98 protein-coding genes and 1 tRNA gene (2 of these 99 cut by a window edge) are annotated in these 115,343 nt (G+C 35.6%); 44 read left to right on the top strand and 55 right to left on the bottom strand.

What is annotated here, in order from left to right; genetic code table 11:
* From accC to ftsA, 11 genes are all read left to right on the top strand, one after another.
* Window positions 1-769: the 3' portion of an acetyl-CoA carboxylase biotin carboxylase subunit gene (accC, locus tag V7S79_RS07870; protein WP_459490027.1), read on the top strand. It extends 575 nt beyond the left edge of the window; only the last 769 of its 1,344 coding nucleotides appear in the window; its start codon lies beyond the left edge, outside the window; the stop codon is at window positions 767-769.
* Window positions 770-995: 226 nt separating this feature from the next.
* Complete coding sequence (gene rplM / locus V7S79_RS07865; RefSeq protein ID WP_459490026.1) at window positions 996-1,439, top strand: 50S ribosomal protein L13; 444 nt, start codon at window positions 996-998, stop codon at window positions 1,437-1,439.
* A gap of 38 nt (window positions 1,440-1,477) precedes the next feature.
* Window positions 1,478-1,867 (top strand): 30S ribosomal protein S9, encoded by a 390-nt coding sequence (gene rpsI, locus V7S79_RS07860; protein WP_459490025.1) that lies wholly within the window; start codon window positions 1,478-1,480, stop codon window positions 1,865-1,867.
* 86 nt (window positions 1,868-1,953) lie between these two features.
* The gene (gene rpsB, locus V7S79_RS07855) at window positions 1,954-2,763 is read left to right on the top strand and encodes a 30S ribosomal protein S2 (RefSeq protein WP_459490024.1); all 810 of its coding nucleotides are present in this window, start codon (window positions 1,954-1,956) and stop codon (window positions 2,761-2,763) included.
* Window positions 2,764-2,775: 12 nt separating this feature from the next.
* Entirely contained in the window at window positions 2,776-3,609 is an 834-nt protein-coding gene (gene tsf, locus V7S79_RS07850; RefSeq protein WP_459490023.1) for a translation elongation factor Ts, read from the top strand.
* A 171-nt stretch (window positions 3,610-3,780) separates the two neighbouring features.
* Window positions 3,781-5,115, top strand: coding sequence for a UDP-N-acetylmuramoyl-L-alanine--D-glutamate ligase (murD, locus tag V7S79_RS07845; protein ID WP_459490022.1), 1,335 nt, complete (start codon window positions 3,781-3,783; stop codon window positions 5,113-5,115).
* A complete protein-coding gene (locus V7S79_RS07840; protein ID WP_459490021.1) occupies window positions 5,105-6,277 on the top strand; it encodes an FtsW/RodA/SpoVE family cell cycle protein in 1,173 nt (390 codons plus the stop codon). The genes murD and V7S79_RS07840 overlap by 11 nt, the downstream gene beginning before the upstream one ends.
* Window positions 6,278-6,281: 4 nt before the next feature.
* A complete protein-coding gene (gene murG, locus V7S79_RS07835; protein WP_459490020.1) occupies window positions 6,282-7,385 on the top strand; it encodes an undecaprenyldiphospho-muramoylpentapeptide beta-N-acetylglucosaminyltransferase in 1,104 nt (367 codons plus the stop codon).
* On the top strand, window positions 7,382-8,755 hold the full coding sequence (gene murC / locus V7S79_RS07830) for a UDP-N-acetylmuramate--L-alanine ligase (protein WP_459490019.1): 1,374 nt from the start codon (window positions 7,382-7,384) through the stop codon (window positions 8,753-8,755). The genes murG and murC overlap by 4 nt, the downstream gene beginning before the upstream one ends.
* A 15-nt stretch (window positions 8,756-8,770) precedes the next feature.
* Window positions 8,771-9,556 carry a cell division protein FtsQ/DivIB gene (locus V7S79_RS07825; RefSeq protein WP_459490018.1) on the top strand — a complete coding sequence of 262 codons (786 nt, stop codon included), beginning with the start codon at window positions 8,771-8,773 and terminating at the stop codon, window positions 9,554-9,556.
* 78 nt (window positions 9,557-9,634) lie between these two features.
* The gene (gene ftsA, locus V7S79_RS07820; RefSeq protein WP_459490017.1) at window positions 9,635-10,984 is read left to right on the top strand and encodes a cell division protein FtsA; all 1,350 of its coding nucleotides are present in this window, start codon (window positions 9,635-9,637) and stop codon (window positions 10,982-10,984) included.
* A gap of 30 nt (window positions 10,985-11,014) precedes the next feature.
* Here the strand turns inward: ftsA and lpcA are convergent, their stop codons facing one another.
* Genes lpcA through V7S79_RS07800 form a run of 4 tightly spaced genes read right to left on the bottom strand, consistent with a single transcriptional unit; the run spans window position 11,015 to window position 13,395 of the window.
* Entirely contained in the window at window positions 11,015-11,593 is a 579-nt protein-coding gene (gene lpcA, locus V7S79_RS07815) for a D-sedoheptulose 7-phosphate isomerase (protein WP_459490016.1), read from the bottom strand.
* Window positions 11,594-11,619: 26 nt separating this feature from the next.
* On the bottom strand, window positions 11,620-12,348 hold the full coding sequence (locus V7S79_RS07810) for a TPM domain-containing protein (protein WP_459490015.1): 729 nt from the start codon (window positions 12,346-12,348) through the stop codon (window positions 11,620-11,622).
* Between the two features lie 28 nt (window positions 12,349-12,376).
* Window positions 12,377-12,802 (bottom strand): TPM domain-containing protein, encoded by a 426-nt coding sequence (locus V7S79_RS07805; RefSeq protein ID WP_459490014.1) that lies wholly within the window; start codon window positions 12,800-12,802, stop codon window positions 12,377-12,379.
* Window positions 12,802-13,395, bottom strand: a complete 594-nt coding sequence (locus V7S79_RS07800; RefSeq protein WP_459490013.1) for a LemA family protein — start codon at window positions 13,393-13,395, stop codon at window positions 12,802-12,804. Before V7S79_RS07800 ends, V7S79_RS07805 begins: the two co-directional genes overlap by 1 nt.
* Before the next feature lie 136 nt (window positions 13,396-13,531).
* Between V7S79_RS07800 and V7S79_RS07795 the strand changes: the two genes are divergently transcribed.
* The 5 genes from V7S79_RS07795 (at window position 13,532) to uvrC (ending at window position 26,433) form a co-directional block, all read left to right on the top strand.
* Entirely contained in the window at window positions 13,532-15,592 is a 2,061-nt protein-coding gene (locus V7S79_RS07795; RefSeq protein ID WP_459490012.1) for a S9 family peptidase, read from the top strand.
* A 271-nt stretch (window positions 15,593-15,863) separates the two neighbouring features.
* Entirely contained in the window at window positions 15,864-19,046 is a 3,183-nt protein-coding gene (locus V7S79_RS07790) for a SusC/RagA family TonB-linked outer membrane protein (protein ID WP_459490011.1), read from the top strand.
* 69 nt (window positions 19,047-19,115) lie between these two features.
* A complete protein-coding gene (locus tag V7S79_RS07785; RefSeq protein ID WP_459490010.1) occupies window positions 19,116-20,909 on the top strand; it encodes a RagB/SusD family nutrient uptake outer membrane protein in 1,794 nt (597 codons plus the stop codon).
* Between the two features lie 37 nt (window positions 20,910-20,946).
* Window positions 20,947-24,600, top strand: a complete 3,654-nt coding sequence (locus tag V7S79_RS07780; protein WP_459490009.1) for a VCBS repeat-containing protein — start codon at window positions 20,947-20,949, stop codon at window positions 24,598-24,600.
* A 24-nt stretch (window positions 24,601-24,624) separates the two neighbouring features.
* Window positions 24,625-26,433 carry an excinuclease ABC subunit UvrC gene (gene uvrC, locus V7S79_RS07775; RefSeq protein ID WP_459490008.1) on the top strand — a complete coding sequence of 603 codons (1,809 nt, stop codon included), beginning with the start codon at window positions 24,625-24,627 and terminating at the stop codon, window positions 26,431-26,433.
* Between the two features lie 113 nt (window positions 26,434-26,546).
* Here the strand turns inward: uvrC and nuoK are convergent, their stop codons facing one another.
* From nuoK to V7S79_RS07755, 4 genes are read right to left on the bottom strand one after another with little or no spacing between them, the layout of a single operon-like run.
* Window positions 26,547-26,831 (bottom strand): NADH-quinone oxidoreductase subunit NuoK, encoded by a 285-nt coding sequence (nuoK, locus tag V7S79_RS07770; protein ID WP_459490007.1) that lies wholly within the window; start codon window positions 26,829-26,831, stop codon window positions 26,547-26,549.
* Window positions 26,824-27,336, bottom strand: coding sequence for an NADH-quinone oxidoreductase subunit J family protein (locus V7S79_RS07765; protein ID WP_459490006.1), 513 nt, complete (start codon window positions 27,334-27,336; stop codon window positions 26,824-26,826). The genes nuoK and V7S79_RS07765 overlap by 8 nt, the downstream gene beginning before the upstream one ends.
* A gap of 2 nt (window positions 27,337-27,338) precedes the next feature.
* On the bottom strand, window positions 27,339-28,202 hold the full coding sequence (locus tag V7S79_RS07760; RefSeq protein WP_459490005.1) for a 4Fe-4S binding protein: 864 nt from the start codon (window positions 28,200-28,202) through the stop codon (window positions 27,339-27,341).
* Between the two features lies 1 nt (window position 28,203).
* Window positions 28,204-30,624, bottom strand: a complete 2,421-nt coding sequence (locus V7S79_RS07755) for an alpha-ketoacid dehydrogenase subunit alpha/beta (protein ID WP_459490004.1) — start codon at window positions 30,622-30,624, stop codon at window positions 28,204-28,206.
* 167 nt (window positions 30,625-30,791) lie between these two features.
* On the opposite strand from V7S79_RS07755, the gene V7S79_RS07750 reads away from it, so the two are divergent.
* On the top strand, window positions 30,792-31,172 hold the full coding sequence (locus V7S79_RS07750; RefSeq protein ID WP_459490003.1) for a DUF1573 domain-containing protein: 381 nt from the start codon (window positions 30,792-30,794) through the stop codon (window positions 31,170-31,172).
* Window positions 31,173-31,348: 176 nt separating this feature from the next.
* On the opposite strand, the gene V7S79_RS07745 is transcribed toward V7S79_RS07750, so the two are convergent.
* Entirely contained in the window at window positions 31,349-33,205 is a 1,857-nt protein-coding gene (locus V7S79_RS07745; protein WP_459490002.1) for a hypothetical protein, read from the bottom strand.
* A gap of 11 nt (window positions 33,206-33,216) precedes the next feature.
* Window positions 33,217-35,025: a family 16 glycoside hydrolase gene (locus V7S79_RS07740; RefSeq protein ID WP_459490001.1), complete on the bottom strand. Its 1,809-nt coding sequence runs from the start codon at window positions 35,023-35,025 to the stop codon at window positions 33,217-33,219.
* 232 nt (window positions 35,026-35,257) lie between these two features.
* On the opposite strand from V7S79_RS07740, the gene V7S79_RS07735 reads away from it, so the two are divergent.
* Together V7S79_RS07735 and V7S79_RS07730 are read left to right on the top strand one after the other, a co-directional pair.
* A complete protein-coding gene (locus tag V7S79_RS07735) occupies window positions 35,258-36,238 on the top strand; it encodes a sensor histidine kinase (protein WP_459490000.1) in 981 nt (326 codons plus the stop codon).
* 3 nt (window positions 36,239-36,241) lie between these two features.
* Window positions 36,242-37,006 (top strand): LytR/AlgR family response regulator transcription factor, encoded by a 765-nt coding sequence (locus V7S79_RS07730; RefSeq protein ID WP_459489999.1) that lies wholly within the window; start codon window positions 36,242-36,244, stop codon window positions 37,004-37,006.
* On the opposite strand, the gene V7S79_RS07725 is transcribed toward V7S79_RS07730, so the two are convergent.
* Window positions 37,007-37,474, bottom strand: coding sequence for a hypothetical protein (locus V7S79_RS07725; RefSeq protein ID WP_459489998.1), 468 nt, complete (start codon window positions 37,472-37,474; stop codon window positions 37,007-37,009).
* 153 nt (window positions 37,475-37,627) lie between these two features.
* On the opposite strand from V7S79_RS07725, the gene V7S79_RS07720 reads away from it, so the two are divergent.
* From V7S79_RS07720 to V7S79_RS07700, 5 genes are read left to right on the top strand one after another with little or no spacing between them, the layout of a single operon-like run.
* Window positions 37,628-39,130, top strand: a complete 1,503-nt coding sequence (locus V7S79_RS07720) for a lipopolysaccharide biosynthesis protein (protein ID WP_459489997.1) — start codon at window positions 37,628-37,630, stop codon at window positions 39,128-39,130.
* 4 nt (window positions 39,131-39,134) lie between these two features.
* Complete coding sequence (locus V7S79_RS07715) at window positions 39,135-39,464, top strand: hypothetical protein (protein ID WP_459489996.1); 330 nt, start codon at window positions 39,135-39,137, stop codon at window positions 39,462-39,464.
* Window positions 39,461-39,751, top strand: coding sequence for a cell division protein ZapA (locus V7S79_RS07710; RefSeq protein WP_459489995.1), 291 nt, complete (start codon window positions 39,461-39,463; stop codon window positions 39,749-39,751). Before V7S79_RS07715 ends, V7S79_RS07710 begins: the two co-directional genes overlap by 4 nt.
* A gap of 59 nt (window positions 39,752-39,810) precedes the next feature.
* Window positions 39,811-41,391, top strand: coding sequence for a ribonuclease Y (gene rny / locus V7S79_RS07705; RefSeq protein ID WP_459489994.1), 1,581 nt, complete (start codon window positions 39,811-39,813; stop codon window positions 41,389-41,391).
* 54 nt (window positions 41,392-41,445) lie between these two features.
* A complete protein-coding gene (locus tag V7S79_RS07700; protein ID WP_459489993.1) occupies window positions 41,446-41,877 on the top strand; it encodes a GNAT family N-acetyltransferase in 432 nt (143 codons plus the stop codon).
* Here V7S79_RS07700 and V7S79_RS07695 read toward each other — a convergent pair.
* A complete protein-coding gene (locus V7S79_RS07695) occupies window positions 41,874-43,115 on the bottom strand; it encodes a hypothetical protein (protein WP_459489992.1) in 1,242 nt (413 codons plus the stop codon). The two genes, V7S79_RS07700 and V7S79_RS07695, sit on opposite strands and share 4 nt — an antisense overlap.
* Before the next feature lie 328 nt (window positions 43,116-43,443).
* Between V7S79_RS07695 and V7S79_RS07690 the strand changes: the two genes are divergently transcribed.
* Window positions 43,444-44,484, top strand: a complete 1,041-nt coding sequence (locus V7S79_RS07690) for a hypothetical protein (RefSeq protein WP_459489991.1) — start codon at window positions 43,444-43,446, stop codon at window positions 44,482-44,484.
* 10 nt (window positions 44,485-44,494) lie between these two features.
* On the opposite strand, the gene bioB is transcribed toward V7S79_RS07690, so the two are convergent.
* The 3 genes from bioB to V7S79_RS07675 form a co-directional block, all read right to left on the bottom strand.
* Window positions 44,495-45,514 (bottom strand): biotin synthase BioB, encoded by a 1,020-nt coding sequence (gene bioB / locus V7S79_RS07685; protein ID WP_459489990.1) that lies wholly within the window; start codon window positions 45,512-45,514, stop codon window positions 44,495-44,497.
* A 56-nt stretch (window positions 45,515-45,570) separates the two neighbouring features.
* The gene (sppA, locus tag V7S79_RS07680) at window positions 45,571-47,346 is read right to left on the bottom strand and encodes a signal peptide peptidase SppA (RefSeq protein ID WP_459489989.1); all 1,776 of its coding nucleotides are present in this window, start codon (window positions 47,344-47,346) and stop codon (window positions 45,571-45,573) included.
* Between the two features lie 102 nt (window positions 47,347-47,448).
* Window positions 47,449-48,066, bottom strand: coding sequence for an inorganic pyrophosphatase (locus V7S79_RS07675; protein ID WP_459489988.1), 618 nt, complete (start codon window positions 48,064-48,066; stop codon window positions 47,449-47,451).
* 171 nt (window positions 48,067-48,237) lie between these two features.
* On the opposite strand from V7S79_RS07675, the gene def reads away from it, so the two are divergent.
* The gene (gene def / locus V7S79_RS07670; protein WP_459489987.1) at window positions 48,238-48,810 is read left to right on the top strand and encodes a peptide deformylase; all 573 of its coding nucleotides are present in this window, start codon (window positions 48,238-48,240) and stop codon (window positions 48,808-48,810) included.
* 9 nt (window positions 48,811-48,819) lie between these two features.
* Window positions 48,820-51,255 (top strand): phenylalanine--tRNA ligase subunit beta, encoded by a 2,436-nt coding sequence (pheT, locus tag V7S79_RS07665; protein WP_459489986.1) that lies wholly within the window; start codon window positions 48,820-48,822, stop codon window positions 51,253-51,255.
* Window positions 51,256-51,298: 43 nt separating this feature from the next.
* On the opposite strand, the gene ffh is transcribed toward pheT, so the two are convergent.
* Entirely contained in the window at window positions 51,299-52,633 is a 1,335-nt protein-coding gene (gene ffh / locus V7S79_RS07660) for a signal recognition particle protein (RefSeq protein ID WP_459489985.1), read from the bottom strand.
* A gap of 50 nt (window positions 52,634-52,683) precedes the next feature.
* Window positions 52,684-53,517 carry a formyltetrahydrofolate deformylase gene (gene purU / locus V7S79_RS07655; protein WP_459489984.1) on the bottom strand — a complete coding sequence of 278 codons (834 nt, stop codon included), beginning with the start codon at window positions 53,515-53,517 and terminating at the stop codon, window positions 52,684-52,686.
* 133 nt (window positions 53,518-53,650) lie between these two features.
* Between purU and V7S79_RS07650 the strand changes: the two genes are divergently transcribed.
* Window positions 53,651-54,883, top strand: coding sequence for an isocitrate dehydrogenase (NADP(+)) (locus V7S79_RS07650; RefSeq protein ID WP_459489983.1), 1,233 nt, complete (start codon window positions 53,651-53,653; stop codon window positions 54,881-54,883).
* A 74-nt stretch (window positions 54,884-54,957) separates the two neighbouring features.
* Here V7S79_RS07650 and V7S79_RS07645 read toward each other — a convergent pair whose 3' ends face one another.
* The 5 genes from V7S79_RS07645 to V7S79_RS07625 all read right to left on the bottom strand — a co-directional run bounded on the left by V7S79_RS07645 (window position 54,958) and on the right by V7S79_RS07625 (window position 60,287).
* The gene (locus V7S79_RS07645; protein ID WP_459489982.1) at window positions 54,958-57,999 is read right to left on the bottom strand and encodes a sialate O-acetylesterase; all 3,042 of its coding nucleotides are present in this window, start codon (window positions 57,997-57,999) and stop codon (window positions 54,958-54,960) included.
* Between the two features lie 119 nt (window positions 58,000-58,118).
* A complete protein-coding gene (gene rplI, locus V7S79_RS07640) occupies window positions 58,119-58,562 on the bottom strand; it encodes a 50S ribosomal protein L9 (RefSeq protein WP_459489981.1) in 444 nt (147 codons plus the stop codon).
* Window positions 58,563-58,600: 38 nt separating this feature from the next.
* Window positions 58,601-58,852, bottom strand: a complete 252-nt coding sequence (gene rpsR, locus V7S79_RS07635) for a 30S ribosomal protein S18 (RefSeq protein ID WP_459489980.1) — start codon at window positions 58,850-58,852, stop codon at window positions 58,601-58,603.
* Window position 58,853: 1 nt separating this feature from the next.
* Window positions 58,854-59,216, bottom strand: coding sequence for a 30S ribosomal protein S6 (rpsF, locus tag V7S79_RS07630; RefSeq protein ID WP_459489979.1), 363 nt, complete (start codon window positions 59,214-59,216; stop codon window positions 58,854-58,856).
* An 87-nt stretch (window positions 59,217-59,303) separates the two neighbouring features.
* Entirely contained in the window at window positions 59,304-60,287 is a 984-nt protein-coding gene (locus tag V7S79_RS07625; RefSeq protein ID WP_459489978.1) for a hypothetical protein, read from the bottom strand.
* Between the two features lie 95 nt (window positions 60,288-60,382).
* Between V7S79_RS07625 and V7S79_RS07620 the strand changes: the two genes are divergently transcribed.
* Window positions 60,383-61,060, top strand: coding sequence for a YggS family pyridoxal phosphate-dependent enzyme (locus V7S79_RS07620; protein WP_459489977.1), 678 nt, complete (start codon window positions 60,383-60,385; stop codon window positions 61,058-61,060).
* Here the strand turns inward: V7S79_RS07620 and V7S79_RS07615 are convergent.
* Both V7S79_RS07615 and greA read right to left on the bottom strand, forming a co-directional pair.
* A complete protein-coding gene (locus tag V7S79_RS07615) occupies window positions 61,023-63,071 on the bottom strand; it encodes a BatA domain-containing protein (protein WP_459489976.1) in 2,049 nt (682 codons plus the stop codon). The genes V7S79_RS07620 and V7S79_RS07615 overlap by 38 nt on opposite strands.
* Before the next feature lie 63 nt (window positions 63,072-63,134).
* The gene (greA, locus tag V7S79_RS07610; protein WP_459489975.1) at window positions 63,135-63,608 is read right to left on the bottom strand and encodes a transcription elongation factor GreA; all 474 of its coding nucleotides are present in this window, start codon (window positions 63,606-63,608) and stop codon (window positions 63,135-63,137) included.
* 228 nt (window positions 63,609-63,836) lie between these two features.
* On the opposite strand from greA, the gene fmt reads away from it, so the two are divergent.
* Complete coding sequence (fmt, locus tag V7S79_RS07605; protein WP_459489974.1) at window positions 63,837-64,754, top strand: methionyl-tRNA formyltransferase; 918 nt, start codon at window positions 63,837-63,839, stop codon at window positions 64,752-64,754.
* Between the two features lie 12 nt (window positions 64,755-64,766).
* Here fmt and V7S79_RS07600 read toward each other — a convergent pair whose 3' ends face one another.
* Genes V7S79_RS07600 through V7S79_RS07585 form a run of 4 tightly spaced genes read right to left on the bottom strand, consistent with a single transcriptional unit; the run spans window position 64,767 to window position 68,077 of the window.
* Entirely contained in the window at window positions 64,767-65,792 is a 1,026-nt protein-coding gene (locus tag V7S79_RS07600) for a M15 family metallopeptidase (RefSeq protein WP_459489973.1), read from the bottom strand.
* 4 nt (window positions 65,793-65,796) lie between these two features.
* Complete coding sequence (locus V7S79_RS07595; RefSeq protein WP_459489972.1) at window positions 65,797-66,444, bottom strand: LysM peptidoglycan-binding domain-containing protein; 648 nt, start codon at window positions 66,442-66,444, stop codon at window positions 65,797-65,799.
* Window positions 66,434-66,934 carry a 5-(carboxyamino)imidazole ribonucleotide mutase gene (purE, locus tag V7S79_RS07590; RefSeq protein ID WP_459489971.1) on the bottom strand — a complete coding sequence of 167 codons (501 nt, stop codon included), beginning with the start codon at window positions 66,932-66,934 and terminating at the stop codon, window positions 66,434-66,436. The genes V7S79_RS07595 and purE overlap by 11 nt, the downstream gene beginning before the upstream one ends.
* 9 nt (window positions 66,935-66,943) lie before the next feature.
* Entirely contained in the window at window positions 66,944-68,077 is a 1,134-nt protein-coding gene (locus V7S79_RS07585) for a 5-(carboxyamino)imidazole ribonucleotide synthase (protein WP_459490411.1), read from the bottom strand.
* Window positions 68,078-68,175: 98 nt separating this feature from the next.
* On the opposite strand from V7S79_RS07585, the gene V7S79_RS07580 reads away from it, so the two are divergent.
* On the top strand, window positions 68,176-68,727 hold the full coding sequence (locus V7S79_RS07580) for a DUF6580 family putative transport protein (RefSeq protein WP_459489970.1): 552 nt from the start codon (window positions 68,176-68,178) through the stop codon (window positions 68,725-68,727).
* Between the two features lie 234 nt (window positions 68,728-68,961).
* Here V7S79_RS07580 and V7S79_RS07575 read toward each other — a convergent pair whose 3' ends face one another.
* Together V7S79_RS07575 and mraY are read right to left on the bottom strand one after the other, a co-directional pair.
* Window positions 68,962-70,206 (bottom strand): 3-phosphoshikimate 1-carboxyvinyltransferase, encoded by a 1,245-nt coding sequence (locus V7S79_RS07575; RefSeq protein WP_459489969.1) that lies wholly within the window; start codon window positions 70,204-70,206, stop codon window positions 68,962-68,964.
* A gap of 14 nt (window positions 70,207-70,220) precedes the next feature.
* Window positions 70,221-71,432 carry a phospho-N-acetylmuramoyl-pentapeptide-transferase gene (mraY, locus tag V7S79_RS07570; RefSeq protein WP_459489968.1) on the bottom strand — a complete coding sequence of 404 codons (1,212 nt, stop codon included), beginning with the start codon at window positions 71,430-71,432 and terminating at the stop codon, window positions 70,221-70,223.
* 215 nt (window positions 71,433-71,647) lie between these two features.
* Here mraY and V7S79_RS07565 point away from each other — a divergent pair, with 215 nt between their 5' ends.
* Window positions 71,648-72,673, top strand: a complete 1,026-nt coding sequence (locus V7S79_RS07565; RefSeq protein WP_459489967.1) for a hypothetical protein — start codon at window positions 71,648-71,650, stop codon at window positions 72,671-72,673.
* Between the two features lie 38 nt (window positions 72,674-72,711).
* Here V7S79_RS07565 and V7S79_RS07560 read toward each other — a convergent pair whose 3' ends face one another.
* From V7S79_RS07560 to rsmH, 4 genes are read right to left on the bottom strand one after another with little or no spacing between them, the layout of a single operon-like run.
* A complete protein-coding gene (locus V7S79_RS07560; RefSeq protein WP_459489966.1) occupies window positions 72,712-74,178 on the bottom strand; it encodes a UDP-N-acetylmuramoyl-L-alanyl-D-glutamate--2,6-diaminopimelate ligase in 1,467 nt (488 codons plus the stop codon).
* Window positions 74,179-74,184: 6 nt separating this feature from the next.
* The gene (locus V7S79_RS07555) at window positions 74,185-76,323 is read right to left on the bottom strand and encodes a penicillin-binding protein (protein WP_459489965.1); all 2,139 of its coding nucleotides are present in this window, start codon (window positions 76,321-76,323) and stop codon (window positions 74,185-74,187) included.
* Between the two features lie 16 nt (window positions 76,324-76,339).
* Window positions 76,340-76,717 (bottom strand): FtsL-like putative cell division protein, encoded by a 378-nt coding sequence (locus V7S79_RS07550; RefSeq protein WP_459489964.1) that lies wholly within the window; start codon window positions 76,715-76,717, stop codon window positions 76,340-76,342.
* A 2-nt stretch (window positions 76,718-76,719) separates the two neighbouring features.
* Window positions 76,720-77,634 carry a 16S rRNA (cytosine(1402)-N(4))-methyltransferase RsmH gene (rsmH, locus tag V7S79_RS07545; RefSeq protein WP_459489963.1) on the bottom strand — a complete coding sequence of 305 codons (915 nt, stop codon included), beginning with the start codon at window positions 77,632-77,634 and terminating at the stop codon, window positions 76,720-76,722.
* Window positions 77,635-77,755: 121 nt separating this feature from the next.
* Here rsmH and V7S79_RS07540 point away from each other — a divergent pair, with 121 nt between their 5' ends.
* Together V7S79_RS07540 and V7S79_RS07535 are read left to right on the top strand one after the other, a co-directional pair.
* Entirely contained in the window at window positions 77,756-78,994 is a 1,239-nt protein-coding gene (locus V7S79_RS07540) for a peroxiredoxin family protein (protein ID WP_459489962.1), read from the top strand.
* A gap of 2 nt (window positions 78,995-78,996) precedes the next feature.
* Entirely contained in the window at window positions 78,997-79,710 is a 714-nt protein-coding gene (locus tag V7S79_RS07535) for a phosphatase PAP2 family protein (protein ID WP_459489961.1), read from the top strand.
* 121 nt (window positions 79,711-79,831) lie between these two features.
* Here V7S79_RS07535 and nhaD read toward each other — a convergent pair whose 3' ends face one another.
* From nhaD to V7S79_RS07520, 3 genes are all read right to left on the bottom strand, one after another.
* The gene (nhaD, locus tag V7S79_RS07530) at window positions 79,832-81,088 is read right to left on the bottom strand and encodes a sodium:proton antiporter NhaD (RefSeq protein ID WP_459489960.1); all 1,257 of its coding nucleotides are present in this window, start codon (window positions 81,086-81,088) and stop codon (window positions 79,832-79,834) included.
* Between the two features lie 72 nt (window positions 81,089-81,160).
* Complete coding sequence (locus V7S79_RS07525; protein WP_459489959.1) at window positions 81,161-82,363, bottom strand: pyridoxal phosphate-dependent aminotransferase; 1,203 nt, start codon at window positions 82,361-82,363, stop codon at window positions 81,161-81,163.
* 104 nt (window positions 82,364-82,467) lie between these two features.
* A complete protein-coding gene (locus V7S79_RS07520) occupies window positions 82,468-84,297 on the bottom strand; it encodes an ABC transporter ATP-binding protein (RefSeq protein ID WP_459489958.1) in 1,830 nt (609 codons plus the stop codon).
* 71 nt (window positions 84,298-84,368) lie between these two features.
* On the opposite strand from V7S79_RS07520, the gene V7S79_RS07515 reads away from it, so the two are divergent.
* A complete protein-coding gene (locus V7S79_RS07515; RefSeq protein WP_459489957.1) occupies window positions 84,369-85,310 on the top strand; it encodes a glycosyltransferase in 942 nt (313 codons plus the stop codon).
* A 184-nt stretch (window positions 85,311-85,494) separates the two neighbouring features.
* On the opposite strand, the gene V7S79_RS07510 is transcribed toward V7S79_RS07515, so the two are convergent.
* From V7S79_RS07510 to V7S79_RS07490, 5 genes are read right to left on the bottom strand one after another with little or no spacing between them, the layout of a single operon-like run.
* Complete coding sequence (locus tag V7S79_RS07510) at window positions 85,495-86,388, bottom strand: glycosyltransferase family 2 protein (RefSeq protein ID WP_459489956.1); 894 nt, start codon at window positions 86,386-86,388, stop codon at window positions 85,495-85,497.
* Entirely contained in the window at window positions 86,385-87,260 is an 876-nt protein-coding gene (locus tag V7S79_RS07505) for a glycosyltransferase family protein (protein WP_459489955.1), read from the bottom strand. Before V7S79_RS07505 ends, V7S79_RS07510 begins: the two co-directional genes overlap by 4 nt.
* Window position 87,261: 1 nt before the next feature.
* Window positions 87,262-87,750 carry an NADH-quinone oxidoreductase subunit C gene (locus tag V7S79_RS07500; RefSeq protein WP_459489954.1) on the bottom strand — a complete coding sequence of 163 codons (489 nt, stop codon included), beginning with the start codon at window positions 87,748-87,750 and terminating at the stop codon, window positions 87,262-87,264.
* Window position 87,751: 1 nt separating this feature from the next.
* Complete coding sequence (locus V7S79_RS07495) at window positions 87,752-88,270, bottom strand: NADH-quinone oxidoreductase subunit B (protein WP_459489953.1); 519 nt, start codon at window positions 88,268-88,270, stop codon at window positions 87,752-87,754.
* 3 nt (window positions 88,271-88,273) lie between these two features.
* Window positions 88,274-89,008, bottom strand: coding sequence for a gliding motility-associated C-terminal domain-containing protein (locus tag V7S79_RS07490; protein WP_459489952.1), 735 nt, complete (start codon window positions 89,006-89,008; stop codon window positions 88,274-88,276).
* A 65-nt stretch (window positions 89,009-89,073) separates the two neighbouring features.
* Here V7S79_RS07490 and recG point away from each other — a divergent pair, with 65 nt between their 5' ends.
* On the top strand, window positions 89,074-91,173 hold the full coding sequence (gene recG, locus V7S79_RS07485; RefSeq protein WP_459489951.1) for an ATP-dependent DNA helicase RecG: 2,100 nt from the start codon (window positions 89,074-89,076) through the stop codon (window positions 91,171-91,173).
* 92 nt (window positions 91,174-91,265) lie between these two features.
* On the opposite strand, the gene V7S79_RS07480 is transcribed toward recG, so the two are convergent.
* On the bottom strand, window positions 91,266-91,835 hold the full coding sequence (locus tag V7S79_RS07480; RefSeq protein ID WP_459489950.1) for a YqgE/AlgH family protein: 570 nt from the start codon (window positions 91,833-91,835) through the stop codon (window positions 91,266-91,268).
* 40 nt (window positions 91,836-91,875) lie between these two features.
* Here V7S79_RS07480 and folK point away from each other — a divergent pair, with 40 nt between their 5' ends.
* Window positions 91,876-92,358, top strand: coding sequence for a 2-amino-4-hydroxy-6-hydroxymethyldihydropteridine diphosphokinase (gene folK / locus V7S79_RS07475; RefSeq protein WP_459489949.1), 483 nt, complete (start codon window positions 91,876-91,878; stop codon window positions 92,356-92,358).
* A gap of 125 nt (window positions 92,359-92,483) precedes the next feature.
* On the opposite strand, the gene bshA is transcribed toward folK, so the two are convergent.
* Window positions 92,484-93,635 (bottom strand): N-acetyl-alpha-D-glucosaminyl L-malate synthase BshA, encoded by a 1,152-nt coding sequence (gene bshA, locus V7S79_RS07470; RefSeq protein WP_459489948.1) that lies wholly within the window; start codon window positions 93,633-93,635, stop codon window positions 92,484-92,486.
* A gap of 88 nt (window positions 93,636-93,723) precedes the next feature.
* Between bshA and purN the strand changes: the two genes are divergently transcribed.
* Window positions 93,724-94,290: a phosphoribosylglycinamide formyltransferase gene (gene purN / locus V7S79_RS07465; RefSeq protein WP_459489947.1), complete on the top strand. Its 567-nt coding sequence runs from the start codon at window positions 93,724-93,726 to the stop codon at window positions 94,288-94,290.
* A gap of 285 nt (window positions 94,291-94,575) precedes the next feature.
* Here purN and uvrA read toward each other — a convergent pair whose 3' ends face one another.
* Entirely contained in the window at window positions 94,576-97,404 is a 2,829-nt protein-coding gene (uvrA, locus tag V7S79_RS07460) for an excinuclease ABC subunit UvrA (RefSeq protein WP_459489946.1), read from the bottom strand.
* An 82-nt stretch (window positions 97,405-97,486) separates the two neighbouring features.
* Complete coding sequence (locus V7S79_RS07455; protein WP_459489945.1) at window positions 97,487-100,366, bottom strand: TonB-dependent receptor; 2,880 nt, start codon at window positions 100,364-100,366, stop codon at window positions 97,487-97,489.
* A gap of 252 nt (window positions 100,367-100,618) precedes the next feature.
* Between V7S79_RS07455 and V7S79_RS07450 the strand changes: the two genes are divergently transcribed.
* The 4 genes from V7S79_RS07450 to V7S79_RS07435 all read left to right on the top strand — a co-directional run bounded on the left by V7S79_RS07450 (window position 100,619) and on the right by V7S79_RS07435 (window position 104,496).
* A complete protein-coding gene (locus tag V7S79_RS07450) occupies window positions 100,619-101,662 on the top strand; it encodes a DUF3089 domain-containing protein (protein WP_459489944.1) in 1,044 nt (347 codons plus the stop codon).
* A 2-nt stretch (window positions 101,663-101,664) separates the two neighbouring features.
* On the top strand, window positions 101,665-102,729 hold the full coding sequence (locus V7S79_RS07445) for a mannose-1-phosphate guanylyltransferase (RefSeq protein WP_459489943.1): 1,065 nt from the start codon (window positions 101,665-101,667) through the stop codon (window positions 102,727-102,729).
* 11 nt (window positions 102,730-102,740) lie between these two features.
* Complete coding sequence (locus V7S79_RS07440) at window positions 102,741-103,367, top strand: carotenoid biosynthesis protein (protein WP_459489942.1); 627 nt, start codon at window positions 102,741-102,743, stop codon at window positions 103,365-103,367.
* Window positions 103,368-103,605: 238 nt separating this feature from the next.
* The gene (locus tag V7S79_RS07435; RefSeq protein WP_459489941.1) at window positions 103,606-104,496 is read left to right on the top strand and encodes a MerR family transcriptional regulator; all 891 of its coding nucleotides are present in this window, start codon (window positions 103,606-103,608) and stop codon (window positions 104,494-104,496) included.
* Here the strand turns inward: V7S79_RS07435 and V7S79_RS07430 are convergent.
* Genes V7S79_RS07430 through V7S79_RS07420 form a run of 3 tightly spaced genes read right to left on the bottom strand, consistent with a single transcriptional unit; the run spans window position 104,493 to window position 110,449 of the window.
* Window positions 104,493-106,673 carry a c-type cytochrome domain-containing protein gene (locus tag V7S79_RS07430; RefSeq protein WP_459489940.1) on the bottom strand — a complete coding sequence of 727 codons (2,181 nt, stop codon included), beginning with the start codon at window positions 106,671-106,673 and terminating at the stop codon, window positions 104,493-104,495. The two genes, V7S79_RS07435 and V7S79_RS07430, sit on opposite strands and share 4 nt — an antisense overlap.
* Window positions 106,674-106,676: 3 nt before the next feature.
* Window positions 106,677-108,137 (bottom strand): DUF1501 domain-containing protein, encoded by a 1,461-nt coding sequence (locus V7S79_RS07425; RefSeq protein ID WP_459489939.1) that lies wholly within the window; start codon window positions 108,135-108,137, stop codon window positions 106,677-106,679.
* Entirely contained in the window at window positions 108,137-110,449 is a 2,313-nt protein-coding gene (locus V7S79_RS07420) for a PSD1 and planctomycete cytochrome C domain-containing protein (RefSeq protein ID WP_459489938.1), read from the bottom strand. The genes V7S79_RS07425 and V7S79_RS07420 overlap by 1 nt, the downstream gene beginning before the upstream one ends.
* A 230-nt stretch (window positions 110,450-110,679) precedes the next feature.
* Between V7S79_RS07420 and V7S79_RS07415 the strand changes: the two genes are divergently transcribed.
* Window positions 110,680-111,012: a type II toxin-antitoxin system RelE/ParE family toxin gene (locus V7S79_RS07415; protein WP_459489937.1), complete on the top strand. Its 333-nt coding sequence runs from the start codon at window positions 110,680-110,682 to the stop codon at window positions 111,010-111,012.
* Window positions 111,013-111,014: 2 nt separating this feature from the next.
* Window positions 111,015-111,302, top strand: a complete 288-nt coding sequence (locus tag V7S79_RS07410; protein ID WP_459489936.1) for a helix-turn-helix domain-containing protein — start codon at window positions 111,015-111,017, stop codon at window positions 111,300-111,302.
* 159 nt (window positions 111,303-111,461) lie between these two features.
* Here V7S79_RS07410 and V7S79_RS07405 read toward each other — a convergent pair whose 3' ends face one another.
* From V7S79_RS07405 to V7S79_RS07380, 6 genes are all read right to left on the bottom strand, one after another.
* Window positions 111,462-112,079 (bottom strand): NYN domain-containing protein, encoded by a 618-nt coding sequence (locus V7S79_RS07405; RefSeq protein WP_459489935.1) that lies wholly within the window; start codon window positions 112,077-112,079, stop codon window positions 111,462-111,464.
* A gap of 400 nt (window positions 112,080-112,479) precedes the next feature.
* A tRNA-His gene (locus tag V7S79_RS07400) sits at window positions 112,480-112,556 on the bottom strand.
* 82 nt (window positions 112,557-112,638) lie between these two features.
* Window positions 112,639-113,250, bottom strand: coding sequence for a superoxide dismutase (locus V7S79_RS07395; protein ID WP_459489934.1), 612 nt, complete (start codon window positions 113,248-113,250; stop codon window positions 112,639-112,641).
* A gap of 62 nt (window positions 113,251-113,312) precedes the next feature.
* Window positions 113,313-113,753, bottom strand: coding sequence for a nucleoside deaminase (locus tag V7S79_RS07390; RefSeq protein ID WP_459489933.1), 441 nt, complete (start codon window positions 113,751-113,753; stop codon window positions 113,313-113,315).
* On the bottom strand, window positions 113,750-114,841 hold the full coding sequence (aroC, locus tag V7S79_RS07385; protein WP_459489932.1) for a chorismate synthase: 1,092 nt from the start codon (window positions 114,839-114,841) through the stop codon (window positions 113,750-113,752). Before aroC ends, V7S79_RS07390 begins: the two co-directional genes overlap by 4 nt.
* A 6-nt stretch (window positions 114,842-114,847) precedes the next feature.
* Window positions 114,848-115,343: the end of a BatD family protein gene (locus tag V7S79_RS07380; protein ID WP_459489931.1), read on the bottom strand. The gene runs 926 nt beyond the window's last position; the window shows 496 of its 1,422 coding nt (coding positions 927-1,422); its start codon lies off the right edge, out of view; it ends in the stop codon at window positions 114,848-114,850.

Here is a 115,343-nt window from a genome sequence, read left to right as displayed (position 1 = left end):
TGGAAATGATGGAATTTATATGGAAAAGTTCGTAGAAGAACCAAGACATATAGAAATCCAGGTTGTTGGAGATAAATTTGGAACCGTTTGCCATTTGTCCGAGCGTGATTGTTCGATTCAAAGACGTCATCAAAAGTTATGCGAAGAGACTCCATCTCCAGCATTGACTGATGAACTACGTAAAAAAATGGGAGAAGCTGCCATTGCTGGTGCAAGCGCTATTAGATATGAAGGTGCAGGTACAATTGAATTCTTGGTAGACAAAAACGGAGATTTCTATTTCATGGAAATGAATACGAGAATTCAAGTGGAGCATCCAATTACAGAGGAAGTAACCGACTTTGATTTAATCAAAGAACAAATAAAAGTTGCAGCAGGAATTGCCATCAGTGGGCAAAATTATTTCCCTAAATTATATGCTTTGGAATGCAGAATTAATGCGGAGGATCCTTCAAATGGCTTCCGTCCATCACCTGGAAAAATAACCAATTTGCATTTACCAGGTGGTCATGGAGTTAGAATTGACTCACATGTTTACTCTGGTTACACTATTCCACCGAATTATGATTCCATGATTGCGAAATTAATTGTTTCAGGACAAAGTCGTGAGGAGGTTTTATTAAGAATGAAACGTGCCTTGCAAGAATTTGTGATTGAGGGAATTAAAACAACAATTCCATTCCATATTAAACTAATGGATGATCCAGGTTTTCAATCAGGTAAGTTTACGACTGCCTTTATGGACACCTTTGATTTAAGTAATTTATAATCAAAAGAATAGATTAAAGTCAAAAAGGGGCGATTGCCCCTTTTTTATTTGACATAAACGAAAATATTCTTGAAAGACACTTGCAAAATTGTACTTGATTGTATAAATTTGCACTCCCATTTTTCGATTGAATGCCCGTTTAGTTGCAAAATAGGTCATAATTAATGTTTTTAAGAATCATTCCGTCATCTTAAAAAGATTAATTCAACAGTTAAACAATACTATAGTGGATACTTTAAGTTACAAAACCGTCTCTGCCAACAAGGCTACAGTTCAGAAAGACTGGGTGGTGGTAGATGCTGAAAATCAAGTTTTAGGACGTTTATGTTCAGAAATCGCGAAAATTATTCGTGGAAAGCATAAGCCTTCGTTTACACCGCATGTTGATTGTGGAGATCAAGTGATTGTTATCAATGCTGATAAAGTTCGCCTAACAGGAAAGAAAATGACAGATAAAGTTTATATCCGTCACACAGGTTATCCAGGTGGACAACGTTTTGCTACTCCAAGAGAGGTTTTGATTAAAAACCCAAGAGGAGTTGTAGAAGCGGCAGTTAAAGGTATGTTACCGAAAAATCGTTTAGGAAGACAATTGTTCAACAATTTATTCGTTTACGCTGGTTCTGAGCATCCTCACGCAGCACAACAACCTAAAGAAATTAAGTTTTAACGGACATAATGATCTAAAACAGGTCAATTCAATATCAAATGGCAGAATTAACAAGTAAAATCGGTAGAAGAAAAACGGCAATTGCTCGTATTTCAATGACCCCAGGAAAAGGCCAGATTAAAATCAATGGCCGTACAATGACTGAATACTTTCCATCTGAAATTCTTCAGATTGTGGTAAATCAGCCTTTCGCTTTAACCAACACAGTTGGATCATTCGACGTAACTGCAAATGTTGACGGAGGAGGAATTAAAGGACAAGCGGAAGCTTTACGTTTAGCTATTTCTCGTGCACTTCAAACTCAGGACTCAGAATTGCGTTCTCCTTTGAAGAAAGAAGGTTTTTTAACTCGTGATCCTAGAATGGTTGAGCGTAAAAAACCAGGACGTAGAAAAGCACGTAAGAGATTCCAGTTCTCTAAGCGTTAATACTACATCGCATTTACGTGGAAAAAGCTTGTGTGTTGCCGATGCTTTTTCCACATTTTTATTTTTCACAATTTTAAACACCGAAAATGGCACAATTAAGCTACAACGAACTGCTTGACGCAGGCGTTCACTTTGGTCACTTGACTCGTAAGTGGGATCCAAAAATGGCTCCATACATCTTCATGGAGAAAAATGGTATTCATATCATTGACTTAAACAAAACAATTACTTGCTTAGATGAGGCATCAGCTGCGATTCGTGCTATTGTACGTTCTGGCCGTAAAATCATGTTTGTTGCTACCAAGAAACAAGCACAAGAAGTTGTTTCTGCAGAAGCAGAAAAATTAAAAATGCCCTATGTAACTGACCGTTGGTTGGGAGGTATGTTGACAAACTTTGCGACTGTACGTAAGTCGATCAAGAAGATGTCAAGCATTGATAAAATGTTAAAAGACGAAGTAATCGTTAAGACTCTTGCTAAGCGTGAGCGTTTAATGATGACTCGTGAAGAAGAAAAATTAAACCGTGTTTTAGGTGGTATTACAGACTTAACTCGTCTTCCAGCTGCATTATTCATTGTTGACGTTAAGCGTGAGCATATCGCAGTGAAAGAAGCGAAAAAATTGGGCATCCCAGTTTTTGCTATGTGTGATACTAACTCAAATCCAGAATTAGTTGATTATCCAATCCCTGCTAATGATGATGCTTACAAGTCGATCGCTGTTATTACTACAGCTATCAGCAAAGCAATCGAAGAAGGATTGAATGAAAGAAAACAAGATAAAGATGATGCTCGTTTAGCGGAAGAGGAAGAAGCAAAGAGAGTGGCTGATGAGGAGAATCAAGAAGTAGCTAAGGTAGCTGCTAAATACGAAAAAGAAGCAGAACAAGAATAAATAATTCATACAATGTCAATTACAGCCGCAGACGTTAACAAATTACGCCAAATGACTGGTGCAGGAATGATGGATTGCAAGAAAGCTTTGACAGAAGCCGATGGTGACTTCGAAGCAGCAATCGATATTCTTCGTAAAGCTGGTCAAAAAGTAGCAGCAAAACGTGCAGATAATGCAACGAACGAAGGTGTTGTATTAATCACACTTTCAGGAGACCATTCAAATGGTAAATTAGTCGCTTTAGCTTGTGAAACTGAACCAGTTTCTAAAGTTGCTGATTTCAACAAATTAGCGCAAGATATCATGGATGCAGCAGTTAAGTCTCATGCTCCATCTGCTTCAGCTTTATTGGCTGAGCCTCTTGCTGATGGTCGTTCGGTAGAAGGACACATCATTGAATTAACGGGTAAAATTGGTGAGAAAATTTCTTTAGCAGCTTACGAAAATGTAGATGCAGAGAAAGTAGTTTCTTACATTCACTCGAACAACAAAATTGGAGTTTTGGTAGCATTTGAAAATGTTCAAGGTGCTGATGTTTCTGAAGTTGGTAAAGATATTGCTATGCAAATCACAGCTATGAAGCCAGTTGCTTTAGACAAAGACGGTGTAGATGCTGAGACAATCGAACGTGAAATTGAAATTGGCAAAGACCAAGCTCGCCAAGAAGGCAAGCCAGAAGCTATGCTTGAGAAAATCGCAGTTGGTAAATTAGAGAAATTCTACAAAGAATCTACTTTATTAAACCAACAATTTGTGAAAGACTCTTCTATCAATGTTCGTCAATTATTAGAGCAAACACAAAAAGGATTAACTATCTCTTCTTTCAAAAGAATTGCATTAGCTTAATCAAATCCTATTTTTTAAAGGCCATCCGACTAAATCGGTTGGCCTTTTTTTTTGGCATAAACTTATCCACAAAAAAAAGATTGACAGAAAACTTATCAGATTTTCATTAGTCATAGACATTTTTTAAATTGTAGATAAATTCTTTTCAATTCATTTAGTGTTCTTTTGCAAATGTCAAAAATCATAATTTTAGGTGGCGGTGAAAGTGGTGTTGGGGCTGCATTATTGGCTAAATCAAAAGGATTTGAGGTGTTTCTTTCCGACCAAGGTCAATTAAAAGATACATTCAAAAACACATTGATTGTAAACAATATTCCATTCGAAGATGGACAACATTCCATCGAAAAAATCTTGGAAGCGGATGAGATAATCATTAGCCCAGGAATTCCCGAAAAAAATCCGATCGTTCAAGCTATCAAGAAACAGAACATCTCGTTGATTTCAGAAATTGAATTTGCTTCAAGATATACAACTGCTAAAATAATTGCCATAACAGGTTCCAATGGAAAAACCACCACTACCCTTTTAACCTATCATTTATTAAAAAATGCTGGTTTGAAGGTTGGTTTGGCTGGAAATATTGGACAAAGTTTTGCCAAGCAGGTAATGGAAAATCAGCACGAATATTATGTACTAGAAATTTCAAGCTTTCAATTGGACCGATGCTTTCTATTCAAACCAGATGTTGCTGTATTAATTAACATTACTCCAGACCATTTAGATCGATATGAATATCAATTTGAAAATTATATTCATTCTAAATTCCGAATTTTCCAAAATGCTGATAAAGAAAGCACTTCGATCTTTTGGATGGATGATCCAGTTATCACAAAATACCATCATTTAATACCTGCTGGATCGCAACTTCAAACCATTAGTTCTCAACAAACCGATGCAACTGCTTTTATATCAGAGGATACAATAAAAATTAAACCAACATTATCCATTGATCTAAAATTAGCGCCATTAAAAGGCCCACATAATGCCATCAATATGTCTGCGGCCATTTTAGCCAGTTTGGCCATCGGAGTTTCTAAAGAACAAATCCATCAGGCTTTACCTAGTTTCATCAATGCAGAACATCGCTTAGAACCTTGTGGGAATTGGAAAGGAATTCAATTTATTAACGACTCTAAAGCAACTAACGTAGATGCGGTATATTTTGCATTAAACAGCTTTAAACAACCCATCATTTTAATTATGGGCGGTGTTGATAAGGGAAATGATTATACTCTATTGGATGAATTAGTAAAAAATAACGTCAAAGGCCTAATTTGCCTTGGAATTGATAATCAAAAATTAGAAAATCATTTCAAAGGATTTTGTCCACAAATATATTCCACTGATAATTTAGAAAAAGCCGTAGCCAAAGGTATTGAATGGGCCCAAGAGGATGATATCATTCTATTATCCCCTGCTTGTGCGAGTTTCGACTTATTCAATAACTACGAAGATAGAGGCAGAAAATTCAAAGAGGTAATAAAGCACTTAACAGATGGAAAATAAAATAGCTGAGATAACAAAAAAATACGTTGTGGGTGACTACCAAATTTGGTTTATCGTCATCATATTGAATCTATTTGGTTTATTGATACAATTTTCTGCTAAGAGTAGAATGGTCATGATGAGTCCTATAGACCCTATTTCTGGGTTTATAAAAACACTTTTCATTTTAGCTTTCTCCTTTGTTTTGATGTCATATTTTGCCAAATTAAATTATAGTAAAATAGCTCAACTTAGCAATTTTGCCCTTGGAGCCTCTTGGATACTTATTCTTATCGCATTGGTTTTTGGTGAAAATAAAGGAGGAGCCAGTCGCTGGATAGATCTAGGACCTATTTCTTTCATGCCTTCTGATATGGCGAAACTTTGCCTTACGGTCAGTTTAGCCAGAGATTTTAGTGCAAGGCAGGCTGACCCTGAATCTTATACATGGCAAGTCATGCTATCCATTCTGATTAAACTTGGAATTACTTGTTTTTTAATCATGCTTTCCAACTTTTCAACCAGTATTTTGATTTTTTTAACAAGTATCGTATTGATGATTTTCGGAAGAGTTCCATTTAAACAAATTTTCAAAACAATCGGATTATTTGCGGTTTTGGCGGTCAGCGTAGTGGTTTTAGGAATTGGTCAAAGAGCTAAAACGGTTCAGGGGCGTATTAAAAATTACGTTCAGAGAATTGGAGAAAATGAAAAAAATTCCAACAAAAACTTAGGAGAAGATTACCAAATTCACCGAAGTTTATTTGCCATCGCCACAGGAGCATTAAGCCCAAAAGGACCCGGAAAAAGTCAACAGAAATATTTCTTATCCCAAGCCGAATCCGATTTTATCTACGCGATTATTTTGGAAGAATACGGTTTATTAGCGGGTATTTTATTGCCTATCTTTTTCATTTACTTTATGTATCGAGGTGCCAGTGCGGTAAAATTTAGCGAAAAGCCATTTGGAGGATTACTCTCGGCTGGCCTAACTTTTTCCATAGTTATACAGGCTTTTATTAACATGTTAGTAGCTGTAGACGCAGGTCCTGTTACTGGACAACCTATGCCAATGATTTCCGCAGGAGGTACATCACTTATTTTTACAGCCATAAGTATCGGATTAATCTTATCTGTAAGCCGTGATAAAGAAAAATTTTTAGCCCCTAAAGAGAAAGCCTAGACCTATGTCAAAAAAAATTATCATTTCAGGAGGAGGAACAGGCGGACATATTTATCCAGCTATCGCCATCGCGAATGCTTTAAAAGATATCGATGCATCGATTGAATTTTTGTTCGTTGGGGCAGAAGGCAAAATGGAAATGGAAAAAGTTCCTAAAGCGGGCTATGATATCGTTGGATTACCAATTGCAGGAATTAATCGACAAAGTATTTTTAAAAATTTAGCGCTTCCCTTCAAATTAATAAAAAGTTTAACAAAAGCTTTTTCATTGATCAATGAATTCAAACCTGATTTAGCCATCGGAGTTGGTGGTTACGCTTCTGGCCCCATGTTGATCGCCGCTTGGATGAAGGGTATCCCATTTGTCATACAAGAACAAAATTCATACGCAGGAATTACCAATAAATTGTTAGCTTCAAAAGCTGAGAAAATATTTGTAGCCTATCCAAAAATGGAACAATTTTTCCCGAAAGAAAAAATTCTACTTTTAGGAAATCCCGTGCGAAAAGATTTGATCGAAACCAAAGAAAAAAAAGCAAAAGCTGCTGAGTTTTTTGGATTAGAGCCTACTCTTCCAACCATCTTGATAATAGGCGGAAGTCAAGGTGCAAGAAGCATCAATCAAGCAATTTTAGCAGGATTAGATAAATTCCTTTCCAATCCTTGCCAAATTATTTGGCAAACAGGTATACCATTTGAAAAAGAAGCAAAGGCTGCTGTAACAAAAACACCTTCTTTAAAAGCCTACGTTTCAGCATTTATTTATGAAATGGATTTTGCCTATTCCATGGCGGATTTAGTCATTTCACGAGCGGGTGCCTTATCTGTTTCAGAAATATGTTTAGCTGGAAAAGCAAGTGTGTTGGTGCCTTTACCTTCCGCAGCTGAAGATCATCAAACACAAAATGCTAAAAGTTTAGAAGTTGAAAATGCAGCCATTTTAGTGAAAGACATCGAAGCCAAGGAAAAATTGGTAGATACAGCCTTGAATACCTTAAACAATAATTTTTTGCTTAAAGAGTTGGAAGAATCAAGTAAAAAACTTGCCAAACCTGAGGCTGCCAATGAAATAGCTCAAACAATTTTATCGATACTTGCTACCCAATGAATCAAAAAATAAACCTTTCTAATTTAAAAAATGTCTACTTTCTGGGTATAGGAGGAATAGGTATGTCGGCCATTGCAAGATGGTTCTTGCAAAATGGATTCTATGTAGCGGGATATGATAAAACAGAAAGTCCTTTGACAATCCTTCTTAGCCAGGAAGGCATGGATATTCATTATGTAGATTCAATCAATCAAATACCTGCTAAAATAATCCAGGAGCAGGATTCAACCTTATTTATTTACACTCCTGCGATACCAAAAGATCACATTGAAAAAAATCATTTAGAAAATATCGGAATTAAACTTTGGAAAAGATCTGAGATTTTAGGTTGGATTACGGAGCAAATCCCTACACTCGCTGTTGCTGGAACCCACGGAAAAACAACTACCTCCAGTCTTTTAACTCACCTCTTAATTCATGCCAACAAAAATGTAACAGCCTTTTTAGGGGGAATCACACAAAATTACGGAACCAATTTCATTCCCAATAAGGGAAAAGAAAATATGATTTGCGTTGTGGAAGCGGATGAATATGATCGATCTTTTTTAACACTTCATCCTTTAGGAGCTACGGTAACTTCCACCGATGCCGATCATTTAGATATTTATGGCGCGGCAGAACAAGTTTTGGAATCCTTTCAACTTTTTGTCAACCAAATACAGCCGAATGGGTTTTTCATTCAAAAGGAAGGATTGAACTTGCAATCAAAACATCAAAAAATCAGCTTTGGACTAAACAAAGGAGATTATTTTGCTCAAAATTTAAAAATAGAAAATCATCGAATGGTTTTTGATATGGTCTATCCCGATGGAATTATAGAACATATTCAAATGAGAATTCCAGGCTTTCATAATATAGAAAATGCTTTAGCAGCAGCTGCATTGGCCATGTTTGTCGGCGTGAGTCCAGAAAAAATCAAATCAGGAATTGATACCTTTAAAGGTGTAAAAAGACGTTTCGAGTACCATGTGGAAACAGAAAAACATGTGTTAATCGATGATTATGCGCACCATCCTACGGAAATAAGGGCGACTTTATCTTCCATTAAAGCTTTATATCCTGGGGAAAAATTAACGGTCATCTTTCAACCGCATTTATTTTCTAGGACCAAAGACTTTTTAGAAGATTTTGCGCAAAGTCTAGGATTAGCAGATGATATATATTTATTAGATATTTATCCAGCTAGAGAATTGCCTATTCCAGGAATCAATTCTGAATTACTTTTAAGCAAAATTCCATCAAATCATAAACAAGTAATTAGTAAAACTGATTTTATTCAAAAAATGAAGTCAGAAAAACCAAGATTATTGGTTACCTTAGGTGCAGGTGACATTGACTTGATTTTACCAGATCTCGTTAACATATTTTAGTTCTATTTCAGACCAATGGCTTTCGATAAAAAGAAAATATTTTATTTAAAAAAATTAACCAGTCTAATTTTACTAATTAGTATTTGGGTTTCTGCGATCGCTTTTGCTCAGTACTCTTATCAAGAATCCAAATGCACGGGAATCATCGTTAAACTTGATTCAGAAAATGAAAAACCACTGCTTTCTAAAAAACACATTAACCAAGTTATTACTGAAGAAGGTACCAGATATTTTGAAGATAAACCGCTAGAAGTAATTTCTCTGCATAGAATGGAACAAAGTGTAAAAAAAATACCATTGGTTAAATCATGTGAAGCGCATTTTGATTTCAGTGGAAAAATCATTGTTTCAGTCAAAGAATTTAGCCCCATCGCCCGAATTCTTAGATCAACTTCAGAACTTTCCACACAACCGGATCAATATGTCACTGCAGAAGGTAATTTCATTGGAACTAGTTCATTATTTACACCAAGAGTTTTAGTCGTTACTGGTGATTATTTCAAATCAAATCGAAAGGATTTAAAAGATGATAAGGGGAAAACTTTGTTACCCTTATTTGAATACATCAATGAAAATGAATTTTGGAAAGCCCAAATCTCCCAAGTAGTTGTTGCGAATGATGGAGGAATCATACTTGTCCCAACTTTTGGAACAACTAATATCGATTTTGGTCTTCCCATCAATATTGAAAATAAATTTAAAAAACTTGCCATTTTTTATAAACAAATAATCCCCAACAGAGGATGGAATACCTACAGTTGGGTAAGATTAAAATATAAAAATCAGCTTATTTGTGATTAAGCTGATTTATCAGTAGTTTTAAAGTTTGTAGGCATTGGAAAACACTTGTGTGCTAAAATTTAATAGATAAATAGAAATATGCGTAATGATTTAATCATCGGATTGGACATTGGTAGCTCATTCGTTAGGGCCGTTATTGGAAGACAATCAACTGAAAACAAACTAGAAATATTATCCATAGGTAAATCAAAAACAATTGGTCATATCATCAATGGTGATATTGTCAATATCAACAAAACCTCTGCTGCGATTTCTGAGGCTTTAAAAAATATTGCTAGCACGATCGAAGGGAAAAATAATGATTATTATTTCAGCTCAAATATTTCAGGTAGCCACATCAATGTCAATACATTTTCCATTACTCAAGCAAGAGATAATGCCATGTCGCCAGTTAGTGAAACTGAATTAATTCAACTCATTAATAAAGCGAAAAAATCCAATGCAGATAAAAATCCTTGCATATTACATACTTTACCGATCGGTTTTCAAGTAGATAATTTACCTGAAACATTAGAACCCATCGGGCAAATTGGATCTAAAATAAAAGCGGATTTCATCGTTGTTACGGCGGATCAAAATAAGAATGACATTTTAAAACAATGCCTAATTTCTGCCCAATCTGAACATTTAAAAACGGGTAATATCTATTTTAGTCCATTGGCTACAGCGAGCTCAGTTCTTAATTTAGATGAGAAACAATTAGGCGTAGCTTTGGTGGATATTGGAAGTGGAACCATTGAAATTAGTGTTTATACTAAAAACCGTTTGAGACATTCCAAAGTAATTAATTGGGGTGGCGATAGAATCACAGAAGATATTCAAATTGGTCTAAATGTTTCTTTAGAACATGCAGAAGTACTTAAAACAAAATTTGGCTCGGCACTAAGTAAAGAAATTGATATCAATGAGGTGGTTTTAATCCCTGGAATTGCAGGTAGAAAACCGACACCTATTTCTGTTAAAAATTTAGCTATTATCATCGAAGAAAGAATAAAAGAACTTGCTGCGATTATTTTAGTAGAAATTTCTAAAGTTACAGATCCATTATTACTAAAAGGTGGAATTGTGATTACTGGAGGAGGTGCTCAATTACCAGATATTGCAGATTTAATTCAAAAAGTAACTGGTTTAGAATCGAGAATAGGAGAACCTATGGCATTTGCGAGTACAGCACAAATTGAAGCTGAAATCAAAGATCCTTCCTATGCCACTGCCGTTGGTTTGGTTCAAGTGTATTTTGAACAATTGAATCAGCCAGAAGTAGAAGAAGAAGTTTCAAACCCTACACTGCCACAATCTCCAACTATACCAAGTGGACAAACTGCTGCTAAACCAAAAGGCCCAAGCTTTAAAGATTTATTAAAGAAAACGGTGGAAGTTCTGATGGGAAGTAATGAAGAAGAGGAAAATTATCCAGATGAAAAATAAAGAAAAAGGAGGACTAAAGTCCTCCTTTTTTTATGCAAATAATTGCTTCTCTATCAATTGAATGAGAATATGAATAATCTTAATATGAATTTCTTGGATTCGATCTGCAAATCCAAAATGATCTACTCGAATTTCCAATACATTTTGAAATTGAGCTAATTGACCTCCATCCTTGCCCGTCAACAAAACAACTTTCATACCCTTGTTTTGTGCTGCTTTGACAGCTTCAATGATATTTTCTGAATTACCACTCGTAGATATACCAAAAAGCACATCACCTGAAATTCCCAATCCTTCAATAAATCTTGAATAGATGTAATTATACCCAAAATCGTTCCCTACACAAGTAATATGCGAAGGATCTGAAATGGCCATGGCAGCTAAAGCGGGTCGATTCTCTCGGTATCTACCAGATAGTTCCTCCGCAAAGTGCATGGCGTCACAATGACTTCCTCCATTTCCGCACGATAAGATTTTATTACCTGCCTGCAATGCTTCTACCAAGCATGCTGCGACTGATTCAATTTGTTGAATTTGTTGGGGATTACTTAAAAAATCTGTTAAGACTTTTTGAGCTTCCTCTAAATTTTGTCGAATGATATCTTTCAAAATAATAACAATTATTAGATGTACGATTAAAAATCACCTCCGGCGCCACCACCTCCAAAGCTTCCTCCTCCAAATCCACCAAAAGAACTACCTCCACCAAAAGAACCTCCTCGAGAACTTTCTCCGCCTAAAAAGATTGGAGGAAAAAACATTCCGCCACCATTGCTCCCTGGCCCTCTCCCACCTCCTCGGTTTCGAAAAGCGTTGATAATCGACAAAATTACAAAAAGTAAAAATAGAATTAAAACAGGTGGAATTCCTTGATTTTCACCTTCACTTTCTTGATCATTTTTAAAACTGCCACTCGCCCTTTGCATCATCTCTGTAGTAGCCAAATCTAAGCCTTCGAAATAAGCATCTCTTTGAAGAGCAGGTTTCAAAATTCGATTGATAATTCTTTTACAAATTGCATCTGGCAAAACATCCTCAATTCCCCTTCCTGTTACAATTCTTATTTTTCTATCCTCTGAAGCAATTAATATAACAACCCCATTGTTTTTACCTTTTTGGCCAACACCCCACGTTTGAGCAATTTCCATGGCATAATCATAAGGATCTCTTCCCTCTGTGGTTGGAATGACAACTATGACAAATTGTGTTGAAGTAGAATCTGCGTAAGATCTAAGTTTGAGCTCTAAGGAATTTTTTTCTTCCGAATTCAATTTGGAAGATAAGTCTAATACATACGCATTGGGTTTTTCTGGAATGCTAGATTGCGCGAATCCAAAATAAGCATTAAAAAGGCATAATCCCAAAAAAAGAAGTTTCAATTGTCGCATCCTATCAAACACCGTAAGAAATATCATTACTCAATTCATTCACATCTCCTTCTAAATAGGGGAAACTTTCAACCAAAACTTTACCAATTCGATTGACACCTAATGCTAAAGCTTTCCCAAATTCATTGGTCGCCAAAATGGGTTTCATTTCATCACGAATTTCTTCCCAAAATTTCAATGGAACTTTAGCATCTATCCCTTTATCTCCAATGATGGCATATTTACGATCTTTGGTGGCCAAGTATAATAAAACACCATTCTGCAAATCAGTTTGGTCCATGCCTAATTCAAAAAAGAGCACCTTCGCCCTTTCGACGGGGTGCCCTTCACAATGACTTTCTACATGCACACGAATTTCACCAGAGGTTTTTAATTCTGCTTCCTGAATAGCCAATAAAACTTCTGCTTGTTGAATTTCGCTTAAATGCATTATTTTTTTTCGTCAAAATTTACTTCAGGTGCTTTTTCTGAACCTGCCTCCGCTTGGAAAAAACCTTTCTCTGTAAAGCCAGAAAAAGAAGCGATTAAATTATTAGGAAACGTTACAACCTTCGAATTAAAATCTTTCACCGTACTATTAAATACATCTCTCTCTTCTTTAATTCTATTTTCAGTTCCTTCTAATTGAGCTTGCAATTCTGAAAAACTTTCAGTTGCTTTTAATTGAGGATAATTTTCAGCAACAACCATTAAACGTCCTAAAGCGCCTCCTAAGGAAGACTGGGCAGCCTGGTATTTGCTTACATTTTCTGGACTTAAATCCTTCGCATCTAATTTCATTTGAGTCGCACTTGCACGAGCCTCAATAACTGCAGTTAAAGTCGACTTTTCAAAATTTGCAACTCCTTGTACTGTCTTAACTAAATTCGGAATCAAATCCGCACGACGTTGATAAGCACTCTGTACATTGGCCCAAGAAGCCTTTACTTCTTGATCACTTGTTGCCATTCCATTTCTAGCACCAATACCCCAGAAAATAACGAGAGCAATAGCACCTAATACGATCCAAAGTTTTTTGTTCATTGTTTTAATTTTTAAAATTTTAACATGCAAATGTAGCTAATTCAAAGCATCCCTTTTGCATTTTTGTATCAAAATCATTTTTACAGGATAAAAGTTCAAAATAAAGGATAAACAATTTTGATTAGTAAATTGCACCATGATTAAGAACATCCCCAATCCTCCCATCGCAACAGAAAAAATTGAGCTTCTTACCATTCATGGTGATACCCGCATTGATCCATATTATTGGTTAAATGACCCTGGAAACAAAGAAGTGATTGATTATCTAAATGCGGAAAATACCTATACAGAAAAAGCATTTTCGCCTATTTCGGACTTGAAAGAATCACTTTTTCAAGAAATGAAAAATCGTATCGAAGAGGATGATTCATCTGTTCCTTATTTCAATGGAAAAGATTGGTTTTATACCAAATTTGTCAAAGGTGGTGAATACCCCATTTATTGTCGAAAAAGAAATAACCTTGAATCGCCTGAAGAAATTTTGATTGATGGGAATCAATTGGGAAAAGACAAAGATTACTTTCATATTGGCGGCTTGAGTTTGAGCGACAACGACAAGTATCTGGCCATTGCCACCGATGAATTAAGCAGAAGAAATTATCAGGTAAAATTCTTACATCTTGAAACGGGAGACTATTTCCCTGAAACCATAGAAAACACGGAAGGCGGCAGCTATGCTTGGTCTGCTAATAGCGATTATTTCTTTTATTTAAAAAGAGATAATCAAACCTTATTGGCCTCGCAAGTTTTTAGACATCGATTAGGAGAAGACCCGAAAAATGACGTCATGGTTTATGAAGAAAAAGACCCTCAATTCTACATGGGTCTTTATCGGTCTAAATCAAAGAAATACATATATAATTTATCCAGTCAACAAGGGATTGCTTCTGAATACCGAATTTTAGAAGCCTCAAAACCTTTGGAAGAGTTTAAAGTATTTCAAGAAAGAATGGATGGCCTGGAATATTTTTTGGAACATCAAAACAATCATTTCATCATTCGTTGCAATGCCAACCAAGCGGTCAATTTTCAATTGATGCAATGCCATATTCAGGAAGATTGGAATTTAAAAAATTGGCACCCCCTTTTGACTCATAAAAAAGATGTTTTAATTGAAGACTTTGAAGTATTTGAGGAATTCATTGCGATTGAAGAGAAATTTAATGGATTAAACCAAATTCACATCATTTCAAATGATAACCGTAAATCTGAAATCATTCAAATGCCAGAAGCGGTTTATCAGGTAAGTTTGGGTCAAAATGCACATTATCAAAGCAAAAAAATTCGCTACAATTACACCAGCTTAACTAGTCCCAATTCAGTCTTTGATTTTGATACAAATACAAGCGAAAGTACACTATTGAAAGAAGAATTAGTCCTTGGCACCTTTGATCGAAATAATTATCAGAGTGAACGAATTTGGGTAACGGCTAGAGACAATACACAGATTCCGGTTTCCTTGGTTTATAAAAAGGAATTCAAACCCAATGGAAAAAACCCATTGCTCTTATATGCCTATGGTTCTTACGGACATAGCATAGACCCTTATTTTTCGAGCAGTCGACTTTCTTTATTAGACCGAGGTTTCAGTTTTGCGATTGCGCATGTACGAGGTGGGCAAGAAATGGGAAGACATTGGTACGAGGAGGGCAAGATGATGAAAAAGAAAAATACATTTTATGATTTCATCGACTGTTCCCAATTTTTAATTCAGCATAAGTATGTGGCTCCTGATGCCTTATTTGCTCAAGGGGGATCAGCAGGAGGAATGTTGATGGGAGGCATTTGTAATATGGCACCAGAGTTATACAAAGGAGTCATTGCAGCGGTCCCTTTTGTAGATGTAGTTACAACTATGTTAGACGAAAGTATTCCGTTGACCACAGGTGAGTGGGAAGAATGGGGAAATCCCAAAAACGAAGAACATTATCATTACATGAAATCATATTCGCCTTATGATAATGTAACAGCAAAAAATTACCCTAATCTATTGGTTACAACAGGTTTGCATGATTCTCAGGTACAATATTGGGAACCCGCCAAGTGGGTTGCAAAATTGAGAAAATTAAAAACAGACAACAACCTATTATTACTTGATTGCGACATGACAGCGGGACATGGGGGTGCATCAGGTAGATTCAATCGATTTAAAGATATAGCTAAAGAGTATGCTTTCTTGATAGGATTGATTAATTAAAGAAACTAACCGCAATAATTTGAATATATATACCTACACTTATTGATATCCAAGAAAATTTCGGATACATTTTAAACAAAATAATACAAAAAAATATGGGATTATTTTGGTTTTCCGACAATTAAGTGCAATTTTTGGGACTTATTGTAAATCAATAAAGATAATTTAGTATTTAATTAAGTAGAAAATTTAATCAAGAAAGGAGGTCAACTAAAAACTATTCAATTACAGAATTATCAATTTTTCACATTTTTTATCAAAACAAAATTTTATGAAAAACAAATTACTAACTCAATTAACGAGTGTATTTGCAATCACGGCTCTATTTTTGTGGAGTCATGCGGCAGTCGCTCAAAGTAAAAAGATTACAGGTAAAGTCGTTGCTGCAAAAGATGGCGATGGCATTCCTGGTGCTTCAGTTATCGTTAAAGGTTCTAAAACGGGTGTTGCATCCGATGCAAACGGTAACTTCTCTATTGCTGTTACTGATGGAAACAGCATTTTATCCGTTTCTTCAGTAGGATTTGCGTCTCAAGACGTTAAAGTTGGAAGCCAAACTTCTATCACTGTACGTTTAGCAGAAGAAACTTCTACATTAAACGAAGTTGTTGTAACAGGTTACGGTTCTCAATCTAAAAGAGAAATCACTGGTGCAGTAACAACTGTTCAAGCGAAAGATTTACAATCTGTTCCTGCTACTACTTTTGCTCAACAATTACAAGGTCGTGCTTCTGGTGTGACTATCGTAAATGATGCAACTCCAGGTGGTAACGCAACAGTACGTATTCGTGGTTTTGGTACAATTGGTAACAATGATCCATTGTTCATCATTGACGGTACTCCTACTGAAAACCAAGGTAACTTGAACCCGAACGATATCGAGACTATCCAAATTTTGAAGGATGCTTCTGCTTCTTCTATCTATGGTTCTCGTGCAGCGAATGGTGTTGTTATCATCACAACTAAAAAAGGTAAAACAGGTGCACCGAAAATCTCTTTCAATGCATACTATGGTACTCAAAAAGTTGCTAATGATGTTCAATCATTAAATGCAAAAGAATTAGGTCAATACTTGTACTTAGCTGATAAATATGCTGGAAAAACTCCTTCTCACGGACAATATACATTTGGTTCTAATGGAGAGGTTTCTATTCCAGATTACGTTTTCCCATCTGCTGGAAAAGCAGGTTCTGCTGGTGTAGATCCAAAATTATACTCTTTAACTCCTGACAATATCTATGCAATTACTAAATCTGCAGATACGTATTGGTGGGGAGCTTTGACGCAAACAGCACCTATTCAAAACTACCAATTGAGTGCAACTGGTGGTACTGAAAACAGTAAATATGCTTTATCATTAGGTATGTTTAGTCAAGATGGTGTGGTTAAATTCATCGGTTATGATCGTTATACATTACGTTCAAACACTGAATTTTCTGCTATCAACAAAAGATTACGTGTAGGTGAAAACTTCACAATGGCGGTAGATAACCGTAAAGGTGGTTTCAGTAACAACGAAGAGCAAAATGCTGTTTCTGGTTCTTACAAGCACCATCCATTATTACCTATCTATGACATCGCTGGCAACTTTGCTGGTAGCCGTGGAGCTAACTTAGGTAATAACTCTAACCCTTATGCTACTTTGGCTCGTGAGGCTGATAACAGACGTTATAGTATGAGAGCATTTGGTAACGTATTCGCTGAGTTTGATATCATTCCAGGTGTTACTGCTAAAACTAGTTTTGGTGTTGACATCACTACAAGTAATGGTAAATACTTAGGACGTGCTAATCCAGAGTACATTGAAGGTAGTTTCAACAATGGATCGACTTCAACTACTAGCTACGATTACCAATGGGTATGGCAAAACACTGTATCATACAGCAAAACTTTCAATGATATTCATAAAGTAGATGCTTATGTGGGTGTGGAAGCAATCAAGCAATTTGGAGAGTATTTCCAAGCAGGTCGTAATGGTTATGCTTTCGAAATTCCTTCTATCATGGGTTATTTAGACTTAGGAGATCCTACTAAAGTTTCAAACAGCGGTAGCGTAGGAAGTGATTACACTTTATCTTCTCAATTTGGTAAATTCAACTATGCATACGGCGACAAATATTTAGTTCAAGCAATTGTTAGAAATGACGCTTCTTCTAGATTCTTATCTGCTTCTCGTAATGCACTTTTCCCTGCATTCTCTTTAGGATGGCGTTTATCAGAAGAAAGCTTCATGAAAGATCAACTTTCTTTTGTTAATGACTTAAAATTACGTTTCGGATGGGGTAAAACAGGTAACCAAAAAATTGGTAATTACAATGCGTATACTACCTACCGTGCGGACATTTTCCACGCTGGTTACCCAATCGATGGTTCTCAAACTACTCCAGCAATTGGTTATGATGCGAACGCATTCGGAAATCCAAACGCGAAATGGGAAACTACCACTTCAACTAACTTCGGTTTAGATGCTGCTTTATTAGACAATCACTTAACTTTGGAAGTTGACGTTTGGAATCGTGTAACATCAGATATGTTATTCACAACTCCAATTACTTTCTCTGCAGGTGATGCAAGAGCTCCAGCTTTCAACGTAGGTCAAATGACTAACAAAGGGGTTGACTTAGGAATTAGCTACAAAAATTCAGTAGGAGATTTACGTTACACTATTTCAGGTAACTTATCAACTTACAAAAATACAGTAGATAAATTAGATGCATCTCCAAATACTCGTTATTTCGGATATGGTTCTCGTGTTCCTGCTGTAACTTTGACTCAAGCTGGATTACCAGTTTCTTCATTCTACGGATACAAAGTTTTAGGTATTTTCCAATCAGATGCTGAAGCAAAAGCTTGGGCTCCTTATGAGGATTATAACAAAGCTGGTAAGTTCAAATATGCTGATATCAATGGTGATGGAAAAATCACAGATGCTGACCGTACGATCATCGGTTCACCACACCCAGATTTCACTTATGGTTTGAACTTGAATTTAGGATACAAAGCATTTGAATTAACTGTATTTGCAAACGGATCTCAAGGTAACTCGATCTTCAACTATACTCGTTATTTCTCTGATTTCAATACTTTCCAAGGTAACCGTTCTAAGCGTGCATTATATGAAGCTTGGCAACCAAGTAACCCTAGCGGTACTGTACCTATCATGGATGCGAATGACCAAGTATCAAGCCGTCCTTCAAGCTATTTCTTAGAAGATGGTTCATACTTACGTATCAAGAATGTTCAATTAACTTATAATTTACCTCGTTCTATCGGTAAGAAATTTGGTTTAGACAATGCTCAAATTTATGTACAAGCACAAAATTTAGCTACGTTTACGAAGTATTCAGGACTTAACCCTGAAATCCAAACTGGTGCTGATAATACAATTGGTTTTGATGGTGGTTATATGCCAGTATCTAGAACTTTCATCTTAGGTGTTAACCTTGGATTTTAATTTGTAATTCTTTAGAATACAGATAATTATAAAGTTTGAACATTGTAAATTTTTAATAAAAATAGAAATATGAAACGCAATAATATTTTAAAAATGTTCTTGTCAGCTGGTTTCGTTTTAGGAATTGCTACTGCATGTAGTGATGAATTCTTAACTCGTCAGCCGCAAGCTCAATATAGCCCATCAGCCTTACAAACGGCTAAGGGTGTTGAAGGCGTACTTTTAGGTGCTTATGCCATGCTTGATGGTCAAGGTTTAGATGACCAAGCTCCTTGGGAGAATGATATCCAAAACTGGGTATTCGGTGGTTTAACTTCGGATGATGCTTACAAAGGAACTGACGCTGGTGACCAACCGGAAGAATCTTTCTTAGAGAAGTGGGATTTCCAAGCAACGAATGGTCATATCAAGAACAAATACAGAGGTTTGTTCAAAGGTGTTGCTCGTGCAAATGATGCAATCAATACATTAAAAGCTGTAAAAGATATCGCACCAGAGAGAGCTACTCAAATCAAAGCAGAAGCTCAATTCTTGAGAGCATTGTTTCACTTCGAGGCTAAGAAAATGTTCAAAAACATTCCTTACATCGATGAGACTATCTATAACTTGAATGACCTTGAGTCAACTAAAGTTCCAGTTAACCCACAAGCTTGGGCTAAAATTGAAGCTGATTTGACTGCTGCTGCTGCTGTATTACCAGATAAGCAAGCTCAAGTAGGTCGTCCAACAAAATGGGCTGCTAAAGCTTTATTAGCAAAAGCTAAAATGTTCCAAGGTTGGAATATTTCAACAGGTGCTGCTAATGCAACTAAATTAACAGAAGCAAAAGCAATCTTAGAAGAAATCGTTAACAGTGGTAAATTCAAATTGGTAGATCTTTACAGAGATAACCACGATGCTAGCACTCGTAACAATGCTGAGTCTATCTTTGAAATTCAGTACGCTTCTTCTTCTGCTAACGCAGATGCTGCTAACGCAGGTGTGGGTCTTGCTCACCCTTACGCTTCACCTTGGGGATGTTGTGGTTTCTACCAACCGTCTCAAAACTTGGTTAACGCTTTCAAAACTGAAAACGGATTACCAATGTTGGATACATTCAATAATAGCGATGTAACTAATGACCAAGGTAAAAAATTAGAAGATGCTTATACTCCTTATACAGGTGAATTAGACCCACGTTTAGACCATACCGTTGGTCGTAGAGGTATCTTATTTATCGACTATAAAATTCACAATGTGGATTTCATCCGTGACCAAACTTATGCGGGTCCTTACTCACCTAAGAAACACATTCCTTCTAAAGCATTTACAGGAATCAACGGTTGGGGTAACTTAACTTCAAACAACTATAGAATGTTGCGTTATAGCATGGTATTATTATGGTTGGCTGAGTGTGAAGTAGAAATCGGAAGCTTAGAGAAAGCTCGTGCTTTGGTTAATCAAATCAGAACTCGTGCAGCTAATCCAGATGGATTTGTTCAAAAAGCTGTTCAAGGTGCTACTCGTGACGCTTATACCTTGGTATTTGACGGAAACGGAAAACCAGTTCCAGCTGCTAATTATGTAATCAATAACTATACTGGAACTTGGACTGACAAAGATGTTGCTCGTAAAGCTGTTCGTTTCGAAACTCGTTTAGAGTTCGGTATGGAAGGTCACCGTTTCTTTGACTTACAAAGATGGGGAGTTTCAGCAGAGGTATTGAACAAATACAATGCTGTTGAAGCTACTAAGCGTGTGTACAAAAAAGGTGCTAACTTCGTAAAAGGTAAGCACGAGTTCTTCCCACTTCCTCAAGAGGCAATTGACCGTTCTGAGAAAGATGGAAAAGCAACTTTAGAGCAAGATCCTTCTTACAAATAGTAAACAGGAAAATATTCTAATTTTTCAAAGAACAGAGATGGCAAATGTCGTCTCTGTTCTTTTTTTTAGCTATTTTTATAAAAATTTCACCAAAGCATTTATGAATATCAAATCTACCCTAGCAAGTATATTCACTATTTCAAGTATTCTAATTTTTATAAGCTGTCAATCAGAGGAAAACACACTTTTCACTGAATTAGAACCGGCTGAAACAGGAATCCAATTCTCCAATCGGATTACTGAAAATGACACCATGAATATTTTAACTTTTGAATATGTCTACAATGGCGGAGGCGTTGCATTAGGAGATTTCAATAATGATAATAAGGTGGATATCTATTTTACAGGTAACCAGGTAGAAAATAAATTATACCTCAATCAAGGTGTAGGTAAAAACAATCAATTAAATTTCAAAGATGTAACCAATGAATCCCACACAAATGGTGAAGGTCAATGGAACTCGGGTGTAACTTTAGTTGACATTAATAACGACAATCTTTTAGACATTTACGTGTGCTCGACGGTGAAAAAAGTAGCAAAAGAAAGAGCCAACATCTTATACGTCAATCAAGGGATTGACAAAAACGGAATACCTAGCTTTAAAAATTTAGCCGAAGAATATGGCATTGCAGATACAACGCATTCTACCAATGCGAATTTCTTCGATTACGATAATGATGGCGATTTAGATCTTTATGTCATTGTAGATGAAATGGCAGACATACATTATCCCAATATGTATCATCCGAAAATCATCGATGGCTCATCTCGATTAACCGATCGACTTTACCGAAACGATTATGACCCTAAAACAAAACATGCCCATTTTACGGATGTTTCCAAAGAAGAAGGTATACTCATTGAAGGTTTTGGTTTGGGAGTCAATATTACTGATATTAATCAAGATGGCTGGAAAGACATTTATGTAACCAATGATTATTTAAGCAACGACTTACTATATATCAACCAACATAAAAATGGGAAACATACTGGATTCCAAGATCAAGCTCCCTCCTATTTTAAGCACACATCTCATTCAGCCATGGGCAATGATGTCAATGACATCAATAACGATGGATTAGTGGATATCATAGCGGTAGACATGATGGCAGCAGATAATTACCGCAAGAAAATGTTAACCATGGCCAATAATTATCAGACCTACCAAAACAATGATAAATATGGCTATACCTTTCAATTTCCAAGAAATACTTTGCAATTAAATAGAGGGAAGGATCCTAAAACAGGAATTCCAGCCTTTAGTGAAATTGGTTTATTTGCTGGTGTAGCAGAAACAGATTGGAGCTGGACACCCATGGTGACAGATTTTGACAATGATGGTCTAAGAGACATTATTATTACCAATGGATTCCCAAAAGATATCACCGAACAAGATTTCATGGTTTACAGAGCAGAAAAGGGGAATTTTGCAGAACCACAATTTCTCTTGGACATGATTTCGTCTGTTAAAATCCCAAATTTCGCATTTAAAAATAATGGTAATTTAGGTTTTGATGATGTATCCAAAAAATGGGGTATCAAAAAACCAAGTTTTTCAAATGGGGCTGCATACGCAGATTTAGACAATGATGGAGATTTGGATTATGTAGTAAATAACATCAATGATTCAGCATCAGTTTACAGAAACAATGCCATACAAATAGCCCCTGAAAAAAGTCACTACTTACGAGTAAAATTAAAAGGTTCGGGGCAAAACATACAAGGCCTTGGTGCTACCCTAGAAATTAAATATGGAAAAGATCAAAAGCAATTTTACGAATACAATCCATACAGAGGCTATTTGTCGACTGTTGAAAGTATCGCTCATTTTGGTTTAGGAGACAATCAAAAAATAAATGAGTTGAAGGTCCATTGGCCAAATGGTAAAACACAAATCATGCGCAATATTCCTTCGAATCAATTGATTACTTTGGAAGAAAAAAATGCTCAATTTGTACAAAAGACCGAAAAGGCGACAAACACTTTATTTACTGATATCTCAGAGCAACTAAATATTCCCTACGTGCATATAGAAGACGATATCATCGATTTCAATAATCAAAAATTACTGCCTCACAAATTCTCCCAACAAGGTCCATGCTTGGCTGTTGGAGATATCAATGGTGATCAATTAGAAGATGTTTTTATTGGAGGATCGACGAGGCATTCAGGCCAATTTTTGATTCAGGATAAATCGGGAAAATTCCATTCCAAAGATTTGGTTAAAATAGAAAATGGCTATTCCAAGACCCAAGAAGATATGGGATCCTTGTTGTTTGACATTGAAAATGATGGGGATTTAGACCTTTATCTTGTCAGTGGCAGCAATGAATTACCTTTGATGGATCCTGGCTATAAGGATAGAATTTATTTGAATGATGGCAAAGGAAATTTCACAGAAAATAAAACTATTTTACCTGCTTTCACCAAAAGCGGCTCATGTGTTAAAGCTACCGACTTCGACCACGACGGTGATTTAGATTTGTTCATAGGTAACAGAGTAGAACCAGGTTTTTATCCAAAACCTGTTAGTAGTTATATTCTTAGAAATGAATCACCTCGACTAAAATTCACAGATGTTACATCCAAAGTAGCACCAGAACTTTCCAATATCGGATTAATTTGTGATGCTATTTGGTCGGATTTTGACAATGACGGATGGCAAGATTTAATCTTAGCAGGAGAATGGATGCCTATACAGATGTTTAAAAATAAAGGAGGCAAATTGACTTCTATTAGCAAAGAAACAGGCATTGAGCACAAAATGGGCTGGTGGAATAGTATTACTGCTGGCGATTTCGACAATGATGGTGATATGGATTATGTGGCTGGCAACTTAGGTCAAAACACTTTACATAGAGCTAGCGACAAAACTCCTGCGAAAATATACTCAGCGGATTTCAATGGAGATGGCACTTATGATGCCATTCCTACCATTTTCTTCAAAGATCAAGAGGGAAATAAAAAAGAGTTTCCATTTAACACAAGAGATGATTTAACCAAACAATTTATTCAAACAAGAAAACGATTCGATACATTCGCAAAATATGCGGTAGCAAGCATTTCAGACGTATTAACTGCGGAAGAATTAAAAAAAGCGATGGTATTAGAAGCGAATTGGATGAACTCAAGTTACATTGAAAACCTGGGTGGTGGAAAATTCCGAATTTTTGCTTTGCCACGTTTAGCGCAAATTGCTCCTATTTTAGCCATACAAGTACAGGATTTTGATGAAGATGGAAACTTAGATATGGTCATTAGTGGAAATGATTATGGCAATGAAATCAGCACTGGTAGATTGGATGCTTCCAAAGGATTATTGTTAAAAGGGAATGGGCAAGGTAAATTTAGAGAAATTGCCTTGACGAAAAGTGGAATTAACATGGATGGCGACAGTAAAGCCTTGGTCAAAATCAAATCAAGCAATGGCGCTCTCCTATTAATGAATTCTCAAAATTTAGGTAAATTAAAAACTTATCAATTGAACAAATCGGTCAAAGATATTTTAATCAATAACAATGAGTTTTCTGCCTTATTAACGCTAAAAAATGGCAAAAAAAGAAAAGAAGAATTCCCAATGGGAACAACCTATATGTCTCAAAATGGCCAGAGGCTTTGGTTGAATTCAAGTATTTCAAATATTAAAATCACAAATCAAAAACAACAAATTACTAGAACGATAGCCAACTAATATTTATGCGTTTTTGTTAAAGCTATGCATCCATTTGACCCAAAATCTATCATTTCATCTCTCCCAGAACAACCGGGTGTTTATCGATATTTTGATGAAAATGATGCATTGCTCTATATTGGTAAAGCTAAAAATCTAAAAAATAGAATTTCTAGCTATTTCGTCAATGGGCGAAACCATGACTCAAAAACAAGGCGACTTGTTCAACAAATTAGACGGGTAGAATTCACGATCGTACACTCCGAATTTGATGCTTTATTGCTGGAAAACACCTTAATTAAACAATTTCAGCCCAAGTATAATATTCTACTTAGAGACGACAAAACCTATCCCTTTATTTGCCTTACAAAAGAAAGATTCCCCAGATTAATTACATCTCGCAGAATTGACCATTCGATTGGATATTTTTTTGGCCCATTTGCCAACCCAAAATCCATGAATGCTTTATTGGAAATGCTGCATCAACTTTTTCCTTTACGAACCTGCACATTTGCCTTAAAAAAAGAAGCCATTGAGCAAGGTAAATTCAAAGTTTGTCTAGAATACCACATTGGTAATTGCAAAGGCCCCTGCGAAGGCCTTCAACAAGAAACCGAATATTTGGAATACATTGATCAAATCAGCCAAATACTAAAAGGAAACTATCAAAAACCCAAGCAATTCTTTTTTGACCAAATGCAAAAATCGGCTGCCAACTTAGCCTTTGAAGCAGCCCAAGAATGGAAAGAAAAATGGGAAATTCTGGAAAATTACCAAGCAAAATCAACGGTTGTAAATCCTGCCATTCATAATGTAGATGTATTTTCTATGGTTGCAGATGATCAATTGGCTTACATTAATTTCATGAAAGTCATCAATGGAACAATCACTCAATCGCAAACTTGGGAGGTAAAAAAGAAACTAAACGAAGAAGAAGCCGACCTTTTAACCATGATGATTTGGGAAAAAAGAGAACAATTTCAGAGCGAGGCAAAAGAAATTATTACCAATATTCCTATGGAAATTGAATTCCAAGGCGTTAAAAATACAATACCACAATTGGGCGACAAGAAAAAACTATTGGATATGTCGCTAAAAAACGTTTTGTACTTTAGAAAAGAAAAAGCAGATAAAAAAGCAGCAGAGGAAAGTGGTGGAGACAAAAAAATGCGAGTCATGATTACATTGAAAAACGATTTGCGCTTAAGTACACTACCAAAACACATCGAGTGTTTTGACAATTCAAATTTGCAAGGAACTAATCCCGTTTCGGCCATGGTATGTTTCATGAATGCCGTTCCTGCAAAAAAAGAATATCGATTATTTACTCCCAAAAATGTAGAAGGCCCTAATGATTTTGCAACAATGTATGAGGTCATTACAAGAAGGTATTCACGCTTAATCGAAGAAGAGGCCGACTTGCCTGACTTAATCATTGTGGACGGCGGAAAAGGACAATTAAGCGCGGCCTGTGATGCATTAAAGGCCATTCGTTTATATGGTCAAGTACCTATCATTGGTATCGCTAAACGCTTAGAAGAAATTTATTTCCCAGAGGATAGCCTACCTCTGTACATTGATAAAAAATCTGAATCCTTAAAATTGATACAACAATTGAGAGACGAAGCCCATCGATTTGGAATTACAGCCCACAGAAATAAAAGAAGCAAAAATTTCTTGGTCAGCCAATTGGAAGAATTAGATGGAATTGGAAAACTTACTGCTCAAAAATTAATGAAGGAATTTGGCAGCATCAAAAGAATGAATGAAATTCCTATCGAAGATTTAGAAAAGATTTTAGGTAAAATGAAAGCCCTAAAATTTAAAAATCAATTAAAAAATTGGATGGGATAATATTTTCACCTCTTACCTCTTACCTATTACCTTTCACCTCTTACCTATTACCTATTACCTACTACCTCTTACCTCTTACCTCTTACCTTTTACCTCTTACCTTTCACCAAACCTCAAACATCCACATTTTTATACATCCGATACATCTGTAAAATCATAGCCAAAGCTATGGCCATTTCACAAACTCCTACCACCAAAACGAAAATAGCCATCAATAAACCTTGATTGGCTTCATCATTTCTTGAAAAAGCGATTAAATTCAAATTCGCGGCATTGAGCATTAACTCAATTCCCATCAAAATAAATATGGTGTTTTTTTTGAGCAAAATCATTGCAATCCCTATGGAAAAAAGAAGTGCACTCAAGCCCAAAAAGCAAATCAAGGGTATCTCATTCATGATTCTTTGCGATATAAGTGGCACCAACTAAGGCAATTAATAAAAAAATACCCGCTAACTCGAAAGGAAAAGAATAAGTTGTTAATAATTCTATACCTACCGAGCGCAGTTTAGAAGAATTTTGAACAGGAATATTCTTGCTAAAATCCAACTTTGTAAAAAGCCAAATCAATCCTAAAAAACTAGTTAATCCGATAGAAAAAGCCAAAAATTTACCTGAATGTTGAGTCCATAAATCATTGGATTGGGATGTTTGATGTCCTCCTTGATTGGTTAACATGATACCAAACAACAGCAAAATCATAACTCCACCCACATAAATCATTAAATGTGAAACTGCCAATACATCCGCATAAGCAAGCACATAAACCCCTGCCAAACCCAACATACACAGAAACATTGCCAAAGCTGCATGCAATAAATTCTTTGTAAACAACATATACAAAGCACTTCCTCCAGTCAAAATGGACAAAAATAGAAACGATAAAGTCAAAGGATTTATCATGTTTATTCTGCTTCGGGATTTGGTTTTTTAGGCTTAAAACTTGGCTTAAAAGCAGGTTTTGGCTTAACAGATTCCTCTTTCACTTCTTGATTTTCTTCAGGCTTAACCTCTACTACTTTTGCCTTGAAACTTGGCTTGAAAGCAGGTTTAGGCTTAACTGGCTCTTCTTTCACTTCTTGATTTTCCTCAGGCTTTACCTCTACCACCTTTGCCTTGAAACTTGGCTTGAAAGCAGGTTTTGCCTTTGGTTCAGCATCTACCAAAGGTTTTTCAATTTCAGCACTTTTACTTGCTGCCTTCATTGCCTCTTTTTCTGCGACAAATTGCTCATATAATCGCTTCTTTTCTTCGGCTTCCTCTGCACTTAAATTAGCAAAAGAGAAATTATGTGTAGTGATATCAAATGTTGCAAAATCATATTCTGACGTCATTGTCAAACATTCAGTTGGGCAAACCGTTGTACACAATCCACAAAAACAACATTTTGCCATATCAATATCAAACTTGGCAGCATACAATCGAATGGGTGATCCATCTGAAGTATATCCAACTAATTCGGTAGCTTTGATAGGTTCAATATCAATACAATCTACTGGACAAACCTTAACACATTTGTCACAGACGATGCAATCATCCATTTCATTATGAAGTTGATACCTTCCATTTACAGGGGCAGGCACTTCAATATGAGGGTATTGACTAGTAAAAATTCCTGTACTTTCAGTAAAATAATTGGGGTCTTGAATGTTTTGAATCTTACGACTTCTTCTCGCATCCAAAAGATGTTTCCAAGTTAGTCCCATACCTTTTTTGGTACTAGAAATAGCATCAAAAATCGACCGGAAATAAGATTGTATTGCTGACATCTTAGAAATAAATGGCTGGATAGGTAGTAGGATCAGATTCTCGCATTATTTCATACACTTTATCCACAACGTTCTCTACATTCGGTTTTGAGAAATAATCTCCATCAGAACTATATGCAGGTCTATGTGGCGCAGCAGCCAAACATTCTGCCGGACTATCTAACCAAGAAAAAGCGCCTTGTTTATCCAACACTTCTTGCATCATAAAAGCACTCGCACCACCCGGCATATCTTCATCCGCAAACAATACCCGATGCGTTTTTTGGATCGATTGTAGAATACTTTGGGGGCGATCAAAAGGTAACAAGGTTTGGACATCAATCACTTCAACAGAAATCCCCATTTCAGATAACTGATCTGCCGCTTCCATCACAATTCGACACATCGAACCATAAGTTACCACTGTAATATCATTCCCTTCTCGTAAAACTTCTGGTACTCCCAATGCCACTTTGATCTCTTCCAAATTATTAGGCATTGGCTCTTTCAAACGGTAACCATTCAAACATTCAATCACAATTCCTGGATCATCCCCCTCTAATAAAGTACGATACATTCCAGCTGCTTGTGTCATGTTTCTAGGAACACAAAAATGCATGCCACGTAAGCCATTGATCAGTGTCCCCATTGGACTACCTGAATGCCAAATCCCCTCCAATCGATGTCCTCGAGTCCTAACTATCATCGGGGCTTTTTGACCACCTGCTGTTCGATAATGCAAACAAGCTAAATCATCCGACAATAACTGAAAAGGATAAAATATATAATCCAAATATTGAATTTCAACAATTGGCTTCAAACCTCTCATGGCAGCACCTATTCCCTGCCCCACGATGGTCATTTCGCGAATTCCAGTGTCTGTGATCTTTAGTTCACCAAATTTTTCTTGCAAACCAGCCAATGTTTGATTAACATCTCCAATTTTACCCACATCCTCCCCTAAAATAAATACTCTAGGGTCTTCTAGAAACTTAGAAAAACTCTTATTTAAAATTTCCCTACCGTCTACTAAAACAGGATCCTTTTCATAAGTTGGAGAAATAGGTGATATTTTCAAAGGCGAGGAAGTAGATTCACTTAATTGATGTGAACTAAATCTTCTTCTATTTTTATGTTCCAACTCTGCCAGCCATTTTCTCAATAATTTTACGGCAGGACCTTGATAAAATCTAAATGCTCTCAAAGTCTTTCTTCCTGCACGTACTAAATCACTAAAAATCGGATAAGGCAATTGCTTTAATTCATCAATGATAGGCTGTAGAATAGTGGGCTCATTCGTTGAATCTATTAAATTTTGGGCAATTCTTAAAAATCCTTGGCGATCAAAATCAATGGAAGTCATGTAAGCACTAAATGCTTCCTTTTGATATTTTCTTGCCAACAATTTCGCTTCACTATCAATAGAATTCAAGGTTTCTTCATCTGAAAAACCTTGGTCTAAAATCCATTTTCTAAATAATAAATTACAATCTGCCTCTTGTTCCCAAGCCAAACGTTCTTGAGATTTATATCTTTCATGCGAACCTGAAGCTGAATGACCTTGCGGTTGAGTGCATTCAATAACATGGACCAAGCATGGCACAAATTCTTCTCTAGCTAAATTAGCAGCACGCTGATAGGCTGCTATCAGACCTGGATAATCCCAAGCTTTTGCTTGAATTATTTCCAAGCCTTTTTTATCTCTACTACGCTGAAATCCAGCTAAAGCCTCAGAAATAGAGGACTTTGTTGTCTGGTATTCTATGGGAACTGAAATACCATATCCATCATCCCAAACCGAAAAAACAACAGGAATTTGTAAGACCCCAGCGGCGTTGATACTTTCTAAAAACATTCCTTCAGACGTTGAAGCATCACCAATGGAAGTAAAACAAACTTCCTTACCATCTTTAGAGAAACCCGATTTATAGGGCGTTAAATCACTGTTTTTTTGATACAATTTAGATGCATAAGCTATCCCCAAGGCCCTAGGAATTTGTCCTGCCGTGGATGATACCCCTGCAATTGAATTTAATCGATTGGTTTGATCCACCCAATCTCCATTCTCGTCCAACAAACGAGTCGCATGGTGATTATTCATTTGCCGTCCCCCGGAATGAGGATCAAATTGTATATCAGGATGGCCATATAATTGAGCAAAATACTGTGGCCAAGTCATATCGCCATTGGCAGCAGCAACTGTTTGATCTCTGTAATATCCAGAAAAATAATCCCCCAAACGCATGGAATTCGCCAAAGCAATTTGACATAACTCCTTCCCATCTCCGTAAATACCAAATTTTGCTCTCCCAGAAAAAACCTCTTTTCTAACTAGTAAACTGCATTGTCTACTAATTACTGCCAAACGATAGTCCTCTAAAACCTTCTTTGGGTCAAAAGATATTTCAGGCTGAGAAAATTGTACTTGTTGAAGATTGAACAAAGGCTTGATAAATAAATTTTAACGTAAAAATACAACAAAATACTTGTGAGTCAAATAACCTAGCGCTAACTTATTATTTAAAAAAGAGTTAAAATACTTTGTCTAATCTTTACTTTATTTTAGCTTTGTTTTCATTTTAAAATCATTTAACAATTTATATCATAACCATGAAAAAACTAATTGCCTTATTCGCACTAATTTTAGGATTCGCATTTCAATCAAATGCTCAAGGTGGTACAATCAAATTCAAAACTGAAAAACATGATTTCGGTAAAGTATCTGAAGGAACTCAAGCTAGCTATACATTTGAATTTACCAACACAGGAACAACTCCAGTTGTAATTTCTAATGTTCAACCTTCATGTGGTTGCACGACTCCTGAATGGACTCGCGAGCCAATTATGCCAGGTAAAACAGGAAAAGTTACAGCATCATATAACTCTACAGGAAGACCAGGACCATTCAACAAAACGATCACGGTTGTTAACAATGGCGCCGTTTCTCAAATCGTTTTGGGTATCCAAGGGGTGGTAGAAGCGAAGAAATAGAGAAGAGAGAAGAGAGGAAAGAGGAAAGAGAAGAGAGAAAAGTGTTGATTTATACATCTCCACTTTTCTCTTTTTTTATGTCCTAATTATACTAAATTTAGTTATTAGTTATCAATTATTAGTTTCCTCTCTTCTCTTTCCTCTCTTCTCTTTCCTCTCTCCTCTCTCCACAAAACCTAATCCCTATTTCTCAAATCAGGAGACAAAGAATTTATCCACTTAGCGATTTTCAATACATCCTTCGCAGGCACATGACTCATAGGTGCCATTTCAGTAGCATATTCTGGCCAATTCTGAGGTTTTGGTCGGTAAACCAAATCCAAAATTTGTTTTTCAGTATACTTTCGCTTTGCAATTTCTTGGTAAGCAGGACCTACAAGTTTCTTATCTTTGGCATGACATGCCAAACAAGTATGTTTTTTCAACAATGCCATTACTTCTTCTTCATTAACCAATGATTTACTTCCCTCTTTGGAAGTGGCAATCACACTTTTATTTTCAGAAATAACTACTTTCTCTACGATTGGAGCCGTTTCATTGGTAAGGGATAATTTATCTCCACTCGGAATTTGATTCAAAGTATAATAAGCTGTTTCATGCAACAAAGATTCTCCTGCAGCATTTAATAATCCAGTTAGTTTAAATTCATGAATGAAATACTGACGAATTCCATCCAAAACCAAACGAACCTTTTTCTTGTCAGAAGAAACCGAAATCGCCTTTATTTTTAAATCTTGTAATTTTACAATGGGACTACCATACTGATGATGATATTCATAAATATAGGATCTAATGGCATAAGACAAAGCTTTTTTAGCAGAATTGACATCAACCTCTTGCGTAAAACTAAATTCAAATCCATCCGGTCTTGCTTCTATCATATTGATTTCAAAAGGGACTTTACCGTTCCAAACCAATCTTTGCAAACCGAAATCATCTTTTCCAGTAGAACCCCAGCCTCTTGAGGTCATACCCACAAACATACTTCCATCTAATCCAAAACGTTCTCTTAAAATTCCTGATTGAAACCCTTCTCGATAATTGATGCAAAAACCTTGATACACTCCATTCACTTTTTCCAGAGCCATTCGCATCACTTTCGATTGACCTTGATCTGCTACGAAATATTGTCCAGGAAATGGGCTAAACTTCCCTTTCGTGGTATCCTGCAAAATATCGGAAGTGGAAATACCCATGATAGCATGAGGAAACCAAACAGCAGGTAATTTTAAATTCTTTACTTTTTTTGTAGCTTCAAACATCGGCTCCGAATTATCAGGAATTTCTTCTAATGTCAACTTGAATGGACTATTAGGCTCTTTCGCCCATTTTAATCCCCCCGGATTCCCTGCAAAATCACCTTTGGCTAAATGAGTGACCCTACCCGAACCAACCCAGTCGCCTTGATTTTCCCCATAAAAAATATCTCCTTCCTGATTCATACTATATCCGGCTGGAGAACGTAACCCTGCGGCATACGGCTCCAGTTTACCATCTTTAGAAATCTTCACTAACCAACCTCTCCACTTTGCAAATTTCCCTTCTCCAAATCCTACCCAAGCTAAATTCAAGGTAACCCACATATCACCATTTTTATCAATCACAGGTCCATAAGTATATTCATGATAATTACCCGACAATTCAAATTGATAAACAGGTTCATACAAATCAGCCACACCATCACGATCTGTATCACTCACCTTGGTTAACTCACCCCTTTGTGAACAATAAAAAACCCCGTTTTGATAGGCAAGACCTAAAATTTCATGCATTCCACTTGCGAATCTATGGTAATAGGTTTGATGATTTCCTTTTTGATATGGATTTTCAATGATCCAAATCTCACCACGCCTTGTACTTACTGCAACCCGGCCATCAGGCATTGTTGCAATCCCGCCAACTTCCAATTTGATATCGGCTGGAATGGCTAAGGTTTTGATTTCGTAAAAATCTTGTTCAGTCTTCGGATTAGACTTTTGTGCAAATGCTACTAATTGACTAAAAACCAATAATATAAGTATGTTAAATTTCATTGCTTTAAATTTTACCAAATGATTTGATATGAAAAACTATTACCTTCCACAGGCACTCTGACCTCCTTTTGTTGTTGAGAAGAATTTAAAAGTGTCGATTTTCCACTATTCCACAACACATAATAAGTCATTTCATTTAGCGCTAAATAACCTTTGTCTAATTCTACGACATCTGGACTATTACCAATTACCGCTTCTAAAGATGACTGATCAGGACTAGCTCCAATTAATTTTAATGTTCGAATCAATCCATTTCCTTTTTCATTCGGAACTATCCAATCTTCCAAACGAAGTTTTGCTTGAGCATAATCGTACAAAAATACTGGACGCCCATCCACAATTTTATAACCATTATAAATCAAATCCGTAGTATTCATGCTATCCGGAAATGCCTGATAACTTTTCACTAGAGGAAATTTACCATCTAGTACAACTTTTACTCCCATGGGGTCTGCGGTTTGAGGTTCACCTCTACCATCCCACATTTGAGTGGCGTCTAAAAACTTACCTTTCCATACTTGAAGAATGCCTCCTTGTTTCAAGTTATAGCTATAATGCATACCCGAAGGATCTCCAACATGGATTACATGCGTTTTTTTGACACCTTTATGAAAAGTAAATGAACGCTGCAATATAGGCTCCGAATTGGCTTCCATTATAATTTCGGAAACAGCCTCTTGTTCGGGTAATGATGTCCGCTCATGTAAAGGAATTAAATGTGCACCCAAGCGCTTCACAAAAACACCAAAGGCCTTACCTCCCCAACCAAAATCTTTGGCATAAATCAATGTAATATGGTGCTTACCAGCCTTTAACATCTTGGATGCACTTACTTTTTGATTATACCAATGTGCCCCATTGTTTAAGGTCTCGCCATCCACAACAAGTTTTCCTGATCCTGTCCAATACGTTTGAAATTCATAATTATCTTCTTCTGGAACCAATAATTCTCCATCAAATTGAATCAAAAAATCGCTTTTCGCTTTGACTAATTTATGAGTCAAGTCTTTCGTTTTTCCTGTATCCAAAGGCTTGTTATCCTTGATTTCTAAATTAGGAAACTTTCCTTCGTAATATCCATAGGTTAAATTTTCTAAACTTACAGACGGTTTGTCAAACGTTTCATACCAAAAATTTTTAAAAGCCACAGGCCCATGATCTCCTTGAATCAACAGGGGCCCCAAAGTCGATTCTTTGTCAAATATTGCACCGCGAGTCATCCCTGAAACTTCAATATTTTCATGAATAACAACATCATTTAGTATCACTTTTTTGAAAAGAGCATTTTGAATTTTCTTTCCTGTTGCATCAAAACGAGGAGCCTGAAAATCGATTTCAATGGTTTGCCATAATCCAGGTGCGCGGCAAGCATTTTGACGAGGAGCAAAACCTTCATACCCTTCATTTCCTTTTCCCTTAGATTCATCCCAACGCTCATATATTCCACCACAATCACCAAATTTCAATTTCTTTTTGCCCCAAGAATCATACAATTGAACTTCATATCTACCTTGTAAATAAATGCCCGAATTAGCCCCTTTGGGTAATAAAAAATCGAATTTCAGATGAATATCGCCATGATTTAATTGAAACTTCAAATCATCTGATCTTTTATATTTTCCATTTCGTAAAGTATTAACCAAAATCCCTTTTCCCATCGAAATTTGAAATGCAGTATCTGTATACTTTGATTTCACCATTTGTTCTATGGTCCAATTATTACTGGGATGATCAAAAGCACTTAAATCGTTTAATGGAATTGTTTGCTGAGCCCAAACAGGCAAAGAAAAACAGAAGAAAATGAGAATTTTCCGAATCATTTGAAATAGGTTTTAAAATTTGAAACAATTTACTGAGTAATTCCAATAAAAAAAATTTCTATATTTCATCGGCACATTCAAACTATAGGTATATTTAATCTCAGAATTCAAAAAGTATTTAATACTTTGCTGAAAATTTCCCTAAAGATATATGAATCAAACTTCCATTAAATTCAGACCGTTTCTGATACATCTCGTATTCTGGTTGTGTTTTATATCCCTACCCTATTTAATGCGACCAAGCATTAATTCAGCTAATGTTGAAGAAATTACAAGACACAATCAATGGACTTTATTTTTCATCATTTATGCCATTGCCAACATTCCTTTTTTTTATTTAAATACTGAAATTTTAATCCAAAAAGTATTCAAAAAACATGGAGTGGCACTTTATTTAGTTCTACTGCTTGTAAGTATCATTTTCATGCTATGGTTAAATGATGAGATTAGAGATTGGATTTTCAGCAATGATCATGTTTCTAAAATAGGCAGATCAAATGGATACAAGAGAGGACCTGTAATGGGCACTACTTTTCAATTATTATTTGTGGTTACCATTGGCGTCACCTATCGTTTTTTCGCCGATAATTTAAAAGAAAAAGAAATCATTAAGGAAGCTGAAAATGAGCGATTAAAGTCAGAATTGTCATTTTTAAGATCTCAAATCAGTCCACATTTCATGTTCAACGTTCTAAACAGTGTCGTTTCATTATCTCGAAGAAAACCGGAAATGGTAGAACCCGTGGTTATTAAACTATCCGAATTAATGCGCTACATGATTTATGAAACAACCGATTCGAAAGTGCCATTACAGAAAGAAGCTCTTTACCTAGAAAGTTACATTGAACTTCAAAAAATTAGATTTGGAAACGATATTCAAATCAATTACCAAGTAGAACAAATTGATTCAACTTGTAGCATTGAACCGATGCTTTTAATTCCTTTTGTTGAAAATGCGTTTAAGCATGGAGTGGGAATGATTGAAAATCCTAGCATAGATATTTTGCTGAAATACGAAAACAACAAAATAATTTTCTCTGTTCAAAATAAAGTAAATCCATTGAGTAAATTAGAGAAAAAAGACGAAAGCTCAGGAATTGGATTAGCGAACGTAAGACGTAGATTAGAATTGTTGCACCCAAATAATTATTCATTGAACATTCAAGAAAAAGAAGATTCTTACCAAGTGCATTTAGAAATATCAAATTGTTAAGACATGGAAAACGAAATAACAGAGAATTTTATTCCTCAAAATAACACTAAACTCTCTTGTATAATCGTAGATGATGAAAGTCTAGCTTTAGATCTCTTAGAAGATAATGTGGCTAAAGTTCCTTTCTTACAATTAAAAGCACGTTGTAGAAATGCTTTTGAAGCCTTGGAATTTTTACAAAATAATCAAGTTGACTTGATTTTTCTAGACATACAAATGCCTGGAATCACAGGGGTTCAGTTTTTAGAAGGGCTAACCAACAAACCGATGGTTATTTTCGTTACCGCATATCAGCAATACGCCATTGAAGGATTTAATTTAGATGTGATCGATTATGTATTAAAACCGATTTCATTTGAACGATTTTTAAAAGCGGCAAATAAGGCATTGGATTATTTCAAAATTAAAAATGACACAAAGTCGATCGGCCCTGATTCAAACAAAATAGAATACATTTTCATTCACGCAGACTATTCCTTGATGAAAATAATGCTGGAAGATATTCTTTACATTGAAGGTTTAAAGGATTATATCAAAATTCACCTAACCACTCAAAAATACCCAGTTGTTTGTCGAATGACCATGAAGCTAATTGAGGAGAAATTACCTTCTAACGAATTTTTACGAATACATAAATCGTATATCGTTTCATTAAAAAAAGTGGAATCTATTCGCAATCAAAAAATAAAAATTGGAGAGAATCACATCCCACTCAGTGATAATTATTCAGAGAACTTTTATCAAACCATTGGTTATCAAAAGCAATAATTACTTTTGATTTTTAGGGAATTTATTTTGTCCAAAATGATAGCTTAAACCAATCCAAGCTCTTAATAAACCCGTTTCAACTTTGGTATCTGTATAAGGCGTCACTTCAAAATTGATTCCAAATTTTGGCATTTTCTCAAAAGGAAACGCTCTAACACCTAAACTCCCGTAATATCCTTTTAAAATTGAAGAGTTATTTAACACATTAGAGGCCCAGCCAATATTCACACCGCCACCAAAATAATACAAAGCATTTGAGCTTTTATGAAAAGTAATCATTGGACCTGTTTCTGTTGTAATTGCAGAAGTTGCTGAATTCATTTGCATTCTAGCTTCCAAAAACACCACGTTAGTTGGATTAGAAGAAATGGCTAATTGGGAATTAAATGGATAATAACTAATATTTTGCGCTTGAATAGCTCCTGATATAGTTAATAGAAATAGTAGTCCGTAAAAAAACTTTTGCATTGGGTATTTTTTATTTGAAAGTGCAAGTTAACCAATATGTCCAATTTTTAAAAAATTGATGAAATAGGAAATTGGGAATTTAATTTGAACCATTATTTGCAAACTTCAAGAAATAAATAAAATGATTAACTTTGAATTGGTGAAATTGAAAGAATGTCTATACTAAAAAAATTAGCGGGTGAAACTTTATCGTACGGATTCAGTACTATTTTGGGAAGGTCACTCAATTTCTTATTGGTATTTGTACATACCAAAGCATTTTCACCAGCTGAGTCAGGAATCAATGTAAAATTATATGGTTACATTGCGGTTGCTAACATTTTATACACTTATGGCATGGAAACGGCCTATTTCCGATTTGCCAAAGAAGCTCCTCTCAAATACTATCGACTGATATTAAGTGCCATCATAGCAACGACAAGCTTTTTCACCATCCTTTTGTTTCTTTTTTCTGACCCATTAATTGCACAATTAGGTTACCCAGGAAAAGGGATATTTTTAAAATGGATGGCATTCATTTTAGCCATCGATTCGATAACGGCTATCCCCTTCGCTAAATTACGTCTTGAGCACAAAACAAGATTATTCGTCAAAGCTAAAATCAGCTCAATCCTTGTCAATGTTGGTTTAAATTTAATCTTTTTACTTATTTTAAAACCCATTCATGAAGGAGAAATCGGGCATTCCCTTCCTTATTTTGTTAAACAATTGTATTTGCCTAGCATTGGAGTTGGATACATTTTTTTAGCGAATTTGATTTCCAATGGAACTTTATTTTATTGGCTGAAACAAGAATTTGCCTTATATCGCTGGGAATGGGATTGGAAAGAATTAAAATCTTTGTGGATTTACGCCTACCCATTAATGTTTATGAGTTTAGCAGCGATGTTCAATTTAATGTTTGACCGATTATTGCTAGAAGAACTTTTGCCTGCCAATTTCTATCCAAATAGAAGCAGTCATGATGCTTTGGGAATTTATGGTAATTGTTACAAACTATCCGTTTTCATGAGCTTAGCCATTCAAGCATTTAAATATTCAGCAGAGCCTTTCTTTTTAGGTAAAAAAACGGAAGAGAACAGCAAACAAAATTTAGCACTTGTAACACATTGGTTTATCCTAATTTGCACCATACTTTGGGTCGGAGTTTCTTGTAACCTTTTTTGGATTAAGAAATTATTCTTGGGAAGACCCATCTATTGGGAAGGAATTGGAATTGTTCCAATTCTTCTTTTAGCTAATTTGTTTTTAGGAATTTATTACACCCAATCCGTTTGGTTTAAAGTCAAAGACAAAACCTACATGGGAACAATCATCACCTTCATTGGCTTAATTATTACCTTGGTAGGCAATGTAATCTTCATTCCACAATATGGCTATATCGCTTGCGCTTGGTCTTTTTTAGCTTCGAGTATTGTGATGACACTCTTGTGTTATTTAGGCAGCCAAATTTACGATCCAGCACCATATAAATGGAAGCAGGCATTGTTTTATTTATTATTAGGGATTTGTGCCATCCAACTATCTACCTATATTCCCGATTGCGGTATCCCAGAATTCATCAAAGAAAATTTAGGAGTTTTGATATTTATGCTTGTTTTCATTTTCAAAGAGTTCCAATTCAAAAATGGTCAACTTCAATTGGCAGAAAAATAATCGTATGAATCCAGAACTAAAAACACAATACTTAACGCTACAGCTGAAAATTAGTCAGATGGTTTCAACCTTACGTGAAAATGAAGGAATAATTAATGAACTAAAAAGAGAGGTTGAAAGTTTAAAAGAGGAATTAAAAAGCAAAACTGCAGATTTAGTAAACTCCAAAGACAAAGTAAAAGAATTGGAGAAAAACATTAAAATATCAGATAAAATTACTAAAATTGTAATTAATACAGATAATACAGCAGTCCCAACTGCTGAGTTGAAGAAAAGATTAGATAATTATATAGCAATTATAGATCAAAGTATTGAAATATTACGCAATAAATGAGCCAAAAACTTCCTTGTAATTTACTATTAGGAATCCAAACGCTAGCTTTAAAAGTAAGCCCTGAAGAGGAATATTGTGTAAGAAACGCTGCCAATATGGTCAACCAATTGGTTCAATACTATGAAAAAAAGACAAACAGTTCTGATCCTAATAAGGTGATGGCATTAGTAGCTTTAGATTTAGCTATGTGTGGAGTAAAATTTGACACGGAGTTAAGCACTCTAAGTTCAACTGTTAACGAACAAAATAATGACCTATTGGAACTAGTTAGCAACTATAAAATCTAATTCCCCATTTTCTTCTTTCAGATTTGGCAACTGTTGTACAAAACATAAAATTGTACCCTATGTCAATAATAACAATTATCACATCACTCGTAGCACTAGCAGGTGGGGTGTTTGCTGGAAAAATATTTTTTTCCAAAGTCAACAAAAATTTAGAATCAGAAGCTCAAAAAAAAGCAGATGATATCATCAAAAATGCAGAAATCACTGCTGAGAATATCAAAAAAGACCGAATGCTGGAAGCCAAAGAAAACTTCTTACGCCTGAAAGCTGAATTTGAAGAAGAAAGCCAAGCGAAAAAAGGAATTTTAATCGAAAACGAACAAAAGTTAAGAGAAAAAGAAAGGACACTAGCTTTACAACAAGATCAACAAAAACAGATTGATCAAGATATTCAATCTCAAAAGCAAAGTTTAGCTTCTAAAGAAGAAAATTATCGTAAAAAATCAGAGGAAGTTGAGCGTAAAAAAGCAGAAGCAGAGGCAATGCTTGCTAATCAAATTAGTCAATTAGAGCGAATCTCTAATCTTTCTGCCGACGAAGCCAGACAACAATTAATGGATGCTTTAAAGGCTGAAGCAGAAAGCAAAGCAAGCTCCATTGTAAAAACTGCTATTGAAGAAGCGAAACTGACAGCCACAAAAGAAGCAAAAAAAGTGGTGATTGAAACCATTCAAAGAACAGCTGCTGAAAATGCCATTGAAAACTGTGTTTCTGTTTTCAACATTGAATCAGATGATGTGAAAGGTAAAATTATTGGTCGTGAAGGTAGAAATATCCGAGCTTTAGAATCTGCAACAGGTGTAGAGTTTATTGTGGATGACACTCCGGAAGCCATCATTATTTCAGGTTTTGACCCAGTTAGAAGAGAAATTGCTCGACTATCCTTGCACCGTTTAGTACAAGATGGACGTATTCACCCTGCAAGAATTGAAGAGGTGGTGAATAAAACCAAAAAGAATATTGAAGATGAAATTGTTGAAATTGGAGAAAAAACGGTGATCGATTTAGGGATTCACGGTTTGCATCCAGAATTAATAAAAATGGTCGGCAGAATGCGTTTCCGTTCTTCTTATGGTCAAAATTTATTACAACACTCCCGCGAAGTAGCCAAGCTTTGCGCAACGATGGCAGCCGAATTAGGGTTAAATGTAAAATTAGCCAAGAGAGCTGGATTATTACACGATATTGGTAAAGTATGGCATGAAGAACCAGAATTACCACATGCTGTTTTGGGCATGGAATTGGCACAAAAGTACAAAGAACATCCAGAGGTATGTAATGCCATTGGTGCTCACCATGATGAAATTGAAATGACCTCTTTGATTTCTCCAATCATCCAAGTATGTGATGCGATTTCAGGATCTAGACCAGGTGCTAGACGTGAAATGATGGAATCATACATGAAGCGATTGAGAGACTTAGAAACATTAGCCACTTCATTTGATGGAGTTCAAAAATGTTATGCTATTCAAGCAGGACGTGAACTTAGAATCATGGTAGATTCCGAAAATGTAAGTGATGAAAAAGCGTCAAATTTATCTTTTGATATTTCACAAAAAATCGAAAAAGAAATGCAATATCCAGGCCAAATCAAAGTAACGGTAATACGTGAAATGAGGTCAGTAAATTTTGCAAAATAAAAATAGAATGCTGTAATTTAAGGCTGTTTCTCTGAAGCAGCCTTTTTTATTTCTATGGAAATCAAACAACCTATAAGTCCAGAAGACTGGAAACAATATTATGCACTTCGATTCGAAGTATTAAGAGAACCTTGGAATCAACCTTTAGGTTCAGAAATCCTACAAGATGAAGAGTTGGCGATTCATGCGATGATAGTAGAGAACGATCAAGCATTGGCTGTAGCACGATTGCATGAAGCAACAAAAGGAATTGGACAAGTGAGATGCGTTGCAGTAAAAACAAAACATCAGGGCAAAGGCCTAGGAAAGATCTTGATGAACTATTTGGAAGAGGAAGCGAAAAAAAGAGGAATGCATCAAATCATTTTAGAAGCGAGAGAAAATGCAGTTCCGTTTTACGAAAATTTGGGATACCGAATAAGCAAAGAATCCTATCTTCTTTTCGGTGAAATCCAACATTATACGATGGAAAAGAAAATACTCTAGCTGAGATTATTTATTAACAATAATTTACTTTTCTTATCCACTTTCAACATAATCCAAAATAGTCCCAGCAATATATAAATTTCCATTAGGAACAGTATTAACTTGATAGGATTCATTAAATCAACATAAGAGTTAATATAAGGTAACCCATTTCTCCACCAAATTGCTGGCTGAATAACAAGTAATATATTTAGTCCTAGGAAAAAGGAACGCTCTAAAAAACTATCAAATTCAATATAAAAGATAAGTGGTAAAATAAAGACATAGGCATAATTTGCATATGAACTTTGTTGGATTATCATCAAAAACACAAATAATTGAATAAATACTCCTTGGATAAAAAGAGGTAAAGAATGAATCTTTTTATATCTCAAACTAATTGTAATCACCAATAACTCAATAAAAATCAATCCAATCCAATTCAAATATTTTTGACCAAAAGGCGAAATTCCGTTGGTAATCGTATGTAAAAAAGACCATAAATTAGGCGTTCGAGGTATGTTCGCTTCATTTAGTGGACCCAAAAATGCAAATCCCGAATTATGATAAAGTACATAAAATGATATTAGGCCAACCATAGACATTCCAATCAAAAAAGTCTTCCATTTCTTCAAATACAATAGAAAGGCAGGAATAATTAATATGAATAGAAATTTTGTAAATAAACAACCAAAACCCAACAAAACACCAGAAAGGAAATGCCTTTTACGACCTTGAAAAACCAATAGCACCACGGAAATAAAACCCCACATTAATATATCTTCCTGACCGCCAAGAACAGAAAAAACCAATCCAGTTGGAAGAGATAGATAGAATAAAATTTTCACATATTTATACTCATCATTTGACAGAATATAAGTCAAGTAAACTGCTACTAATTCAAAAAGTATCAGGACCAAAACAATCGCTTTAGAATGATACCAGAAAGGTAAAATAATGGAAATCAAATAGGGAAACAAGGGAGAATAAACGGTTTGAAAATCTCTGTAAACAAAACCTCCATTTAAAGCTCCTTTTGCCGAATCAAAAAAAATGGGGACATCAGAAGTTGGTGAAAAATTAAAAAAAATGTACACCAAATAAAAGGGTAAAATTCGAAGTAAGGTGAATGAAGAAACAAAAAAAAATGTTCGATTTTTAGAGGCAAGTGATTCTATTAAAACTTTTTGAGTTAAAATAATAAAGGAAAAAATACTTAATAAAACAGCAACTGCCATTTTAACGAATATGATTGTCATATATATTTAATAAAACAAAAAAAATACTTTCCAATTTCGTAATTTTAAGACATTATTCAAAAGTAAAATTGTCATTTGGATAATTTATGTAATGATTTCATTTGAAAAAATTTTTATCTTAAAGTTGCTATTTTGTTTTATTAGCAGTTTATTTTTTCTTTTCATTTCGTACAATGAAGAAACATCGACTAGGATTTTAAGCAAAAACAGAAATTTATTTACAAATTTCATATTCTTCAGAATTCTTCCTTTCATTGTTGTTTATCTCTTCTTAAATCAATCCCCACGAGGTGATATTCCATTCTTTTATCCGAAAGCACTCTTTGCCTTGGAAGGAAAATTAGTCTACAAAGATTTCTTGATGTATCATGCTCCCATTTTCCCATACATCTTAGCATTACCTTTGATTTTTTGGCAAAATGCAAAAGCACTTGTTCTTCTTTTTCTATTTGGAGAATTTATCACCCTATTACTTACTATCCAATTTCTAACATCTCAATCAAATAAAAAAAAGCTCATCTATCTTTCCAATCTATATTTGATGCTTCCTGCACCTCTCATTATCGTACTACTCGGAGGACAAGAAGATATTTGGCTATGGGGAATTTTAATGATAGGATTGTATTTCTACAGAAAAAAAGATAATATTTATTTATTAGGGATAATATTATCATTTCTTTTGACTACGCTCAAATTTACAGCTGTCATAGTATTTATACCCATGTTTTTCATGCTCGAATTCAAAGACAAAATCAGGTTGGTCACATCAGTTGCAATTCCAACTTTGTTAATTCTAGGCATCTTTTACTTGAATGTGGGAAATGATTTATTCATGTTCATCAAACATACAGAAAATCCTTATAGTCCAAATATCTATTCAATTAGTAGTCCGATACTTTCATCGTTATTTAACCAATTTAACCTTACACAACTAAATTGGATTTTTTTATTGCTATTGTTTACGATATTATCGGTGATTGGTATTTATTTCAAAGGTCTATCCCTCACGAAAGCACTTCCTTTTGTTTGGATAATTAGTTTTGGATTATTCAATATTCTCCTACCTGCAACCATGCTTTATTATACGTTTATCTATTTGATTGCTATTTGGTTTTATTTAGTAAAACAAGAGCATAAGAAAAGTATTTTCACTTTTCTTGCTTTCAACGTATTAATCATTTCTCAACCTTATTTGTTCGTAACGCAAGGTGGAGTAATTCACTCCGATTTTTCATTTATCAAGAATAAATTGGAAGCAATAGAATATCTTACTGAATTACTTTCAGTTGGATTTATCTTATTTTACTGCATCCAATCTTGGAAACAGTTGAAATTACAAAAATCAAATTTGTTATTAGAGAAGATCTAAGCCTAAATTCTTAGTGATTATGCTCTAATCCTTGAGCACTTGGAATTTGATTAAACTCAATCCCCAATTTTTTGGCATCTTTAAATGCTTCTTTCGGTTTGATACTCAAAATTTGAAACAACTCTTGGTCCGATTTAGCATCTGGATTAGGGGTTGTCAATAAAACGTCTCCTGAAAAAATAGAGTTTGCACCTGCCATAAAGCAAAATGCTTGTCCTTCATAATTCAACTCTAATCTACCTGCTGATAATCTAACCGCCGATTTAGGCATCATAATTCTCGCTGTGGCAATCACACGAACCAAATCCCAAACAGAGGCTGTTGCTTGATTTTCAAAAGGAGTTCCTTCAACGGGAACTAAATTATTTACAGGTACCGATTCTGGGTGTTCAGGTAAATTGGCTAAAGTCAACAACATCCCAATTCGATCTGCTGAGGATTCCCCCATTCCAATAATTCCACCGGAACAAACTGAAATCTTCGCTTTACGAACATTACCTAAGGTTTCTAACCGATCTTGGTAAGTTCTAGTAGAAATTACATCTTCATAATAATCTTCACTCGTATCTATATTATGATTATACGCATATAATCCAGCATCTTTCAACTTCTCTGCTTGTTCTTCTGATAGCATCCCTAAAGTACAACAAACCTCCATGCCCAAAGAGTTAACCCCTTTTACCATCTCTAATACCTTATCGAAATCTTTGTTATCACGAACCTCTCTCCAAGCTGCACCCATACAAAAGCGTGAGCTTCCATTATCCTTTGCTCTTACTGCGGCAGAAATCACCTCCTCATAGGGCAATAATTTTTGAACTTTCACATTGGTATGGTACCTAGCTGCTTGCGAGCAATAGGAACAATCCTCTGGACAACCGCCTGTTTTGATCGAAAGTAACGTACTAATTTGCACCTCATTAGGATCATGATGTTGACGATGCACAGTTGCTGCTTGATATACTAAATCCAAAAATGGTTGATGATATATTTTTTCGACTTCTTCTCTAGTCCAATTATTTCGAATCATAATTTTTAATATTTAATCAAAGATACTAGCTGAATTTCAATAAATCACGTGAAATTCTATTCAAGTTCCATCATAAATGGCATCATTGTCAAAAAGCCTTCTCTTTTTTTCATTTTATCTAATTCCCAAATGGATTTTGCCCATGGAAATTTCGATTTTGTAAAACGTTCTTCTAAACTTGTTTCTGAGCTTGCTGAATCCAAAATTTCATCCAAAAATGATTTTGCTTTCGGATAAACCACCACTTTATACGAACCAGATTTCAATTTCACTTTATTGGCAGCTAATTCAATGGCCTTATCTAATCCACCCAATTCATCCACTAATCCAATCTCTTTCGCCTGAGAACCAGTCCATACTCGACCACCTGCCAACGATTTCAAACGCTGAATCGACATTTTTCTGCCTGCTGCAGCTTTAGAGGTAAAAGACTCATAACCTTGGTTAACCATATTTTGAACGACAGACTTTTCAAAATCTGACATTTGACCTAAAGAAGTCATAAAGCCTGAATTAGCATGTGTATTTACATGATCTTGCGTAATACCCAACTTATTTTTTAAGAAATTATCCAAATTTAGCCATTGTGCGAAAATCCCAATAGATCCAGTAATGGTAGTTGGCTGAGCAACAATAGCATCCGCTCCCATGGCCATGTAGTATCCACCCGAGGCTGCATAATTAGACATAGACGCAATGACAGGTTTTACTTTTTTGGCCAATAATATTTCTCTCCACATTATTTCAGAAGCCAAGGAAGATCCTCCTGGAGAATCGATTCTCAAAACAATAGCCTTTACCGATTTATTATCTCTTAATTTTTTCAACTCTTTGACAAAATCATCTGAACCAATACTTCCATCTCCCCCTTTTGTTCCCACAATTTCACCCTCAGCGATTAAAACACCTATTTTATCAGTCCCTTCCACTTTCTCAATTGGATTTTTAGCCTTCAAATAGTCGTTCAATTTCACATACGAAATATCGTCGCTTGTTTTGATCTTTAATTTATTTTTTAAAATAGATTCAAATTCATCCCAATATCCTAACTTCAACATTCCCAATTTTTCAGCATTTTTGGGATTATATGCTTGTAAGCTATCTGCAATTTTATTTAGCCTATCAACAGGTATATGAACGGATTTAGAAATTTTTGCAAAAACTTGTTGATTGATTGATTGCAGAAAAGATAAGGTTTGCATTTTGTTTTCCGCACTCATATCTTCTCGAATAAATGGTTCTACAGCTGATTTAAATTGACCAACTCGAAACACCATCGGCTCAATTTCTAATTTATCAAAAGCCTTTTTGAAGAACATGTATTGTGCACTAATTCCATTAAAATCTAACAAACCTGCAGGATTCAAATATACTTTATCTGAAACCGATGCGATGTAATACGCTTTTTCAGAATAAGCATTTGAATAGGTATAAACAAACTTTCCAGAGTTCTTGAATTTTTCAATCGCATCCCTGATTTCCGTTAATTGAGCAAATCCCGCCACAGGAAAACTAACATCCACATATAAACCTTTGATATTGGCATCCACTCGAGCTCTTTCTAGTGCTGCAATAATTTGAACCAATCCAACTGATTCTGTATTCGACAAAAATGGGCCTGCTAAATCAGAAAATGGATTTTCCTCTGTAGAGGCATTTTCAACAATGGGATGATTTAAATTTAATTTTAAAATCGAATTTTCTTTTACCTCGTATTCTGATTCAGAACTGCTCATAGCAGAACCTATTCCAACAATGAAAATAAAACTAAGTAATGAAAACAGAAATAAACCGATAATAGTCGCTAGGGTATATTTGACGAATTGCCACATAAATTGAAATGTTTAATTTGAATTACAAGTTTCGACATTATTTTACAAAAATTCAGTAAAATAATGTCGAATGGAAAAATTCTTCAAACAATGGAAATATAACTATCCGAAATTTTTACGATAATCTTCTCTTGACTGGCGAATTACTTCATGTGCAATTTCTCTTCCATAAACTTCATCTATATCTACTGCATTAGATGTTGTTTCTCCAGGTAGCATTTTATAGGTCCAAAAATAATGACGTAATCTTTGAACAATATCTTTTGGGGCATCAGAAATATCTCTCCATTTGCCATAAATAGGGTCATCTTTCAATACAGCAATGATTTTATCATCAGCTTCACCTTTATCAATCATACGAATTCCTCCAATCGGTATAGCTTGACAAAGGATATCTCCATGGGTGATGGCTCTTTCCGACAAAACCAAAATATCTAATGGGTCACCATCACCTTGTGTAATGTCTTTTCCTGAATATTTTCTGGCTAGTTCCGCAATTCCTTCTGCACAATAAGTTTGTGGTAAAAAACCATACAAAGCAGGTACGATATTGGAAAATTTTTGTGGACGGTCGATCTTCAAATACCCAGTTTGTTTATCAATTTCATATTTAACTGTATCTGTCGGTACAATTTCAATAAACGCTGTTACTTGTTCTGGCATTTGATCCCCTATTTGAATACCGTGCCATGGATGTGCTTTGAAAAAATTTCTATTCATAATATCTTTTATTTTATCTACTTAGGATTAAAATCTTGGCAAATTACAAAAATTCAATCAAATTCTTTTCAAGACCGCATGACATAAAACATAATATTAATACGACATTGACCACTTAAATTTTTAGGCTTTCCATTAAAATGATTAAATTTGCGGTTTGATTTTAAAAATATGATTTACCCTATCATTCCATACGGAGACCCAGTGCTAAGAAAAGTAGCGAAGGATATTGAATTTGGAAGTATTGATTTGATCAAACTTTCGGAAGATATGTTTGAAACGATGTATGCCGCAAGTGGAGTAGGCTTAGCTGCACCTCAAATTGGAAAAGATATTCGTCTTTTTGTGGTAGATGGTAGACCGATGAATGAAGGAGAAGATGAAGAAGATATTGATCCTTCATTGATTGATTTCAAAAAAGTATTTGTCAATCCAACTATCATTGATGAAACGGGCGAAGAATGGGGTTTTGAAGAAGGTTGTCTTTCTATTCCTGGAATTCGAGGAGAAGTTTTTAGACCTGAATACGTCAAAATACACTATTGGACAGAAAAGGGAGAGGAAAAGGAAGAAGTATTTGAAGGTTTAGCGGCAAGAATTATTCAGCACGAATATGATCATATAGAAGGAATCTTGTTCACGGATCACCTGAATGTGGTCAAAAAAAGATTAATAAAAAATAAATTAACAGACATTACAAAAGGTAAAGTTTCAGTTGATTATAAAATGAAATTTACCCGTTAAAAATAAAAAATGAAGATTTCTCTTAATTGGCTCAGCGATTTTATTGACATTTCAAAACTTCCTCAGAAAGGCAGCAACGAAGAACTTGACATACTTTTAACCAACACAGGCTTGGAAGTAGAAGGCATCGAAGCTCATGAAACTATTCCAGGAGGACTAAAAGGATTTGTGGTTGGTGAAGTATTGACATGTGAAAAATTTCAAGTCAAAGAAAAAACCTTGAGTTTAACAACAGTAGATGCAGGTTTAGATGAAATTTTAACCATTGTTTGTGGTGCATCAAATGTGGCACAAGGACAAAAAGTAATTGTTGCTACTCCAGGCACTACTTTATTTGATAAAGAAGGAAAAGAATTATTCAAAATCGAAAAAAGAAAGGTTTACGGTCAACCTTCCGAAGGAATGATTTGCGCAGAGGATGAAATTGGCATTGGCGATTCGCACGACGGTATATTAATACTTGATACTGCGCTAGCAAATGGTACTCCAGCAGCTCAATACTTTCAATTATCTTCGGACAATGTATTAGAAATTGGTCTAACACCCAATAGAGCCGATGCTGCCTCCCATTGGGGTGTAGCTAGAGATATTCGTGCAGTGAGTGGTATTGAAATCAAATTACCTTCTACTGATTCTTTCCGAGTAAATAATAATGATTTCCCGATTCAAATTGACATCAAAGATGATGGATGTACTCGTTTTTGTGGTTTAAGTATCGATCAAGTAAAAGTAGGTCCATCTCCAGAATGGTTACAGGAGCGATTAAAGGCGATTGGATTAAGACCTATTAATAACATCGTAGATATCACCAATTTTATTTGCCATGGTTTGGGTCAGCCCATGCATGCGTATGATTGGAATAAAATTCAAGGTGGAAAATTAATTGTTCAAACATTATCGGCAGGATCCATCTTCAAAACCTTAGATGGAATTGAAAGAAAACTTTCAGGAGAAGAGATCATGATTTCCGACGCAAATGGTCCAATAGGATTAGCAGGTGTAATGGGCGGAGAGGATTCTGGAATCCAAGAAAATACAACACGTGTATTTTTAGAAGTTGCCCATTTTAAACCCGAGAGAATTAGAAAAGCCTCTCAACAACATAGTTTAAAAACAGATGCTTCTTTTAGATTTGAAAGAGGAACAGATATCGAAGCAAAATTATTTGCTTTGAAATATGCGACCCTATTAATTCAAGAATTAGCTGGAGGTGTAGTTTCCTCTGAAATCACAGATATTTATCCCAACAAACCTGAATTAGCGGAAATTTCAACCACTTATCAGCGCATCAAAGATTGGATGGGTATTGAATTACCTCAAGAAAAAATTCAAGAGATTCTAACCTCTCTCGATTTTCAATTGAAGGATATTTCAAAAGATGGATTTACAGTTATTGCACCTGCCTATCGTGTAGATGTGACTCGTGAAGCAGATTTAATTGAAGAGATTTTACGTATTCATGGTTTAGATAATATCCCATTATCGGATCATTTAAGCGCTGCATTTGTTTCGGAATTTCCTGCATTGGACAAAGAAAAAATCCAACAAGACACTGCATTGAGTTTAGCAGCAAAGGGTTTTAATGAAATCATTTCAAATTCATTGACAAAAGCTGAATATCATACATTTATTCAAAGTGAATTAAATTTTGAAGATGTTGAAATCTTGAATAAGCTTTCCGAAGATTTGGGAGTATTGAGACAAAGCATGGTTTTCAATGGTTTGGAAGCCATATCTCATAATATCAACCGAAGACAAAAAGATTTAAAGTTTTTTGAATTTGGAAAAACCTATCATAAAAAAACGCCTAAATACCTTGAAAAAAGGCATTTAGCATTATATATGACGGGATTATTGAATGGTGAAACGTGGGATAATGCTCCTCAAAAAGTACAACTACACCATTTATATCAAGTTTGCCAGGCTATTATGGTCCAATTAGGAGGAAAAGCATTTGAAGCTGAAGCCATCGAAAAATCGAGTTTATTCGCTTACGGATTAAAAATTTCGATCCAGAAAAAAACTTGTTTAGAGCTTGGTATGGTACACCCCAATTTGGCAAATAAATTCGACATCAAACAAGATGTATTTATGGCTGATTTTGATTGGGATTATTGGTTAAAACAAGAGAAAAAAGATTTTACCTATCAAGAAATATCAAAATTCCCAGAAGTAAGAAGAGATTTATCTTTGGTAATAGATAAAACTACTACTTTCCAAGAAATCAAAAAAGTTGCTCAACAGACTGAGAAAACACTTCTTAAATCGATTAGTATTTTTGATGTATATGAAGGCAAAAATTTAGGTGAAGGAAAAAAATCTTATTCTGTTTGTTTCATTTTGCAAGATGAAAATCAAACGTTGACAGACAAAGTAATTGATTCAACAATGGAGAGATTGATGAAGAGTTTTGAAAAAGACTTAGGTGCAATAATTAGGAAATAAAGATAACTAAATCAATAAAAAAGCCCTTTTCAGGGCTTTTTTATTATCTCTTAAACATGTTTCCCACGTTTGGCATTTTCATTTTGCCATCTTGAACTTTGTTCATCATCTTCATCATTTTACGCATATCTTCAAATTGTTTCAGAAGATTATTGACTTGCTGAATAGATGTTCCAGAACCTTTGACGATTCTATTTTTTCGAGATGGATTTAAAATATCCGGATTCTGACGTTCCTTAATCGTCATAGATTGAATGATTGCTTCAATAGGTTTGAAAGAATCATTGGAAACATCTACATCTTTGATGGCTTGTCCCATGCCAGGAACCATTCCCATCAAATCTTTGATATTACCCATTTTCTTGATCTGCTGTAATTGAGCATAAAAATCTTCAAATGAGAAATTATTTTGACGTATTTTCTTATTTAAACGTGCTGCTTCGTCTTCATCAAAAGCTTGTTGAGCTCTTTCAACCAATGAAAGAACGTCGCCCATACCTAAGATACGGTTTGCCATACGATCAGGATAAAACTGATCCAAAGCCTCCATTTTCTCACCGGTAGAAATAAATTTAATTGGTTTTTCTACTACTTGGCGGATGGACAAAGCTGCACCACCACGAGAATCACCATCTAATTTCGTTAAAACAACGCCATCAAAATCCAATCGGTCATTGAAGGTTTTAGCTGTATTTACGGCATCTTGACCTGTCATGGAATCCACAACGAACAAAATTTCAGTCGGCTTTATGGCTTGTTTCACTGCTGCGATTTCATTCATCATCGCTTCATCTACTGCCAAACGTCCTGCAGTATCCACAATTACCACCTTCTTACCCATCTTGCGAGCATAAGAAAGTGCATTTTCTGCAATTGAAACAGCATTTTTATTTTCGGGCTCTGCGTAAACCTCTACTCCTACTTGCTCTCCCAAAACCTTCAACTGGTCGATAGCGGCAGGACGATAAATATCACATGCAACCAATAAAACTTGGCGACCTGACTTTTTGATATATTGAGCTAATTTTCCAGAAAACGTAGTCTTTCCTGATCCTTGTAAACCTGCTATTAAAACAACAGAAGGATCTCCTTTTAAATTAATTTCTTGTTTTTGACCACCCATCAAATTCGTCAATTCTTCATGAACGATTTTTACGAGTAATTGACCAGGTTCTACAGAAATAAGAATTTTTTGACCTAAGGCTTGCTCTTTAATGCGATCCGTAATCTCTTTTGCCACTTTATAGTTTACATCGGCGTCCATCAAAGCACGACGAATTTCCTTAACAGTAGCTGCTACGTTTACATCAGTAATACGACCGTTCCCCTTTAGGGTACGCATCGCGGTGGTCAATTTGGAACTTAAACTCTCAAACATATTCTTAATTAATTGAAAAAGGAATGCAATTTACGTTTTTTAAGGGAATTTTATTCAAATAAAATGGTCTTATTCTGATGAATAAATACACGATCTTCTAAAACCATTTTAATCGCTTTGGCTAAAACGATTTTTTCTACTTCTTTTCCCGCTTTAGACATATCTTTTGCCGATTGTGTATGGTTCACTGAAACAACATCTTGGCAAATTATTGGACCCTCGTCCAAATCATCTGTTACAAAATGAGCTGTTGCTCCGATGATTTTTACACCCCGATTAAATGCTTGTTGGTAGGGATTGGCACCTATAAATGCTGGCAAAAAGGAATGATGAATATTGATCATCTTTCCCAGATATTGAGATGCAAATTGAGAAGATAAAATTCGCATATATTTTGCCAGTATAATTAAATCAGGTTGATATTCTTCGATTTTACTTCCAATTAATTCTTCATGCGCTTCTCTCTCCATACCATCCGCAGAAATGAAATGGAATGGGATACCAAATTGTTTACAAATGGGTTCAAGCGTATCGTAATTACCAATGACTGCCTCAATCGAAAATGGCAAATCTTTGAATTGATTTTTGATTAAAAGATCTCCTAAACAATGATGTTCCTTTGTAACCAAAACTACGACCCTTTTTAAAAAGGGAGGAATAATTTCGACGATAGACTGAGCTGGCAATAAATCAATCATTTGATTCCTTAATTCCCCAATATCACAATGCCCAGTAAAAGAAATACGCATAAAAAAACGATTGCTAGGTTCATCAACAAATTCGTTTGTGCGGGTAACATTCAATAATTTATCAAAAAGTACGCCTGTTATTTTATGTACCAAACCCTTTTCGTCACTACAAGCAATCTTAATTACAGTCTCCATTAAAAAATATTGATAAATTTTACAAATTTACCCCAAAATAATGGAGTAAAAAAGATTTAGTATATACCTTTGCAGGATTATTGAATCTCATAGAAAAGATATTCACCAAACATTTAAATTACTGAAACGTAAAATGGAAAAAATTAAAGTAGCCAATCCGGTAGTGGAACTTGATGGCGATGAAATGACCCGTATTATTTGGAAGTTCATCAAGGACAAATTAATATTACCTTATTTAGATTTAGACATCAAATATTATGATTTAGGTGTAGAATATCGTGATGAGACCAATGATCAAGTTACTATTGAAGCTGCAGAGGCTATCAAAAAATATGGTGTAGGTATCAAATGTGCAACAATTACTCCTGATGAAGCTCGTGTAACTGAGTTTGATTTGAAGCAAATGTGGAAATCGCCCAATGGAACGATCCGTAACATTTTGGATGGAACTGTTTTCAGAGAGCCAATCGTTTGTTCAAATGTACCAAGATTAGTACCAAACTGGACTGCTCCTATCATGATTGGTCGTCACGCTTTTGGAGACCAATACCGTGCAACTGATTTTGTTACGAAAGGAAAAGGTAAATTAACGGTAACTTTCACTCCAGAAGATGGTGGTGAAGCACAATCTTTTGAAGTATATAATTTCAAAGGAGATGGTGTTGCTTTAACAATGTACAACACAGATGAGTCGATCAAAGGATTTGCTCACTCTTGTTTCAATATGGCTTTGAGCAAAGGATGGCCTTTATATTTATCAACTAAAAACACCATTTTGAAAAAATACGATGGTCGTTTTAAAGATATCTTTGAAGAAATCTACCAAAGTGATTACAAAGCGAAATTTGATGCTGCAGGAATCGTTTATGAGCACCGTTTAATTGATGACATGGTTGCATCTGCTTTGAAGTGGAATGGTAATTTTGTTTGGGCTTGTAAAAATTATGACGGAGACGTTCAATCAGATACAGTTGCTCAAGGTTTCGGTTCATTGGGATTAATGACTTCGGTATTAATTACTCCAGATGGTAAAGTGATGGAAGCAGAAGCTGCACATGGTACCGTTACTCGTCACTATCGTGATCACCAAGCTGGAAAACCAACTTCAACAAATCCAATCGCATCAATCTTTGCTTGGACAAGAGGTTTAGAATTCCGTGGTAAATTAGATAACAACAATGCTTTGATTCATTTCTGCCAAACCTTAGAAAAAGTTTGTGTTGAAACGGTAGAATCAGGTAAAATGACGAAAGATTTAGCTGTTTGTATTCATGGAAACAAAGTAAACCATGGAGAACATTATTTATATACAGAAGAATTCTTAGCTGCATTAGATCAAAATTTACAAGCAGCGTTGGCAAAGTAATATTTGTTGATTTTCAATTAAAAAAGCTCAAGAATTTTATTCTTGAGCTTTTTTATTGACTGAACTTAAAATTTCTATTTGGAAATAATCAAGGCTTTTTCGTAAACGTGATTAGATGCATTTAGGATTAAAAAGTATTTTCCTTCTCCTAGTTCACTCACATTAAATCCATAAACACCGTCTTCATTTATTTTACCGTTTAACATCTGTCTTCCATCAAAGCTGTATAAAGCATAAGTAGCATTTTTAAGATTTGAAATGGATTGTACATTGACCAAATCATTTGCTTTCGCAGGATTTGGATAAATTGTCAAGCCACCATCTTCAGGTACTTTATAGGTATAATCGGCAAAAGCTGAAATACAAGTTGGACCATTCACGTATTTTTTAGCGACAGCAACACCATAATTTCCTGAATCAAATACCCGCAAATAAGCTCCATTTTCAGTTAAAATATTTTTATTAAACGTCCAATAATAATCAGTGTCAATCAATTTTAGCCCTCCATATAAATAATATGGAGAAGTCATCGTGATTGTTGTAGGTTCTGGTGTTGAATACAATTTAGTTTTAACAGGGGATGAAAAATCAGATTTACAATTATTATCATCGATGGTATACACTTGAAAAACCCCTGCTTTATCTACAATTATTGACTTATTCGTTTCACCTGTTTTCCATACAAATTTTGAAGCGCCATTTGTAGCGACTAATTCAACGGTTTTTCCGGAACAAATCAAAGTATCACCAATCGCATTAATGATGGGTTTAACAGGATTAGGATTAACTTTAACGTACAAAGGATTTGAAAAAGGAGAAACACATTGATGAAAATCAATAGTTTTAACTTGAAACATTCCAGTTTTTGAAACTAGCAAAGAATCGACAGTTTGACCCGAATTCCATTCAAATCGGCCTGCACCATTAATGGCTTGTAATTTCACCAATCCACCATCGCAAAAGACCGTATCACCCTTTGCTATAACATTCGGGCTAAAGGGATTAGGCCAAACGGTTACATAAATATTATTGGAAGGTTTTGATTGACATTTATTGGAATCAATAGTAGCAACATGGTAAATGCCTGATTTAGCAACTTTGATGGATGTTAAATTTTCTCCCGTTGACCAAATCAATTTATCAGCTCCCATGCTTGCAAGTAATTCAACTGATTTACCTTCGCAGAATAGGGTATCACTTGCAGCAGAAACGACAGGTGGTGTTGGCAGAGCTAATGCTGTAATTTTCAAGGAATCGGAATAATCGGATTTACAATTATTCGCATCTATGGTTACCACTTTGGCATACATCGATTTCCTTATACTGACAAGTTGAGTTTTTTCACCTGTATTCCATTCATATTTGCCGAGCCCATTTGTAGCCATCAAATCGGCTTTAAGGCCGTCACAAAATGTAGTACTGGAATTAGCAATTACCAACGGTTTATTGGGCTTAGGCAATTTGGTCAGCTTGATGGTATTTGATGTTACAAAACAATTATTCTTATCTACAACATGCACTTGAAAAGAGCCCGAACCAGCTAACTTAATCGATTGTGTTGTATCGCCCGAAATCCATTGATAAGATTTATACTCACTTTTAACAAATAACTCATTTATGGTTCCATCACAATAAGTGGAATCCTTCGTTACGTTTAAAACCAAAGCGGGAGTCAACGTAAAATTATTTACACGAAAACTAGGCACTTTAAATCTCAATCCAATACTATCAACCAAAACAAGCGAATAAAAGTCAGGTACTAAATTTGAATATTCTAAGCTCGAACCAACATATTGATTCGAAGAATTATATAATTCTACCTTTGCTTTGCTAGAATTAATCACAAAATGATTGGAATTATTCGTTCCACAATCTTTGGATAAAATTGGCAATAAATTCGCAGAAGTGGGTTGGGAAGCTGCTAGAAAATCAGGGTTGATTTTATTTAACCAAGTATTGGCTACCTGATTAAAATAATCTTTAGTAAAATGCACGCAATAGGAGTCTAAATCACCTTTACGGGGAATTTCAATATCATCCGTATATGGTCCTTGAAATAACTGTGATAAGTTAGAATCCGTTAAAAATTGTAATTGAGCATCGGCAATTTGGCTATTATAATCTACGACACAAGTACCATTATCATTCCTGATTGCATAAAAAGAGGCTTGAGCAATTACCCAAGGAATATCTTCACCAATATCTTTTCTAAAAGTAGAAATTAATTCTTTCAAGTAGCTTTTATAAACACTAGGCAACATTCGTTGATAGGAATCTGTTTCACCATTGTGCCACAAAACAGCGCGAATGCCATTCTTTTTTCCATAAATTTCTGCTGCTTTTTTCAAATTCATGTATGGATAACCGTCTTGATAATACAAACCTGCTACCCAAGGATTTTCCGTTAACAGTCCTCTAGAAGACTCAGCCCAGTTTCTAATAGAGGTTCCTCCCCAAGCTGCATTAAAAAAGCAAATAGGAACATTGTATTTTTTCGCAAGAGAGTCTCCTAAATTTGCCCAATAATAATTAGTTCCACCTGTTGGTCCAATGATTGCATCCTTACTAAGTTGCTTGTATACATTTTCAGGAAAATCAAAACTCCCATTTGGAATAGGAAGAAAATCATCACTTGCTCCACTGACTGAACTTATCCGATTACTAAAACTAGCAGAATTCACTCGATCATCTAATGCACCAACATCACCAGGATACTTTTCGACACCTTGAGCATTAGATTGCCCGGCAATGATAAAGTTTTCACCGACTCCTACTCTAGACAAGGTAACAGAATCCATTTCAATTCCATTGGATATTAATTTTATCTTCAGGGAATACCACCCTCCTTTGGCTGTAATTTTGCCTTGGTAAAAACCGCCCAATGGATTCTTGTCTAAATCAGTCCATGGAATCGCGGTACCTTGATTCGCTTGTACTGGCACGAGTTGATATCGAATTAATGTGGCATTCGATGGGCAATTTCCTAATACAGAAAATTCAGCTTGATTATCATTATTTCTTTGAAAGACTTGTCTTTGATATGGATAATTAATTGATAGTTGTGCCGAAGCGAACAGAGGCAGAAGTAACAAGAAAATAATAAATCTTAGACGCATTAATCGATTGAATTTTTCTAAATGAATGTAAAAATACCAATAATTTTTAAAATTTCCCCTTAAAACAAAGAAAGGTCATTTCGTAAACGAAATGACCTTTCAAGAATTTTTAAAATCAATTATTCAGCAACAACTGAAAAAGAAATTTTATGCTTTACCTCTTTGTGCAAATCTAAAGTAGCAGAGTAATCACCTACCATTTTCACTTCAGAATCAATAGAAATTTTCTTACGATCTACATCGAATCCTTTTTCTTTCAATAAATCTGAAATTTGTAAGCTAGTTACACGACCGAAGATTTTACCACTATCTCCTGTCTTAGCAGGAATAGTTAATGCTAATTCGCCAATTGAAGCAGCTAAATCTAAAGCATCCTGACGAATTTTCTCTACCTTGTGAGCAGCTTGCTTTACATTTTCAGCTAATACTTTACGATTGGATGGAGTTGCCATTACTGCAAATCCTTGAGGGATTAAATAATTACGACCATATCCTGGCTTTACTGCCACAACGTCATTCTTATATCCTAATCCAGCAATATCCGTTTTTAATATTATTTCCATTTTACGTTATAATCAAATGTTTATTGGATTAACCAGATCTATTTTAAGCCATCAGCTACATAAGGCATTAAAGCCAAATGACGAGCTCTCTTGATTGCTTGTGCTACTTTACGTTGAAACTTCAAAGAAGTACCAGTAATACGACGTGGTAAAATTTTACCTTGCTCGTTTACTAATTTTAATAAGTAGTCTGGATTCTTGTAATCGATGTATTTGATACCAGATTTCTTAAATCGGCAATACTTTTTACGATTACTATTTTTATCTACAGGTTCGTTTACAAGTGTCATATTATGCTTCTGTTTTTTCTGGTTTTCTACCTACTAAACCTTTTTTCTTCTTTTCATTATAAGCAACTGCATGCTTATCCAATGATGTTGATAAGAAACGAATCACGCGCTCATCACGCTTGTATTCTAATTCTAACTTCGCAATCAAAGTAGGCTCCGCTAAAAATTCAAATATTTGGTAATATCCAGTGTGCTTGTTTTGAATTGGATAAGCTAACTTACGTAAGCCCCAAGCCTCTTCGTTCACAATTTGTGCACCGTTATCTACCAACAGCTTTTTGAATTTTTCAACGGCGTCCTTCGTCTGTTGCTCAGACAAAACGGGAGTTAAAATGAACACCGTCTCATAGTTTTTTAATTCCATAAAAATTGTTGTTTGTAAAAAAATAAAAATTTGGACTGCAAAAGTAGAAAAAAATACTTTAAAATCAAAACATCCAAAAAATTATAATTATCGAACCTCAAAAGAGCCTAGTCCGATTAAGAATCCTTCCGAATAAAGTTCTATTTCATGCTTCCCTTCGCGATAGGCACCTGGTCTAGCATAAATAAACTCTACAGATTGATGATTGTTTTCGTAAAAAATTCTTTGCTTGGCCGTATAAGCCAATTCTTTCCCTTTGAAAGTAAACATTCCTGACCCTAATGAATAATCAGATAAGGTATTTCCTGTTGGTTCTATGATTCGCAAATAGACTGTTTTAATCTCTTTTGTTGCTAAACTATTTTCCTGCAAATGGAACATGACACGAATTTTCTCAATCTTTCTAGCTTTCTGATTATTCACACCAACCTCTTTCCCTCTCGATGAAATAGCATAGACATTCACGCCTTCAGCTCTTAATGCAGCAGCTACATTCACCATTTCAGCTAATTCTTGGTTTTTAACTTCTAAAATCCTAGATCGCTCACTTAACTCTCTTTGCTTTACTCCAAATGTCAAACTGGAATCTTTCAAAGCTTTTTGCACATTACTTAGGCCATCCTGTAAGATTTTAGCCTCTCGGCTCAAAGAATCATTTCTTGCAATCAATGCCACATTTTCTTTTTTCAAACGCTTGATTTCAAGATCTTTTTGCCCCAACAATCTCAAATAATAAGAGAGTTTCTTTTTAAAATCTTCTTCATCCATCTTTGGATTAGTCGCCAATTCTTTTTGATCTCCTAAAATTTGTTGTTTAGCAAGCTCCAACTCATTGACCCTTCCTCCCAACTTTTTTATTTCAACCAATTTCAAATTCAATTGATTAGCGATGGAATCCAATTGGTTGTTGGCATTATTAACAAACTCTTCTTTTGATTTAGGTAGAAATGGAATATTCAAGTCCCATTTCTCATTTGCCCACATTCCTGCAAATAATACGACCAAAATTGATAATAAAAGCACCACACTGTTGGGCTTTTTGGGTTCAATATGGTTTGAATCGTTTTCCATCATATATGCAAATAAATAATTGCTCGATTAATTTAATCGTTTCAAAAATAATAAATTAATTTTGAATTCAAATTAATCTTTTTCAAGAACTCAAAATGTCCATTTCAGATAATTTATCAGTCATTCTCAATCAATTAAAAAATAGTTCCGCCAAATTAATTGCTGTAACTAAAACTAGAAGCATTGAAGAGCTGCAAGAAACCTATCAAGCAGGTATTGTCGACTTCGGAGAAAACCGTGTTCAGGAAATGATTGAAAAATATGAGCAACTGCCTAAAGATATCAGATGGCATCAAATTGGCCATTTACAAACCAATAAAGTAAAATACATCGCCCCATTTGTCTTTTTAATTCATTCTGTCGATTCTTTCAAACTTTTAAAAGAAATAAATACCCAAGCCGTCAAAAACAATCGGATAATTGATTGCTTATTACAAATGTATATCGCTCAAGAAGAAACTAAATTTGGCCTAGACCTAGAAGAAGTATTAAGCATGGTACAGTTGGATGCATTCAAAGAACTGAAAAACATCCGCATTGTTGGACTTATGGGTATGGCTAGTTTCACCGAAAATGAAGAGCAAATTAGAAAAGAATTCAACTCTTTATACCTCTTTTTTGAGCAACTAAAATCAGACCAAATAGGACTAGAAACGGGCCTAGTAGAATGGAAAGAGCTTTCTATGGGTATGTCTTCCGACTACCTTTTGGCAGCAGAATTAGGCTCCACTTTGGTTAGGGTTGGTTCGGCAATTTACGGGGCAAGGCATTGATTTTATAAAATCCCAAAACAGCCATTTCAAGCAAAAACAAAATCAGAGATAACCACAAATAATACTTCGAGGCATTCTCAATTTGAAAGTCGCCAGATGCGATTTTGAAAGTATCTGTCGGATCCAATACCTCGACATTCGGGTACTTTGCATAATGACTTTTCAAGTCCTCATGCGAATAGGTAACAGTTTCGCTTTCAGACTTTGGATAATTGATTGCCCAAATTCCCAATTTTTCATTTCCAGCAAAAACAGCATAAAACCCATTCAATGCTACACCTGTTTCCACTGAAGAAGGTAATCGGCAATTCCAATGATCACCCATCCATTCCTGCTCAGGAACAAATTCCATGGTCGAATTTTTAAATTTCAACAATTGTTTTTCCTTATTAACAAACTGAAAATCTTTCTTTGGAAAAATGGAAAACACTTTTTTTTGATAGATCAAATTAAGCGGCTCTGAATAACAATTCTGTAAAACTATTTCTTGAAAAATAGGCAAAAATAAACTGTGTTTTTGAAAAGCAATCCCTGCCTCCAAAACATCTGCAGCGAAAAGAAATAGATGTCCCTTCCCTATTGGAATATTCTCCAAATAAGAATTCCCCTTTGTAGTAGATAAAATTGAACTTTTCGATTTAGGTAAAATCAAAGAAATTCGAGAATCCCATGTTTTTAAATTCTCAGCCATGGAATTCAATGGAATAATTTTTCTAAAAAATGCTTGATTAAAACTTGGATGAATGACAGATAAGCCTTCCTCAGAATTAAGTGAAATCTTTTTTTGCCCCCAAAAGAGATTCAAAAATCGAATAGCTTGATTATTTTGTCCCGCGCTAGGAATTAAGATCATCGACTGCCCATTGGATAGGCGTTGTAGGAGCATTTGCCATTCTGTGTCAGTGAAATTTTCTACACCATGAATAATGGTAAATCCATGGGAAGTATTGCCTTGTGAAATCCACTTCTCTTTCGTGATTGGATCAAAATCGAAAAGCGAGTCGGGTTCAAAAACCCTTCTAAGGGGTAAATCAAATTGACCATTTTGCACAAAATACACTTTTTGCGCCTTGGAGGTGCTGAGGACAAAATGGTATTTATTATCAAAAATCACTTCATCATCCAGGATAAAATGTGCTGGAAAATCACCATTACTCGGAAGAGAAAGTTCAAAATCCAAGTCACAAAAACCACTTGGATTAAAGCTAATTACTTGATTACTCAACAAAAAATCATTCAAGTAAAACCCAATTGTGCGCCGTTTGGAAGAACGAGTCATCGTACTATTTTTCAGTCGCAATTTTACCTTGAATTTTTCCTTTAATTGAATAAATCCATCTTCCACCCAAAGACTATCCACAATAATATTTTCCCCTAAGGCCTTTGAAATGGGCAATAGTTTAACCTGTTGATTCTTTTTGAATGCAGGTATTTCTTTGTTTTTAGGAAAATCAGAAATCCATACATAAGTGGGGTCTTGATTTTCACCATCTGATAAATTTTCAAACTGGTTAATGACCGATTTAGCTAAAGGATTTTGAATACTTGGTTCAATTTTATACCAATTTGATTTTATTTCATTGGAAGAGCTCCATTCAAAATCGCGCGCTTGAAACTCATTGAAAAAAAAACGAATATTTTTGGAAGGGGAAGGTTCTATTTGATTTTTAGTCGCCAAAAATCCCTTTCGATTACCTAAAATCAAACTCGGATGATTATCTAAATAGAACATGTAACTGCCTTCTTTTTTAATTGTTTTTGGCAAAAAAGTCCATTGGGGTTTAGCAAAAGCCAAAATCAAACAAATCAATGCTAATATTCGCAAAATCAATAATAAGATATTTTTCCAATCCTTACTTCCCTTTGACAAATCGGTATTTAAAGCAAGCCACCTTAAATCAGAAAAATATGCACTTTGCTTATTTTTTTTCTGATAAAAATGTAACCAAATGGGTACTGCTACACCCAAAAGTGCCCATAAAATTCCAGGATTTCCGAAAAATGAATTCATGATGGCTAAAAATACAAAATCCCAATCTTTCGATCGGGATTTTGAACAAATATTGTTGAATAATTAGCGTGTGATAGACACGATTTCAAATTCTAATTTTCCAGCAGGTGCTTGAATTTCAGCTAAATCTCCTACTTTTTTACCTAGCAATCCTTTTCCAAAAGGAGAAGAGGAAGAAATTTTACCAGCTCGTAAATCAGCTTCTTCTTCCGAAACAATCGTATATGTAACTGTTGCCCCAGATTTGGTATTTTTAATTTGAACGATGGAATAGATGGACACTTTGGAAGTATCAATAGTAGATTCATCTAAAACTCTAGCATTGGCAACAATTTGCTCCATTTTAGAAATTTTCAATTCCAAAAGTCCTTGAGCATCTTTTGCTGCATCATATTCAGCATTCTCACTTAAATCACCCTTATCACGTGCCTCCGCAATTTGCTTTGCCATATCAGAACGACCCTGAATTTTCAAGTGATGAAGTTCAGCCTTTAATTTATCCAACGCTTCTGCTGTGTAATATTGAAAATTTGCCATGTTTTTATCGTTTTTTCAATGAATTTATAGGGTTATAAAAAACAAAATAGAACGGCTTCCGACCGTTCTACTTATTTTATTTGTAGTTTTGTTTCGGATCCAGACTATTGTAAATATCTTGTTTTTAGCACCATTTTGTTTTTTACAAGTGCAAAGGTAATCAAAATCCAAATATATTACCAAATAAAAACATTTTACCAGAAAGGATAAATCTTAGAAATTAGAGATATGCGAATTATATTTTTCGGAACACCGGAATTTGCCGTAGCAAGTTTACAAGCCTTGGTTGAAGCGAACATGAATGTAGTTGCTGTTGTAACGGCACCTGACAAACCTGCGGGCAGAGGTCAACAAATTCAGTCGTCTCCGGTTAAAATATATGCTGAGAGTCAAGGTTTACCGATTCTTCAACCAGAAAAATTGAAAAATCCTGCATTCTTGGATGAACTTAAATCCTACCAGGCAGATTTACAAATCATTGTAGCTTTCAGAATGTTGCCAGAACAAGTTTGGAATATGCCAAAAATGGGAAGCTTTAATTTACATGCCTCTTTATTGCCCAATTACAGAGGCGCTGCTCCCATCCATTGGGCAGTTATTAATGGAGAAGTTGAAACAGGTGTTACTACTTTCTTTTTACAACATGAAATTGACACGGGAGACTTGTTATTTCAAGAAAAAGAAGCCATTTCTGATACTGATACCACAGGTGAATTATATGAGCGATTGATGCTTAAAGGTGCAAAATTAGTGGTTAAAACGGTTCTCGCCATTGAAAATGGCACAACAAATCCAAGCCCTCAAATTGAATCTTCTGATTTAAAAATTGCCCCTAAATTACATCGAGCTACCGGAGAAATCCATTGGTCAAAAACAGGAAAAGAAATTTATAATTTGGTCAGAGGCATGAACCCATTCCCTTCTGCACACACCGTTTTTCAAGGAAAAAATTGCAAAGTTTACCAAGTAGCCTATCATCCTCAAATTATTCCAAGTTTGGGGATTGGAATATGGGACACTGACCAAAAAAGTTTTTTACGAGTGGGTTGTCAGGATGGATTCATTGAAATCCTAGAATGGCAAATGGAAGGCAAAAAACGATTGAAAATAGAAGATTTCTTAAGGGGATACTCATTTTCCTTTTAAGGTTCTTTCTCCTTAATTATTTAGTTTCCATGTGCCTAATTGGTAAAAATAGCCCGTCTGGCCCTTTTGAACATAAGCCCATTGTTCCAAAAGATCCACATAAACTACCGCTTGTGGAGTTGAAATGAATTTCGTAATTAGTCGATTAACTTCTTCACCCGGAGCTGGCATCACAGCCTTTGAACACAAACAAGCTCTATTTTCTCGCAATGAATTCAAGTCATTCAATAATGATTTTGTATCCTCGACCAAGTATGCCATCCCTTTTTGATCTTGGTTCAAATAGGTATTTTCGTAAGTTGCTTTGTATTTCTCAAACTCGAAACCTAAAATAGGATATTTATGGATCAAACTAGCACTATTGGGAAAGGATTGAATATGTCCAGGATCTGGGAAACCCACAAAATCTCCTCCCCAAAACAATCCCAATTCTTTTGAATAAGAACCTAATTGTTGATATATATTTCCACGCCTTATGTATTTCTTATGACGATACAAACCAACATCTGCGGCTAAACCAAAATTATGCAAGGAAAGCATGATTTTCGATTTCCCTTTTTTATGCAATTCAATTTGTTTGGCCAAACTTCTATTTTCTGAGACATACCGCAAGCGATATGGTTTAGGTGGAAAAATCTTAGTCAATGAATCTTTTTTGACCGAAAAACTATCAATTTCAGCTTTTAAAGTTTTATTCCAAAATGAAGCTATTTCAGAATGTTGGTGAATTAAACGCAAAGCATATAAATCAAATTGATTTAATGAATCTAAAGGAGGGTGTGATTGCCCAAAAGTTTTAAAAGATTGCGTTGAATCTTTTAACCTAATTCCTAGTGTTAGATTTTGATCATTTGCAAATTCTGAAAGCGTGTCTTGTTGTTGATAAAACCAAAGTAAATCTTCAAAAGAAAGGGAATCTATTTTTGTCAATCGACAAATTCGAATCGGATTTTCACTGTTTTCCTGAGCCCATTTGAAACTACTGAGACCGAAAGCCAAAAAAAGCAAGAAAAAAATACCTAAAACAAGCCTTTTCAAATTATTAATTCAGTGGTATAATTAATTGCTCTCCTCGTAAAGTGATATCTTGATCTTTATGATTGACTTTCATGATCGACTCTTTGGAAACATGGTATTTTTCTGCCACAACGCGTAAAACATCACCCGGACCTACCGTATGAATTGCCTTCACTTTCACATTTAATTTTGTTACCCCGACTTTTAAACCAGCAGGATCTACCCCGGGATTCAAGGCTTTTAGTTGATCAAATTTTAAACCGAAACGGTTAGCAATACCCAAAAAGGTTTCACCCTTTTCGACAACATAACCGTGATTTTTCCCTTCAGGTAATTTAATTTTTTCCTCGGGAACTTTTTCCGCCTCTGCTTCCTTTTTTTGCTCTTCCAAATCGTTTGTTGTGTTGGAACTGGAATCTGTAGAATTTTCCTCTGCTAGCGTTGTATCTTTTTGTACCTCCATAGAGGACAAAGCCACATCGGGTAATTCATCACTAATTAATTCTTCGTTTTTAAGTTTGTCCGCTTTGGTTAACTCATTTTTATCAGTTCCAAAAAAACTATCATAACCAATATACATCAAAAGCGCGATGACTACCCCTAAAACGACTAGCGTAATAAAAGGCAAACGGTTAGTTGAAGACTCTTTAAAAATGGGTGAATTATTTTTCATTATTAGAAACAGCAGATTTTGTTTTTTGACTCATTTCATTCACTTTATCGATCAAATCTAACTTATAGGCTTCCAACTTGCCAGCTAGATTTGCATCAGAAATCGCGATCATTTGAACAGCTAAAAGTCCCGCATTTTTAGACGCATTTAATGCCACTGTAGCTACAGGAACCCCATTCGGCATTTGTAAAATTGAAAGAATAGAATCCCATCCATCTATCGAATTGGATGATTTCACGGGAACGCCAATAACAGGTAGAATAGTAGCTGAAGCAACCATACCTGGTAAATGAGCAGCCCCTCCTGCACCAGCAATGATTACTTTTACTCCCCTTGATTTAGCTTCTTGGGCATATTTTAACATTTTTTCTGGAGTTCTATGTGCAGAAACGATATCCACTTCAAATTCAACTCCAAAGTCCTTACAAACTTGAATTGCATCTTGCATTACAGGCAGATCAGAGCTGCTTCCCATGATAATTCCAACCATATTCGTCTTTTAGCTAATTACTCGAATTAGATTTTTTACTTGATTTGCTTTTTGTTCAATATCTTCTCTTGAATCACCCAAGATAGTAATATGCCCCATTTTTCTAAATGGTTTCGTTACTTTCTTTCCATATAAAAATGGATAAACGCCAGGAATTTGTAAAATATCAGATAAACCTTCATATTTAGCTTGACCTTCAAAACCTTCTGCACCTAATAAATTTAACATTCCTGAAAATGCTAAGGCCCTCGTTTCTCCCAAAGGTAAACCAGCAATCGCGCGTAAATGTTGCTCATATTGAGAACATGAATTTGCTCGTATCGATTGATGACCAGAATTATGCGGTCTAGGTGCCACTTCATTGATGAGCACTTCTCCATCTATGGTTAAAAACATTTCTACTGCCAGCACTCCAACCAATTCCATTTTTTCAATAACATCTCTCGCAATTTTTTCTGCTTTTTCTTCTATCTCCTTTGAAATAGAAGCAGGAGAAATCAAAAATTCTACCAAATTTTGCACAGGATGAAACACCATTTCTACTGCTGGAAATGCCTTTACTTCCCCTTGTGGATTTCTTGCAACAATTACTGCTAATTCTTTGTCAAAATCAATGGCCTTTTCCAAAAGACCAGGTGCATCAAACCCTTTAGAAACATCGGATTTATCTGCGATTAATTGAACACCTTTCCCATCATACCCCCCTTTACCTAATTTATGGAATGCAGGCAAAAAATCTTCATGTTGGTTCAAATCAGCTTGATTATCCGTTAAACGAAAATCGGCAGTTGGAAACCCATGCATTCTAAAAAACTCTTTCTGAGTTCTTTTATCTTGAATCATGCGTAAAAGATGCGGTTGAGGATAAATTAATTTACCTTCCTCCTGCAATTTTTCTAATGCATCGATATTTACGTGCTCAATTTCAATACTAATTAAATCCTTGTCTTTCCCAAATTCATACACGGTATCAAAGTCCTGAAAAGAACCTTGAGTGAAACTCGCGGCCAATTGTGAACAAGGAGCTTCAGCATCTGGATCCAAACATGCAATTTGAAAATCTAAATCGATTGCCGCTTGAAGCAACATTCGGCCTAATTGACCACCACCTAATAAACCTATTTTGGGCAAAACTTTATACATATATTCTTTTAGAATGGGTAAAATTACGGCTTTTGTTTTACCTTTGGAAATTATTTGAACATACAAACTATAATTCTTAAGGAATTATGTCAACAATAATGACAAAAAAAACAGGAATTCTCATCGCTTTTTTGGCTTTAGCTATTGCTAGTCGCTTTATTATTTTGGCAGGACCTAATTGGGCTAATTTTTCACCAATGGCGTCTATGGCTTTGTTTGCAGGCTTTTATTTTCCAAAACGCTCACAAGGAGTATTGTTTACGATAATCGCCATTTGGATCTCCAATATATTATTGAATAATCTTTTATACTCTGCTTATTATGAAGGATTTTCATGGGGATTTGACAAAGTTCATTTAAGCATTTTTGCACTAATTGCCGTATTTGGTCGTCAATTTTCGAACAATTCTATCCACGGGAAAACATTCATTGGTATGAATTTGATGACTGTTTTGGGATTTTTCTTATTATCTAATTTTGCTGTTTGGTTATCGAGCGACGTGGCTTACAACAAGGATTTTGCTGGATTAATTGCTTGCTACACGGCTGGTATACCATTTATCAAAAATAGCCTTTTGAGTCAGTTTGCTTTTTCAATCCTATTTTTTGGTGGATTTGAAGCTGTAAAAGTAAAAGTGTTAGCGAATTAATTATTGATCGAAAAAGGTTCTTTACCTGAACGAACTTCCAAAAAATCAAATTTCTGATTGAGAATATCAGTTTTGAATTTGTAATTCCTTTTTTCTTTTTTTACGGGGAAACGACTCCCCTTACCCCCTGCAATTTACAGGTTAAATAGTTCAGTTAACTGATAATTTTATTGGGGCTAAAAAGGAATCGTATTTTAATAGAAAAAATTAGCAAATTATTTTAGGTCCCAAAAATTAATCAAGTTCCTTGAAGGATAATACCATTCCAATATGCTTCCAAAAACTTGGATAGGACTTATTCACAACTGAAGGATCGTGGATGATTATTTCTTGCAATAAAGCCACCGGCGCAAAAGCCATTGCCATACGGTGATCATCGTAAGTTTCAATTTCAGGAATTTCTTGCTTCACAGAAAATTGAGGAGTTAATTCATAACGTGTTTTTGCTTCTACCTCATTCAATTCTGCACCTATTTTTTTCAATTCATTTTGCAAGGCTAACACTCGATCTGTTTCCTTTACTTTCAAGGATTCTATACCCGTTAATGTCAGAGCAATGTTTTTAACTGCAGCAACAACACAAATTGTTTGAGCTAAATCTGGACAATCCGTAAAATCCCAAGCCAGACTTGATTCAGCAGCACATTTTGTCAGCAAATAACCTTTTCCAGTATAAGTACTTTTTACCCCTAAAGGCAGCATAATATCCTTAATGGCAGAATCGCCTTGTAGAGAATCTTCTTTCAATCCTAACAACTCTAATTGTGCATCTTCAAAAGGTGACAAGGCGACCATGGAATACCAATAACTAGCTCCAGACCAATCTGACTCAACCGCAAAAGGGATATTTTGGTACTTCTGAGCAGGGATATCGATTTTGCCTTCTTCCCAATTCACTTTAGCTTCAATACCAAAGTGTTTCATTTGGGCCAAAGTCATTTCAACATAAGGCTTAGAGCCCAAAGAACCCGTAATGGTCAACTCTAGTCCTTCTGGCAAAACAGGGGCTAACATAATCAAAGCTGAAATAAATTGAGAACTTACATCACCTCGAATGGATAATTTTCTATTTCCTGCATAATTAAAACCTTTTAAATTAAGAGGAGGATATCCTTGAACCTTTTGGTATTCAATTTCCGCGCCTAATTCTTTTAAAGCCTCCACCAAAATACCAATGGGTCTTTCGCACATTCTTGGTGTTCCTGTCATTTGTTTTTGTTGGCCAGTTACAGAATAATAGGCAGTCAAAAAACGCATGGTGGTACCAGCATCCAAAACATCAGCAACGGGTCCATTTTCAGCCAACAAACGAATCATCGTTTGAGTATCTCTTGCCTCCGCCAAATTGGACAATTGGTCCATTGAACCTTTCGCCAAAGCATTTAAGATCAAAGCTCTGTTGCTTTCTGATTTAGAGGCTGGCAAAGGAATAATTTCTTGGAAAGTACTTAATCTCGGATATAGGCGAATTTGACTCAAAATGTAAGAAGCGTTTAACGCAATTTTAGTGTAACAAGAGAAATAACAGCTAGAATAATACCCACAATCAAAAATCGAGTTACAATTTTTGCTTCATGGTAATTTTTCTTTTGAAAATGGTGATGCAATGGCGACATAAGGAAAATTCTTTTCCCTTCACCGTACTTCCTTTTGGTATATTTAAAATATGCTACTTGTAAGATGACAGATAAATTTTCAATTAAAAAAATACCACATAGTACGGGAATTAACATTTCTTTTCGAATAACTATGGCCAAAGTGGCAATTACTCCACCCAACATCAAACTACCTGTATCTCCCATAAATACTTGAGCAGGATAAGTGTTATACCAAAGAAAACCAATACATGCACCCACGAAGGCAGCGCAAAATATGGCCAACTCTCCTGAATTAGGAATAAACATGACATTTAAATACTGCGAAAAAACCTTATTTCCTGATACATAGGCTAAAACGGCTAAAGTTAAACCGATAATCACAGAAGTTCCTGCTGCCAAGCCATCTAAACCATCCGTTATATTAGCACCATTAGAAACGGCCGTAATGATAAAAATTACCACTAAAACATAAACAATCCATACATATTGATCAGGAATAAAATCAGGTAACAACATGTTATAATCAAATTGATTATTCTTCATAAACGGTACGGTTGTCATCAATGATTTCGTATCCGTATATTTTTGAATTTGTGTTCCGTCAGCTAAAGTTTGTATTTTTTGATAAATTCTTACTTTGGTATAATCGTTGAAATACATTGTTAAACCCACAATGACTCCAAGACCAATTTGTCCAATAATTTTGAATCTTCCAGAAAGTCCATCTTTATTTTTCTTAAAAACCTTGATATAATCATCTGCAAAACCAACTGCGCCTAACCAAACGGCAGAGATAAGCAACAAAACGATATATACATTGGTTATTTTGGCAAAAAGTAAGGTTGGTATGATCAAAGAAAGCAAAATAATAAATCCACCCATAGTAGGAGTACCTTTCTTGGCCATTTGACCCTCTAGGCCTAAATCTCGTATTTCTTCTCCAATTTGTAATCGTTGCAATCGATAAATCACCGCTTTACCCCAAATAGCTGCTATTCCTAAAGATGTAATAACCGCAGCAAATGCTCTAAAAGTAATGTACTGAAAAACGCCAGCACCTGGAACATTTAAATGTTTATCCAAATAATCGAATAGATAATAGAGCATAATAGCCTTTGGAATTAAATTTTAGGGTGATATAAGTGACAAATTTGCAAAAAAATCTTCCTTTTAGCAAAATTATGCAGGCGAATGATTGGGCACAAAGAATCATATTGAAAAAAATCTTTTAAATACTTGCAAAATCACAAGTCAACAAAATAGCTATTCAAATAACTTGGGAGAATTTTAAAACTAATCATCAAAATTTAATCCCCTTTTCTATGCATCAACCTTTTTCCTTCAAAAACACGATTTTTGCATTTTTCGCCATCCTTTCTTTCCTTTTTTCATTAATTAGTTGCGATGGAACCTCTGATCCAATCAGCCCAGCCACACCTTCTACTTTTGAATATTTGTATGTTACCTCTTCCAATTCTCACCTAAGCGGTCAAGCGAACCTTTGGGATGTCATGAAAGAAACCACCATTGGAAGTGGAATTGCTAACCCTATTCGATTAAGACCAGAAAATTTATCTCCTAGTCTTTTCCCAAATCTGTTCAATACGCAAAGCTCTGCTTATGATAAATTAAATAAGCGGTATGTAGTTTCCACTGGGGATAAAGTAGTTGTATATAATGTAGCAAACAATACGCCTCCAAATCCGACTATTTATCCCAGCACAAATGTGCAAGCCATGGAATTCGCCAATGGCCGATTCTTTATGGTGGAAAATAATATTCTTGCAGAATATGATGCAACAGGAGCCATGGTGCGAACTTTCCCCAATTACCAATTATCGAATTCAGGAAAAATCTCCAATATGACTACCGACGGAACCTATTTGTACATAATTAGCAGTAATTTATTGTATAAAATCGATATTAACACTGGCGTAAATGCCTCCGGAACCAATCCTAGCTTTTTACCGGGATACCCAAAACCAGTGGCAGTAGGTACATATTATGGTTTAGAATATATCAACTCAGCTGGATGCCCAAATAGTCTATATGCGGTTAAAATTGTTCAAGCAACAAATGGATATGTACAATCTTTTGTTAAAATAGACCCATCAACCGGAGTAGAAACGGTTAAAATTGCCAATTTGAATACTCCATCCAACTTTAGATTTTCTTCAGCTCTAGATTACACGACGGAATTTTATTATTTGGATGCCTCAAATGGAACTGGAAGTAATCAACATACATTGTATAACATTGATTTAACACCGTCTTCCGGCACTATTACCGCATCTCCAATGTCGAGTCCAAATAATGGTTATCTGTTTGGGTTGCAATTAAAAGATTAACAGAAAAAATAGAGAGTGAATTTCACTCAATTTGCTCTCTATATTTTTAACTCTTGAAAAGCACCGGCTATGACCTCTTTGTCATCAAAATGGTGCTTTACCCCTTGAATATCTTGATAGTTTTCATGCCCTTTTCCGGCAACTAAAACGATATCTCCTTTTTTGGCGATCAATTGAATGGCCGTAAAAATAGCTTCTTTACGATCAATCATCCGTTTTATTTTTAAAGAATTTTCAGCTTTTATTCCTGCTTCCATTTGATCCAAAATCAATTCAGGATCTTCAAATCGAGGGTTATCTGAGGTTAAAATCACAAAATCACTGTAATCACCAGCCAAAGCAGCCATCATGGGTCTTTTTCCAGCATCGCGATTCCCTCCGCATCCAACCACCGTAATTAATTTTTGATCTTTTTGACGAATAGCAAGAATCGTTTTCAACACATTTTCCAAGGCGTCTGGCGTATGTGCATAATCAACGATTGCGATTTTATCATCAGGTCCCATTAATTGCTCAAATCGGCCAGGAGCTGTTTTTAAAGCTGATAATTGAATCAAAACCTCTTCTTTATTTTCCCCTAAGAGAATCGCCGTGCTGTAAATAGCCAACAAATTATATGCATTGAATAAACCAATCAATTGTGCATGAATGGCCTGCCCATCCAATTCCAATTGTAATCCAGCAATGCTATTGGAAATAATTTTGGCTTTAAAATCGGCGCTATTCAATAATCCATAGCTAAATTTTTTCGCTTTGGTATTTTGCAACATGACCGTTCCTCGCTTATCATCCACATTCGTTAAAGCAAAAGCGTTGGATGGTAAGGCATCAAAAAAACCTTTTTTTGCCTTGATGTATTCATCAAAAGTTTCGTGAAAATCTAAGTGATCTCTGGTAATATTTGAAAAAATAGCACCTCTAAATTGCAAAGCATGTATACGTTTTTGGACAACGGCATGAGAACTCACTTCCATAAAAACATGACTACAACCTGCCGAAACCATTTCAGCTAAAAGTGCATTTAGATGTAAGGCATCTGGAGTAGTATGAGTGGATGGAATAACTTTATCTTGAATCTTATTTTGAACTGTTGAAATTAGGCCGCATCGGTGCCCCAAATTTTTAAACAATTCAAAAAGTAAAGTAACGGAAGTTGTTTTACCATTTGTGCCAGTAATCCCAATTAAATTAAGCTTTTCAGAGGGTTTGTCGTAATACAAATTGGCAGCCTCAGCCAAAGCTGCATTGGAATCATCAACAAGAATACATGTAATGTGTGCTGGCAAATTATCTGGGATTTGCTGAACCACACACGCAGTACAACCTTGTTCAAATACTTTGCTCAAAAATGAGTGGCCGTCTACTTGAGTACCTGGAATAGCAAAAAATAACGCCCCTTGACTAGCTTGCCTAGAATCAAAACAAATGAAGTCGATCATTTGATCTTCACCCAATACAGATCTACGAATATTCGCTGGTACTAAAGAAAACAAAGACTTAGCCATTCTTATTTATTTCAAAGTTAATTTTACAATCGCATTTTTAAGGGCAGGCGAACCCGCTGAAATAGATTGTGCTAACACACGTCCATAACCTGTTGCCTTCACCTTAAATCCTCTATTTTCTAAATTAAAAATGGCATCCCGCAAAGACATTCCGACCACATTGGGAACTGTTTTGGCTACAAAACTTACTGGCAAATTGGTAGCAACTTTTTTATCCAAATTAAATTGAATCCATCTACCATCTTCCTCTATTTTAGGTAAACCAAAATTGGCAGACAATATTTCATGATCATTAGGGTGCAGAAAATGAGATAATTTAGCATTGTTCAATGAATCTGGCAATTTACCGGATAATCTACGATGCAATTTCATATCTCTTGCATAAATATTATCAGCAATTTCCCTGAAAACGGGGGCTGTCACTTGTCGAGAATAAGTCGTTTCTGAATTTCCCTGTGGATTGTCCATGGCAATCAACATCGTATATTTTGGTTTCTTCGCAGGGAAGTAACCAATAAATGAGGTATAATAAGTTCCTTTAACATAAGCTCCATTCACTAATCTTTGGGCTGTACCTGTTTTTCCTGCGATACCATAAGGCGTACCTTTAATGTTATTTCCAGTGCCTCTTTCCACAACCCCTTCTAACATTGCTCGTATTTTTTGCAAGGTTTTCTCTGAACACAATGGAGAAGAATCGCGAACTTGTTTTTCCGTATAATCAATTTTTACTTCTTCACCCACTGTCGCTTTTTTGACGATAATCGGTTGAATCCAATAACCATTATTTGCGATGGCATTGTAAAAACTCAATAACTGCATGGGAGTATATGAAGTAGAATAACCCACAGAAGACCAAAGCATTTGCCATTTATCCCACTTAGCGGGAACCGTAAATCGAGGTTTAGGATTCCGAGATCGAATTTGAAAATTAATCGGATCAATCAAATGAAATTTCTTTAAATAATCATAATACTTGGCCTGCTTTGTACCAAATGTTCTCCACATCAATTTCATTACTCCATTATTAGAGGACGCCTCAATGATTCGCTGAACCGTTGCATCTCCCATCGCATGAGAATCTGACATGGGTTTACCAAAATAATAAGAAACAAGAGGCCCCACATGAATGATTTCATCCAAACGAATATCAGCCTCTTCCATCATAGCCATCATGGATGGTAATTTAAATACGGAACCGGGGTCGTTTGGAGTAGTTATCGCATGGTTATCAGCTTCTAAATAACCCGTTGGAGATGAAGGACTTTTGGACAAATTAGATATTGCTTTAATTTCTCCTGTTGCCGTTTCCATCACAATTGCTACAGCATAATTACCTTTATAATCCGTCAAGGCCTTCATTAAGGCAATCTCAACAATATCTTGAATATTTACATCCAATGTAGTTTGTAAATCATAACCTGGAGTAGGTATTGTTTCTCTTCCACTATCCACGGGTCTCCAAGTATTTTTATCCATTTTTTCAAAGAGACCTACCCCTGGCGTCCCTCTCAATTCTTTGTCAAAGCTTCCTTCAATTCCAACAGCCAATTTATCTTTTAAATAACCAATCGTCCTGTAAGCCATCTGACCAAAGGGCGCATAGCGAACATTAACTTTGTCAAAAACAATTCCAGTCTTGGTAGGATCACCCTTAAATTCGCGAAAAAGAGGAAATTTTAATATTTTTTTTCTTTCTTGAAAATCCAACAATCGATAATTGATCAACAGATAATTTCTTCCATTTTTTCTGGCAGATTCTATCCTATTTTTATATTCATCTGCAGTTCTGTCTTGAAAAAAATTAGATAATTCAATACAAAGCGCATCGATATTTTCTTTGTATTTCTGTGTGGCAATTTTTGTTCGTCCATAAACACTTGGATCTAAACCTAATCTGTACTTGGGTAAAGAGGTTGCCAATAAACTACCATCATTGGAATAAATATTACCTCTTGTGGCTTCGACATTCCTTTCTTTGATATACGTTTGAGCAGCCTCCTCTCTCAATTCCGGCCCCTTAATCCAAATAACTCTCCACAAGAAAAACATCAATATAGCAAATAAGGCTATAATGAATATGATAAACACGGTAAACCTTTCAGTTATAATTTCACGAATGTTTTTTCTCCGAGTACTTGCCATTTAAACAATATTGGTTTTACTTTTCTATCTTTTCTTCACTTACTACCTTGGTTGGAGGTATAAGGCTCAATTCTAAATTATATTTTTTCATTTCGTTCGCTAAATAACTCTGCTTACTTGCTTTCATATATTCAGCTTTTTGAGTGGTATAATCGGCGCGAACTTCCTGCAATTCTGTTTTTATTTTCGCAATTTGATGAATTTCACCTTCGGCTAACATGGTATAATAAATGTAAAAAAATATCAAAACTGCAACAAAAGAGATTCGATATATTAAATACAAGGGCAATTCTCCACCTGTAATTGGATCAATATTAAATACCATATCTAAAATCCCAGCCTTGGCTTTGGATTTAGTTTTTTTCCCATCTGAACTTTCTAACGATGATGCCATATTTAAACCTTATATGCGATACGAAGCTTTGCACTTCGCGATCGTGGATTTCGTTTTAATTCTTCTTCAGTTGCCGTAACCGGCTTTCTAACTACAGTTTCTAAGGGCTTATGAACTACCCCGAATAGATCTTTGTCCTCTTTACCAAAGCAATCGCCCGTTTTGATGAAGTTTTTTACCAAACGGTCTTCCAAGGAATGGAAAGAGATAACACACAATCGACCATCCTGAGCCAAAACCTTGGGTACTTGATTCAAAAACTCCTCAATAACAGCCAATTCTTGATTTACTTCTATTCTAACCGCTTGAAAAGCCTGAGCAAAATACTTAAACTCTCGAGATTTTGGCGCTAATTTAAATAGAATATCTTTAAAATCTCCAGTCGTCTCTAAAGCCGAACGAGTACGGGCTTGAATCACAGCTTGAGCCAGTGTTTTAGCATTTTTAATCTCTCCATACATCCCAAAAATTCGTTGTAAGTTTTCAGCAGAATAAGAGTTTAAAATTTCTTTCGCATCGCTCGGAGCTGAAGGCCCCATTCGCATATCTAAAGGCCCATCAAATCGAGTAGAAAAACCGCGATCTGCTGCGTCTAGCTGATAAGAGGAAACCCCAAAATCTGCCAAAATACCATTTACCTCTTTTACATTGTGTAACCTCAGAAATTTTTCCAAATGGCGAAAATTCCCAGTTATCAAAGTCAAACGATCATCATCAATTTTTTCAGCTTGCTTCCAAGCATCTGGATCTTGGTCAAATGCATACAAATGACCTTCAGATCCTAATTTTTCCAAGATAGCCTTGGAATGTCCACCGCCCCCAAAAGTGACATCTACATAAATGCCAGAAGGCTGAATCGCTAATCCTTCTATGCACTCATCCAATAAAACGGAGGTATGATAATTCTGTTCAGACATAATTTTTATTCTAAACAAATTTACAAATTATCCTTTGCCCATTTATATCCATTTTGATTTTTGTCATTATTTTTATTGCCTGCTTACTTTGATGTATCTTTGTTCATTAAAATTCACATATATGCACTTATCTTCTCGACTTGTCATCATCTTTTTCATATCCTTGACGCAATTCAATTTAATTGCTCAAAGTAATCAAGAAATAAAAAATGGCCCTTGGAGAGGCGAATTGGCATCCATTGGTGGACAATTACCCATCAACTTCAGTGTAGAAGCTGGTAAATCTGCCAAAACTTTTAATATCAAAATACAAAATGGTGCGGAAAGTTTCAATTTAGGAGAATCCTATTTTAGAGGAGATTCATTAGTTATCCCTTTTGACCTATATGATTCTGAATTAATCTCCGCTGTAAAATCAACCGATAAGCTAAAAGGCTTTTGGGTAAAAAGAAGAAATGGAAAAGAAATTGGAAGAATTCCTTTTTCTGCCAATCAAGGATCCACAGAGCGATTCACGAATTTAAAACCTGCCAAAGTAAATGTAAGTGGTAAATGGGATTCCGATTTTTGGAGTGATGAAACCAATCATAGTCCAGGGGTAGGCGTCTTTGAACAAAATGGAAATCAAGTAACAGGAACCTTCTTAAAAACCAGTGGAGATTATCGTTTTTTACAAGGTAATGTAAGTGGAGATAGTTTATTCTTGAGTTATTTCGATGGAAGTGGAGTTTATTTATTAAAAACAAAAGTAACAGGCAAAGAAATCAATGGTCAATTCTCTTCTGGATTTGCCGCAAAAAGAATTTTCAAAGGAAAATTTGATCCAAGCGCAAGTTTACCCGATTTGAAAAAATTAACTTTTTTGAAAGATGGTTATGATAAATTGGACTTTCGCCTACCGACTCCCAATGGAGAAATGATTAGTTTACAAGATGAACGTTTCAAAAACAAAGTGGTAGTGATTGAACTTTTAGGATCTTGGTGTCCTAATTGCCTAGATGAATCGCGGTTTTTAGCTCCCTTTTATAGAAAAAATAAAGAAAAAGGTTTAGAGGTATTAGGGGTTTCATTCGAATATTCACCCGATTTAGCCGTTTCTGGACCCAAGATTGAAAACTTTAAAAAACGAATTGGCATAGATTACCCCATCGTTTTTGCAGGAGTACCAAGTGATGAAACAATCAAAAAAGTTATACCCATGTTGAGTCAATTTTATGGCTATCCAACGACGTTTATTTTGGACAAAAAAGGTAGAGTTCGAGAAATTCATACAGGCTTTTCAGGACCAGGTACGGGAGTATATTACACAGATTGGACCATTGAGTTTGAAAAAACAATTGATTTATTGCTAAAAGAATAAGAATGAAATATTGCGTGACTATCCTTTTAAGCTTGATACTTGTTTTTAATCAATCTTCAAAAGCTCAAGATTCTATTTTAAAAAAATCTAGACCATGGATTGCCCCCGTTGTATTAACAAGCTTAGGACTAGCCATGTACAATGAAGCATCAAAAAATGCACAATTAGATTTCAGGAACAATCATTTAAGCAATTTCCAAACTCGTGCTGATGACTTTCTACAATATACTCCCAGTTTAATGTATCTAGGTGCCAATGTTGCTGAAAAAATAGCTGGCAAAACCGATAATACATTAAAAGAAAACCTAGGTATTTTTGTCATTGGAACAGGAACCTATGTAGTAATTTCTCAAATTTTAAAAAGGGGAATTAATGAAGCTCGGCCAGATGGTAGCGATTATTCGTTCCCATCTGGGCATACTTGTACCGCCTTTTTTGGAGCTCGATTATTGGATAAGAAATTTAGGAAATCCAAGCCTTGGTTAGTTGTAAGCGCATATACATTAGCAAGTGCGACTGGAACATTAAGAATGGCAAATAATAAACATTGGGCCAGTGATGTACTGGTCGGTGCAGGACTAGGAATCGCCTCTGCCGAATTTGCTTCGTGGTTATATCCGAAATTAAAATCAAGCTTCAACAAACATCAAGCTTTTCACATCGAGCCTATTTTGACTCCAAATTTATATGCAGCTAGGTTGGAGTTTCGGTTTTAATTTTTGGAAAAGAGAATTTAGTTATTAGTTATTAGTTATCAATTATTAGACTCTATTAGACCACTTTTCTCTTTTTTACTAATAACTAAACACTAATACCTAATAACTAAATTCTCTCTTCCTAAACCATCAAATAAACCAGCGCTCCAGCGAAGTACCCTAGCAATGCTAATAAGCCAATATTTTTAGCATACCAGCCGAATTCTATTTTTTCCATGCCCATCACTGCTACTCCAGCTGCGGAACCAATGATTAAAACACTCCCTCCTGTGCCAGCACAAAAAGCTAGATATTCCCACATTGAATGATCCATCGGAAAATCTGATACAGAATACATCCCCATGGTGGCTGCTACCAGTGGAACATTGTCTACGATAGAAGAAGCCAATCCAATCAATGTAACAATGATATTTTGATTACCGATCAATTGATTTAAATTTAATGCTAGTGCCGCTAAATAACCAAAAGATTCCAAGGCAGATATAGCCAGTAAAATTCCTAAGAAAAACAGTACACTTGAGGTATCTATTTTACTCAAGGCATGTCCAACAGTAAACGGTTTCTTTGTCGCTTCATCCTTATCCGAATGAATATACTCCGACAATATCCACACAATTCCTAATGCCAACAAAATTCCCATATAAGGAGGTAAATGAGTTAAGGTTTTAAATACGGGAACACCCAATAAGCTTAATCCTCCAGCTAAAAGCATTATTTTCCCTTCTCTTTCTTCTTGTTGGCTTAGAATTTCTAAAGAATTAGGAGTTCCAATACTCATTTTTTTAACTTTCAAACTTGCAAATAGCAGTGGAATCAACAAAGAAATAATAGCAGGCAAAAACAAGGCTTTTACGATTCCGGAAGCTGAAATTTGACCACCAATCCATAACATTGTTGTTGTAACGTCTCCAATGGGAGACCAAGCTCCACCAGCGTTGGCAGCAATGACCACAATTCCTACAAAATATTTTCTGGTGTGAGTGTCAGAAATCAACTTTCTTAAAAGGGTAACCATCACAATAGCAGTGGTTAAATTATCTAAAACAGCCGACAAAAAGAAGGTAATCAATGAACTTATGACTAATAATTGAACAGGATTTTGCGTCTGAATCAACTTGCTAATAAATCGAAAACCTTGATGAGCATCAACCAATTCGACCAGAGTCATGGCGCCTAAAAGAAAAAACAATATCTCAGAAGTAGCACCTAAATGATGAGTCAACTCATTTAATTCTCCTTGACCTTTGACCAATGCGAAAACAACCCATACCAAAACTCCTGTAACTAAGGCACTAGCCGTTTTATTGATTTTGATCGGATGTTCAAAAGCGATGGCTAAATATCCTAAGACAAAAATAATGATTGATAGTATTTCCATGTTGATCAATAGTCATAAAACAAACAAAGGGGCTTGACCCCTTTGTTTGTAAATATAAATAAAATGTTTGTATTACTTCAACTTGGCAACCGCCTCTTTGATACGGTCACAAGCTTCTTCCAATTGCTCATCAGCTGCGGCAGTTGAAATACGCATACAATTTGGAGCTCCAAAACCTGAACCTGCTACTGTTGCAACAAAAGCATCTGCTAATAACCATGAACAAAAATCGTCAGAATCTTTAATGACAGTTTTGCCATCAGATTTACCAAAATAGTAAGAAATATCTGGGAACGCATAAAATGCACCATCAGGCATATTTACCTTAAATCCTGGAATCTCTCTTAATTTACCTACAACCAACTTTCTTCTACGGTCATAAGCAGCCTTCATTTCATACGCATGATCCAAAGTACCATTAAAAGCAGCAACTGCTGCTTTCTGAGCAATTGAATTTGTACCTGAAGTCACTTGACCTTGTAATTTTTCGATACCATCTGCAATCCATTTAGCTGCAGCGATAAATCCAATTCTCCAGCCTGTCATGGCATGACCTTTAGCCACACCATTAACCGTAATCACACGCTCTTTAATTTCAGGAATAGAACCTATCGAGAAATGACCACCTTGGGTAAAATTAATATATTCGTAAATTTCATCTGCTAAAACAAAAATACGCTCATGACGAGCAACTACGTTTGCAATATCTCTTAATTCAGATTCTGTGTAAACAGATCCAGTTGGATTGTTTGGTGAAGCAAACATCACCATTTTTGTCTTAGGAGTAATAGCTGCTTCAAATTGAGCGGCTGTAACTTTGAAATTATTTTCAAATGCACCTTGAACAATTACAGAAGTCCCTTCTGCTAATTTAACCATCTCTGAATAAGACACCCAGTATGGTGAAAATATGATAACCTCATCACCTGGATCAACTAAAGCTGCTATCGCATTGGCTAAAGAATGTTTAGCACCTGTAGATACTACAATGTTTTCAGATCCCCACTCAAGACCATTATCTCTCTTTAATTTATTGGCAATCGCTAATCTCAAATCTGGATAACCTGCCACTGGAGAATATCCATGAAAACCATCATCAATGGCCTTTTTGGCTGCTTCACAAATATGAGCTGGAGTTTTAAAGTCAGGCTCTCCGACTGAAAGACTAATTACTTTATGGCCTTGTGCAGCCAATTCACGCGCTTTTTTTGTCATCCCCAATGTTGAAGACTCCTCTAAAGCTTGAATACGTTGTGCTAATAATGAATTTGACATATTTCGGGTAGAACTTTATAAAATCGATGCAAAAGTACCGTTTTCTGTCCTGATTTACTAATGAAATATGAAATTTGAGTGTAAGATTTATAAATAATTACCAACTAGATCGCATGACTCAGCTTCGCATAAGCTCCTTGTGGATTATTCATTAAACTCTCATGCGAACCTCTTTCCACAATTTGACCATGTTGAACCACCAATATTTCGTCTGCATCCTGAATCGTACTTAAACGATGCGCAATGACCAAAACCGTTCTATGCTTCATTAAATTTGTCAAAGCACTCTGTACCAACTTTTCCGATTCATTGTCTAAGGCGCTGGTCGCCTCATCCAAAATCAAAATAGGAGGATTTCTCAAAACTGCTCGAGCGATGGACAATCGTTGTCGCTGACCTCCAGATAATTTGGAACCTCGGTCGCCAATGTAGGTTTGATATCCTTCTGGATTTTGCATGATAAACTCATGCGCGTTGGCAATTTTCGCCGCTTCAATTACTTCATCTAAGCTTGCTTGTGTCCCAAATGCGATATTATTGAAAATACTATCGTTAAACAAAACAGATTCTTGTGTAACAATGCCCATCAAAGACCGTAATTCGTGTAGAGGTATGTTTCGTATATCCACTCCATCCATTTTTATTGAACCCTCCAAAGGATCATAGAAACGGGGTAATAAATCGGCAAGCGTAGATTTGCCTCCTCCAGATGGACCAACCAAGGCGATGGTTTTACCTTTTGGAATATCAAATGATACTTGCTTCAACACCTTTCTACCTTCTACATATTCAAACGAAACATTTTCAAATTGAATTGTGTCTTCAAAACTAGTTTTGTGAACAATGGGTTCTACTTCTTTGATTTGAGATTCCGTATCAATGATTTCCAAAATACGCTCTGCAGAAGCTACCCCTCTTTGCACACCGCTAAACGCATCTGCTATTACTTTGGCAGGTCGCATAACTTGCGAAAACGTGGCAATAAAAGCGATAAACGTAGAAGCTGTCAAACTCCCTTCTCCTTGTATCACCAAACTTCCACCATACATCAATATCCCAGTTATCACGAATACTCCTAAACTTTCAGAAACAGGTGAGGTCAATTCTTGCCTATATCTCATTTTTAAGAAAGATAAACGGTAATTATTATTGGTTGCCCCAAATTTTTCATCCATCATAGGCTCTGCCCTAAACGCTTTTACAACCCTCATCGCACCAAAAATTTCGTCCAAATGACTAATCAAAGCACTTAAATGATGTTGTACCCAACCAGAATCTCTTCTCAACTTTCTAGAAATCAAAGCAATAAATCCGCCAGAAAGGGGTAAAATCGACAAGGAAAAAATAGTTAGTTTTAGCGACATACTCCCAAGAAATACGAAAAATAAAATCAGTGAAAATATTTCTTTGAAAACGGCTGTAAACGCTCTGCCAATACTATTCTCTACTTCTTGAACATCCGTTGTAAGTCGGGCCATTAAATTACCCTTCTTTTGTTCACTAAAATAACCTAAATCTAAACGAATCGCTTTTTCAAAAACAGCTTGGCGCAAAGAGGCAATGGTATCTGCACCAACAGCAGCCAAAATTCTTTGGGAAAAATATCTGAAAAAATTCGATAAAATCACAGACACAATGATTGCCATACAAGCGTATTGCAAGGCCCCAAAACGGCCATATTGATCCAAAGCCTGATAAAAATAATGATTAAATAGAAAGGTGAAATAACTTGGACTTACATTAAATGCCGGTAAATTTCGATAAACAGCTAAATCTGCTTGTGCTTGTTGATTGAATAAAACATTCAATAAGGGAATCAAAAGCGTGAAATTTAAAATACCAAATAAGCTCGCAAAGAAGGAAAAACCGAAGTATGGCAAAATATACTTTCGGATAGATCCGGCATAGCTAAGTAATCGAAGATATGTTTTCAAAGATTTTTATTTCAAAATTTGGTTTAAATTACGACAATTTTCAGAAATAAGTTAAAAATCGGCCTGCCCAAATGACTAAAGATCCTGTTTCGAATACAAATTTTCCCAAAATATGCATCGTGATGGCAACATATTGTGGAGAAGATTTCTTGGAAAAACAAATAGAAAGTCATTTAAACCAAACCTACCCTCATTTAAGTTTTTTGTATATCGATGATGCATCTACCGATAAAACTTGGGAAATTTTAACTCATTATCATAAGAAAGATGCGCGAATCCAGCTATTGAGAAACGAATCCAATGAGGGGTACATTTCTACATTTCAAAAAGGTATTTTGGCAGCGAACTCAGATTTAATAGCTCTGTCTGACCAAGATGACATTTGGCTAGAAAATAAAATTTCACACTTATTTAAAGAACTTGGGAAACATGATTTAATCTATTCGGATTCCGAATTAATCAATGCAAAAAATGAGAAAATTGGAAAAAGAATGTCTGAAATTAAACGACAAATTGCTTATGATTCGCCATTGATGTACACTTTCGGGGCATGGGCTCCAGGACATAGTATGTTATTTAATAGAAGAATCATTCCCGCTAATTTCAAATTCCCCTCTTTTGTAAGTCATGATTATTTGATCGGTTTTTTAGCCACATGTAACCAAGGAATGACATATACCTCTGAGCCATTGGTTTTATACCGACAACACCACAACAATGCAATTGGTGCAAATCTAAAAAAAGCTCCTAAAAACACTCAGCATAAAAAAAACAAAGACCTACTCATCCAAAACAGGATGGATTTATTAGCTACACTTTGTCCAGATTCTTTAGAAGATGAAAAAAAAGTATTCGAGCAATTATCCATCGATTTCAAAGGAAAAAGCCTCATAAATCGATTAAGAAGAAGTATATTAACCATTAAACATCGAGACAAGATGTTAGCTTATAAAGGGAAAAGTGCCTTAGGTAATTTTTTATATGGATTTAAACTTTTATTCAAAATCTATTAGTATTAACTCTTAATTCGAATTATCAATTAACTGAACTTTATAACCCGTAAATTGCAGGGGGTAAGGGGACGCATTACCCCTTAAAAAATGAAAATCAGAATCACTAACAGAAAACTTATATTTGAGTTCAGTAAACTTATAAAATCGGGTTTTATCAACCAAAATTGACGAATGCCTCTAAATTTCAACTCTTATTTCGATTGCGATAAATAAAGTTTTTAAAACGAACCCAAAAAGGGATTTTACTTTGAACTAATGGACCATCAAAAACCTCCCCTCTCCTTAAAAAATATTTGGATAAGGTACTAGAAGTCATTCCCCATTTTTTAATAAAAGTGTAATATCCTTTGTTTTGTTTGACACGTTTGACAGAGATTGAACCAAAATGATATACCCTACTTGCACCCACTCCTTTAAAAAGTCGAACCCCATTTTGCCATAATTTCATTGAAAAATCTGGATCAGAATACATTCCCGGTGAAAATTCTACACTATAACCACCTACCTCATCCCATAGATTTTTATGAACTACATTGGGTGGCCAAGTCGCACCTTGCCAATCTTTAAAAGGCCACTTAGCATATTCTTCTAATAATTTTTCTTCTTCAAAATTCGCTATGCTCGTTCCATAATTTTGCTCAATGGAACAACTACTTTGGGCTCTTGGCTCAATCATTGTTGCAGATAGAAAAAAACGATGGTCTGGCAATTGCTCAATTTCTTTTTTCAAAATCCCATCCCATCCAGGCAGAACATACATGTCATCATTGAGGTACAATAAATAATCAGCAGTCGCTAATTTTCTCATTGCATTCATGGCATAACAAACTCCAACATTGGTTGCACTATAAGAAAAAGAAATATCCCCCTGCTTTTGAAGCCAGTCCATGGAACCATCATTCGATTCATTCAAATGAACGATAATTTCAAAGGAACAGCTTGAATGCTGCTTTATACTCTGTATACACAATTGCAAATAGGGCAAGTTATTCCAAGAGGGAATCAAAATAGAAAAATACGGATTCTTAATCTGTTTTTCAGCTGTAAAAAAAACAATTTGAGTTTCGATATCCTTCATAACAGTCGATAATTTTTATACTCACCAATCCTGAAACCAGTTAAATCCTCAATTTTTTGCAAGATTTTTCTACGAAGACTCATTTTTTTGCGTAATTGTTTGGGGTCAAAATGAAAGGGCCAATTTTGCGCCTCAATTCTGCTTTGCATTACTTTTGGGTGACTCCCCATAAAACGAGTTAAACGTTCCGCATTTTCAAAATCAAACTCATAATCAATCGGCACATTGGCTTCCATCCAAGCATCATCCCGATAAAATTGTTGAAAATTCCTCACCTTATTATTCAAACCTTTGGGAGGTTTCACCCAGCCATAATGGTAAATAAAAGCTGGAATTAACTTAACTTTTAATTTTTGACCCGCATTTCTAAAACCCTGCGCGTCCTTATACGAATGAATAGTTGGTAAATTTTTTATCACTCTTATTTCCCTCCGATACCACCTTCTTGAGTCGGCGACAAAATCGTATGATCCATAAAAATGTCGATAATTAAACAATAAACCTTCCACCTCATCATCGGCAGCATATTTTTGCATTTCACTCTGAATGATTGCCCAATCATTTTCGTGCACACATTCATCCCCTTGAATATAAAACGCCCAATCACAATCCTTTGAAATTTCTTTCAAGGCCTTATCTGTTTCCAAAGCGAAAGTTCGCCCTCCTTCCCTTTGAGAATCATTCCAAACGGTTTCAATGATGCGTATTTTGGGCGAATGGATAGATTGAATTAATTCCAATGTACTATCCTCTGATTTCCCTACAGCCACCACAAACTCATCACAAATGGGTAAAATGGAATTAATTGCCTCAACGATTAAATAATCGTTTTTTACGGCATTTCGGATAAAAGTAAAACCTGCAACTTTCATTCTATAGTTTTACTTGAATGCCATGATATTTCTCTTGCTCCACATAATCTTTCCTCAAAGGATGCCCTTCCCAATCTTCTGGCAATAAAATTCTTCTTAAATCTGGATGACCTTCAAAATTGACACCTACCAGATCAAAGGCCTCTCTTTCATGCCAATCTGCTGTTTTCCAAATGGAAGTCAATGAAGGAACGGATGGTAAAGTGCCATCTTCCAACAATCGAGAAACAAGCACTTGTATATGAAAAGTCAAATGATGGGGTATCGAATAAAGCGTATAAATGATTTCCAAAGTACCTTTTTCAGGTCCATTATCAATGGCTGTCAAACAAGAAAGTTGATCAAAATAACAAGCTGGATTTCTCCATAAAAAATCGCAAACCTGAATCAAATCTTTCGGTTCAATGGTAATTCTTTTCAAATTCTCATTCCATTCCAATGAAATGTGGCAATTTTCTTGAATCAGAGAAGGAAGGAAATCGACAGACATATTAAACTTGTTTTAATGCTTCTAAAATTCGCTTCGGTGCGACTAAAGAAGATTGATTGATTTTTTCTTGTAATTTGATGATCCCACCCAACAATGCTTCAGGTCTTGGTGGACATCCTGGCACATATACATCCACAGGAATCACACGATCCACCCCTTTGACTACATGATAGCCATGCTCCCAATAGGGACCACCGCAATTAGCACATGAACCCATTGAAATTACATACCTCGGTTCAGGCATTTGTTCATACAATCGTCTGATTCGATCTGCCATTTTAAAAGTTACTGTTCCAGCAACAATCATCACATCAGATTGACGCGGGGAAGGCCTTGGAAAAACGCCAAAACGATCTAAATCGTAGGATGAGGCAAAAGCCTGCATCATTTCTATCGCACAACAAGCTAAACCAAAACTCATGGGCCATAAAGAACTAGCCCTTGCCCAATTCAGCAAATCCTCTACTTTGGTGATAACAAATCCTTCTGATTGAAATTCTTGATCTAATAAACTCTTCATTTCTTATCGTATTATTGTTATTTCACCAACTACTTCAGGATAATCTTCTTCCGGCTTAATGGAGTACACATAAGTCCCAGTAGGCAATTTATATGGATGCGCCAAGGCATCAAATTGAGGTTTATTGCCCTTGCTCATAAAAACTTGTTGACCCCAACGATCAAAAACCTTAATGATAGCACCGGTATAAATATCTGTTCCAGTTATGTTTTGAATAATGAACACATCGTTAAACCCGTCACTTGTTGGGGTCATTACGTTGTAGGGATGAATTCCTGGTAAAATTTTAATCTCAATATTTGCAGTCTTTATAGGACAATTTGGGTCAGCAGGAGTTCCCGTAATTTTGTATTTCAAATTATAAATTCGATCCAAATTTTCTGGTGAAAATCTAGGATCAGAAAATTTAAATTGTGTTTTTAAATTAGTTAGACTTGTTAACAAACCACTCATCGTTCGCTCATTCAAATCCGTCCATTCCCAAGTTACTCCCGTTCCGGTTCCATTTACAGGCAATAAGACATCTTTCAAACCAGCGGCTGGATTGGCGGTTAAAACTGGGTTAATGGATTTATTCGGAGGATCCCCACCAATCAACACTAATTTTTCTTGCACTGCCACCCAAGGACAACCTGTTTGAGAAAAACTTTGATGAGAAGACAAAAAGAATATCAAAAGAAATGAACCAACAAAGGCCTGATTTAACCAAGAAATTGATAATTTTTGTATTAGATACATAAAGCTTTTTCTAATTCGCATCAAAGGTTTTGTAAATATACCTAAATTCACAAAATTTTTAAGCTATGTCGTTCAGCCATTTTTTTGATACAGACTTAAGTAAACTGAAAGGGGTCACTCCCGCTCGACTCAGTTTATTACAATCTGAATTGGGAATATTCACGTATGGCGACTTGATTCAATATTATCCCTTTCGATACGAAGACCGTACGGAGATATTGCCCATCAAACAAATTAGAGACGACATGGAACATGCCCAATTTGTGGGCAGAATTCGATATGTTGAAAAAATTGGTGTAGGAGTCAAACAGCGTTTGGTTGCTCAATGTTGTGATGAATCTGCTTGCATTGAATTAGTTTGGTTCAAAGGAATAAAATGGATTGAAAAATTACTTAATTCAGGGGCTGATTATTTGTTTTATGGAAAACCAGGAAGTTTCAATGGTCAATTGCAAATGACCCATCCTGAAATGGAACTCTATAAAGGCCAACAATTAACCGAAAAGTTTTTTCATCCTGTATATTCATTAACCGAGAAACTCAGAAAAAAATACATCGATAGTAAGGTCATTGCCCAATTACAAAAGAATTTATTGGCGATTGCTTTCCCTTATATTCGGGAAACATTACCAAGTGAAATCATTCAAAAATTCAAATTAATTTCCAAGCAAGAGGCCCTCTATCATATACATTTACCTCAATCCGAAAATTGGCTACATCAAGCTAAAAGAAGATTGAAATTTGAGGAATTATTTTACAATCAGTTACGATTGATCAAACAAAACCTCATTCAAAAAAACTCTTTTCCGGGACAAGTTTTTTCCTCTGCGGCTTTATTGACAGAATTTTATAACAATCATTTGCCTTTCCAATTAACAGAAGCACAAAAGAAAGTGATTCGAGAAATCTTTCACGACATGCGATCTGGGCAACAAATGAATCGATTACTCCAAGGAGATGTAGGTTCAGGAAAAACAATCGTCGCCTTTATTTGTATGCTTTTGGCCATTGATAATGGTACACAATCTTGTTTGCTGGCTCCCACAGAAATTTTAGCCGATCAACATTTCAAAGGCTTACAAGTTTTTGCTGATTTATTGGGAATCAAAATTGCCAAATTGACGGGTTCCACAAAAAAGAAGGACCGAGTGGGCTTGTTGGAAGATTTAGCTTCAGGCGATTTACAAATATTGGTTGGAACGCATGCTTTATTCGAAGATGTGGTACAATTTAAAAATCTTGGGTTATGTATCATCGATGAGCAACATCGCTTTGGTGTGGCACAAAGAGCCAAACTTTGGGATAAAAACAAACATATTCACCCGCATGTCTTGGTAATGACGGCAACACCTATTCCAAGAACATTGGCTATGACATTGTATGGCGATTTAGACATTTCCATCATTGATGAATTACCGGCAGGCAGAAAACCCATTCAAACCTTACACAAATACGATACTCATCGATTGCAAGTTTTTGGTTTTATCCAAAATGAAATCAACAAAGGCCGCCAAGTTTATATCGTATATCCTTTGATTGAAGAATCTCAAAAAATGGATTTCAAAGACTTAATGGATGGTTATGAAAGTATTTCAAGAGCATTTCCTGATGTGCCACTAGGTATTTTACATGGCAAAATGAAAGCTGCCGACAAAGATTTTGAGATGGCTCGTTTTGTTAAAAACGAAACTAAAATCATGGTGGCAACTACGGTGATTGAGGTGGGTGTCAATGTTCCGAATGCCAGTGTGATGATTATTGAAAGTGCGGAGCGATTCGGACTTTCTCAGTTGCATCAATTAAGAGGCCGCGTGGGAAGAGGGGCTGATCAGAGTTATTGCATCTTAATGACGGATTTTAAAATTGGTGCTGACACGAAAAAACGCATTGAAACGATGGTTCGTACCAACAACGGTTTTGAGATTGCTGAAGTAGATTTACAATTAAGAGGCCCCGGTGATATTTCGGGTACTAGACAATCAGGGGTTATTGATTTAATGATTGCAGACTTAGCCAAAGATGGAGAAATCCTGAAAGTCGCCCGAGAAACTGCCATGGAAATTCTACATACAGACCCCAATTTAGAACAAGAAAATCATATAGTCATCCGTGAACAAGTCGCCCACTTGAAAAAAGATGCGACCAATTGGGCGAAAATTAGCTAGGTAAGAGGTAAGAGGTAATAGGTAAAAGGTAAGAGTTTTCTCTTTTCTCTTTTCTCTTTTCTCTTTTCTATCTTCTATTTTCTCTCTTCTTTTCAATTCAAATTCGGATCTTCAGGATAGGTGGCTAGTACGCGGTAATTTCCTCCTTTGTCGCTAAGAATTTTTCTCCAAAGTTGATCTGTGGGTTCATCAAACACATATTGAGCGGTGGCGGGTTCAATGTACCAAGCGTTAGATTTGATTTCTCTTTCTAATTGTCCTGCGCCCCATCCGGAATATCCAATAAAAAACTTGATATCTGTAAATAAGATTGATCCATTTACTACCGATTCTATGGCTTTTTCAAAATCGCCTGACCAAAAAACATTGGGAGCAATTTCCAATCCACCAGGGATTAAATCTGGCCGACGATGTAAAAATTGTAAAATACTTGTATCGACGGGTCCTCCAGCAAATAAAGGAATGTTTTCAAACACCTTTTCGTCGACGATTGAATCAAATACAACATCTTGGTGCTGATTTATGATTATACCAAAAGAATGGGAATTGCTATGTTCGCAAAGAAGTATAACTGATCGTTTAAAAGAGGCATCTTCTAAAAATGGTTCTGAGAGCAAAAGCATTCCCGGTTTTAAATCCTCTGCGAAGTAATTCTTTGGCATAAAAAGAAATTTGTAAGTTTGATGTGAAATTAATCAACACATGTCAATAATCACTTATTTATCTTTAGGCGGCAATCTAGGAAATACGATTGAAATTTTTCAAGAGACTTATCAAATCTTAGAAAAAAAAGTAGGAGAAATAACAAAATTCTCTTCGTTTTATCAAACTGCTGCTTGGGGTCCTATCAAACAAGCCGATTTTATCAATCAAGTGATTGAAGTAAGTACACGATTATCAGCTACCGATTTGATGCAGACTTTGCTGGAAATAGAAAAAGAAATGGGTAGAATTCGGGATGAAAGATGGGGACCCAGAACATTGGATTTGGATATTCTTTTTTTTGGCGATCAAATAATTGCTAAAGAAAATCTGGAAATTCCTCATCCAAGAATGGAAGATCGAAAATTTGTTTTGATTCCTTTGGCAGAAATTAATCCCAACTTTATTCATCCAAAAAGTCAAAAAACAGTTAAGCAAATTTTATTGGAATGTGAAGATGAATGTGATTGCCGAGTTGTTTAATTAAGAAGAGAGGAAAGAGGAAAGAGAAAAGAGAAAATAGAAAACCTATTCGGTGGCTGAGGTTCTCGAAGCCACCTCTTACCTCTTACCTCTTACCTCTTACCTCATACATCTTACATCATACGTCAATTTTTCTGATTCGGGAATTTCCAGCTTTGATCGATGATTTTTTGGTAATAATTTTCATACATCGGCAGGATTTTGGCTAAGTCAAAGTGTTTAGCCCGAGCTAAAGCATTGGCTTTCATTTTCTTCAACAAAACCTCATCTGTCAATAAATGAATGGTATTTTTAGCCATATCATTGATGTCTCCAATTTTACTTACAAAACCCGTTTCACCATGAATATTGACTTCGGTAATTCCACCAGCATCCGAAGAAATAACTGGCACTTCACAAGCCATGGCTTCCAATGCAGCCAATCCAAAACTCTCTTTTTCTGAAGTTAAGAAAAAGACATCAGCCAAAGATAAAGCCTCCTCAATGGTATCTAATTTTCCTAAAAAACGCACATCTGCTTGAACATGTAAATCGCGACAAAGTGCTTCAATCACCGAGCGCTCCGGACCATCACCCACTAGCAGTAATTTACAAGGAACCTTTTTTTGCACTTTGGCGAAAACATGAATGATATCCTCAATCCTTTTTACTTTTCGGAAATTAGAAGTATGCATCAATAATTTTTCACCATGCGGACAAATGGCCAATTTAAAATGCTCTTTGGCTTGTTTTTTGAAGCGATTTAAATCAATAAAATTGGGAATCACCTCTATGTGACTTAATATTTCAAATTCAGAGTAGGTATCATTTCTCAAACTTTCAGAAACAGCTGTTACTCCATCTGATTCATTGATAGAAAAAGTAACCACCGGCTCAAAAGACGGATCACGACCCACCAAGGTGATGTCGGTACCATGAAGAGTTGTAATAATAGGCACATTAATGCCTTTAGATTTTAAAATTTGTTTGGCTAAATAAGCGGCAGATGCATGTGGAACCGCATAATGTACATGTAACAGATCCAACTTTTCATTGATGGTCACATCCACCATTTTACTGGCTAAAGCAGATTCATAAGGTAAATATTGAAAGAGTGGATAAGAAGCCACACTCACTTCGTGGTAAAAAATATTCTCGCTGAAAAAATCCAAACGAGGTGGTTGGGTATAGGTAATAAAATGAACTTCATGGCCAACCGCGGCTAAGGCCTTGCCTAATTCCGTAGCAACTACCCCGCTTCCTCCGTACGTTGGATAACAAATGATTCCTATTTTCATGAAATTCGATTAAAAAAAACAAAACTAACATTTAGTCTAAAAGGTTCCGTTTTTTAGCCCTAAATTTGCAAAAAAACATAGCTCCAATTTGAAAAATCTTGTCATCTTCGCCTCCGGTTCTGGCTCCAATGCCGAAAAAATCATTGAGCATTTGGCTCCTTTGCACCTAGCAAAGATACGTCAAATATATTGTAACAATGCGCAGGCGGGAGTTATTGAAAGAGCAAAACGACTAAATGTCCCTTGTAGAATATTCAACAGAGAGGAATTCAAGAATGGCACTATTTTACAAGAAATTCAAGAGTTGAACACCGATTGGATCATTTTGGCTGGTTTTTTATGGTTAATTCCCAAAGAATTTACGGTGGCTTTTCCTCAAAGAATCATCAATTTACACCCTGCCCTATTACCAAAATTTGGAGGAAAAGGAATGTATGGACATTTTGTTCATGAAGCTGTAGTAGCCAACAAAGAGAAAGAATCCGGCATTACCATTCATTATGTAAACGAGCATTATGACGAAGGTGCAATCATCTTTCAAAGCAGCTTTGAAGTACTACCCGGCGATACACCAGAAGACGTTGCCAAAAAAGGTCAAATATTGGAACATCGTGATTTTCCGAAGGTGATTGAGGGGTTAATTAGAGCAATTTGATTTCATTTTTTGGCATTCTTGCCTATCAAAAATTACCGTTAAATAAATAATAGAAAAAAATTTAGATTAATTTTCAAAAAGTTGCAAAAACACAAGTTTCGGTTTTGAAAAAAGTCAAATATTTGCAAACAGGTTTTGAAAAAATGTAAAATACCTAACCACAAAAATAAAAATCACTCTTTAAATTTATAATCTAAATTTAAAAATTGAAGTAAAATCTTGGTGAACTTAGTGTTCAAATTTAAACACCAAGACACAACGATCTCTCCATTCTATCATCAATTTTCACAATTCATTTTTCAAAAACCTTCCCGTATGGCTTGCTTTGATTTTAGCGATTTCCTCAGGAGTGCCTGAACCAATCAAAGTACCTCCCGCATTTCCGCCTTCTGGACCCATGTCTATGACGTAATCAGACACTTTGATCACATCTAAATTATGTTCAATGATTAAAACCGTGTTGCCTTTATCCACCAATTTTTGCAAAACATCCAACAACAATTTAACATCCTGAAAATGCAAACCCGTCGTTGGCTCATCCAATACATACAAGGTATTGCCAGTATCTTTTTTCGATAACTCCTCCGCTAATTTTACACGCTGTGCTTCTCCCCCCGATAAGGTTGTAGCATGCTGGCCTAAAGTAATGTAACCTAATCCCACTTCAGATAAAGTCTTAACTCTACGATATATTCTTGGTTGATGCTCAAAAAATTCCAAAGCCTGCTCCACCGTCATATCCAACACATCAGAAATCGATTTCCCTTTGAATCGAACTTCCAAGGTTTCTCGATTAAATCGCTTGCCTTTACACGTTTCACATTCCACCAACACATCTGGCAAAAACTCCATTTCAATTTTCTTCATCCCCGCTCCTTCACAGGTCTCACATCTTCCACCCTTTACATTGAAACTAAAACGACCTGCCTTATAACCTCTAATTTTAGATTCAGGAAGTTCACAATACAATGTCCTTATGTCACTATACATATTCGTATAGGTAGCAGGGTTAGATCTTGGAGTACGGCCAATGGGCGATTGATCCACTTCAATGATTTTATCAATAAATTCCAATCCTTCTATGGATTTGAATGGCATTGCATCTCGTTTCGTCCGATCAAAATGTTGTTTCAATTTCAATACCAACGTATCATGAATCAAACTCGACTTACCAGAACCTGAAACTCCAGTTACAGAAATCAATTGTCCCAATGGAATTTTCACGGTGACATTTTTCAAATTATTTCCTCTGGCACCAATTAATTTTATTTCTTTTCCATTGCCCTTTCTTCTTTTTTCTGGAATAGCAATTTCCCATTTTCCATTCAAATAATTCGCCGTTGGAGTTGCTAACTTCAAAAATTCAGCAGGAGATCCTTGCCCAACAATATGCCCACCATGTCGCCCAGCGCCTGGACCAATGTCCAAAATAAAATCAGACTCCAGCATCATATCTTTATCGTGCTCCACCACCAATACCGAATTGCCCAAATCGCGCAAATCTTTCAATGCCTGAATCAACTTTTCATTGTCTCTTTGGTGTAGGCCAATACTCGGTTCATCCATGATATAAAGTACACCAACCAATTGCGTTCCAATTTGAGTCGCCAAGCGGATACGTTGAGATTCGCCCCCCGAAAGCGTCTTCATCGGACGATCCAAGGTCAAATAACTTAATCCAATTTGCGTCAAAAAACCAATCCGTTTACGAATCTCTTTTAAGACTTCATGCGCAATTTGATTTTGACGATCTGATATTCTTTCTTCCAAATTAGCAAACCAATTTTCCAAATCTGAAATATCCATTTGGGCTAATTCCCCAATGTGTTTACCATCTATTTTAAAGTGTAATGACTCCTTTTTTAAGCGATAACCGTCGCATTCTGGACAAGTTTTGATCACCAAAAAATCCCTTAACCAATCTTGTGTTTTTTCTGATCCATTTTCTTGCTGCTTTTTCAAGAAATAGATAATTCCTTCATATTTGGTGGTCCATTCGGTACCCACATATTTCTTAGATGGAACAGGCACTACTTCATCCGTACCATAAAGCATAATTTCAATGGCCTCCTCAGGAAATTTTTCAATCGGTGTGGAAAGACCTACTTTGAAAGGCTTTAACAGAACTTCCAATTGCTTAAAAATCCAAAGTTCACGATACTCTCCAATCGGCGCAATGGCTCCTCGAATAATGCTCAATTTTGGATCCGGAATAACAGATTCTCTCGTAATTTCTTCAATAACGCCTAAACCATTGCAACAAGGACATGCTCCATAGGGACTATTAAACGAGAACGAGTTGGGAGCAGGTTCATCGTAGGATAAGCCTGTTTCTGGATCCATTAACGTTTTTGAGAAATAATGTAATTTTTGTTTTTCATCCAAAACATAAACCAAGCCTTTCCCCAAATTCATGGCTGTTTGCAAACTTTGAGATAGCCTTAACCTTTCCTCCTCATTCACGACTAAACGGTCGACAACAACCTCAATGTCGTGTACCTTAAATCGATCCACTTGCATTTTAGCCTCCAAATCAACAATTTCTCCATCAATTCGAACTTTGGTAAAACCCCATTTGGCAATTTGAACGAAAAGTTCTCTGTAATGTCCTTTACGCCCTTTGACCACAGGTGCTAATAATACGGCCTTCGTTCCTAAAAACTGTTGAAAAAGCGTACTGATAATTTGATCAACCGATTGCTTGACCATTTTCTGACCACTCAAATAACTAAAGGCTTCGGATCCTCTGGCATAAAGTAAACGCAAGAAATCGTAAATTTCGGTAGTCGTACCAACGGTGGAACGTGGATTTTTGGAAGTTGTTTTTTGTTCAATGGATATAACAGGCGAAAGCCCTTCTATTTTATCCACATCCGGACGTTCCATGTTACCCAAAAAGCTTCTTGCATAGGCTGAAAAGCTTTCCATGTACCTTCTTTGACCCTCTGCATAAATGGTATCAAAAGCTAAACTTGACTTTCCAGAACCTGAAATACCCGTCACTACCACCAGTTGATTTCTAGGTATTTTAACATCAATGTTTTTCAAATTATGCTCTCTTGCACCAAAAACCTCAATGTGTGAAAACCCTGTTAAATCCTTAGCTTCTTGCATGTATCGAATCAAAATTAATCGTCAAAGGTACAAAAAAAGAGGCTGCCCTTGGGAGGCAGCCTCAATAAAAAATGAGAAATTATTATTTGTTCAATAATTCATCAAAAGTTAAACTTACATAGTAAATACTACCAACGATTGGGTTAGCCCAGCTAGTAGTATATGCAGAACCTAATAAGTTAGATCCTCCAATTTTAAGGATGGATTTCAAACCTGATAATTTTTTGCTAACCTGAGCATCCACTGTGTGGAAAGCAGGAATCAAAGCTTGTTGTCCTAAACTTACTGCTTGAGAAACGATGCTTGAGTTCCAAACAAATTGATCTTGGTATCTCCATGTAACATTTACTCCCCAGCCCGAAGCTGCAATATTTCTGTTTCCTAATGAAACGTTGGTACGATAAGATGGAGTATTGAATGCGATTTGAGCATCCGTTGCACCACCATTATCTTTCACCGCATTATAAGAAACGTTTGAACCTAACACCCAATTAGATCCTAATTGATAATCTAATCCTAATGCCCAACCATTGGTTACAACAGTATTATCTGAATTAGATGGGAAAGAGAAAACTTTGTTACCAATGACAGAAGCATCCTTATGTTGATCTGGAGTTTGAACTACTACTGTTCCTCTTGAGAAATTAGTAAAATTAGATTGATACCAATAGAAATCCGCTAATAAGCGATCTCCTAAGAAACCTTTGTAACCCACTTCATACGTTTGAACTTGCTCAGGCTTCCAAGTTTTCGCTTGATATAATTCAGGTTTTCCAATTGCTAAAGATTCTCTAGTATATGAATTTCCTGATAATTTGTAACGATTTTGAATAATATCCAAACCTCCTAATAAACGAGCAGAAGGAGTGTTCAAGTCAATGTATTGATCTTGTGTAGTAGGAATACGGAAACCAGTTTGGTAAGAAGCTCTGAAGTTAGAACGTCCTTCGGTATAAACTCCAGAAAAACGTGGACTAAATACTCCATCAAAATTCTCATTTTTATCATAACGAATAGAACCCGTTAACTTCAACTTATCCGCTAATACTTTTTTACCTAATTGAGTATAAGCACCGTATTCGTTGATCGTAAATTCTTTCCCAGCGTTATCTAAAGCAAATAAAGTACCTTCTGAATTCAAGGCATATTGACGATAGTTCGCACCAACAATCATTTCTAGTTTGTTATTCAACTTTTCAGTCAAATTATACATACCTTCTAAATGATACAAAGCTGATTTATCTGTAAACTTAGCTCCCTTAGGAATAGCCGATTGCTTAATTTGTTCCACAGCTGTATTAAATGCAGCAGTTCCAGGAATCAAACGATTCGCATCTGCTAAAGCACGTGCTGTTCCATGGTAATATGGAAAACTAGCTTGCGTACTTGCAACAGCTGTACCCACTGCTACTGCTGGAGATTTTCCAGACATCAAAGCAGTTTGTAATTGCGTTCCAAAATTTGTCAATGCTAATTGAGCAAAAGTTCCAAAATATTGCGGATACCAAGTAGTACTTGGTTTTGCAACTTCATTAACAATTGCACCTAACGTACCCATGGCATAGGCATCACCTGAATTTTCTTGAGTAGTGTATCCTCTCAAGAAGAAATTTGCTCCTTTTAACTCCGCTTTGTATTGACCCATGCTGAAGTTTTTGATCGCATAACGATCTATACCCGTGTAAACCGTAGTACCTTGTCCATATGAACCTTGTAAAATCAATTCCACTTTGTCATTAAAACGATAATGTAAAGCTGCATTGAATTTCATGTTACGGTTTGCATAACTGGCTAAATCAACTTCTTTATAACCTTCTCTTGAAATTGTTGTATTTGGAATGATATAATTCAAGATTGCAGTTGGGGTTAACAAACCACCTGTTGCCGCTGAAATTTGATTAATTCCTGCTGTCAATGGATTTGTTGGATCTTTCAAAACAGGAGTTAATGAACTTAAAATATTCGCATTTGTGTCATCTCCGTATATGTTCACACCATTGTATCCTAAATTAGAAACTCTATCTCCTGAACTTAAAGAGGAACCGTTCAATAAACTTTGATCACGATAATCGGTTGCTTGCCAATCATCCGCATTTAACATATTAAAATTAATTTTATATGCCCACTTATTATTGAAAGCTTTAGCATAACGCAAAGAAATATCTCCATAAGGAGTAGTAGTTGTAGAACGATTTCCTGCATACATGGCTACAGCTTTCACCTGAGCACTTAAACCTTGGTACAAAAATGGGCTTTTTGAATTCATTAAAAGAATTCCATTCATTGCATTTGGACCATAAAGTGCAGAAGCTGCACCAGGAAGAATTTCAACTCCTTCTAAATCCAATTCAGAAATACCTACGATATTACCTACTGAGAAATTTAAACCTGGAGCTTGATTATCCATACCATCAATCATCTGAACCACACGAACGTTTCCATTGCTATTGAAACCACGCATACTGATGGTTGAAAAAGATACAGACTGAGTACTCATTTCTACACCTTTGATATTTCTCAATGCATCATAAAAGGATGCAGCAGGAGTCTCGCGAATTCCTCTAATATCTAATTTTTCAACAGAAACGGGTGATTGTAATACGCTTTCTTCTATACGACTAGCCGATACAACTACATCTTGTCCTAAAGTTGCTTGCTCTTTTAATTTAATAGCAAAATCTGTTTTAGCTCCTTTCACAACAATTTCTTGTCGCTCATAACCCACCATTGATACTGAAATAGTAAACGGTACAGGAGTAGAAGTTGTCAATGAGAAACTACCATTTGCATCCGTTATAGTTCCGATAACTTTTCCTTTCACGGCGATGCTGACACCAATTAATGCTTCATTTGAAGCTGAATCTGTCACTTTTCCACTTAATTTGGTCTGTGCAAAAACAGATAAACTAAGCATCATTAAAACGACAAAACTTGGTAGAATTTGAGTAAAGATTTTTTTCATAAAAGATTTTTTTTTGTGATTTAGTGAATGAATGCTTAAATCAAAGACAAATCTAAAAAATTAAATCCTTAACTCTTAAAGATTTATAGAAAAATTGCTAATTTTTTTACAAATAATACACTTTTATAAGTAAAAAAGAGAAGGATTAAAATGCATTGATCATCCAATTTGTCGATAAATGATTTCAAGCAACCTGGATTGTATCTCTTCATTTACAATATTTCTTAGTAGCTTTGGTTAATTTTTCAAGGCATGGAAAAAATCATTTCAAAATATACCCTACTCGTATTACTTTTCTGTTTGTGCAGCTGCTCAAAATTTGTCCCTGCTGTCTTAGATAAATCATGGAAAGAATCCCCAATTCCTTCTGAGGTTGATTATTCCCAATTAAAAAATTGGGCAGCATTACCTCAAATGAAAGATGCGGCAGATTTCGTGCCCAAAAAATCTCCTTACAAAGATCAACAGTCAGAGGCGAAAGCGGATGTATTTTTTATTTATCCAACTATTTTCACTTATCAACCCAAAAACGAATTCATTTGGAATGGATCAGTGGACGATACTTATTTGAATTCTTTGGTCGACAGTACAACAATTCTAAACCAAGCTACGGTTTTCAATGGATCTTGTAGGGTTTTTGCACCGAGATATAGACAAGCTCATTATTATGCTTTTTTAACACCCAATAAAGAAGATAAAGATGCTGCCTTAGATTTAGCCTATCAAGATGTAAAAAAAGCATTTGAATATTATTTAAAAAATGAAAATCAAGGACGTCCGATTGTTATTGCTGGCCATAGTCAAGGAACGATTCATGCAACTCGATTATTGAAAGAATTCTTTGATGAAAAAGCATTAAAAAAACAATTGGTCGTAGCTTATTTGATTGGAATTGCGACTCCAAAAGATATTTTCAAAGACATAAAACCTTGCGAATCATCTAATGATATAGGATGTTTTAATACATGGACAACATTTGCACAAGGATATTTTCCGCCTTGGCACAAAGGAGATGCGAACAATTTAGTCTCTACTAACCCCCTATCTTGGACCTTGGATGAAGAATTTAAATCAAAGGAATTAAATAAAGGTGGAGTGTCCTATGGCTTTAAATGGGTCGAACAAATGGCTGATGCCCAAAACCATTCAGGTTTACTTTGGATTAACAAACCATACGTATTTGGCAGAATGTTCATCTCCACTAAAAATTGGCATAGTGCCGATTATAATTTATTTTATTCTTCCATCCGCGAAAATGTGGATATAAGAATTCAACAATTCCTCTCGAATAAATAAGAATGAAAAATCAATATTTAATCATCATGGCAGGTGGGATTGGCACCCGATTTTGGCCAATCAGCAGAAGTAATCAACCTAAACAGTTCATTGACGTGCTTGGAGTTGGTAAAACCATGTTGCAACAAACGGCGGAAAGATTTGAGGGAATAGTACCCAATGAAAATATCTATGTAGTGACATCTGCTGAATTTGCTGATTTAGTACATCAGCAATTACCATTTTTAAGTGATGATCAAATTTTAAAAGAGCCACAAAGAAGAAATACCGCACCGTGCATCGCTTATGCAGCTTATAAAATTGCGAAGAAAAACAAAAAAGCGAAGTTAATCGTAGCGCCTTCTGACCACGTAATTTTGAAAGAAGAAGCATTCAAAGAAAATATTAGAAAAGCACTTATCGCAGCTGATGAACCGATCTTGGTTACTTTGGGCATTTTACCCACAAGGCCAGACACAGGATACGGTTACATTCAATTTCATCCTGAAAACCAAGAAGCTAAGCGAGTAAAAACCTTCACCGAAAAGCCCAATTTAGAAATTGCACAAGCATTTTTAGATAGTGGTGATTACGTTTGGAATGCGGGTATTTTTGTATTTAGTTTTCAAACCTTCAAAAAGGAATTAGAAAAACATCTTTCTAGAATGGCCGAACAATTTGAAGAGGGTACCGCATTTTATTACACAGACCAAGAGGAAGATTTCATCAAAAAAGTGTACGGAGTATGTAAAAGTATTTCCATAGACACAGGAATCATGGAGAAATCCAGAGATGTGAAAGTCATTCTATCTGACATTGGTTGGTCTGATTTGGGGACTTGGAAATCACTTTATGAAATAAGCGATAAAAGCCATGAAGAAAATGTGATTGATGGTGAGGTCCTTCTTTACGACACCAAAAACTGTATCATTAAAACACCAAAGGATAAATTAGTTGTGGTGCAAGGATTGGAAAATTACATCGTGGCAGAATTTCATAATGTATTAATGATTTGTTCAAAAGAACAAGAACAACAAGTCAAACAGTTTGTGGAAGACGCAAGCAATTTGGAAGCAAAATTCAGTTAATTTACCTATACATGAATCCAATATTTTTAAAACGATTTTTAATAGTACTATACGCAGCAGGATTAATAGGCATGAATGTGGCTGAAACTAGCGCTACGTTTATTTCTTTGGTGCCACTTACGCTTTGGTTCACCGGATTTATTTGTATTTATTTCTTCCCAAAAACAGATTTCAAAAGCTATGCCATTTTAGCCTTAATCGCTATTTCTGCTTGGTTTTTAGAAGTAGTAGGCGTTTCAACTGGTAAAATTTTTGGATCTTACCAGTATGGTAACACTTTAGGTTTTAAGATCAAAGATGTGCCTTTGACCATTGGTATCAATTGGCTGATTTTGGTCATTGCAACGAATGCCGTGGTAGAAGAATGGGGCATCGGTGGTAAAATTGGAAAAGCAGCTTTGGGTGCAGGATTAATGACAGCCCTCGACTTAATCATTGAACCAGTCGCAATCCACTTCGACTTTTGGCATTGGCAAAATGAACAAGTTCCAATTCAAAATTTTGGAGCTTGGTGGTTAGCCTCTTTCTTTTTTCATTGGATTTACATTTCTGAAAATCTTGGTTCAAAATCCAGCCTATTCCGATTGATTGCTTTATTACAATTTATGTTTTTCCTCGGACATTGGGCAATGAATTGAGGTAAGAGGTAAGAGGTAAGAGGTAAGAGGTAAGAGGTAAGAGGTAAAAGGTAATAGGTAAGAGGTAAGAGTTTTATCTTTTTACATTTTTAATTCTAAATTCTTAATTCTACATTTTTAATTCCTCTTACCTTTTACCTTTTACCTCTTACCTCTTACCTTTTACCTTTTACTTTTCTCTTTCCTTTTTTCAAAACAATTTCAAGTTAATGGAGTTTAAAATTTAATAACAAATTCCATGAACCAATACTCCATAAAAGATCTTGAAAACCTAAGCGGAATCAAAGCACATACTTTGAGAATCTGGGAGCAAAGATATGGAATATTAAATCCTCTTAGATCAGATACAAACATCCGTTCTTATGGAGATAAGGATTTGAAATTTGTCCTAAATATTGCATTACTACAGGATAAAGGCAATTTCAAAATTTCTGAAATCGCGAAAATGTGTGAGGAAGAAATTTCAAAACAAATTTTACTCCTCTCCGAAAGTAAATTAGATTATCCAGATCAAATACAAGCCTTGACAGTTGCGATGTTGGATTTGGATGAAAAAAGATTTCAGCTCCTAACTGAAAACATTGTTAAAAAAATTGGCTTTGAAAGCTATGTTCTGCATATTATCTATCCGTTTCTTGGTCGATTAGGTACATTATGGCTATCTGGTTCAGTTGGGCCAGCACAAGAACATTTCATTACCCACTTGATACGCCAAAAACTCATCGCGGCCATTGATCAACAAGAATTAAAATTAAAGCCAAACGCGAAAAAGTTTATCCTCTATTTACCTGAAGGTGAATTGCATGAATTAGGCCTTCTTTTTGCCAATTATATTTTGAGAGCGCGCAATCATTCAGTTATTTATTTAGGACAATCGCTACCGTTTGAAGAACTCGTTTTCGCTAATCAAATACATCAACCCGATTATATCTGTAGCGTATTTACAACCGAACCCTCTGCCTCAGAAATAGATGATTATGTTCAAGAATTGGCAAAAAAAATGCCGGAACCTCGTTTCATTTTAAGTGGATTTTTATTAACCCAAGACAATCGAAGTGAACATTTTCCCAAAAACATTCAAGTGTTAAAAAATTTCCAAGAGTTAATTACCATTGCGGAATCCATTTAATAAAAGATAATCTCGTCCATTCTTAACTTAGCGGGCTTTCCCGCTTGATCGAAAGGTTCCTTTTTGTCATTATTAATTAAATATTTAGGCAATGATTTAACTATTGTGGCTTTTAATTTAATTTTGGAATAATTTCCTGGGATTACATCTATATTTATGGCTTTATTGGAGAAACCCTTTCGTTCCGTTGGTTGCTCAAAACGAAACTTTCCAATACTTTTCCAAGTATTTTGAACTAGACCCAACACCTCCACATCTTTAGGAGGAAAAACACCCTCATCCGTTTTCTCTAAATAAGAAAAAGTAAGTCCTTTGATATTGTTTTTGCGTGCAAACATAAAATCGGCTTCAAAATCGGTTCCATTAAATCCCAACCAGGTATGATTAGGAACACCTTTGGTATACCTTGCCCCCGAAACAAAATTTTTCAAGGTATAAGAACCTTGGGCCTTGTATTTTGGCTCAGGTTCTGAAAATAAAATCACAGAATCCGGAATAAAATTGGATTTAAAAACTTTCAATTCCAGCACTTTACTTGCTAACCATCCTTCTTTGGTAGCTAATATCTTCACCTTTGCAAATTTTTGAATGGGAATCGGACCGCGCGTAATTAAATTACCTAAGGAATCTGGCGTTGAATCATTCAAGGTATAATGAAAATCAACTCCTTTCAAGGTGTGTTTAAAAAGTACATTTTCATGAGGCTTTAAAATTAAATTCTCATTGACCAAAATGGGTGGATTAATGTACAATTTTTCATCTTTGGGAACATAACCTTGCTCAATTTTCAATGTGGGAAATGCCTTAGTTAAAGATTGAATTTGAGAAGTATTTATGTCTGTATTCCAAATAAAAACTTCTTTCAAGGCAGGTATCTTTCTCAATAAAAGAGCTAATTCAGCATATTGAATGTTCGTGCCAGCCAATGATAAAGAGTTTAATTTTTGACAAGCTTCTAAATTAGAAAGTCCCTTACTTGTGATTTCGGTAAAGTTTAAATTTAATTTCTCTAATTGAGTCATTTGAGCAATCAACTTCAAATCAGCATCTTTAATTGGCATTTTAGAAATATTCAAAGCAACCAATTGAGCAGCTACTTTATTCAAGTTTTCCAATGTTTTAATGTCGAACTTTTTAGCCACAAAAAACTCTGCTTCCAAAGCGGGAGATTGACTTGAAATAGGCCTAACAGAACAAAAAGGAGTATTTACATCTGCTATTTCCGATTCAGATGCTGCCGAAAAATCATAGATTTTTCCTTTGGTATCCACTTCTTCCTGATGGGTACTATTTTGACTGATCCATTTGGCAAAGCCCAAATTTGAAGGATAATCTTGGATTTTTTTTTCTAGAGAAGCACCAGATTTAACCCATAATCGAAGTAAAATAATTTCCTCAGGCGTCAATTGCTCTTTTCCTTTGGGAGGCATGTGTTCTTTTGCGTCTAAAGGAAGTTCAATACGTTTGGTTAATAGACTTTGAAGTACATCCCCAGCTTTCCATAAAGATCCGTGCTTCCCTCCTTTCAACATTTTTTCTACGGAACTCATGTTTAATTGACCTTTGGTCTTTTGGTCATTGTGGCAAGATTCGCACTTTTTCTTTAAAATGGGTTGTATCAAATCATGAAAGACCAAAGATTCTTGAGTAATGTTGTTTTGCTCTTGTGTTGTTGGAAATAAAAACGCTTCCCCATGCGTTAAATTAGCCCCTCCGTGACCTGCTAGAACGAGTAAAATTATTCCACCCAAACTAACTAACAATGTTTTCAAATACCCCCTAATCAAATCTTTTTCAAACAAGAAAAGGGCAATTACATAATAAAAATTGACCACAATGCCTGCCCATTGATGGTAGGTGATTAATGTCGTATCATAGCCCGATTCCAAGGAAAGAAATAAACCAAATAAGGCTGTAAGTGCAGTTAATAGACTAGTGAAATATAGAACAAAACGGAATATTCGATAGAAATCGGTGGAGAGAATTTGCCCTTTGATTAAAAACATCAAAGCAAGTAAAAAGCCCAATCCAATAGGTAAATGTAAAATCAGTGGATGTAATCTACCCAAAACCAGAAAAGGTAAGACTAACTGATCTTGAAAAATCAAAGCAAAAACCAAAAGCACCTGCAAAAAGAGGATTATATTCAGTAAGATGTCATACAGTTTTGATTTCATCCTTTATGCGATTAGTCCTGGTAATACTTTCCCTGCTATATCGGTCAATCGATACCTTCTACCCAAATGTTTGTAGGTTAATTGTTCATGGTTAATGCCCATTAAATGTTGGATGGTCGCATGAAAATCATGAATATGCACAGGGTCTTTTACTACATTGTAGCCAAATTCATCTGTTTCTCCATACACTGATCCAGCTTTTACTCCACCACCAGCCATGAAAATACTGTAGGCTCTAGGGTGATGATCTCTACCATAATTATCTTTGGTAAAGGCTCCCTGACAATAATTTGTTCGACCAAATTCACCTCCCCAAATAACCAATGTTTCATCCAATAAGCCTCTTTGTTTCAAATCGGTTATTAATGCTGCAGAAGATCGATCTACATCCTGAGCTTGCATAGCCATTTCTTTCGGTAAATTCCCATGTGAATCCCAGCCTTGGTGATATAACTGCACAAAACGAACACCGGATTCTGATAATTTTCTAGCCAATAAGGCATTGGCAGCATAGGTTCCTGGAACCAAACAATCTGGACCGTACATCTTTATAATATGATCTGGTTCTTTAGACAAATCGGTTAACTCTGGAACAGCCGTTTGCATGCGATAAGCCATTTCATATTGTTGAATTTTGGCTTGAACCTCAGGATCTCCATTTTCCTCAAATCCTAAACTATTCAATTCAGCTAATTCGTCTAACATTCTTCTTCTAGAAGTTTTATCAATGCCATCCGAATCATTTAAGTACAAAATAGGATCCTCTGAACTACTAAAAACTACTCCTTGATGCGTAGAATCTAAAAAGCCATTGGTCCATAATTTAGAATAAACCCCTTGCCCGTTTCCTCTGCCTCTCGACAAAAGGACACAAAACGCGGGTAAATTTTTATTTTCACTTCCCAATCCATAAGACATCCATGCCCCCATACTTGGCCTATTGCCTACTTGGGCACCTGTTTGCAAAAAAGTCAAGGCAGGATCATGATTAATCGCATCCGTATTCATGGTCCGAATCACACAAATATCATCTGCAATGGCACCAATATTTGGGAAAATATCAGAAATCCATGTCCCCGATTTGCCATATTGCTTAAATCCGTAAAAAGAACCAATCAAGGGAAACTTATCTTGATTAGCCGTCATACCTGTTAACCGTTGGTTACCTCGAATCGATTCGGGTAATTCTTCTCCACTTCTTTGGACCAAAGTTGGCTTATAATCAAAAGATTCATATTGAGATGGAGCTCCGTTTTGGCATAAATAAATAATCCGCTTTGCTTTAGGAGCAAATTGCGCGACCCCTAAAGGTAATGAGGAGGAACTCTCTTCGCCTTTCCAAATTTCAGGAACCAACAAGGAGCCTAAGGCAAGACCTCCAATTCCAGCAACTGCTTTACCAAAAAAATGCCTCCTGGTAATGTTCAATTGATTTTTCAAAAATTCATTTTCTCTCATGCTCATTATACTCGGATTAAAGCCTCTTCCATGTTATAAATCAGCTGAATGGTTTGCATCAAAGCGGCCGTAAACGATTTTGCTGCACTTGCTTCTTTTTTATATTCTCCAATTCCCAATAATTTGTCCGCTTTCTTAGGATTAGCCTCAAAGCTTTGTTTCTCTTTATCAAAATACCTCTGAAGAATTTCAAGCTCTTTTTTCTGAGGTTTCCGACAAATAATTTTTCTGAATGCCAAAGTCAACAATTGATCTTGACTCAACTTTTGATGAGATAAAGCACTTGCCAATACCCTTGAACTTTCCATCACACTGGGATCATTCATCATCACCAAAGCCTGTAAAGGTGTATTTGTCCGTCCCCTCTGTACTTCACATTGATCTCGATTACTTGCATCAAAAATCAACATAGAAGGTGGAGGAACGGTTCTTTTAATAAATACATACATTCCTCTTCGATACAAATCTTGGTTATGATCTTGAATATAATTCATCAAAGATCCCCGACCCGAAGAGGCAATTTCCCAAATACCTTTTGGCTGATAAGGTTTGATGCTCGGCCCTCCTATTTCTCCGTTTAAAATATTAGCTGAACCCAAGACTAAATCGCGCACATTTTCTGCAGGAACCCTCATCCGAGTACTATGAGACAAATAAATATTTTCAGGATCTTTGGCTAAGGCCTCTTTAGAAATGATGGAAGATTGCCGATAGGTGGCCGAAGTTACTATTTGCTTAACTAATCGCTTAATATTCCAATGATGCGCTTTAAAATCCACAGCTAACCAGTCTAAGAGTTGAGGATGCGTAGGTAACTCTCCTTGCATACCAAAATCCCCTAAGGTTTTTACTATTCCCCTACCAAAAAATTGAGCCCACATACGGTTCACAAAAACCCGAGAAGTCAATGGATTTCGATCATCCAAAAGCCAATTGGCCAAACCTAATCGATTGGTTCCATATTTAACTGGCGAATAGGGCAAAATACTTTTAGGAACACCAATAGCGACTTCAGTCCCAGGCATATCATAATTTCCACGACTCAACACAAAGGTTTTTCGTTTTATTGAATCATCTTTCATCACCATCACATCAACCGCTGAGGTATCTTTTTTATTGATGAATTTCAATATTTTCTTTACATCCTTGCTTGTAATTTGCATGTTGGGTGGATCCGCAAAAGAGGCATCTATGGTTCCAAAAAGACCTTTCTCGGGTACTTGATTAAAAAATGCATAGGTACTGTAATAATCTTTTTGAGAAATAGGATCATATTTATGATCATGGCATTTGGAACATTCGAAAGTTAGGGCCAAAAAAGATTTCCCAAAGGTACTAGTCCGATCATTCACGTATTCAACTCGGTACTCCTCATCAATGACACCTCCTTCTTGGGTAATTTTATGATTTCGATTAAAGCCTGTAGCTAAAATCATTTCTTTGTTTGCGTGGGGAATTAAATCTCCAGCCAATTGCCATTTAACGAATTTGGCATAGGAATAATTGGCATTAAAAGCATGAATAACCCAATCGCGCCAAGGCCACATCGTCCTCAAACCATCATCTTGATAACCATGTGAATCGGCATAGCGAGCTACATCTAGCCAATTTAAAGCCATTTTTTCGCCAAAATGTTTATTGGCCAATAGCTCATCTACTACTTTTTCATAGGCATTTTCACTTTGATCCGCTAAAAATTTCTCTTGTTGTTCAATACTTGGAGGCAGACCAATTAAATCTAGATAAAGGCGTTTTAACAATTGCTCTTTTTCTGCTTCTTTACTGGGAGAAAGACCCTTTTCTTTCATTTTGGCATACACAAAATAATCAATTTCATTACGTGTCCAAGATTCATCCGATTTGGGCAAATCGGTTTTAACGGGCTGCATAAAAGACCAATGTGGCTTATAGATGGCACCTTGTTCAATCCATTTTTCAATCAAATCAATTTCATGTTGAGTCAAAGTCAGATTAGACTTAACAGGAGGCATTCTTAAAGAAGTATCCTTGGTAATTAAGCGCAAAAAAGCATCTGATTCATTGGGCTTTCCAGGAACAAGGGCATGAGCCTTTAAATTATCCTTAAATGCCGCATAAGCTCCCTCTGGTGTGTCTAATCGCAAATTCGCTTCCCTTTTCTTCGCATCAGGTCCATGGCATTTAAAACAACGATCGGACAAAATAGGTCGAATATGAAAATTATAATCCACTACCTCTGGAATAGCTTCATCTGAGGCACTCACAGCATTACAACTATAAAAAACATAGCAAAAAACAGCCAGAAAGGCAGTTAATAGCAAAGAATAAAAATATTTCATAAATAGGTTTAAAATCTTATTCAGATTCGAAGAATAAATATAATTATTTTTTAATTAAACCAGCCTATTTGGTGAAATATTAAATGCTGAACGAAACGAAAAAACCAATAAGTAGATATTAATTATCAATCAATTTACTTGTTGTAAAGTTATAATTCGAGAAATTTGAAAATATATCACGAAGCATTTTGTTTCCTATTAAAGAAACTAATATATTTGAAATAATTATAATGATCACTAATATTGAAATTGAACTATTAGAGCAGGTTGACATTTTTTTAGAGAATATTGATCCAAAAGCTCGAGAAAAAATCATCTATAATCTTTGGAAATTCAAACTTCAAAAAGATCGAAAACTTTTCAAAAAACTTACCCATGAAATTTGGGAATTTAGAACAAAATTTGCTGAAAATGAATATAGATTGTTGGCGTTTTGGAAAAAAGAAAAAGGATTAACAACAATCATTATTGCTACCAATGGTTTTGTAAAGAAAAGTCAAAAGACACCTAAAACCGAAATTGAAAAGGCAATGAATATTAGACAATATTATTTAAATAAATAACAATGAAAAGCTATACTCTTGATGAAATAACGGATAAATATATTGGTAAAATTGGAACCTCCAATAGAACTATTTTTGAAGACGAATTAAAATTAGATTCGATCGCACAAGAAATTAAGAATATTAGAAAAAAGCGAAAATTGACACAAGATCAGTTGGGGATTTTAGTGGGAGTAAAAAAAGCGCAAATTTCAAAAATAGAAAATAATTTAACCGATGCCCGATTTGATACCATTTTACGTGTCTTAAAAGCATTAAATGCTGAAATTATGGTAAGAATTACTTATTAAATTTCCTTATTTCTTTCCATGTAATTTTCTTATTTCTTTCCATGGACTAAAGTCCATGGCTACAATCTAAAAACATCCCTCCGGGATTATTTCTCTTTTCTATCTTCTCTTACCTATTACCTTTTACCTCTTACCTTTTACCTCTTACCTCTTACCTCTCTACCACCCCTCTGGCTTCGTTAAAACATATCCATCTTCTTTCCTAATTTCTTTAGGTAACTGAGCGTCCAATAATTTTTTTCGGCCAATGACTAAACTACTTCTGGCAACATCTTCGATGGAATTATTATTTCGTTGAGGTGGGAAAAACACAACGACAGATTTTTCACCAAATGTTTTATTGACAAATTGAATCGCTGGAGTCAAGTCGCTATCGCCCGTAATCACAATTGCCACATCATATTGATCTTGAAAAGCATCTGCCAAAATTTGAGTAGCCATGTTCACATCGGTCATTTTTTCATTCGGCACAATCCAATTATTTCCACATTTCCGACAATCCATGAATTTAGCTTGGTAAACCCCATAAAATATTTTCACACCTCTGACTTCGAGGGCTTCTAAATAGGTATTTTGTCGTTTTTGTTTGGGGGGATTATGGGTAATTCGACTGGTAAAAAATTTCACATCGACCAGCTCTTGATTAGAGTTCAAAAAGCTTTGAATTAATTTATGAACATCTAGCCATTTGCAATAAGCATATCCAGCATCTACCATTCCAAAATACAAATTGGCGGCATCAATGTAAGCGATCACACGATTCTTTTTATGCTCCATGCTTGGAAAAAGTGAAGGTTACGTTTATCTTTGGAAGCAAACTTCCCCAAAGATAGCATCTTTGGGCTGATGCCCCACCAAAAGTGGGGCATTTACTTTTTGGTATAACTAATTAATAATGCTTTAGTGACCTTTGTGTGGATCATGTCCGAAATCTGTGGGATAAATATTTTAAGAAATTAAGTTTGAGATAGGATTTTTTTTTAAACATTAAGGAATTAAGAATCATTAATGTTAAAAAAAGGATATGATGGAATCAAAAGGATGCGAACATTGAGACTAATAATAATATCATAAAATTCTAAATTATTTCTCAGCTCCACAACTATTGAACATGAACCCCTTGTGTTAGAGTAAAAAATTATAAAATAAAAAAAGCCCTAGCTTACGCTAAGGCTTTTGGGGTGGAAGATGGGGCTCGAACCCACGACCCTCGGAACCACAAACCGATGCTCTAACCAACTGAGCTACAACCACCATTTGGGATTGCAAAAATACACAAAAGGTGTTAGTAAGCAAACCCAATTCAAGAAAAAATGAATTTTCTTGCTTATTTTTTTTATGCTTGCGCCTCTAAATAACGCTTCTCCGCTGCATTCCAGTCAATTACATTCCAAAATGAATCTACATAGTCAGGACGCTTGTTTTGAAATTTCAAATAATACGCATGCTCCCAAACATCTAAGCCAATAACTGGAAATCCTTTTACATCTGCTACGTCCATCAATGGATTATCTTGATTAGGAGTAGATGATACTGCAATCGACCCGTCTTTTTGAGCAACTATCCATGCCCAACCTGATCCAAAACGAGTTAAAGCTGCTTTCTTGAATTCCTCTTTGAAAGCATCAAAGCTACCAAATTTCGCGTCAATCGCCTTTGCTAAGGTTCCTACAGGTTGGCCACCACCATTTGGCGATAAAATATTCCAAAATAAATGGTGATTGTAATGTCCACCTCCATTGTTACGTACAGCTGGAGCCAAAGTAGAAATATTCACAAATAATTCCTCTAAAGTTTTTCCTTCCAATGCGGTGCCAGTAACAGCTGCATTCAAGTTAGTAACATAAGCATTATGATGACGATCATGGTGGATTTCCATGGTCAATGCGTCAAAATGAGGCTCTAATGCATTATTTGCATAAGGTAAGGGTGCTAATTCAAAAGCCATAATTTTAAATATTTAAAAAGTACATTCTAAAAAACTATTAACAAGAACATTTTGTTCCAAAATTATCTTCTCATTGAAAAAAAATCTTTCAATAAACTCTCTGATTCCGCTGCCAAAACTCCACCCAATATTTCCGTCTTGGGATGTAATATTTTTGCTCCCAATTGCTGAAACCCTCTCTTTTCCTCGCTTGCTCCATAAACCAATCTCCCCAATTGAGACCAATAAATAGCTCCCGCACACATTAAACATGGCTCTAAAGTCACATACAAAGTACAGTCTTTCAAATACTTGGCTCCAATCGTTTGAGCAGCAGAAGTAATGGCAATCATTTCTGCATGTGCTGTTACATCGGTCAATATTTCCGTTTGGTTATAGGCTTTGGCGATAATTTTTCCTTGACAAACTACCACTGCCCCTACGGGAATCTCTTCTTCCTCCAAGGCTCTTTCAGCTTGTTTCAACGCCAAACCCATGTAATAGGCATCTTCATCAAAAATCATAAGGCAGATGCTTGAATCAGTTTATTGCGCAAATAAAAATCTAAGATTACGATAGCTGCCATCGCCTCTACAATAGGTACTGCCCTCGGAACTACACAAGGATCGTGCCTTCCTTTACCAGAAACAGTAATTTTCTCCCCTTTTTCATTTAAGCTATCTTGATCTTGCATGATGGTAGCAACAGGCTTGAATCCTACGCGAAAATAAATGGGCTCCCCATTGGAAATCCCACCTTGAATACCTCCAGAATGATTCGTCAAGGTCTTAATTTTACCAGTTTCCGCATCTTTTACAATGACATCATTGTGCTCAGAACCTCTCAACTCCACACCATCAAAACCACTTCCATACTCAAAACCTTTGACGGCATTGATACTCAACATAGCCTTGCCCAACTCTGCATGCAATTTATCGAAAACGGGCTCTCCAAGTCCAACTGGGCATCCTTCAATATAGGCTGAAACAACACCTCCAACAGAATCACCTTGCTTTCTTATCTCATCAATATAAGTAAACATTTCCTCAGCCAATTGAGCATCTGGACAACGAACAGCATTACTTTCTGTTAAAGATAAATCCAATTGCTCGACAGGAGTCGTCAATTTCAATTTTCCTACTTGCGATACGTAAGCCGAAATTTTAACACCTAATTGATTCAAAACCAATTTTGCCAAAGCTCCAGCTGCCACACGTGCAACTGTTTCGCGGGCAGAACTTCTTCCTCCTCCTCGATAATCCCTTAAACCATATTTGGCAAAATAAGTAAAATCAGCATGAGAAGGTCTAAATTGATCAGATATATGGGAATAATCTTTGGAACGTTGATCACCATTCCAAACCAACATTGCAATCGGTGTTCCTGTGGTTTTACCTTCAAAAACGCCTGACAAAACTTCTAAAGAATCTGCCTCTTTTCTTTGGGTAGTGATTCTTGATTGACCAGGCTTTCTACGATCTAATTCTGATTGGATAAAATCCAAATCGAAATCAATTCCTGAAGGACAACCTTGAACTACCACTCCTACAGCAGCTCCATGAGATTCACCAAAGGTGCTAATTTGAAATATCTTTCCGTATAAACTTCCCATTTTTTATTATTTAGGCATTCTTATCATAACAAAAATTACGATAATGAACATTAAAACTACAACTGCATTAAATACCTGACTCCAATTAATCCAACGATTCCAAATCAAATCCAAACTACTATGGTTTTCCAATCCTTGATAAAGTTCAGAAACTTCTTCTTTTGTATTCAATTTTAAATCAGAAGGCTTTCCTTCTATTTGAAGAATTATTTTAGACTCAAGCGTATCTAATTGTCCTGTTTGAGTATTGAAATATACCCAATTAAAATATTTATTCAACGCAAATTTACCAGGTTGTTTAGGAATAATTTGAATTTTCTCTGAATTATCTCCAAACATTTGATCTCTAAATGGAAAAACCTTTACAGAAGAGTTCAAACGAAGAAAATCAATAAAAAAATCCGATTCCAATTTTTTCTTATCCCACAAAATACTATTCCCATCACCTTGTAAACTAAATTGATAAATCAACTTTTGCCCTGTTTTACCTGACTTTTTAGAA

This window comes from Aquirufa sp. ROCK-SH2 (genome assembly GCF_054558315.1).
This window is presented reverse-complemented; position numbering and strand designations above follow the sequence as displayed.

Bases quoted from the DNA above. Each gene is read 5' to 3' on its own strand.
- rpsI (WP_459490025.1), top strand. From the start codon at position 1,478: ATGGCAGAATTAACAAGTAAAATCGGTAGAAGAAAAACGGCAATTGCT.
- rpsB (WP_459490024.1), top strand. From the start codon at position 1,954: ATGGCACAATTAAGCTACAACGAACTGCTTGACGCAGGCGTTCACTTT.
- tsf (WP_459490023.1), top strand. From the start codon at position 2,776: ATGTCAATTACAGCCGCAGACGTTAACAAATTACGCCAAATGACTGGT.
- murD (WP_459490022.1), top strand. From the start codon at position 3,781: ATGTCAAAAATCATAATTTTAGGTGGCGGTGAAAGTGGTGTTGGGGCT.
- V7S79_RS07840 (WP_459490021.1), top strand. From the start codon at position 5,105: ATGGAAAATAAAATAGCTGAGATAACAAAAAAATACGTTGTGGGTGAC.
- murG (WP_459490020.1), top strand. From the start codon at position 6,282: ATGTCAAAAAAAATTATCATTTCAGGAGGAGGAACAGGCGGACATATT.
- murC (WP_459490019.1), top strand. From the start codon at position 7,382: ATGAATCAAAAAATAAACCTTTCTAATTTAAAAAATGTCTACTTTCTG.
- V7S79_RS07825 (WP_459490018.1), top strand. From the start codon at position 8,771: ATGGCTTTCGATAAAAAGAAAATATTTTATTTAAAAAAATTAACCAGT.
- ftsA (WP_459490017.1), top strand. From the start codon at position 9,635: ATGCGTAATGATTTAATCATCGGATTGGACATTGGTAGCTCATTCGTT.
- V7S79_RS07805 (WP_459490014.1), bottom strand. From the start codon at position 12,802: ATGCATTTAAGCGAAATTCAACAAGCAGAAGTTTTATTGGCTATTCAG.
- V7S79_RS07800 (WP_459490013.1), bottom strand. From the start codon at position 13,395: ATGAACAAAAAACTTTGGATCGTATTAGGTGCTATTGCTCTCGTTATT.
- V7S79_RS07795 (WP_459490012.1), top strand. From the start codon at position 13,532: ATGATTAAGAACATCCCCAATCCTCCCATCGCAACAGAAAAAATTGAG.
- V7S79_RS07790 (WP_459490011.1), top strand. From the start codon at position 15,864: ATGAAAAACAAATTACTAACTCAATTAACGAGTGTATTTGCAATCACG.
- V7S79_RS07785 (WP_459490010.1), top strand. From the start codon at position 19,116: ATGAAACGCAATAATATTTTAAAAATGTTCTTGTCAGCTGGTTTCGTT.
- V7S79_RS07780 (WP_459490009.1), top strand. From the start codon at position 20,947: ATGGCAAATGTCGTCTCTGTTCTTTTTTTTAGCTATTTTTATAAAAAT.
- uvrC (WP_459490008.1), top strand. From the start codon at position 24,625: ATGCATCCATTTGACCCAAAATCTATCATTTCATCTCTCCCAGAACAA.
- nuoK (WP_459490007.1), bottom strand. From the start codon at position 26,831: ATGAATGAGATACCCTTGATTTGCTTTTTGGGCTTGAGTGCACTTCTT.
- V7S79_RS07765 (WP_459490006.1), bottom strand. From the start codon at position 27,336: ATGATAAATCCTTTGACTTTATCGTTTCTATTTTTGTCCATTTTGACT.
- V7S79_RS07760 (WP_459490005.1), bottom strand. From the start codon at position 28,202: ATGTCAGCAATACAATCTTATTTCCGGTCGATTTTTGATGCTATTTCT.
- V7S79_RS07750 (WP_459490003.1), top strand. From the start codon at position 30,792: ATGAAAAAACTAATTGCCTTATTCGCACTAATTTTAGGATTCGCATTT.
- V7S79_RS07745 (WP_459490002.1), bottom strand. From the start codon at position 33,205: ATGAAATTTAACATACTTATATTATTGGTTTTTAGTCAATTAGTAGCA.
- V7S79_RS07740 (WP_459490001.1), bottom strand. From the start codon at position 35,025: ATGATTCGGAAAATTCTCATTTTCTTCTGTTTTTCTTTGCCTGTTTGG.
- V7S79_RS07735 (WP_459490000.1), top strand. From the start codon at position 35,258: ATGCGACCAAGCATTAATTCAGCTAATGTTGAAGAAATTACAAGACAC.
- V7S79_RS07730 (WP_459489999.1), top strand. From the start codon at position 36,242: ATGGAAAACGAAATAACAGAGAATTTTATTCCTCAAAATAACACTAAA.
- V7S79_RS07725 (WP_459489998.1), bottom strand. From the start codon at position 37,474: ATGCAAAAGTTTTTTTACGGACTACTATTTCTATTAACTATATCAGGA.
- V7S79_RS07720 (WP_459489997.1), top strand. From the start codon at position 37,628: ATGTCTATACTAAAAAAATTAGCGGGTGAAACTTTATCGTACGGATTC.
- V7S79_RS07715 (WP_459489996.1), top strand. From the start codon at position 39,135: ATGAATCCAGAACTAAAAACACAATACTTAACGCTACAGCTGAAAATT.
- V7S79_RS07710 (WP_459489995.1), top strand. From the start codon at position 39,461: ATGAGCCAAAAACTTCCTTGTAATTTACTATTAGGAATCCAAACGCTA.
- rny (WP_459489994.1), top strand. From the start codon at position 39,811: ATGTCAATAATAACAATTATCACATCACTCGTAGCACTAGCAGGTGGG.
- V7S79_RS07700 (WP_459489993.1), top strand. From the start codon at position 41,446: ATGGAAATCAAACAACCTATAAGTCCAGAAGACTGGAAACAATATTAT.
- V7S79_RS07695 (WP_459489992.1), bottom strand. From the start codon at position 43,115: ATGACAATCATATTCGTTAAAATGGCAGTTGCTGTTTTATTAAGTATT.
- bioB (WP_459489990.1), bottom strand. From the start codon at position 45,514: ATGATTCGAAATAATTGGACTAGAGAAGAAGTCGAAAAAATATATCAT.
- sppA (WP_459489989.1), bottom strand. From the start codon at position 47,346: ATGTGGCAATTCGTCAAATATACCCTAGCGACTATTATCGGTTTATTT.
- V7S79_RS07675 (WP_459489988.1), bottom strand. From the start codon at position 48,066: ATGAATAGAAATTTTTTCAAAGCACATCCATGGCACGGTATTCAAATA.
- def (WP_459489987.1), top strand. From the start codon at position 48,238: ATGATTTACCCTATCATTCCATACGGAGACCCAGTGCTAAGAAAAGTA.
- pheT (WP_459489986.1), top strand. From the start codon at position 48,820: ATGAAGATTTCTCTTAATTGGCTCAGCGATTTTATTGACATTTCAAAA.
- ffh (WP_459489985.1), bottom strand. From the start codon at position 52,633: ATGTTTGAGAGTTTAAGTTCCAAATTGACCACCGCGATGCGTACCCTA.
- purU (WP_459489984.1), bottom strand. From the start codon at position 53,517: ATGGAGACTGTAATTAAGATTGCTTGTAGTGACGAAAAGGGTTTGGTA.
- V7S79_RS07650 (WP_459489983.1), top strand. From the start codon at position 53,651: ATGGAAAAAATTAAAGTAGCCAATCCGGTAGTGGAACTTGATGGCGAT.
- V7S79_RS07645 (WP_459489982.1), bottom strand. From the start codon at position 57,999: ATGCGTCTAAGATTTATTATTTTCTTGTTACTTCTGCCTCTGTTCGCT.
- rplI (WP_459489981.1), bottom strand. From the start codon at position 58,562: ATGGAAATAATATTAAAAACGGATATTGCTGGATTAGGATATAAGAAT.
- rpsR (WP_459489980.1), bottom strand. From the start codon at position 58,852: ATGACACTTGTAAACGAACCTGTAGATAAAAATAGTAATCGTAAAAAG.
- rpsF (WP_459489979.1), bottom strand. From the start codon at position 59,216: ATGGAATTAAAAAACTATGAGACGGTGTTCATTTTAACTCCCGTTTTG.
- V7S79_RS07625 (WP_459489978.1), bottom strand. From the start codon at position 60,287: ATGGAAAACGATTCAAACCATATTGAACCCAAAAAGCCCAACAGTGTG.
- V7S79_RS07620 (WP_459489977.1), top strand. From the start codon at position 60,383: ATGTCCATTTCAGATAATTTATCAGTCATTCTCAATCAATTAAAAAAT.
- V7S79_RS07615 (WP_459489976.1), bottom strand. From the start codon at position 63,071: ATGAATTCATTTTTCGGAAATCCTGGAATTTTATGGGCACTTTTGGGT.
- greA (WP_459489975.1), bottom strand. From the start codon at position 63,608: ATGGCAAATTTTCAATATTACACAGCAGAAGCGTTGGATAAATTAAAG.
- fmt (WP_459489974.1), top strand. From the start codon at position 63,837: ATGCGAATTATATTTTTCGGAACACCGGAATTTGCCGTAGCAAGTTTA.
- V7S79_RS07595 (WP_459489972.1), bottom strand. From the start codon at position 66,444: ATGAAAAATAATTCACCCATTTTTAAAGAGTCTTCAACTAACCGTTTG.
- purE (WP_459489971.1), bottom strand. From the start codon at position 66,934: ATGGTTGGAATTATCATGGGAAGCAGCTCTGATCTGCCTGTAATGCAA.
- V7S79_RS07585 (WP_459490411.1), bottom strand. From the start codon at position 68,077: ATGTATAAAGTTTTGCCCAAAATAGGTTTATTAGGTGGTGGTCAATTA.
- V7S79_RS07580 (WP_459489970.1), top strand. From the start codon at position 68,176: ATGACAAAAAAAACAGGAATTCTCATCGCTTTTTTGGCTTTAGCTATT.
- mraY (WP_459489968.1), bottom strand. From the start codon at position 71,432: ATGCTCTATTATCTATTCGATTATTTGGATAAACATTTAAATGTTCCA.
- V7S79_RS07565 (WP_459489967.1), top strand. From the start codon at position 71,648: ATGCATCAACCTTTTTCCTTCAAAAACACGATTTTTGCATTTTTCGCC.
- V7S79_RS07560 (WP_459489966.1), bottom strand. From the start codon at position 74,178: ATGGCTAAGTCTTTGTTTTCTTTAGTACCAGCGAATATTCGTAGATCT.
- V7S79_RS07555 (WP_459489965.1), bottom strand. From the start codon at position 76,323: ATGGCAAGTACTCGGAGAAAAAACATTCGTGAAATTATAACTGAAAGG.
- V7S79_RS07550 (WP_459489964.1), bottom strand. From the start codon at position 76,717: ATGGCATCATCGTTAGAAAGTTCAGATGGGAAAAAAACTAAATCCAAA.
- rsmH (WP_459489963.1), bottom strand. From the start codon at position 77,634: ATGTCTGAACAGAATTATCATACCTCCGTTTTATTGGATGAGTGCATA.
- V7S79_RS07540 (WP_459489962.1), top strand. From the start codon at position 77,756: ATGCACTTATCTTCTCGACTTGTCATCATCTTTTTCATATCCTTGACG.
- V7S79_RS07535 (WP_459489961.1), top strand. From the start codon at position 78,997: ATGAAATATTGCGTGACTATCCTTTTAAGCTTGATACTTGTTTTTAAT.
- nhaD (WP_459489960.1), bottom strand. From the start codon at position 81,088: ATGGAAATACTATCAATCATTATTTTTGTCTTAGGATATTTAGCCATC.
- V7S79_RS07525 (WP_459489959.1), bottom strand. From the start codon at position 82,363: ATGTCAAATTCATTATTAGCACAACGTATTCAAGCTTTAGAGGAGTCT.
- V7S79_RS07515 (WP_459489957.1), top strand. From the start codon at position 84,369: ATGACTAAAGATCCTGTTTCGAATACAAATTTTCCCAAAATATGCATC.
- V7S79_RS07510 (WP_459489956.1), bottom strand. From the start codon at position 86,388: ATGAAGGATATCGAAACTCAAATTGTTTTTTTTACAGCTGAAAAACAG.
- V7S79_RS07505 (WP_459489955.1), bottom strand. From the start codon at position 87,260: ATGAAAGTTGCAGGTTTTACTTTTATCCGAAATGCCGTAAAAAACGAT.
- V7S79_RS07500 (WP_459489954.1), bottom strand. From the start codon at position 87,750: ATGTCTGTCGATTTCCTTCCTTCTCTGATTCAAGAAAATTGCCACATT.
- V7S79_RS07495 (WP_459489953.1), bottom strand. From the start codon at position 88,270: ATGAAGAGTTTATTAGATCAAGAATTTCAATCAGAAGGATTTGTTATC.
- V7S79_RS07490 (WP_459489952.1), bottom strand. From the start codon at position 89,008: ATGTATCTAATACAAAAATTATCAATTTCTTGGTTAAATCAGGCCTTT.
- recG (WP_459489951.1), top strand. From the start codon at position 89,074: ATGTCGTTCAGCCATTTTTTTGATACAGACTTAAGTAAACTGAAAGGG.
- V7S79_RS07480 (WP_459489950.1), bottom strand. From the start codon at position 91,835: ATGCCAAAGAATTACTTCGCAGAGGATTTAAAACCGGGAATGCTTTTG.
- folK (WP_459489949.1), top strand. From the start codon at position 91,876: ATGTCAATAATCACTTATTTATCTTTAGGCGGCAATCTAGGAAATACG.
- bshA (WP_459489948.1), bottom strand. From the start codon at position 93,635: ATGAAAATAGGAATCATTTGTTATCCAACGTACGGAGGAAGCGGGGTA.
- uvrA (WP_459489946.1), bottom strand. From the start codon at position 97,404: ATGCAAGAAGCTAAGGATTTAACAGGGTTTTCACACATTGAGGTTTTT.
- V7S79_RS07455 (WP_459489945.1), bottom strand. From the start codon at position 100,366: ATGAAAAAAATCTTTACTCAAATTCTACCAAGTTTTGTCGTTTTAATG.
- V7S79_RS07450 (WP_459489944.1), top strand. From the start codon at position 100,619: ATGGAAAAAATCATTTCAAAATATACCCTACTCGTATTACTTTTCTGT.
- V7S79_RS07445 (WP_459489943.1), top strand. From the start codon at position 101,665: ATGAAAAATCAATATTTAATCATCATGGCAGGTGGGATTGGCACCCGA.
- V7S79_RS07440 (WP_459489942.1), top strand. From the start codon at position 102,741: ATGAATCCAATATTTTTAAAACGATTTTTAATAGTACTATACGCAGCA.
- V7S79_RS07435 (WP_459489941.1), top strand. From the start codon at position 103,606: ATGAACCAATACTCCATAAAAGATCTTGAAAACCTAAGCGGAATCAAA.
- V7S79_RS07430 (WP_459489940.1), bottom strand. From the start codon at position 106,673: ATGAAATCAAAACTGTATGACATCTTACTGAATATAATCCTCTTTTTG.
- V7S79_RS07425 (WP_459489939.1), bottom strand. From the start codon at position 108,137: ATGAGCATGAGAGAAAATGAATTTTTGAAAAATCAATTGAACATTACC.
- V7S79_RS07420 (WP_459489938.1), bottom strand. From the start codon at position 110,449: ATGAAATATTTTTATTCTTTGCTATTAACTGCCTTTCTGGCTGTTTTT.
- V7S79_RS07415 (WP_459489937.1), top strand. From the start codon at position 110,680: ATGATCACTAATATTGAAATTGAACTATTAGAGCAGGTTGACATTTTT.
- V7S79_RS07410 (WP_459489936.1), top strand. From the start codon at position 111,015: ATGAAAAGCTATACTCTTGATGAAATAACGGATAAATATATTGGTAAA.
- V7S79_RS07405 (WP_459489935.1), bottom strand. From the start codon at position 112,079: ATGGAGCATAAAAAGAATCGTGTGATCGCTTACATTGATGCCGCCAAT.
- V7S79_RS07395 (WP_459489934.1), bottom strand. From the start codon at position 113,250: ATGGCTTTTGAATTAGCACCCTTACCTTATGCAAATAATGCATTAGAG.
- V7S79_RS07390 (WP_459489933.1), bottom strand. From the start codon at position 113,753: ATGATTTTTGATGAAGATGCCTATTACATGGGTTTGGCGTTGAAACAA.
- aroC (WP_459489932.1), bottom strand. From the start codon at position 114,841: ATGGGAAGTTTATACGGAAAGATATTTCAAATTAGCACCTTTGGTGAA.